Annotated in this window: 101 protein-coding genes and 1 pseudogene (1 of these 102 running past the window's edge); 24 read left to right on the top strand and 78 right to left on the bottom strand. The window is 37.0% G+C overall.

The genetic code is table 11. The features are described from left to right. The 4 genes from JKA74_RS13750 to JKA74_RS13735 form a co-directional block, all read right to left on the bottom strand. On the bottom strand, positions 1–308 hold the 5' portion of the coding sequence (locus JKA74_RS13750; RefSeq protein ID WP_201431783.1) for a hypothetical protein. It extends 28 nt beyond the left edge of the window; only the first 308 of its 336 coding nucleotides appear in the window; its start codon is at positions 306–308; its stop codon lies beyond the left edge, outside the window. 81 nt (positions 309–389) lie between these two features. Beyond that, the gene (locus JKA74_RS13745; protein ID WP_236587809.1) at positions 390–1547 is read right to left on the bottom strand and encodes an outer membrane protein assembly factor BamB family protein; all 1158 of its coding nucleotides are present in this window, start codon (positions 1545–1547) and stop codon (positions 390–392) included. 36 nt (positions 1548–1583) lie between these two features. Continuing rightward, on the bottom strand, positions 1584–2900 hold the full coding sequence (locus JKA74_RS13740; RefSeq protein WP_201431781.1) for a lipase family alpha/beta hydrolase: 1317 nt from the start codon (positions 2898–2900) through the stop codon (positions 1584–1586). A gap of 11 nt (positions 2901–2911) precedes the next feature. Further along, positions 2912–3808: a hypothetical protein gene (locus JKA74_RS13735; RefSeq protein WP_201431780.1), complete on the bottom strand. Its 897-nt coding sequence runs from the start codon at positions 3806–3808 to the stop codon at positions 2912–2914. Positions 3809–4105: 297 nt separating this feature from the next. Here JKA74_RS13735 and JKA74_RS20780 point away from each other — a divergent pair. Next, a pseudogene (locus tag JKA74_RS20780) lies at positions 4106–4213 on the top strand (pyrophosphatase); the annotation flags it as partial. A gap of 22 nt (positions 4214–4235) precedes the next feature. On the opposite strand, the gene JKA74_RS13730 reads toward JKA74_RS20780, so the two are convergent. The 12 genes from JKA74_RS13730 to JKA74_RS13680 all read right to left on the bottom strand — a co-directional run bounded on the left by JKA74_RS13730 (position 4236) and on the right by JKA74_RS13680 (position 18386). Next, positions 4236–5960, bottom strand: coding sequence for an amidohydrolase (locus JKA74_RS13730; RefSeq protein WP_201431779.1), 1725 nt, complete (start codon positions 5958–5960; stop codon positions 4236–4238). 622 nt (positions 5961–6582) lie between these two features. Then, positions 6583–7338, bottom strand: a complete 756-nt coding sequence (locus JKA74_RS13725; protein ID WP_201431778.1) for a LytR/AlgR family response regulator transcription factor — start codon at positions 7336–7338, stop codon at positions 6583–6585. A gap of 7 nt (positions 7339–7345) precedes the next feature. After that, entirely contained in the window at positions 7346–8374 is a 1029-nt protein-coding gene (locus tag JKA74_RS13720; protein ID WP_201431777.1) for a sensor histidine kinase, read from the bottom strand. Further along, positions 8371–8502: a hypothetical protein gene (locus tag JKA74_RS20890; RefSeq protein ID WP_262895939.1), complete on the bottom strand. Its 132-nt coding sequence runs from the start codon at positions 8500–8502 to the stop codon at positions 8371–8373. The genes JKA74_RS13720 and JKA74_RS20890 overlap by 4 nt, the downstream gene beginning before the upstream one ends. A 6-nt stretch (positions 8503–8508) precedes the next feature. Continuing rightward, complete coding sequence (locus JKA74_RS13715) at positions 8509–9186, bottom strand: ABC transporter ATP-binding protein (RefSeq protein WP_201431776.1); 678 nt, start codon at positions 9184–9186, stop codon at positions 8509–8511. 56 nt (positions 9187–9242) lie between these two features. Continuing rightward, positions 9243–10490 carry an ABC transporter permease gene (locus tag JKA74_RS13710; protein ID WP_201431775.1) on the bottom strand — a complete coding sequence of 416 codons (1248 nt, stop codon included), beginning with the start codon at positions 10488–10490 and terminating at the stop codon, positions 9243–9245. Next, entirely contained in the window at positions 10487–11611 is a 1125-nt protein-coding gene (locus tag JKA74_RS13705; protein WP_201431774.1) for an efflux RND transporter periplasmic adaptor subunit, read from the bottom strand. Before JKA74_RS13705 ends, JKA74_RS13710 begins: the two co-directional genes overlap by 4 nt. Before the next feature lie 11 nt (positions 11612–11622). Next, complete coding sequence (locus JKA74_RS13700) at positions 11623–12963, bottom strand: TolC family protein (RefSeq protein WP_201431773.1); 1341 nt, start codon at positions 12961–12963, stop codon at positions 11623–11625. Positions 12964–13516: 553 nt separating this feature from the next. After that, on the bottom strand, positions 13517–14854 hold the full coding sequence (locus JKA74_RS13695; protein ID WP_201431772.1) for a PorP/SprF family type IX secretion system membrane protein: 1338 nt from the start codon (positions 14852–14854) through the stop codon (positions 13517–13519). 224 nt (positions 14855–15078) lie between these two features. Next, entirely contained in the window at positions 15079–16830 is a 1752-nt protein-coding gene (locus JKA74_RS13690) for a T9SS type B sorting domain-containing protein (RefSeq protein WP_201431771.1), read from the bottom strand. A gap of 332 nt (positions 16831–17162) precedes the next feature. After that, positions 17163–17735, bottom strand: coding sequence for a hypothetical protein (locus JKA74_RS13685; protein ID WP_201431770.1), 573 nt, complete (start codon positions 17733–17735; stop codon positions 17163–17165). A gap of 87 nt (positions 17736–17822) precedes the next feature. Beyond that, positions 17823–18386, bottom strand: a complete 564-nt coding sequence (locus JKA74_RS13680; protein ID WP_201431769.1) for a Crp/Fnr family transcriptional regulator — start codon at positions 18384–18386, stop codon at positions 17823–17825. A 233-nt stretch (positions 18387–18619) separates the two neighbouring features. Between JKA74_RS13680 and JKA74_RS13675 the strand changes: the two genes are divergently transcribed. Then, entirely contained in the window at positions 18620–19429 is an 810-nt protein-coding gene (locus tag JKA74_RS13675) for a CPBP family intramembrane glutamic endopeptidase (RefSeq protein WP_201431768.1), read from the top strand. Between the two features lie 730 nt (positions 19430–20159). Here JKA74_RS13675 and JKA74_RS13670 read toward each other — a convergent pair. The 28 genes from JKA74_RS13670 to JKA74_RS13535 form a co-directional block, all read right to left on the bottom strand. After that, a complete protein-coding gene (locus tag JKA74_RS13670) occupies positions 20160–20759 on the bottom strand; it encodes a GNAT family N-acetyltransferase (RefSeq protein WP_201431767.1) in 600 nt (199 codons plus the stop codon). 11 nt (positions 20760–20770) lie between these two features. After that, the gene (locus JKA74_RS13665) at positions 20771–21325 is read right to left on the bottom strand and encodes a hypothetical protein (protein WP_201431766.1); all 555 of its coding nucleotides are present in this window, start codon (positions 21323–21325) and stop codon (positions 20771–20773) included. A 5-nt stretch (positions 21326–21330) separates the two neighbouring features. After that, a complete protein-coding gene (locus JKA74_RS13660; protein WP_201431765.1) occupies positions 21331–21852 on the bottom strand; it encodes a TetR/AcrR family transcriptional regulator in 522 nt (173 codons plus the stop codon). Between the two features lie 487 nt (positions 21853–22339). Further along, on the bottom strand, positions 22340–22729 hold the full coding sequence (locus tag JKA74_RS13655; RefSeq protein ID WP_201431764.1) for a hypothetical protein: 390 nt from the start codon (positions 22727–22729) through the stop codon (positions 22340–22342). A gap of 295 nt (positions 22730–23024) precedes the next feature. Beyond that, the gene (locus JKA74_RS13650; RefSeq protein ID WP_201431763.1) at positions 23025–23465 is read right to left on the bottom strand and encodes a hypothetical protein; all 441 of its coding nucleotides are present in this window, start codon (positions 23463–23465) and stop codon (positions 23025–23027) included. A 179-nt stretch (positions 23466–23644) separates the two neighbouring features. After that, positions 23645–24706, bottom strand: coding sequence for a DNA polymerase beta superfamily protein (locus JKA74_RS13645; RefSeq protein WP_201431762.1), 1062 nt, complete (start codon positions 24704–24706; stop codon positions 23645–23647). A 3-nt stretch (positions 24707–24709) separates the two neighbouring features. Then, positions 24710–25468, bottom strand: coding sequence for a nucleotidyltransferase domain-containing protein (locus JKA74_RS13640; protein ID WP_201431761.1), 759 nt, complete (start codon positions 25466–25468; stop codon positions 24710–24712). A gap of 115 nt (positions 25469–25583) precedes the next feature. Further along, positions 25584–26612, bottom strand: a complete 1029-nt coding sequence (locus JKA74_RS13635) for a hypothetical protein (RefSeq protein WP_201431760.1) — start codon at positions 26610–26612, stop codon at positions 25584–25586. 693 nt (positions 26613–27305) lie between these two features. Further along, positions 27306–27815 (bottom strand): hypothetical protein, encoded by a 510-nt coding sequence (locus tag JKA74_RS13630; RefSeq protein WP_201431759.1) that lies wholly within the window; start codon positions 27813–27815, stop codon positions 27306–27308. A 3-nt stretch (positions 27816–27818) separates the two neighbouring features. Then, entirely contained in the window at positions 27819–28205 is a 387-nt protein-coding gene (locus JKA74_RS13625; protein ID WP_236587807.1) for a hypothetical protein, read from the bottom strand. A gap of 56 nt (positions 28206–28261) precedes the next feature. Further along, on the bottom strand, positions 28262–28855 hold the full coding sequence (locus JKA74_RS13620; protein ID WP_201431757.1) for a Crp/Fnr family transcriptional regulator: 594 nt from the start codon (positions 28853–28855) through the stop codon (positions 28262–28264). Positions 28856–28966: 111 nt separating this feature from the next. Then, entirely contained in the window at positions 28967–29440 is a 474-nt protein-coding gene (locus JKA74_RS13615) for a DoxX family protein (RefSeq protein WP_201431756.1), read from the bottom strand. 123 nt (positions 29441–29563) lie between these two features. After that, positions 29564–30145 (bottom strand): Crp/Fnr family transcriptional regulator, encoded by a 582-nt coding sequence (locus JKA74_RS13610; protein WP_201431755.1) that lies wholly within the window; start codon positions 30143–30145, stop codon positions 29564–29566. Positions 30146–30156: 11 nt separating this feature from the next. Next, positions 30157–30606 (bottom strand): DinB family protein, encoded by a 450-nt coding sequence (locus JKA74_RS13605; RefSeq protein WP_236587805.1) that lies wholly within the window; start codon positions 30604–30606, stop codon positions 30157–30159. 326 nt (positions 30607–30932) lie between these two features. Continuing rightward, positions 30933–31388: a GNAT family N-acetyltransferase gene (locus JKA74_RS13600; RefSeq protein WP_201431754.1), complete on the bottom strand. Its 456-nt coding sequence runs from the start codon at positions 31386–31388 to the stop codon at positions 30933–30935. Then, positions 31388–31693: a hypothetical protein gene (locus JKA74_RS13595; protein WP_201431753.1), complete on the bottom strand. Its 306-nt coding sequence runs from the start codon at positions 31691–31693 to the stop codon at positions 31388–31390. Before JKA74_RS13595 ends, JKA74_RS13600 begins: the two co-directional genes overlap by 1 nt. Before the next feature lie 396 nt (positions 31694–32089). Then, positions 32090–33001, bottom strand: coding sequence for a hypothetical protein (locus JKA74_RS13590; protein WP_201431752.1), 912 nt, complete (start codon positions 32999–33001; stop codon positions 32090–32092). A 27-nt stretch (positions 33002–33028) separates the two neighbouring features. After that, positions 33029–33415, bottom strand: coding sequence for a hypothetical protein (locus JKA74_RS13585; RefSeq protein WP_201431751.1), 387 nt, complete (start codon positions 33413–33415; stop codon positions 33029–33031). Between the two features lie 461 nt (positions 33416–33876). Further along, on the bottom strand, positions 33877–34743 hold the full coding sequence (locus tag JKA74_RS13580; protein ID WP_201431750.1) for a shikimate dehydrogenase family protein: 867 nt from the start codon (positions 34741–34743) through the stop codon (positions 33877–33879). Between the two features lie 242 nt (positions 34744–34985). Then, on the bottom strand, positions 34986–36746 hold the full coding sequence (locus JKA74_RS13575) for a mechanosensitive ion channel domain-containing protein (protein WP_201431749.1): 1761 nt from the start codon (positions 36744–36746) through the stop codon (positions 34986–34988). 266 nt (positions 36747–37012) lie between these two features. After that, positions 37013–37186, bottom strand: coding sequence for a hypothetical protein (locus JKA74_RS13570; RefSeq protein ID WP_201431748.1), 174 nt, complete (start codon positions 37184–37186; stop codon positions 37013–37015). A gap of 116 nt (positions 37187–37302) precedes the next feature. Next, complete coding sequence (locus JKA74_RS13565; RefSeq protein ID WP_201431747.1) at positions 37303–37884, bottom strand: porin family protein; 582 nt, start codon at positions 37882–37884, stop codon at positions 37303–37305. A 203-nt stretch (positions 37885–38087) separates the two neighbouring features. Further along, positions 38088–38711 carry a hypothetical protein gene (locus tag JKA74_RS13560; protein ID WP_201431746.1) on the bottom strand — a complete coding sequence of 208 codons (624 nt, stop codon included), beginning with the start codon at positions 38709–38711 and terminating at the stop codon, positions 38088–38090. 412 nt (positions 38712–39123) lie between these two features. Then, the gene (locus tag JKA74_RS13555) at positions 39124–39690 is read right to left on the bottom strand and encodes a Crp/Fnr family transcriptional regulator (protein ID WP_201431745.1); all 567 of its coding nucleotides are present in this window, start codon (positions 39688–39690) and stop codon (positions 39124–39126) included. 169 nt (positions 39691–39859) lie between these two features. Next, the gene (locus JKA74_RS13550) at positions 39860–40303 is read right to left on the bottom strand and encodes a nuclear transport factor 2 family protein (RefSeq protein ID WP_201431744.1); all 444 of its coding nucleotides are present in this window, start codon (positions 40301–40303) and stop codon (positions 39860–39862) included. Positions 40304–40320: 17 nt separating this feature from the next. Further along, positions 40321–41073 (bottom strand): type 1 glutamine amidotransferase domain-containing protein, encoded by a 753-nt coding sequence (locus tag JKA74_RS13545; RefSeq protein WP_201431743.1) that lies wholly within the window; start codon positions 41071–41073, stop codon positions 40321–40323. A gap of 88 nt (positions 41074–41161) precedes the next feature. After that, on the bottom strand, positions 41162–42193 hold the full coding sequence (locus JKA74_RS20975; RefSeq protein ID WP_201431742.1) for a helix-turn-helix domain-containing protein: 1032 nt from the start codon (positions 42191–42193) through the stop codon (positions 41162–41164). 320 nt (positions 42194–42513) lie between these two features. Beyond that, a complete protein-coding gene (locus JKA74_RS13535) occupies positions 42514–43650 on the bottom strand; it encodes a two-component regulator propeller domain-containing protein (protein WP_236587802.1) in 1137 nt (378 codons plus the stop codon). 86 nt (positions 43651–43736) lie between these two features. Here JKA74_RS13535 and JKA74_RS13530 point away from each other — a divergent pair, with 86 nt between their 5' ends. From JKA74_RS13530 to JKA74_RS13520, 3 genes are all read left to right on the top strand, one after another. Further along, positions 43737–44609: a winged helix-turn-helix domain-containing protein gene (locus JKA74_RS13530; RefSeq protein ID WP_201431741.1), complete on the top strand. Its 873-nt coding sequence runs from the start codon at positions 43737–43739 to the stop codon at positions 44607–44609. A 179-nt stretch (positions 44610–44788) separates the two neighbouring features. Further along, positions 44789–46357 (top strand): PD40 domain-containing protein, encoded by a 1569-nt coding sequence (locus JKA74_RS13525; RefSeq protein ID WP_201431740.1) that lies wholly within the window; start codon positions 44789–44791, stop codon positions 46355–46357. A gap of 357 nt (positions 46358–46714) precedes the next feature. Next, the gene (locus tag JKA74_RS13520) at positions 46715–47734 is read left to right on the top strand and encodes an alpha/beta fold hydrolase (RefSeq protein ID WP_236587800.1); all 1020 of its coding nucleotides are present in this window, start codon (positions 46715–46717) and stop codon (positions 47732–47734) included. A gap of 228 nt (positions 47735–47962) precedes the next feature. Here JKA74_RS13520 and JKA74_RS13515 read toward each other — a convergent pair whose 3' ends face one another. From JKA74_RS13515 to JKA74_RS13495, 5 genes are all read right to left on the bottom strand, one after another. Then, positions 47963–48931: a hypothetical protein gene (locus JKA74_RS13515; RefSeq protein ID WP_201431738.1), complete on the bottom strand. Its 969-nt coding sequence runs from the start codon at positions 48929–48931 to the stop codon at positions 47963–47965. Between the two features lie 549 nt (positions 48932–49480). Continuing rightward, entirely contained in the window at positions 49481–49984 is a 504-nt protein-coding gene (locus JKA74_RS13510; RefSeq protein ID WP_201431737.1) for a hypothetical protein, read from the bottom strand. Between the two features lie 413 nt (positions 49985–50397). Then, a complete protein-coding gene (locus tag JKA74_RS13505; protein ID WP_236587798.1) occupies positions 50398–51129 on the bottom strand; it encodes a hypothetical protein in 732 nt (243 codons plus the stop codon). A gap of 311 nt (positions 51130–51440) precedes the next feature. Then, entirely contained in the window at positions 51441–52364 is a 924-nt protein-coding gene (locus tag JKA74_RS13500) for a helix-turn-helix domain-containing protein (protein WP_201431735.1), read from the bottom strand. Positions 52365–52378: 14 nt separating this feature from the next. Further along, a complete protein-coding gene (locus JKA74_RS13495; RefSeq protein ID WP_201431734.1) occupies positions 52379–53179 on the bottom strand; it encodes an SDR family NAD(P)-dependent oxidoreductase in 801 nt (266 codons plus the stop codon). Positions 53180–53632: 453 nt separating this feature from the next. On the opposite strand from JKA74_RS13495, the gene JKA74_RS13490 reads away from it, so the two are divergent. Further along, positions 53633–54007, top strand: a complete 375-nt coding sequence (locus JKA74_RS13490; protein ID WP_236587796.1) for a DUF4260 domain-containing protein — start codon at positions 53633–53635, stop codon at positions 54005–54007. 200 nt (positions 54008–54207) lie between these two features. Here JKA74_RS13490 and JKA74_RS21010 read toward each other — a convergent pair whose 3' ends face one another. After that, entirely contained in the window at positions 54208–54384 is a 177-nt protein-coding gene (locus JKA74_RS21010; RefSeq protein WP_201431733.1) for an SDR family oxidoreductase, read from the bottom strand. Between the two features lie 164 nt (positions 54385–54548). After that, complete coding sequence (dnaE, locus tag JKA74_RS13475; RefSeq protein ID WP_201431731.1) at positions 54549–58844, bottom strand: DNA polymerase III subunit alpha; 4296 nt, start codon at positions 58842–58844, stop codon at positions 54549–54551. Positions 58845–59257: 413 nt separating this feature from the next. Between dnaE and rluF the strand changes: the two genes are divergently transcribed. From rluF to JKA74_RS13450, 5 genes are all read left to right on the top strand, one after another. After that, entirely contained in the window at positions 59258–60010 is a 753-nt protein-coding gene (gene rluF / locus JKA74_RS13470; protein ID WP_201431730.1) for a 23S rRNA pseudouridine(2604) synthase RluF, read from the top strand. A gap of 163 nt (positions 60011–60173) precedes the next feature. Then, on the top strand, positions 60174–60659 hold the full coding sequence (locus JKA74_RS13465; protein WP_201431729.1) for a YehS family protein: 486 nt from the start codon (positions 60174–60176) through the stop codon (positions 60657–60659). Between the two features lie 153 nt (positions 60660–60812). After that, positions 60813–62018, top strand: coding sequence for a porin (locus tag JKA74_RS13460; protein ID WP_317193600.1), 1206 nt, complete (start codon positions 60813–60815; stop codon positions 62016–62018). A gap of 845 nt (positions 62019–62863) precedes the next feature. Continuing rightward, positions 62864–65239 (top strand): TonB-dependent receptor, encoded by a 2376-nt coding sequence (locus JKA74_RS13455; RefSeq protein ID WP_201431728.1) that lies wholly within the window; start codon positions 62864–62866, stop codon positions 65237–65239. Between the two features lie 223 nt (positions 65240–65462). Further along, entirely contained in the window at positions 65463–65990 is a 528-nt protein-coding gene (locus tag JKA74_RS13450) for a macro domain-containing protein (protein ID WP_201431727.1), read from the top strand. Positions 65991–66080: 90 nt separating this feature from the next. Here the strand turns inward: JKA74_RS13450 and JKA74_RS13445 are convergent, their stop codons facing one another. The 5 genes from JKA74_RS13445 to JKA74_RS13425 all read right to left on the bottom strand — a co-directional run bounded on the left by JKA74_RS13445 (position 66081) and on the right by JKA74_RS13425 (position 71004). After that, entirely contained in the window at positions 66081–66401 is a 321-nt protein-coding gene (locus JKA74_RS13445) for a hypothetical protein (RefSeq protein ID WP_201431726.1), read from the bottom strand. A gap of 110 nt (positions 66402–66511) precedes the next feature. Beyond that, positions 66512–66916, bottom strand: coding sequence for a hypothetical protein (locus JKA74_RS13440; protein WP_201431725.1), 405 nt, complete (start codon positions 66914–66916; stop codon positions 66512–66514). Positions 66917–66960: 44 nt separating this feature from the next. After that, positions 66961–68412 (bottom strand): TolC family protein, encoded by a 1452-nt coding sequence (locus JKA74_RS13435; protein ID WP_201431724.1) that lies wholly within the window; start codon positions 68410–68412, stop codon positions 66961–66963. Continuing rightward, positions 68405–69748: an ABC transporter permease gene (locus JKA74_RS13430; RefSeq protein WP_201431723.1), complete on the bottom strand. Its 1344-nt coding sequence runs from the start codon at positions 69746–69748 to the stop codon at positions 68405–68407. Before JKA74_RS13430 ends, JKA74_RS13435 begins: the two co-directional genes overlap by 8 nt. Beyond that, a complete protein-coding gene (locus JKA74_RS13425) occupies positions 69745–71004 on the bottom strand; it encodes an efflux RND transporter periplasmic adaptor subunit (protein ID WP_201431722.1) in 1260 nt (419 codons plus the stop codon). Before JKA74_RS13425 ends, JKA74_RS13430 begins: the two co-directional genes overlap by 4 nt. Positions 71005–71439: 435 nt before the next feature. On the opposite strand from JKA74_RS13425, the gene JKA74_RS13420 reads away from it, so the two are divergent. After that, positions 71440–72210, top strand: coding sequence for a class I SAM-dependent methyltransferase (locus JKA74_RS13420; RefSeq protein WP_201431721.1), 771 nt, complete (start codon positions 71440–71442; stop codon positions 72208–72210). 16 nt (positions 72211–72226) lie between these two features. On the opposite strand, the gene JKA74_RS13415 is transcribed toward JKA74_RS13420, so the two are convergent. Genes JKA74_RS13415 through JKA74_RS13395 form a run of 5 tightly spaced genes read right to left on the bottom strand, consistent with a single transcriptional unit; the run spans position 72227 to position 77946 of the window. Further along, entirely contained in the window at positions 72227–73207 is a 981-nt protein-coding gene (locus JKA74_RS13415) for a glycosyltransferase (protein WP_201431720.1), read from the bottom strand. Beyond that, positions 73207–74169 carry a glycosyltransferase family 2 protein gene (locus JKA74_RS13410; protein ID WP_201431719.1) on the bottom strand — a complete coding sequence of 321 codons (963 nt, stop codon included), beginning with the start codon at positions 74167–74169 and terminating at the stop codon, positions 73207–73209. Before JKA74_RS13410 ends, JKA74_RS13415 begins: the two co-directional genes overlap by 1 nt. 2 nt (positions 74170–74171) lie before the next feature. Then, complete coding sequence (locus JKA74_RS13405; RefSeq protein WP_201431718.1) at positions 74172–74705, bottom strand: DUF4199 domain-containing protein; 534 nt, start codon at positions 74703–74705, stop codon at positions 74172–74174. 3 nt (positions 74706–74708) lie between these two features. After that, entirely contained in the window at positions 74709–75992 is a 1284-nt protein-coding gene (locus JKA74_RS13400) for a dihydroorotase (protein WP_201431717.1), read from the bottom strand. Between the two features lies 1 nt (position 75993). Beyond that, positions 75994–77946: a BatA domain-containing protein gene (locus JKA74_RS13395; protein WP_201431716.1), complete on the bottom strand. Its 1953-nt coding sequence runs from the start codon at positions 77944–77946 to the stop codon at positions 75994–75996. Positions 77947–78639: 693 nt separating this feature from the next. On the opposite strand from JKA74_RS13395, the gene JKA74_RS13390 reads away from it, so the two are divergent. Then, positions 78640–81534 carry a TonB-dependent receptor gene (locus JKA74_RS13390; RefSeq protein WP_201431715.1) on the top strand — a complete coding sequence of 965 codons (2895 nt, stop codon included), beginning with the start codon at positions 78640–78642 and terminating at the stop codon, positions 81532–81534. Between the two features lie 90 nt (positions 81535–81624). Continuing rightward, positions 81625–82032, top strand: a complete 408-nt coding sequence (locus JKA74_RS13385; protein WP_201431714.1) for a hypothetical protein — start codon at positions 81625–81627, stop codon at positions 82030–82032. Between the two features lie 244 nt (positions 82033–82276). Here JKA74_RS13385 and JKA74_RS13380 read toward each other — a convergent pair whose 3' ends face one another. The 6 genes from JKA74_RS13380 to JKA74_RS13355 form a co-directional block, all read right to left on the bottom strand. Beyond that, positions 82277–83347 carry a fasciclin domain-containing protein gene (locus tag JKA74_RS13380; RefSeq protein WP_201431713.1) on the bottom strand — a complete coding sequence of 357 codons (1071 nt, stop codon included), beginning with the start codon at positions 83345–83347 and terminating at the stop codon, positions 82277–82279. A 602-nt stretch (positions 83348–83949) separates the two neighbouring features. Beyond that, positions 83950–89214: a PKD domain-containing protein gene (locus tag JKA74_RS13375; protein ID WP_201431712.1), complete on the bottom strand. Its 5265-nt coding sequence runs from the start codon at positions 89212–89214 to the stop codon at positions 83950–83952. 10 nt (positions 89215–89224) lie between these two features. Next, the gene (locus JKA74_RS13370) at positions 89225–89662 is read right to left on the bottom strand and encodes a T9SS type B sorting domain-containing protein (RefSeq protein WP_201431711.1); all 438 of its coding nucleotides are present in this window, start codon (positions 89660–89662) and stop codon (positions 89225–89227) included. A gap of 528 nt (positions 89663–90190) precedes the next feature. Continuing rightward, positions 90191–91480: an adenosylmethionine--8-amino-7-oxononanoate transaminase gene (gene bioA / locus JKA74_RS13365; RefSeq protein ID WP_201431710.1), complete on the bottom strand. Its 1290-nt coding sequence runs from the start codon at positions 91478–91480 to the stop codon at positions 90191–90193. Next, on the bottom strand, positions 91477–92085 hold the full coding sequence (gene bioD / locus JKA74_RS13360; protein ID WP_201431709.1) for a dethiobiotin synthase: 609 nt from the start codon (positions 92083–92085) through the stop codon (positions 91477–91479). Before bioD ends, bioA begins: the two co-directional genes overlap by 4 nt. A gap of 224 nt (positions 92086–92309) precedes the next feature. Further along, positions 92310–93440 (bottom strand): aminotransferase class I/II-fold pyridoxal phosphate-dependent enzyme, encoded by a 1131-nt coding sequence (locus tag JKA74_RS13355; RefSeq protein WP_201431708.1) that lies wholly within the window; start codon positions 93438–93440, stop codon positions 92310–92312. Positions 93441–93527: 87 nt separating this feature from the next. Here JKA74_RS13355 and JKA74_RS13350 point away from each other — a divergent pair, with 87 nt between their 5' ends. The 3 genes from JKA74_RS13350 (at position 93528) to JKA74_RS13340 (ending at position 96845) form a co-directional block, all read left to right on the top strand. Beyond that, on the top strand, positions 93528–94115 hold the full coding sequence (locus JKA74_RS13350) for a porin family protein (protein WP_201431707.1): 588 nt from the start codon (positions 93528–93530) through the stop codon (positions 94113–94115). 284 nt (positions 94116–94399) lie between these two features. Next, a complete protein-coding gene (locus JKA74_RS13345; RefSeq protein ID WP_201431706.1) occupies positions 94400–96058 on the top strand; it encodes a M1 family metallopeptidase in 1659 nt (552 codons plus the stop codon). Positions 96059–96152: 94 nt separating this feature from the next. Then, entirely contained in the window at positions 96153–96845 is a 693-nt protein-coding gene (locus tag JKA74_RS13340; RefSeq protein ID WP_201431705.1) for a hypothetical protein, read from the top strand. Between the two features lie 83 nt (positions 96846–96928). On the opposite strand, the gene ggt is transcribed toward JKA74_RS13340, so the two are convergent. Next, entirely contained in the window at positions 96929–98635 is a 1707-nt protein-coding gene (gene ggt / locus JKA74_RS13335) for a gamma-glutamyltransferase (protein WP_201431704.1), read from the bottom strand. Positions 98636–98783: 148 nt separating this feature from the next. On the opposite strand from ggt, the gene JKA74_RS13330 reads away from it, so the two are divergent. Both JKA74_RS13330 and JKA74_RS13325 read left to right on the top strand, forming a co-directional pair. Next, the gene (locus JKA74_RS13330; RefSeq protein ID WP_201431703.1) at positions 98784–99041 is read left to right on the top strand and encodes a DUF6364 family protein; all 258 of its coding nucleotides are present in this window, start codon (positions 98784–98786) and stop codon (positions 99039–99041) included. Continuing rightward, positions 99038–99454: a PIN domain-containing protein gene (locus JKA74_RS13325; protein WP_201431702.1), complete on the top strand. Its 417-nt coding sequence runs from the start codon at positions 99038–99040 to the stop codon at positions 99452–99454. Before JKA74_RS13330 ends, JKA74_RS13325 begins: the two co-directional genes overlap by 4 nt. A 14-nt stretch (positions 99455–99468) precedes the next feature. On the opposite strand, the gene JKA74_RS13320 is transcribed toward JKA74_RS13325, so the two are convergent. Continuing rightward, positions 99469–100803, bottom strand: a complete 1335-nt coding sequence (locus JKA74_RS13320; RefSeq protein WP_201431701.1) for an N-acetylmuramoyl-L-alanine amidase — start codon at positions 100801–100803, stop codon at positions 99469–99471. Positions 100804–100869: 66 nt separating this feature from the next. Here JKA74_RS13320 and JKA74_RS13315 point away from each other — a divergent pair, with 66 nt between their 5' ends. Beyond that, complete coding sequence (locus tag JKA74_RS13315; protein ID WP_201431700.1) at positions 100870–101238, top strand: carboxypeptidase regulatory-like domain-containing protein; 369 nt, start codon at positions 100870–100872, stop codon at positions 101236–101238. 76 nt (positions 101239–101314) lie between these two features. Here JKA74_RS13315 and JKA74_RS13310 read toward each other — a convergent pair whose 3' ends face one another. The 6 genes from JKA74_RS13310 to JKA74_RS13285 form a co-directional block, all read right to left on the bottom strand. After that, on the bottom strand, positions 101315–102127 hold the full coding sequence (locus JKA74_RS13310) for a hypothetical protein (RefSeq protein WP_201431699.1): 813 nt from the start codon (positions 102125–102127) through the stop codon (positions 101315–101317). Positions 102128–102131: 4 nt separating this feature from the next. Further along, on the bottom strand, positions 102132–103028 hold the full coding sequence (locus JKA74_RS13305) for an ABC transporter ATP-binding protein (protein ID WP_201431698.1): 897 nt from the start codon (positions 103026–103028) through the stop codon (positions 102132–102134). Positions 103029–103046: 18 nt separating this feature from the next. Then, a complete protein-coding gene (locus JKA74_RS13300; protein WP_236587794.1) occupies positions 103047–103574 on the bottom strand; it encodes a DUF4252 domain-containing protein in 528 nt (175 codons plus the stop codon). A gap of 188 nt (positions 103575–103762) precedes the next feature. Further along, positions 103763–104287, bottom strand: coding sequence for a DUF4252 domain-containing protein (locus JKA74_RS13295; protein WP_201431696.1), 525 nt, complete (start codon positions 104285–104287; stop codon positions 103763–103765). 11 nt (positions 104288–104298) lie between these two features. Continuing rightward, a complete protein-coding gene (locus JKA74_RS13290; protein WP_201431695.1) occupies positions 104299–104838 on the bottom strand; it encodes a hypothetical protein in 540 nt (179 codons plus the stop codon). Further along, positions 104807–105367 (bottom strand): RNA polymerase sigma factor, encoded by a 561-nt coding sequence (locus tag JKA74_RS13285; protein ID WP_201431694.1) that lies wholly within the window; start codon positions 105365–105367, stop codon positions 104807–104809. Before JKA74_RS13285 ends, JKA74_RS13290 begins: the two co-directional genes overlap by 32 nt. Before the next feature lie 304 nt (positions 105368–105671). Between JKA74_RS13285 and murI the strand changes: the two genes are divergently transcribed. Further along, a complete protein-coding gene (murI, locus tag JKA74_RS13280) occupies positions 105672–106484 on the top strand; it encodes a glutamate racemase (RefSeq protein ID WP_201431693.1) in 813 nt (270 codons plus the stop codon). Here the strand turns inward: murI and JKA74_RS20970 are convergent. Next, positions 106471–108459: a tetratricopeptide repeat-containing sensor histidine kinase gene (locus JKA74_RS20970; protein WP_201431692.1), complete on the bottom strand. Its 1989-nt coding sequence runs from the start codon at positions 108457–108459 to the stop codon at positions 106471–106473. The two genes, murI and JKA74_RS20970, sit on opposite strands and share 14 nt — an antisense overlap. A gap of 247 nt (positions 108460–108706) precedes the next feature. Here JKA74_RS20970 and JKA74_RS13270 point away from each other — a divergent pair, with 247 nt between their 5' ends. Next, on the top strand, positions 108707–110581 hold the full coding sequence (locus JKA74_RS13270) for an amidophosphoribosyltransferase (RefSeq protein ID WP_201431691.1): 1875 nt from the start codon (positions 108707–108709) through the stop codon (positions 110579–110581). A gap of 259 nt (positions 110582–110840) precedes the next feature. Here JKA74_RS13270 and JKA74_RS13265 read toward each other — a convergent pair whose 3' ends face one another. Together JKA74_RS13265 and JKA74_RS13260 are read right to left on the bottom strand one after the other, a co-directional pair. After that, positions 110841–112130: an RNA polymerase sigma factor gene (locus JKA74_RS13265; RefSeq protein ID WP_201431690.1), complete on the bottom strand. Its 1290-nt coding sequence runs from the start codon at positions 112128–112130 to the stop codon at positions 110841–110843. Beyond that, the gene (locus tag JKA74_RS13260; RefSeq protein WP_201431689.1) at positions 112114–112467 is read right to left on the bottom strand and encodes a YciI family protein; all 354 of its coding nucleotides are present in this window, start codon (positions 112465–112467) and stop codon (positions 112114–112116) included. Before JKA74_RS13260 ends, JKA74_RS13265 begins: the two co-directional genes overlap by 17 nt. A gap of 484 nt (positions 112468–112951) precedes the next feature. Between JKA74_RS13260 and JKA74_RS13255 the strand changes: the two genes are divergently transcribed. Then, positions 112952–114289: a sugar porter family MFS transporter gene (locus JKA74_RS13255; protein ID WP_201431688.1), complete on the top strand. Its 1338-nt coding sequence runs from the start codon at positions 112952–112954 to the stop codon at positions 114287–114289. 816 nt (positions 114290–115105) lie between these two features. Continuing rightward, on the top strand, positions 115106–115343 hold a 238-nt coding region (locus JKA74_RS13250), incomplete at its 3' end, for a hypothetical protein (protein ID WP_201431687.1).

The following is a 115343-nucleotide window of genomic DNA, read 5'->3' as shown; positions in this document are numbered from 1 at the left end:
TCATTTGTCCTACTAAAAACACTATTTAAAATTCTTGTCATCTCTCTATGATTCCCTACTTCCAAATGATTTACACCTTCAGCGGTATATACATCTCTATCAGCCATTCTATCCATCCTTTGGGTACTTAAGGGTACTAAACCATCGCTACCCTCATTGATCCTTCTGGTAGCGGTATAATATTCTGCCACCAACCTGCAGTCGTCAGATGGAGGCGGGCAGTCTATATCGTATACCGGATCACATCCCTCGCCAGGCAATGGCAATGGCTGGATAGCCATCGACCTGCCACCAGGTAGCGGATCCAACCCTCCGCCTCCACCACATTGGTAAACGTAGCGGTAGTCGGTATAGGTTTCTGTTCTTACAGCTCCAATAATGGTTTGTTATCATCTCAAAGTAGGGTAACAATACGCATGGGTATAACTGGCGGTATAAATCCTGTCATTTTCATGGTCGATTGTTATCACAGACTGAAAAAATGCACCATCATCTTCAGCTCTGGAAGGTGCTTCTATAGCCATTAAACTTTCACCAGTAATAGCATCTACAGCTCTAAGTGAAGTGCCTCCTGTATAATATATTACTCCTTTGTGGTATTGTAAACGACTTGCTGCCCTGGATTCCTTTTGCCAAAGAATATTACCATTTTCCGGATCTATAGAATATAAATAAAACTCTGTATTCACATAAAAGCCATCATCTTCCGTATATAAAATACCAGATCTACTACTATTTCCATTTAATTCCTTCTGCCAAATTAATTCTCCACTATTCTTATTAATACAGGCTACTAAACCACTCAATGATAAAAAAATTCTATCTCCGTATAATACTGGTGAGTAGTCAATTGAATGGCTACCGCTTTGAATTGAGATAGCAACATTCAATAGTTCACTTTTCTCTGTGAAGTTATAAATTAGTAAATGAGGTCTGCTTTCCCCCCCACTCCATCTTGAATATGGAAAGTAAACCTTCCCTGGAAAAGAATTATCAAATAAAGCATGCCGAACATAGTACATAGAAGAATCATTATTCTCAAACTCAAATAAAGTTTCCCAGCTAAAGGATTCCAAACTGGTGTATTTCATTATTTCTTTCTTCTCATCATAACTTAAAAAAGAAGAAAATATATAATTATCTCTCCCGCTAAAGCTTTGTCCGTTTAATTTAGGTTCTTCTATATGATGTACTGTCTGACCTCCATTTAAGTCAATAGCATAATCTATACCTGTTGAAATATATAAGATATGACCATTTAAATAACTATCTCTTAAATTATTAAATTGATCGTAAGAATCCTTTACTGTTTCATCCCATTTCCAAACCAGCTGACCATTACTCTTATCAAAGGCTTCAAGTGTGCTGTTTGCTGAAAAATCATTTTTCTTTTCCTCTAAAGCAGAAAAAATAACTTTATCGTTGTAAAGAACAGGATCAATGGAGGAAAAATAGCCTATATCAAAATTATATTCCCATAGTGGCTGATAAGAATCTTTATCCGAATCTTTATTCTCAAACAAATTGCATGAGCTTAATAAGCTCATGCAAAATATATAGGATATTACTATTAATCTCATATTTCAATTACTTCTCTCAGGTCTGTTAAATGGTGGACTGGTCTTATTAAAAATAGTATTTAATATTTCTGTCATTCTAGGATGATTTCCTACTTCCAAATGATTCACTCCCTCAGCAGTATATACATCTCTATCAGCCATTCTATCCATTCTTTGGGTACTTAAAGGCACCAATCCATCACTGCCCTCATTCACCCTTCTGGTGGCGGTATAATATTCTGCCACCACCCTGCAATCGTCAGATGGAGGCGGGCAGTCTATATCGTACACCGGATCGCATCCCTCGCCAGGCAATGGCAATGGCTGGATAGCCATCGATCTGCCACCAGGTAGCGGATCCAAATCCCCACCATCACATTTATAAACGTAGCGGTAGTCGGTATAGGTTTCCGTTCTTACAGCTCCTATGATGGTATTGAAGTCTGCTGCAAAATTAACCTTGAGGAAATTCTCCCCCCTGGCATATTTGTTTTTTAAGCCGGTATAGTAAGCAAATTGTATACCTCCTGTCCATCTTAATACATTATAGGTATCTTTAAAAGCTTTGTAATAACTGGCTGCCTGGTTTCTTCTGCCAACCAATTCACCATCATCAAAAGAATGTAAAGCCTCTTCCTCAGGGGGATTTAAAGCTGCTGCCCCAATCCTTAAACCCTGCTCATCATTCTCCTCGCAAATAATATTCAAGATAGGAATATTTGCATTACGATTGTTCAATGTATTTAAATAACTGCTATTGGGACTTAATTCGGTAGCTGTTTGCCTAGTGATATCCACAAACCGGTTATTGACCATATCGAGTAAAACTACGTAAACTTCATCCGTGAGTTGCCGAATAGTCCTGCCCGCAATAGTAACAGTAAGGGCATTAATAGTGATATCGGCAGATGGACCGGCCACCAAATCCTGAAAGCCGGCTTCTATTGCAGGTATTACCTGATTGCTTCTTATACTATTTAAGGCATGAACACCTTTATTGGGAGAAGCCACAGTCACAATTCCTCCCACAATTCCGGGAAATGACCTTTCCAGTTCGCGGGATACAATCCCTCCCATGCTATGGCCAATTATAACATTCTGTGTAGAATTTACAATTTGACCATCTACTGTATTGGCCGAACTCAATACCCCGTTGAGAAAATTATTTTCATAGGAAGGTGAGCTGGAAGTCAGCTGCCGGGAATTCTGAAAATTCTGTTCATACAATTGCCACCTACCGGGCACTCCTCCTCCAAAGCCATGTAACCAATATACTCTATCGTTTTGGGCATTTCCTAAAAAAGGTATTGCCAGCATACATATGATTAATAAATTTTTCATTTGGTTGAAATTTAAAGGTTAATAGTTATTGTAAAATCCTCATAATTGGATAATGTAACACTTTTGAAGAAATCGCCATTTTCATCTGTTTCATAGTGTTCTTCATGGGCATAATCCAGTTTTGGTATTCCATTTTCATCTTTATACTGGAAAATGGAACGGGCTACAACACTTAAATCAGCATCGTAAACAGATGCATACCTCAGGGTATTGGTACCTTTATGAATGATGAGCTCATTAGTTCTTTCTATACCGGTACCATCTGTAAATTTATTCCTTAGCACATTGTAATAAGGGCTATCGTCATAGTCGTTCTTAAGGGGATCCGCTATCCGACCTTGCGTATTTGCTGCGGGATCAAAGTCCTTCGGCATCATAAACATAACTCCCCCGGAAATGGTAGATTGTAAATAGGATTCATTGATCGCTCCATTCTGAACCTGAACAAATACTTCGTTAAACAATTGGTTGATTTCAGGCAACTCAAATTCATCAAGTAACTTTCTATTGGCATCATATAAATGCATCATACCATTTTTGTAATGTTGAAATTTTATTTCAGCATTTGTTGAGGGAAGGCTTTCGTTGATGTCACCCGTTTGGATCGATGGAATTAAACTTTCACTAAACATCTCTACCTCACCGGTATTCATTAATTTTATTTCAATCTTTTCTCTTTTAACAATGGGGGCTTCCCTGTTAGTAGAAGCAATTCCACCACCATTTAGATATTCATTAAACTCATGGGTTTCCAATTGATAGGAAATGTTCAATAATTCATTTCCGCCAGACATCCCAAAGAGATCATCCACAAACATGACATCTTTGTTACAAGACAGCAGAAAGAGAGGAAAAATAAGGGCACAGATTTTTACCCTTAAGAAAAGGGCATTGATGGGTTTTTTCATGACTTTTGATTTTGGTTTATGGGGGTAAATAAATATAAATAATTTTGTTTGACCAAATTATTCCATAATAATTATACAATAAGTAACATTAACAAAAACAAAATAATATAATTATTAGGCTTTGTTTTTCCTACACTTACGGTTAGGAAACGTATCAATATGTTTGTATTTTCGCTAACGGATGCTTGATATAAGCTTTATTTGGGGTATATAAAATAAAAAACTCCTTCATTTGAATTTCAATACTCTCCTCAAGGCCTACATCTTAAAATAAGATTAAATCAAGAATAGCTTTTTTTATTTAATCAAACCGGGGTGAACCTCACCGAAGCCCTGGAAAGGAATTTTGAAAAGAAAACATCAAGGGATAAGGACAGGCATAAAGGAAATGAGAAGCTGAAATAATCAGCTTCCCGTTTTTAAGCTCCTATTGTTCAAAAACCACTTTACCTCCAAAAATTGTCTTTAGCACCTTAGTTGTTAAAATTTTCTCTTCAGGAATAGTCATGATATCCTGATCAAACACAACAAAGTCGGCTAGCTTACCAACTTCAATGGAGCCTTTTATATTTTCCTCAAAAGCACCATAAGCCGCATCTAAAGTATAAGAACGCAAGGCTTGCTCTCTGGTCATTTTTTGAGCCGGTTCATAACCTCCTTCCGGTTTTCCTTCTAAGGTTTTACGTGTAACGCTGGCATAATAGCTGGCTAAAGGATTAATAGGCTCCACCGGCACATCCGTACCATTTACGATAGGAACACCCGATTGCAACAATGCCTGCCACATATATGCACCTTCTTCAATACGTTTTTGACCCAAACGGTCAATGGCCCATGGCCTGTCGGACGACATATGCACGGCCTGCATGGCAGGAATAACACCTAATTCTGCAAATCTTGGAATATCTTCAGGATGCAAATGTTGCGCATGTTCAATTCTGAAACGGTGGTCAGCTACTTTTTCTGTACTTTCATTCATAGCCAATTCATACCTGTCCAATATTTCCCTGTTGGCTCTATCTCCAATGGCATGTGCACAAACCTGAAACCCATGCTTCAAACCATTTAATGCGGTCTCTTTCACGAATTCCATCGGCAAAGTTTCATGTCCGAAATGTCCCGGCCTGTCCGTATATTCTTCCAACAACCAGGCTCCGCGTGAACCTAATGCACCATCACAATTTAATTTCACCGAGCGGATAGTGAGCAAATTAGCGGAATCGATTTCCGGCCCGTTGGTGTACCATTCTTCCAGTAATTCTTTATCCCAGCCGGTGAGCATAGCGTATATTCTCACGCCCAACTTGCCTTCTTTCTTCATTTGCTGGTACAAAGCAATATTTTCTCTTCCGATCCCCGCATCATGAAAACTGGTAATCCCATTTCTATAACAGGCTTTTACTGCCAGGTCAAAAGCTTTCCTGTCTTTTTCTTCTGTACTTTCAGGAATATGTTGAGTAATTAAAGACATCGCCCTTTCATTGAAAATCCCTGTTGGATTGCCATTTTCATCTCTGAAAATCTCCCCTCCTTCTACTTCCTGATTGTTCAGACTTTCTTTGGATAAAGGCATCACTCCGGCTATTTGCATGGCTTTGGCATTGGCAAAACCGGCATGACCACTGGCATGGCGTAGGTATACCGGATTATCAGGAGAAACTTCACTTAACAGTTCATGTGTTTGAAAACCGTTGACCATGTCGTCCGGCATTTCAGTCCATTTACTTTGGTGCCATCCACGACCGGTAATCCACTGACCGGGTTCAGCATTGGCCACTGCTATCTTTATTTTTTCAATAATTTCCTGATAGCTTTTGGTATCCAATAAGTCTACATTGAGTTCATTATAACCCAAACCCATGAAATGCCCGTGCCCTTCTATTAAACCCGGTGTCATGGTTGCTCCTTTCAAATCTATTAATTGTGTTTTCTCTGTTTGATAAGCCGCTAGATCTTTCTCGGCTCCGGCAAAAATAATTTTATCGTTTTTCACAGCCACTGCTTCAACAGTAGGTTGTTGATCATTTACTGTATAAATAGTTCCGCCTTTAATAATAAGATCGGCTTTGATTTGATCGGATTGAGAATTGCATGCGAGGATGGAAAATGCCATCACACAAAGCATGCTTAATCTTAGGGAAAGTTTTTTCATAGAATACTGACTTTAATAAATTATCGATTCCAATTTAGAGAATGGATTCTTCACAAACAATGAGAATTCTTTGAATGGTTATAACCTGAGTTTTTAAATTAGGGTATAACTCCATTAAGACTTTCTTGCTCATGAGAAAAACTATCCCTTCTTCATCGTGATTTCATTATTATTTGTATGAGAACTGTAGTTTTGATTCGTTTGGGAAGGATAAATTAGTATGCTTAAAACTGAATTATTGGTAATAGGTTTTCCTTGTGCCGGAAGGGCACTTACTTTTTGTCTACTATATAACTAGCTCTATTGGTTAGTTGCTAAGCCGTCTTTTATAACTCACCCCTGATTCGTCTTCGACAAATCTGTCCCCTCTCTCCCGAGGAAAGAGGGAAGAAATCTCGTATAAATCCACATTCTTTTTTTTTAAAAATCTCTATTGGCACTTCGATCAATAATTCAAAATGACTGCTCCTAATATTCCCTTCTCTTCGGGAAAAGAGAAGGGAATATTAGGAGCGGAAGCGGGATGAGTTACACAAAAAGTAAGCAAAAAGAAACAACCTTTTGTATGTTTTTTTAACATAGAAAACTCAGGTTATAACTTACAAGAATAAGAAAACAAAACTCAACCGGCTGTCAGCCAGTTTTTGAAGGTGGTTACTTTTTCCCTGCTCATATCAATAGAAATAGCATTGGGATGTTTTAGAAATACAGTAAGGCCTTTGTAGGTGTTTTTTATTTTATCTACAGATTGGAGATGAATAATGAACTGGCGATTGGCCCGGAAAAATTGAGCCGGATTAAGCAATTGCTCCAACTCGTCCATGGTGTGAAAATCCGTCAAAAACCTTTCTCCATTGGTTTTATAGACAAAAATCAGCTCCTCCTTACAAAAATAAGCGATCTCCCGGGCCATCACCAAAACGCTGGCATTTTTCAGATTGACCAGGAATCTCTCTTTATAATGTGGCTGTGAGGCATTCATCTTTCTTACCAAATCAGCTAATTCCTGATGCGGAAAAACAGTCATCCTTTGTTGAAACTTATCCAGGGCTTTCTCCAATTCAGGCTTTGCTATGGGCTTCAATAAATAATCGATACTATGTACCTCAAAAGCTTTTAGTGCATACTGATCGTAGGCTGTTGTGAATATAACAGGGCATTTAGGTGGGAACTCTTCAAATATTTCAAAACTGATGCCATCCGATAATTGAATGTCAGCAAATATCAGCTCAGGTGGTGGATTAGTGGCAAACCATTGCTTTGCTTTTTTCACGCTCATTAAAACAGGGTGAATAAAAGCCTCCGGCAGCAACTCATTCAAAAGCTTTACCAATGTTTTGGCATTCAAGGACTCGTCTTCTATGATTAGGATATTCATTGATATTCTAGGTTTTCAACAATGGAATTCTCACTATAAATAAACCATCTGTTGCTGAAATTTCCACTGCATCATTTGTTAATATACGATAAAACGATTTCAGATTCTCAAGCCCCTGATGGTTTGATCCTTCTACAGTTTTTTTTGGTTGCATGGTATTACTGATCACTAAATAATGACCAATGTTCCTGATTTCTATTTTCAATGGATGATCCAAATCTATGATATTATGTTTTACAGCATTTTCAAGAAGCACCTGCAATGTAACAGGCACAATTTCGTATTTCTTTACTTCCTCATCAACTTGAATCGTAATAGAAATGGCTTCCTGAAACCTAGTTTCTAATAAGAAGATAAAATGCTGAATAAACTCCAGTTCATAAGACAACAAAACAGAATTTTTAACCTTATGCTGTAAAACATACCTGTAGACTTTAGATAGATTTTGCAAAAAATGCGTTGCCAAATCCTGATTTTCATGAATCAGGCTATTTAATGAGCTTAAGGCATTAAAGAGAAAGTGTGGGTTCAGTTGGTTTTTCAGGTTATCAAACTGCACCTGCGCTTTTTCTTTCTCCAGGCGTTCAGATCGCACCAATCCTTCTTTCCACTTTTGTATGAAATAGGTGGTGAAAAAGATGAAATTGATAAAAAAGGAAAGAATAATATAGACAGCATAAGTCACTACATTAAACATTTTGTCCATCGGGTTGGAGAGAAACTGCGCTGCATATTGAAACACAAAGTGCCTCAAGATGAGAATGATTACCACTCCGATCAGAAGTTGGGTAAAAATCCTTATGGTGAGATTCTGCTCATAAGGCATTTTTTTGTTGAGCAGCTGATTTGTCGCTCTAAAAAGTTCCCAGGAAACCGCTATAAAAATGAATGAGACAAAGACAGTGATTGCATGCATCTCTCCTTTTAATTGTAAAAAATCCCACATCAGGTAGCGTACAAATCCACCTATTATAGAAATAGAGAATATTATGGTGTACTCCAGCCAGAAATATTTTCTATTAAAAAAAGTCCTCATTTTGCTTTTGGCTTATTCCTTTGTTTGTTCATCTCATCCAGAATTCGTACACTTTCCTCAAATTTAAAGATATATCTTTCTTTTTCACTTTTTGGGGATTGCTGATTTTTGTTTTTGCTGCTAATCATGAAGCATCAATTTATAATTTCACCATCACTCATTTCAATGATCCTGTCAGTATTGGAGGCGAATTCCTCATCGTGGGTCACTGCTATAATAGTTTGTCCAAAGTCCCGTGTGAGACTCTTGAAAATGCTAAAGACATTATCCGAATTCTGACTATCCAGGTTCCCTGTAGGCTCATCGCCCATAATCAGCACCGGATCATTGATCAAAGCCCTGGCTATGGCAACCCTTTGCTGCTGTCCACCTGAAAGTTTGGAAGAAAGTTTTCCAGCATGTTCTTTAATACCAAGCATATCCAGCTTTTCATAAGCTCTTTTCTCCACTTCCTTTTTAGAGTATTTACCCAGCTTAAGTGCCGGAAGCATTACATTCTGCAAAGCGGTAAACTCAGGAAGTAAAAAATGGAATTGAAATACAAAACCAATATGTTCATTTCTGAATTTTGCCAGGTAATTTTGTTTTTTACCAGCCAGCTGATCTCCATTAATTTCCAGTTGTCCCTGAAAATCCGTATCCATAGTAGACAACACATACATTAAGGTAGATTTTCCACAACCTGACTTCCCCACCAGGCTGAGGAATTCGCCCCTGTACACTTCCAAATCAATGGATTTTAATACATGAAATGGCTGCGGTTCATAGAAGTACTTATTAACTTGTTGTGTCTTTAAAATGATATCCTTCATTATTTCTATTATCAAATTTTATACTGAAGCAAAGAGTGAGAAATCTTCGCTTTGCATTAAATCCCTCTCAATATTTCAATAGGATCCACTTTTCCTGCCTTTCGGGAGGGCAAATATCCGGCAATACCCGTTGTGGCAATTCCGAAAACCAATCCTATTATATAAAATACAGGGCTAAAACTTACTGGCATGGTATCCATGGAGACAAAATCGCCCCCATCAAAAGGTGCCAGGGAAATCATGTAGGCCAAAACAAACCCCACAATTAAACCCAATAAGCTTCCCACTATTCCAATAACCAGGGATTGAGCAATGAAAATATCCCTCACATCTTTGGCCGCAAAGCCTGTGGCTTTTAAAATGGCAATGTCTTTCATTTTGCTAAAAATGGTCATATTCAGAATATTGTAAATGCCGAATCCTGCCACAATCAGCAAGGTGATGGCTACCGAATAAGTCATAATATTTCGAATGATAGCCCCTGTTAGAAAAGTGGAATTAGCGGTTTCCCAATCTTCCGCTTTATAGCCAAAAGTAGCTTCTATACTTTTAGCTTTCTCTTTTGCCTGATCAAGATCTATGAGTTTTATACTGATTTCAGTAACATAGGAAGGGTCTTTTTCCAGAATCTTTTGCACCGTCTGAATGGATGCATAACTTTTTATATTATCTATTTCCCCCAAGCCCATTTGAAAAATCCCCACCACATTTAAAGTTATGGTAAAACCACCCGGTGTAGTAACTACCACACGATCATTCAATTTGGCATTGAGTTTACGTGCCAGTCCGGAACCCATTATAAGTCCATTTGTGGAGACCATCAGGCTCTGCAGGTTTCCTTCTTTCATATGAGATTGGATGTCGAATAATTTGTCTTCCTCCAAAATATCTACTCCGGCAATCACACCATTGAGTTGAACCGGCCCATAATTGTAAAACACTCTGCTGGACAATTGAGGAGCTGCTCCCAGTACTTCAGGATCTGCTTTTAAAAGCTCCGCTATTTGAAAGGCATTTCTTATTTTCTGGCTTTCATTTTTTGGTTTCTGATGATGGACAAGGTTTATTCCATCCGGGTTAACCTCTTCCAAAATAGAAGGTCTTTCCTGGGTAATGTCCTTATAAATCCGGATATCCGGGGTAGAAGACATAGTCAGTTCTTCTGTAAAATCATTGAGGCCAGTCATGAGGCTAACCATGGTAATGAACATACCAATACCAAAAGTGACTCCCAGCATTGCCACAATGGTCTGTTTTGGCTTGGCCAATAAATGCGTTTTAGCTATTGAGAGACTTAAGTTCATGGTTTAATAATTTCAGTTTCTTCGCTAATTCCTGAAATAATTTCTATTTCATTAAGGGTTTCTATACCCTTCTCTATTTTCACTTTTTGCTTTCCTTCTTCCGTCATGATCTCCACACTATCACCAGCCAGGATTAAAGTTCTGGGCACCACCAATGCATTTTGCTTTTCAGAGATGACAATATTAGCCTCCAATGCCAGGCCGGTATAAGCAGCCGGCAAGCTATCTTCCAACAAGGCGTCTACCCTCAAGGACTGCTCCCGGGGATCTACTTTGGCATAAATTTTATGCAGGATGGCCTTAAAGTGCATGTCCGGATAAGCATCAATTTTTAGAATAACTTTTTGTCCTTTTTGAATGCGCATCACATCCTGTTCATCTACGCTCAAATTGGCAAAAAAAGTATTCCCTTTTCCTAACAAAGCGATAGGCTGCCCAGGCCTTACCAATTCACCAACTTCTTTGTAGGCCTGAAAAAATATACCATCTGCTTTACTTTTGATCTGGTAAAAGCCACTACTTTCCCGAGCAATTTTAAGGTTATTCAAGGCCTGTTCCTTTTCAAATTGCAATTGATCACGCAGTAGTTTTAAGGCATGCCTGCTTTTTTGAAATGCTTCTTTCGATTGCTCAAAACTTAGCCTTGCTGCATCATATGCCGCTTCCGATGTGGCCTGCTTTTCCCAAAGGTTCTGATATCGTCTGAAGTTGATGGAATCGGCAAGGTATTTATCCTCTGCCATTTTCATCGCACTTTGTACCTCCTGTAAGCGAGGACTGCTTTCCTTTGCATTGGCCTCTGCCAATCGATAGGCTCTCAAAGCATTGTCCAGTTGCGCCTGGGCTGAGTTGCTTTCAATGGTAAAAAGTGTTTGCCCGGCTTTCACTATTTCCCCCTCCTGCACCAATTGTTCTTTGAGTACTCCTTCCGATTGTGCTACCAGTTCATACTCTCCTTCTGCCTGAATATATCCTGAAGCATAAACTGCTTCCATCAAGGATTTCCTTTCCGCCTGTATAGTTTCCTCCGAATCACCACAGGCATTTAAGCCCATCAAAATGGCCAACAGCAGGCCTCCAAGTATCAGGAAATTTTGTCTTTTAAGATTTTTGGTCAACATTTTAAATTAATTTAATTAAGATTCGTCTCACTTTTAACAGATAATATTGCACTTGTAATAAAGTAATTGGCCAGGCCGGATAAATACTCCCTTTGTGCCTCCCACATTTCCTTTTGAATGGACAATAATTCATCTGTGGAAATAATACCTTCCTGATATTGATCCTGAGCCATTTGAAAATTTTCGTCAAACAATTGAGAGGTTCTCTTCAATGATTGAATCAAAGAAGAGGATAAATGGTATTCTCTCCATAATTCATCATGTTCCGCTTGCTTGTCCGAAATGAATTTCTTCTTTTCCCATTCAGCAATGGCCAGTGAATTCCTGGCCAATCCTCTGTCATTGTTTCTTTTATTCCCGGAGAAAAGAGTCCATTCCAGCCGCATTCCAATAACAGCGACCTCATACCAATCATAAGCTCCAAAATCCAGGTTATTGCTCCAGGCTTGCTGCGAATATCTTCCAAAGGCAGAAAGTTGTGGCAAAAAGGAAGTGTTTATTCCTTTCAATTCATTTTGAGCAATTTTAATCTTTTGTTCAGCAGCCAAAACACCGGGTTGTCTGAGGATAGCATAGTCCAAACTGCTTTCAGCGGTTAACTTTCTTTCTGTTGATGGCAATGATTCTTCCAAAAGCAAATCTTCTTCTAAAGGGATTCCACATAAATTCTTCAGGACATCCAGGTTATTCTGTTCAGATTTTTGATTAATCAACAATTGATTATTCGCCTTTTCATCATTTGCTTTCATTCTGTTGAGGGGCAATTTCTCCAACAAACCAGTGTCCCATTGAGATTGTGCTACATTCAAAATAGCTGTACTTGCCTTCCGGTTTTCAAGACTTAAACGAGATGCTTCCTTAGCCAACAATGAGAGGTAATAAGCGCGGGCAATCTTTTCGTAAAGTTGTTGTTTCACTTGTTCTTGCTGGTAATTTGAGGCTGCTGCTTCCAAGCCGGACGATTTTCTCTTGTTCCAGGCCATGGTGTTAATTAGAGGAATGGATGCTTCCAGACCTACATTCAATTGGTATTGCGTACCAAACTGTACCTCCGCAAATTCGCCCGGTTGTCCTCCAAATATTTCTGCCGGGATTAATTGAACAGGCAGGCTCACGTAATCATCAAAATTACCAAAAGCCTTCACTTGTGGCAAAAGCGAACTAAGGGTATTTTTTTGATTTAAAGTAGCTATCTCTTGTCTTGCATTTGCTATTTGCAGATCGGTCTGATGCAAATCCGCAAACTCAAAAGCGTCATCCAAAGATTGGAATACCACTTGTGCTGAAGACTTCCCGGCTACCAATCCTACTATAAAAATCGGTAGCAAGAATTTAAATGCGTTAATATTCATTTTACCATTTTTTTTATTCCTTGTACATTTTTCTTTATGACAGGATAAAAATGGCAGAAAGGCTCCGGCTTAAAAAAAATATTTAAGCGTAGTGTAGAAAATTAAAGGTGAAATGTAGAAAACCGGAAGTAAAATGAAAAACATAGAAAAAAGCCACTTTCCGGTTGAATGTGACTCAAGGATTATTGACAGACGTTACTATTATCAGCTGTTTTTTAGCAACCTTAATTAGGCTCCTCATGAAAAATAAATTTCAGCAATAAACTGGATATCCTTACTTTTATTAGTGTTTCTTTAAATTTAAACCTAAGTACAAAACCTCAATAAACAGTAATTTCATTTAATACTGAGGTTTAATCATAATTTTAAGTATTTTTAAACCAAATTTTATTCGCTAATCTTTTTGCTTGATCAAAAAGATACAAAAAATCAAGACAAAAAGATGCTTCCACGCTACAGTTCCACGCGCTCCCCGCCTTTTTGTCCACCCACGCGCTAACTCCGAGCAAATTTTATTTGGCTCTCGAACATTGAAGTATTTATCAAGAGCTCTCTAATTATCCTCTCTTATGTAAATCCAGGTTTCATCAAATCCATCCGTTTGACGCATGACCATTCTCATAGCCCTGGCTTCATCAACATCTTTGGTTTCCAGAATATACACATAATTAAGGCCGCTCTTCGGATTGTAAATCTGACTTACTTCCTTAAAACCTTCCTCCTGCATTTTAGTGATATATTCATTTGCATTTTCCAGACTATTAAATGCCCCTATGATCACAAAATAAGTTACCTCTTTTGGTTCGGGTTCTTGCGGTTGTGGTTTTACAGTTTTTTGCGGAACCGGATCCTTTTTAATAATAGGACGTGGTTTTTCAACTTTAACTGTATCCACCTGTGGTTTTACTTCTTCTTTAGGTTCTTCAACCACTTCTTTTTTGACTGGTTCTTTAACTACAGGCTCTTTTTTAACAGGCACTGGTTTTTCCTTCGGTTTTTTCACTGCAAAGGATTTTTTCTTTCCTATTTTCAAGCCTACTAAAAACTCGTGGCTTCCCTGACCAAACTGATCTACCTGCTCTCCTGCCAGTTCGTAGGAATATCCAAACCTTAAAGCCCCCAAATTAAACCCAAACAGAATTGAAGGGCCATATTCCGGTCTAAAAGATCCTCCTACATAGATGGATTCTGCAAAATTCAAAACTCCTGAGAATTCCATATAATCCTCTACACCTTTCTCCATTTTATAAATAGCAGAAGGTTCAAAAGCAATACCACCTGAAGGTGATCTAAGTTTATAGCCAATAGAAAAAATCATTTGTTCATAAAAAACCTCATATGGCTTTTCAGGAATTTCCGGATTAATAAGTGTATTGCCCAATAAACTGGGAAGGGCAACACCTACATGAAAGGCAGGACTATAGTAAGCTATCCCTAAACTGACAACAGGATTATAAGCAGCATTAAAATTGGCAATGGCGGGATCATCCGGATTGCTTGAATTATTGATATCATATTCTGTATTGAAAAAACCTCCTGACAACCCAAAGCTCAACCTTTGAGAGGGGCTGAAAGGAATGAGAAAGTTACCTGAAACCATTGCAGATGTAGTTTTGATCAATCCATTTTGGTCATAAAAAAGATTGCCACCGAGGTTAAATCTTCTTTTAACAGGGAACTGAATGGCTACATTGGATAAGCCCGGGGCATTTTCTATGCCCAACCACTGTTGCTTGTGCATTAATTGGATGTAGGTATAGCCTTCCAGGCCTGCATAAGCAGGATTAAAAGAATAAGGTGATACAAAATATTGATTGGGCACCTGAAAAACCTGTGCTTTTGTTATAAAAACAGTAACACAAAGTAAAAGTGTGAAAAATATCTTTTTCATTTCATTTCTCTTCATATCAGCTGCTCAATGCTATCCATCTATAGATTATACTTTTATTGGCAAACATCAAAACTCTTCAATTTCGCTGCAATATAAAAACATTTACCTACTTTCCTTTCTATAGTAAGTTCACAAGATCAGCCCTATTTTCTTCACTTTAAAGCAGGAAACTTTTCTTTATTCCATAATTCAGGAGTAATGTATGAGAAGCCAATTCTATATTTTCATTGTAACAAATTCACGCTACCTGACTTCACCGTATTACCGGCAGCATCACGTACCACGTAAAAATAGGTGGTAGGATTTAGTTGCTCTCCATTTTTATTGGTACCATCCCATTCATTTTTGTAGGGTTGTGCACTGTAAACCTCCCGTCCTGCTCTATCATATACTATCACTAAAAAATCAGGAACTTCTTCTATTTCCTCAATTTCCCAGAAATCATCAATTCCATCTCCATTGGGAGAAAACTGGTTTCTGGGCTTTATGTCCACTGGTATAAGTTCCACTAATAGGCTAATTGTTGCACTTTTCTCTTTTGAATCGGAACTTGCTACAAGCATAATCTCAATCTCACCAACAGGAGTATTTTCATCAGTAATGATACTTAGTTCGCTTTCACCGGCACCTTCTTCCAATATAGCAGGCTCAATAATTAATTGAACTTGCGGATTGGAGGAGGAAACTTCAAAAGCAACAGCTTCATCAAAACCATCGATAGCCTCTATTAATATATTGACTTGCGCTTCCTCTCCTTGCATTAAATTCAATTGATTCTTCCCAAGGGTGAGTTCAAAATCAGGAAATGAAACTCTAGTAACAGTCAGGTCAATTGTTGTATTGGCTTCCACCCCCCCAACACCAACTCCAGTAATAATAATAGATGAGCTACCTACGGTTGCATTATCGGCTATAGTAAAAGTTACTGTAGAGGTTCCGCTCGTATTAAGTGTTGGCGGAGAAAAAGCTGCCGTAACACCTGTGGGTAAGTCATTGGTACTCAATGTTACTTCTCCCGAATAGGTAACATTAGGTGTTAATGTTATTTGACTACCAATAGATTCTCCTTGAAAAACTGATAAAGAAGCAGGAGAAGAACTGATTGAGATAGAAGGTTCAGGTGCAGCATTTATGGTAATTACAATTTGTTTTGGAGTTCCCTCAACCCCCTCGTTCACCTGAATGGCTTCAAGTTCGTAAATGCCCGGCACGACTGTCCAACCACCATTATCATACAATGTATATGGCGCTGTACCATCAGTATAAGTGCGGATGGCATTTCCACTACCTTGTTCTTTAAAAATCCATTTTACTTCATTAGCTGCCCCACTTGTGTTGGCACGGAAATTTAAAACATCCGGCATATCCAATTCATCTACAGAAATATTTCCTCCTACTTCACTTAGATTTGATAGTGGAGTACTATTTTCTAAAAAAGAAAAGCTAGCCACTGTACCCGGTGGCTCAATATCTCTAATGGTTAAGGTAATGGCAACCGTTCTTAATTTTGTTGCGCCCTCATAGTTACCTGTTCCGGCTATCACTATGGAATAATCGCCACTTTCCGCACCTTCACCTACACTTAAAGTAAGTACCGAAGAAGTACTTTCACTCGCTACAGAAGATGGTGAAAAATTGGCAGAAACATTATCGGGTAAGCCGGGACTTGGAAAGATGGTAAGGTTAACCTGCCCGGTAAAAATAGATTCCCTGTTAATAGTTATGTTCACCACACCATAGGCCCCTTTTTCAATAGTAAGCGCTGTAGGATCTGCCACAACCTCAAAAATATCAACTGCTGAAGTGGATTTGACACCATAAAAAGGCAAATTGAGTACCTTGCCATCTTTCTTAGAAAGTAATTGAGCCTTGGTGGCATTGGTAGTGTCCGAAGCCATTACTTTTCCTGCTAAAAACAGCCCAATAAATAAAACTCCATATCTTAAAAACGACCCTAAAACCTGACCAACACTCATTCTTTCAAATTGTTAAAATCATAAACCCCTATTAATTAATGACTTACAAAAAATACATTAGTATTTTTTATCGATATAATGTTAACTCATTTTAAAGGATTTTACTAATTCATGTAATATATTTAATCATTCTATTTATAAACTACAGATATGAGGATGTTAAGTTTTTTCTGTTTTAATTTACAAACCTGGGTTCGACTATTAATGATATTGCCCCCGTCAACAGGGCAGGATATGCCGCAAAACTAAGACTTCTTTCTTCAAAAAGCCTTCATTTTGTAGTATCTTATAGTAGATACAATGAGATAGCGTATTATCCGCACCTCAAATTCTTAAAAATTAATTCCTAATAATAGTGAACTACTTAATCCATTTACTCTTGCCTCAGGAAAATGAATGCTGTCATAAATAACCCTTGCCTGTATATCAAACATTAGTTTAGAAGTGCGATAAAATTCAAATCCAACACTTGAAATAACCCCTACTCCCGTATAATATTTTAGCTCATCCGGGTTTTCCGGTTTAAGATCGAAAAATACAGGTGCGTCAGTTGCTAAACCTACACCACCTAAAATCCAAAACCTATCGGAAATCCAATATTGGGCAGAAGGAAAAATCCCTCCAAAATCTCTCTTTCTCGGTCTATCTGTTAAATCATACTCATAGATCGAAATAGCTCCATTTAACAATACAGCTAAATTAGTATTCAACATATAACCTACCTTCCAATTAATGCCAATGCCTGCAATACTTAATTCCTCAGTAGGAAAATTGATGAGAGTGTGTGAAACGCCTGAAGAAACTCCAAAGACAAAGCCCTTCTTATTCAATTCTTTTTCGACCTGCCCATTAACAGTCAAACCTGATAATATAAAGATAATAATAAATGTTACTTTCATTTTCATTGTTCCAAATTTCATGTTGTAATTCATCATGCAAATTTGAATACAATCAATGCCAAAAAAGTTACCATAGGTTAAAAAAGCAAAGGCTCATTTTTTTCTTATCCTGCTTAAGCTTTGTGTGGTAATACCTAAATAAGAAGCGATATGCTTTTGCGCAATACGCTGAATTAATTCAGGGTTCTTTTTAAAAAGCTCATTGTAGCGCTGCTCGGCAGTTTTCATTAACAAATCTATTTGTTGCTGTTGCTTTTCTACAAATGAACTTTCTGCTCCAATTAAAAACAAAACACTGCCGAAAGGGCTTTTTTTGAGTTTATCAATATTGGCTTTGCTAATTCGTAAAGCGGTAGTTTTTTCCAGGGCTATAGTTTCCAGTGAGGAGATTTTTGCTGTGATAAGCGACATATGATCAGCAAAAAAATTATTTTCCAATACAATATCCAGACATACATAATTATTCTCCTTCCATAAAAAGATTCCACAAGCACCTTCTAAAATAAAATATGCATTTTTTTCAGTTTCACCTGACTGCTTAATAATGTCATTCTTCTTAAAGCTAACTTGTTGGCATAGATCTGTAAATTTCTTCCAAACCTCAACTGGTGCTTCAAAATAAGGATCAAAAGCAGTTTTCAACTTCAACTCATTCATATAAAAATCAGTGTTAAAGATTGTGGATTTTAGTAGTATAATATTTTCCACTTCTTAATTTCATTCACTCCAAATTGGCTCTTAAATATAGTCATCATTAGTTCAACTTCTTTAATTTGCTTCCTCTAATACTTACTGATAACAAGATGGGCCAATGCAACCATTTTGAGAAAAGTAGAATCTAATCAGAAATAAAAATATTCCAATGTAAGAATCACTAAAACCGACTCGTTATGGACGCTAAATCATTAAGAGTATTATGGATCACCTTACTCTCCTTTGCCATTTACTTTGTACTTGATGACCTTTATTTTCATTCGCTCAGAAAATGGATCAATGAATACATCAACCAAATTGGTGTAAGTCATATCATTACTTATTCTGTTTTTGGAATTCCTCTTTTGTTGGGAAGTTTATTAATCCACCATTTCAGGAATCTCCTTAGTAGCTTGGGGCTCAATGGGAGTTTGGCAAAGGGATTTTTATTTCCTCTTCTGTGCACACTTCCCATGCTGATTGGCTATGCAATTGTTTTTGAATTTAACCCGGAAATCAATCTCAGTCTTATCTTAATTTCAGCTGTTTCCGCAGCATTTTTTGAAGAGCTATATTTCAGAGGCTTCCTTTTTGGGCAGTTGTATCGCTTTACTCAATTAGGATTTCTACCTTCCATTTTATTAGGTGCTATAGTGTTTGCTTTAATCCACTTATACCAAAGCCAGGATCCTTTAACTCTTCTGGGAATTTTTCTTACAACCTTTCTGGGAGCTATCCTGTTTGCCTGGCTTTATGCAGAATGGAACTTCAATATTTGGATTCCCATTTTCCTACATTTGTTTATGAATTTATTCTGGATGATGTTTTCTGCCGGAGAAAATGCTTTAGGAGGTGTTTATTCCAATGTATTCAGGATTCTGACCATTGTATTGGCAATAGTGCTGACCATTCTGTATAAAAGAAAAAAAGGAATGAAGCTCGAAGTAACAAAAAGTACGCTTTGGATGAAAAAGAGAGAAATACTTATTGAAAGAAGCGCTGGATAAAAAAGTAGATATTTGATCTAAACTCCCTATTTACCTGAGTTCGATTGCTATAGAATGCCGTCATGCCAGAAAATTAAGGCTTATCTTTTTCAAAAGTCTTAATTTATCCGGTATCTCATGCTAAATTTTAATGAGATCACGGATAATTTTCTTTTTTTTTTAAAATGTAATCCCGATTTATCGGGACCGAGATAGCCAGTCCCGCAACAGCGGGAACGTCCTAAGGTAGTTTTCCTTCAATTTTTAAAATCGAACTCAGGTTATTTTGATTTTGGAAAGCATTTGTGCAGGCAGTCAGGTATATTCACAACAGAATTAAAAATGGTAAATTTTGTAAGGACACAACCCTTGGCGACTATTTAGGCTCCTCATGAAAAATAAATTTTAACTAAACTGGATCTCAAATTTAAATCTAAATATAAAACCTCATAAAGCAGAAATTTCATTTAATATTGAGGTTTAACTTAAATTTCAAGCATTTTTAAACCAAATTTTATTCTTTATCTTTTTGTCCCGAGTACTCGGGAACAAAAAGATGCTTCCACGCTGCAATTCAACGCGCTCTCCGCCTTTTTGTCCACCCACGCGCATACTCCGAGCAAAACTTGTCCCGGTAACTCGGGGTTTTATTTGGTTCTCAAACATTGGAGCGTTCATCAAGAACAGCCTAACTGAGCTTCTATTTCTGTTAATGCCTGTGTTTTGCTATAAATTTATTTGCTAGCTCGTATCAATCAGCCTCCTCATTTACCATCATAAAATACTCAACATCAGTCTCCTTATTTACCTGAGTGAGATGAAAACCCGATTTTTCAAATATTTTCACATTTTTAGGTTTGGTGGTTTCCAACCAAATAATTTTGCTTTGCTCCACTGCGTATCTTTGTAATTTCTTCATCATAAGTTTTCCTATTCCTTTACCTCGATGTTCGGGATCCACAGCTATAAACTCTAAAATCGACAACTGCTTTTGCGGATAATGCTTTTGCCTTTCCTGATCGTGTGAGATTGTTTTAACAACTGTTCTCAGACCACAAGAAAAGCCAATTGAGAATAACCATTTCAGCATTGATAAGCCGGACATCTTCAATGATGTATCATTTATGCTTGCCAGACTTATTAATTTTTCATCTTCATAAGCAGCCCAAAGTAATTGCTTATTTCGGATTTCCATTTTTAATGTAGCCTTAAACCATGCATATAATTTTTGTTTATAGCGTGGATCATTCCGAGCAAACAATGCTTTCATTCCCTTATCATCCACAAAAGATTCAGATAAAAGTGAAGTAGCTTTTTCAATTTGGCTGATATTTATATTTTTTATTTCCATCAATGTATAATTTATGAATACCTTCTTATAGCAAAGGCCAAAAATAGTTTGGTCATATAAAGTGGAAAAAACCACAATAGAAATGGATTGGTCAGTTTAACTATTAAGAGGAAACCTATTCCCACTACCATTAAAAATGCCGCAACAACAGCTTGTTTTTCTTTATTGCCTATTGAATTAATCAAGAAAGTACCGCCAATTACAAATACTACCAAAAAGGCTGAAAACATTGAAAAACCATCTATGACAAAAAGAAAAACAGCCGGGTGAATGAAATGTGAGAGGATAAAGACCGTTCTGGATTTCCTTTTATGTGTTCCACTATAAAATTGATTAGTGCCTTTTGTGAAATTAGCCACTGCACCCGCGCCAATATCAGCACTAACAAGAGCCAATAGCAACAGTTTCCACCATTGCACATTTAAAGGTGATTGCACATAAATGATTAAAACGGAAGACAAGGCCACTATTGCCCCAGAATAAGTGAGTGTTAAGTCAAATATATTTGATTTTCTTCCGTGTATATCATGCAAAAAAGGCGGTATATTTATTTCTTTGGTTTTCATGCTACTTAGGTATATTTTTCTATTAAATATTTTTCAGTGGCTTTAAGGTTTTTACTATTTGGGTTCACCACATAATCCAGCGTGATACCATCAATAGTAGCAAGTAGGATAACAGCTTCCCGACTACTATCAGCTTTATATTTTGGCTCAAGCAATGAAGTAAGCAACTTTAAAAGTTCCTGTTTCTGTCCTTCTAACATCTGATTTACCAAATCGGGAGTTTCAGGGTGAATAACAAGAAGGAAGCAAAGCCGGATCACCTCTTTATTTTTCTTTAGGCTTTTGAATAAATTATCGAAAAGCGCCTGTAGGTTCATCTCTTCAATTTCCATCATTTCAGCTGTCATTTTTTGAATGGAATGCTCAATCACCACTCTTAACAGATCATCCTTGTTTTTAAAGTGGGCATAGGTAAGTCCTTTAGATACCTGAGCATGTTGAGCTATTTTATCCACAGATGTTTCTGAATAGCCATGTTGAGCAAAAAGCAACAAGGCTGATAGGATAATCTTTTCTTTTTTGTTCATAATAAAATATTTATGACTGACTAGTCAGTCATAAATATAAGAGGAAATTTCTATCCACCCAACTATTTGTACAATTATCCTATTTCCCCCTGACGTATGGTGCCACTGGCTAATTAATTTTCTGATTTTAAAGATAAAAGCTGATTTTCGGGAAAACTTGTGGGGACAGAAATGCTGGCGGTCAGTGTGCCAGGTATTGCGGGTAGAAAGTCCTTAAACAAATTTTGTTTACTAGAAATGTTGGGAACTCATAAATTTGAAGAGTGGTTCACAACAATTTTATCAAATGAGCTATTTGGATTTAACAGCCAGTTCACCTACCACGTCCGCCCTCGTTTTGTGTCCTACAAACGAGCAAGATGCAGTTGCTTACTTATCTCGATCAACAGTTTTTTTTGTAAAAGACAAGGTGAAAGGTTACGATAGCTCCTAAATGGAGTCGCAACTGTCAGTGTAAGCATTTTTACATAGTGTGGTGCACTGGAATTTATCCTATTGTACATTCTATTAGGTCACCATTAGAATTAGCTTTTTCAAGTAACTCTAAAAGCGATTTCATATTTTGAATTTCATCTTCCTCTGCTTTTGATTCTTTGAAAAGAAAAGGGTTCTCAATAATAACTTTAATTATTCTCAGAATTTTTTCAGGCTTAAAAAGAGCTATTATCAATCGATCATTTTCATATCTAAACGATTGGTCTCCAATTGAAACTACAAGAATATGGAACAAAAAATCCGATGTCAAGTATATTCCAAGATCGGATAACCATTCATAATTGTACAGATAGTCTAGCGAAACGGCACCTCCTCTAAAACTAATTGATTCATTTCTATACTTGGATAATTTCTCGTAATCAACTTCTACGATATCATACATTTTATATTCATTTAAAATGTATTCATCAGACTTGGTTATTCGGCTAAAGGTTGAATATACTCCCATGCTGTTATTTTTCTTTATTGATTTTCTCTTGTGCGCAACGCTTACTGTATAAAGAGTGGCTACTTTAAATATACAAAGTTTCAAGTTTCTACCTACACCATCTGTAGGGTTGCTTACTAATTTAATTCAATACAGTATTTCAATCTTGCGGATTGACGGGCTTTCTACAAAGCCCCACAGTTTCGTCTCCCATCTAACAGCCATGATTTCATGCAGAATGTTACCAGCTTTATTTATCGAGTCCTCTCATATTAGATGGGAGTTTATCAAGAAAACCGAAAGAAACATACCTGTATTCTCCGTAAAAATCTGCAAGTCCAATCATGACGTATTCAGTTTTCTCATCCCCTTTCAATTTACCAATCACAAGAGGTAAGTGTCCGACCTTGTCTGCAAAAAGTTGAGTATATTCAAATTTTCCAAAAGTATCCAAATGCTGGGATATGCGGTTCCCTAAGTCTTTTTTTTGTACACTTATTTCCTTCTCGGTAGGAGTTGAAAATTGTGTCGGCCCATATTCTGGCTTCGGTGCAAGAGAGACCAACGATTCTATGTCAGAGTCCGAAATAGCTGTTTTAATTTGATTGTAAATTTCAGTTTGTCCAAATGTCGAGATGGCAGTCCCAATGGTCAAAACTAGAGTTAATATTGATCTTTTAGTATAGTTCATTTTTTGGTTTATTCTTGATTGAGTGTTGTGCATAATTGCTGGTAACGTTAAGTGTATGGTGTCGTAAGGGATTGCGGGCTTTAAACCTGTCAAGTTACCACCCAAATTTGACGCGGGTGATGCCGCTCGAAAACCTCTGAAACCCTTATGCACTATACATAGTGTTGGCATTTCGTTATTTATTCTCTGTGGTTATAAAATTTATCTCTCAATCTATAAGTCAATTCATTTATTAGCTCCAAATCAGGATTATCAGGCAAGGATGAACTTTCAAATGCTGATTCCATCTCAGTTTGTTTCAAGCCTGCCATTTTTAATAGTTCCTCATATTCAAATTTTCCTGCTTTAATGTCAAGTAGAAAATCACGATTTGGTCTTTTTACATTGACTTTTTTCTCATTTCCGATTTCAATTGCCATTTCTAAAAGTCGAAATACATGCATCATGTTTTTTGAATCATAATTCTTTCCATGACTTTTAGTGTTTTCGTATCTGTCATCGTTTCTCTTATCCACCCAATCCCAATATTCTCGATATTCTTTGCAGTAAGTTGAATATCCATTTCTGTTAAAATACATAAGAGCTTCTTGTTTCGTGCCTTTTGGAATAGAACTTAAACAAATATCATTTGATTCTTTTCCCCGAAGTACCCCGCTAAATCCTAGTTGGGCTGAATAGTACAATCCATAAACATCTTTCATGTGTGGAATATTTACTAGTCCACAATGTTCTTGTTGCCAACCTTTAATTTCAAGGTATTTTAAAAGCGGAATCGCTCCTTGGTCATAGTTTACAAAGCAGAATGACAACACACTTTTTCTCTCTTTTGCAACAGGATTTACTATTTTCTTTTTTAATCCTTTTGCTTTTTTAATCTGAGATAAAGCAAACTTCCCAAATGTGTTGTTGCACAGCTTAGATAAAATCAGTTCAGAATTTATTTCGTTTAAAAATGGGTGTTTGTAAATTATCGCAGATTCGGGCGTATTAAGTAATTCAAGAATATTTGGATTGTTTAATGATAATAATTCCATAAACCGTCCAAACTCATAAAAAACAATATCGTTTGTTTCATTATTTACTTGAGGAGTATAGGTCAATCCGTAATACGCCTCTTTCGGTAAAATGAAAACACCTTTAATGTCTAAGTCAGAGCTAGGAGTATCCAATCCGTAAGCCTTACTGCCACTAATGCATTCCAATATTATTAGTCCTTTATCTCTTAAATCCTCAATTGTCATTGATTAATCTAATGTGTTACGGAAAAATTCATTTAATTCACTTATTTGTCCTTTTGAAGCGGGTAAACTTTTTGATTCGTTATTAGCTCTTTCCAGGCAACTTTCCATGAACTTAATTAAATCTTGTTCTCCATTGTGTAAGTACGTTTCGCTAATTGTTGACTTCAGTTCAATTAGTTCATTAATCCTATTTGTTAAATTATCGGATAAGTCTAATCCGTTTACCATTTTCCCAAATTCAATTGGTGGAATTTCTTCTTTTTCAAGAATCCATAAACAAGCTACCGATGCACGGAGAGCATAAAAGAACCTTTTAAGTTTATAGTCATTTGAGTTTACAACTTCGTCTAAAGCCTTTTTTGCCATGCTCAAATAATGATGAATCGTAGCAATTCTTGAATAGGTCTTTTGTACAATTGAATTAATTCCAGCTAGGAAGTCTTCGTCAGCATGATAAATAATCGGAGATTGAATTCTTTCGAGCAAAGGTGGATTTGATTTCCAAATCAATCGTAAACTTTTTCTTAAATCCCAGCCACTAATATCAATGTCGTTATTCTCATAAAAGCATTCAATTGTATCTTTTTCTTCTGTTAAACTTAAATACCAATCTTTATGGTGTTTGTAAATTATCCGCACATCAAAGTCACTATCAGGTGATGGAAATCCCCATGCTCTCGAACCAGTCTCACAGGCAAGTAAAATCTCTATACCATTTTCTTTCTCTAGATCAATTAAATATTTCTTAATCTTATCTTCCATCAATCATGTTTAATAATTTGCAGGATGTTTCTTACAATGAATGCCAACGCCAATGTAAGAATCGTAGCTTTGGCTTGTGCTTTGGCCTTGTGCGGCTATGATTTCTTACATAATGTTAGGGTGCGTACTTTTTTAGTACTTTATAGGTTGTGTCTCTTAAATCTTCTAAATTATATTTTCGTCCAAGCCTCTTTTCTTCAGATGTAAGCTCTGCAAATAATTCTTTTTTTATTTCCTCTGGCATAGAACTTCCAGTCCCACCGAGTGATCTGTGTAATTTATCCCAAAATAAGTTTAGCTTGTCAACACGAGTGTTTTTCATATGGTCAATTAATGCCTTATTAAATTCTAGCATTTTTTCTTTACTTATGGGATATATCATTTCAGTATTCTGAAGCTTATTTGTGGGAGCTTCTTCAACTTCCTTTTGTATTCCAAAAAAATCTTTGTTCATATAATCATTGTAATTATCCTTGAAAGCGAAAAAGAGAAGGTATTCGTCAATCACAAGGGAATAAGGATTCTTCAATTTTGGATGAATCACCATATGAGTTGCGTGTTTTGTCGAAAAATCCGGACACCTTAGCAATTTATATGATATTTTTTTAATGTCTTTTGCTTCTTTCATCCCTTCAATGTCAATTTCTGACAGCTCATTTTTCAGTACTCTATGTAAAATTCTTCTTAAAGTTTCATTCTGATTTTTTGTTAGCTCTACACCACTGCCTTTATTTATAGAGATTCGCCAAATAACACTAGCCCAAAACAAAAATCCTATTTCAGAACGTATTTCCGAAGAATACACTTCGTTTTCAAATTTATTAAGGGTTTTAGCATACTCACTTTCAATTTTTGAAAACCTAGTTTCACAAGATGTGCAAAAGAAGTTATCTACCACCATAGGGTGTTTATTTGCTTCAATTTCTTCATCTGATAATTCTCCAAAGACTTCATCCAGTTTGTCTACTGGAACTGATCTTCCGAAATGAGACGTTGTATCAAATTCTTGAATTACAAATCCCAGTTCATAATCTCTTCCAGATTTTCCTTCTACATTCTCAATGCGCTTTAACAAGAAGTGAGGAACAATGTGAGAACCTTTCTTGTCCGCTGGATTTTCTTTACAAAGTAGGCAGTTTTCCATGATCTTAATATGCACCCTAACATTGATATAATAACATAAAAGTTGTCATTATATCACTTTTGTTTTTCCTGTACCCGACTACAAACGTTTGTAAATGTTTACAAGCGTTTACAAATCATTCTTGGTATTAGGTTCATAAAAGCTCTCCAACATACCTCCATTCTCTATTAAATCCTAATTTTTCATCGAAAGCCACAGCAAAATACCTATAAGTAGGTAGTGATTCCGAAACGAGGTGCAGAATGGTTTTAGCGCAAGTTTATAATCCAACTGAGGTGAATAAATTTACACGCTCTGCAAACCCAGCCTGTTCGCCCTCGTTTTGTGTCTCGAAAACGAGCTTGATTCAGTTTGCTAATTATTGTCCATTTTCTAAAACTTCATTTAATATTGAGGTTTAACTTAAGTTTCATGGATTTTTTAAACCAAATTTTATTCCTAATCTTTTGTCTTGATACAAAAGATAGAAAAAATCAAGACAAAAAGATGCTTCCACGCTACAATTCAACGCGCTCCCCGCCTTTTTGTCGACCCGCCCGCTCTATATGAGCAAAACTTGTCCCGGTACATCGGGATTTTATTTGGTTTTCTAACATAGTAGTATTTTTCAAAAGTGCCCTAATGGAAATAGGCCAAAGTTGGTGAGATCACCAGCTTTGGCAGATGAATTAGCACCATGAGTAAATTGAGCTTCTACTTCTCAAGTTCCTTCTTAATAAGCCGGAGCATTTGAATCCTTATCAACCCACTAAATGGTCTAATAAAAAACCAGTAAATCGAAAAAAGAAGTTTTGTTTTCCTGTTCAAACAAAAAACTCTTGTTTCAGTGATGATTTCCGTTTTCCCATTACCTTTCTCAACAAAGTTAAAAGACCAACCAACTTTGGCATTGTAACAGGAGCTTCCTCTCATGAATTCCTCCTTATCCGTAATCCATTCTGGCTGGGATTTAAACCAAAAAGCATACAGAAATTCAGTATATTGGATTTCTTCCAATAGCGTGAACCTCATATCTTTTGTAAGTGCCGCTAAATGGGTATTGCTAAAAGGCAAGCCCCTCAACCGAAATAGAAAGGCGATAATGCCGGATTTCGACAAATCTAAATTCATACTTGCTTTATAGCAATCTTCAGTGCTTCCTTCCACTACTATTTTGTGCACCTCATTGAACTGATATTCCGGTAAATATTTCTCGAGCACCATAAATTATATTCCGAAATAAATTAAACCACTAATTAGCAACAACAAAATCCACTGGCCCAGCTTCAAATAGTTATTCGGAAATTTTCTGGAAATAGCAATGCTAATAATCCAAACCAGGGCATAACCTAAAAAGTAAACGGCCAGAATCTGCAATAACGTGGTTTCATTTTCAAAAAAATCAGTGAAATTGATGAGCCCAAGTCCTATAGTAGCAAAAAGTAAATCAAATGAAATCCAATGCCAACCACATCTGGCCATAGTCCAGGTTTCTTGTTTTTTCAGAGCCTGCCCAGAAGTATGTTGGGGCTCAATTAGCTTAAGTTCCTTGTCGCCCATAAAGGTGTGGACAATAAATGCCAGTAAAGTCAGAATGTTTGCTGTTAATATCATAAGTATCAATTTGATGGCAAGTTCTGCTTTTGTAAACTACCATCATTTGATGTATATCAAATTCTGCTTTTAATATTCCGGATCCGACTTAATGTTTCAAGGGTTATTCCCAGAAAGGAGGCAATGTGTGTAAGAGGAACTCTTGCCGTAATATCCGGCCGTTGGATTAAAAGGGATTCATATTTCTGAATAGCTGTCTCAAATTGTATGGAAACAATCCGTTGTTGAAGTTGAAGCATTACCTTTGTAACAGCAATCCTCAACAGTCTGTCAAAGTCGGGATATTTATCCAGAAGCGTTTCTACATCCTTCTTACAGAATTCGATTAGTTTAGTACTTTCCAGCGTCTCTATAAAATGGGGACTCGGCACTTCCAGAAAATAGCTGTTGATGGAATTTATAAATTCATTATCAAAAGCAAGCCAATCTGTAATGTCTTTACCTTCTTTCAGATAATATGCCCTCAGGCATCCTTTGACTATAAAGTAAGTTTTATTGGCAAACTGACCTTCTTTTACTAAAACTGTATTTTTTGGAATGGTCTGAATGCGTAACAGATTACACAAATCGCTTCTGCAATTATCAGTTAATGGTGAATATTGTTCACTAATTGATTCTATTGCATGCTGTATATTAGTATCCTCATTCATAGGCTGAAATCACCTCTATAAAAGCATTAGCGGCCAAAAGCACGATGCTTTCGAGCCGCTATAAAGTTATAAATTTCCATTCAACTTTCAATCAACTCATGAACTGCTGCTTTAAGCACTATAGCTTTTAGCCTTATTGGTCATTATAATTTCCTTATCAATAGAAAATTTACCGCCTCCTGAAATGAAAAGTGCTATTGCCATCCCTATCCAAAGTAAGAAATATTCATACCCCTCCCCTGCCTGGTTTCCAAACCAATTCATAAAGAACCCATGCTGGAAATGAGAGGAAAAAATAATTCCTGCTGCTAAAAACGCATAAGCTATCGCTATTAAACGTGTAGCTACTCCTGCCACAAGAGCAATTGCCCCAATGGATTCAAGTATGATGACAAAAAATCCTATGATCCATGGGAGGCCGACAGCATCGGTAAAGAAATCCATAGTTCCTGAAAACCCATATCCGCCAAACCATCCAAATAGCTTCTGAGCACCATGTGGAAAGACCACCAGCCCTAAGAAAATTCGTAAAACGAGTGGGGTCCAACTATTATCTGTTTGAAATATTTTCTGTTGTATTATCATAAACTTATATTTTTAATGTTCATGACAAAATTCCGGATTCAATTGCCCCAATACGACAAACTAGATTAAAAAAGAATGTTAAACCAGATTAATATTGGAGGGAAGTAAGGTCTCCATCACTAGCTATTTTGATATGATCTGGCTTCTGATTTTGCTCAGAAACTCTTTGGTGATACCCAGGTAAGAAGCAATCATATATTGTGGAACCCTCTGCTCAATATCCGGGTATTGTTCTCGAAATTCCAAATACCTTTCCCTGGCAGGCAGGCTGAAATTTCCGATAATTCTTTTTTCAGATGCCACATAAGCTTTCTGAATGATAATCCTGAAAAATCGCTCTAGTTTTGGTATAAGTAGGTAAAGTGCTTCAAGTTTCTCATAGGAGAATTGAACAACTTCTGTATTTTCCAGGCACTGCACATTATAGTCGGCCGGGCTTTGAGTGATGAAGCTTCCGAGATCAGCCGCCCACCAATTTTCTACTGCAAACATCACAATATGCTCCTGTCCCTCACTATCGATATAAAAAGTTTTGAGACAACCTTTTACTACAAAACTTTCATATTTGCAAACATCCCCTTGTTGCACTACAAACTGTCCCTTTAAATACTTTCTATAACTTACATGTTCTGATAGTATTTCCTTTTCATCAGTACTTAAGTGAATGTACTTGCTCAGGTATGCTATGAGAGGTTCAATATTCATGAAACAGGTTCTTATCTTTTGTAGAATATATAATCAGTTACAATCGGTTCAATTCCATTTTGACGCAGGTCTGAAATTATTTGTCCTCTGTGGTGAGAAAAATGATTAGCAATATGAAAAAGTATATGCTGCATACTTTTCTCAAACTTCTCCCCTTTTGAATTCTGATAGTTGATGTTCTTTTGCAGATCCTGTTCAGACAATATTTTCAAAGTCTCTTCAAAGTTAGCTTTATCCAATATTTTACATTTTTCAAGAGTATGTACCTGATGTACACCCAGAGGCTTAGAGTTAATAATTCTGGAATTCCATATTTGATGGGCATTTATGGAATGTGAGAAAAGCGGGATTGTTCTATCACTTAGCTGACTTACATTTTCAATTAATAAATCAGCTAGTTTTTGATTGAAATGATGATGGTATTCAAATATGTCTACAAAAAACTCTTTGATGGTGTTCATCGTCAATGCTACTTTAGTGTTTCCTTAAATTTAAAACTACGTACTATACCTCAAAAAAACAGTGCTCTCATTTAATAGAGAGGTTTAACCTTAACTTCAAGTATTTTTAAACCAAATTTTATTTCTTTATCTTTTTGTCCCGAGTACTCGGGAACAAAAAGATGTCAGCCAGGCTGACCAGCCTTTGGCTGGCTTCCACGCTACAGTCCCACGCGCTCCCCCGCCTTTTTGTCCACCCACGCGCATACTCCGAGCAAAACTTGTCCCGGTAAGTCGGGATTTTATTTGGTTCTCAAACATTGAAGCATTTATCAAGAACTCGCTAATTACTCCACAGTCAAAAAGAAACGCTCCTTAGGTTTTGAAACCGCTCCTATACGTTTGTAAAACTTAATTGCCCTGGTATTGAAATCAGGTGTTTGCCACTGGATTAAGTCGCAACCCAATTTTTTTGCTTCTTCCTTTATCTTGTCAACCAGTTTTTCTCCAAGGCCCATTCCTCTTGAAGTATCATTCATAAACAGGCAATCCATATAAATATAAAAGCTGGCATCCCAGGTGGAGAATTGTTTTATGTAGGTGGCATAGCCGATTAGCTGATGATCCTTTTCAACTACTAAACAATATAATGCAGGTGTGTCACCAAATAAATACTGCCCCAGTTTTTCGGCTTTACCGAATTTATCAAAACTCGCTTTTTCATATTCAGCATGAGCTTCGCATAGATCGATTAGTGGTATTAAATCTCCCTGTTTTACAAATCTGATTGTGAAATTATCCATTAAAATTCTCCATTAAAGTGCTCTGATAAATACAACTGGAAGTTAGGAGGATTATTTTTCAGAATGTTGTTTGTCCAGGAAATTCTTTCGAAGTTAATCAACTCTAATTCCCAAATACAGGGAGCAAGTCCATCTCCTGAGATTTTAGTAAATTCAGTTGGCCGATTGGGGCTTGTCATAAAAATATGGGTATTCAACATATTCTTTCCTACCCACCAATTAATTAAGGAGAATATTCCCTCAGTGCCTGAATGTAAAATCAGAAAAGCTATTCTGTCATTTTCCGCATCAAAAGAGTTTTTCATTTTAAGCCAGTGAGGAAGTTGCCGGAGGGCATATTTGTAAAAGTGAGCATTGTCAAATTCTCCAATTTTGGAAATAGTATATACTTTAACATTCCAATCCTCAACTTGTACAACTTCCTGAAATTTTATTTTCTTGTTTTATATTCTTGCATCTTGTTTAATTAACTTTCCATACTATGTTAAAATAAAGATGTTTGTGCTAATTCGTATTAATGCTTAGGAACCGCAGCCGCTACAGCCACTTAAGTTTTTAAAGATAATAAATTTCACCAAAGTAGTCTGTGCACTATCCGTAGTCTTGAGCGCAGCAATTAGAACATTCTCTCCCCCTTCAAAAAAAAACCGGCTTCCACCGGTTCTCTATTTCTTTAATTGACTACCATTCAATATTTATATTTACAATATTGTTACAAATCTACTGGTTCGTAAAGTACAGCATTGAGAATTAGTAAGATTGGAACCTGAGCGTCCAGGTGTAAACATTAAATTGTTATTATCATCATCTTCATGCAATAGATCACCTGCATGCCCCATTTCGTGGGCCAGCGTATCAAGGCGAGCATTAGCAGTCATTAATATATATGACTCAGGAAGCATATAACATCCTAAATGACCTGAGCTGAGGTTATCCACCCAGATTGCCTTTAACACATGGCGCGGCCATAATAGCCCGCTTGGAAAACGTAAACAAGTTCTGACCCTGGTAAACCCCTGACAACAGGAGAGATGTTCAAGCTCAATTCTATCTTCTCCAAAATACCCTCCGGCATCGCATCCTGGAGCATTTGCCAAATGTGGTCGATCAGTCACCACAGTAATGGGAGAGGCAATTACATTGATGTTACATTGGTTGTAAATCCTTACTGCTTCATTTATTTGATCCTGAATATCAGGTAAAGGAACAACTGGATTTCCTGCAGCATCTGCAATCACGATAGGACAAATCCTGAAATTTTTCCTTCCCGTATTCACTCCAATTTGACAAATCACCCATTCCGGAAAAGTGATAATCCTGTTCACTAACCATTCTATGATGCCAATTAGGTGGGTAATAATCCAATCGATAATAAAGATTGTTTCGCATACCACCCTGGTCACCCAACTAACTATAGTTATAATAACCCATATTGTATTACATACTACTTCTGTGATAACTCTGCTGACTAGGTTGCATAATTCGCTAAATGGCCAAGGCATCCAGCTACAAATGGTTTCAGTAATAGTTCTGGAAACATTACGACATTCTTCTCTCGCTTCTTCGCGTGTCTCTTCTATTCTTTCTTGAATTTCTCTACATACTCGTGCCATGATTTTAAAAGGTTTAAGGTTAAATATTTATTTTATTTGTAATTCATTCACCAATTTCAAGAGTGCCTTGCGGGCATTCCAGAGTCCATATATTTTCCCAATAAGCATGGTTACAATGGAACACGCGAAGTAAAGAAGTATGGTATTCAGCACACCTAGCTCATAAATAGAGATGATTCCTGTCAACACTAATAGGACATACCCCACTAGCGTAATGACACCTGAAATCCTTCCTTGCCCACATCCACAGGCGCTATAATGTTTAGTAACCTTAGCCTCCAGCTGACTATTCTCCTCTTCGGTTAAGTGAGGGATCCGGATAAGGATGTTTTTTCTTCGAGTAGTGAACAAACTAATTTCTTTGGCCACACCTTTAATTTCTGCTAAGTCCGTGATAATAATTTCCTGTTTCATCTCATACTGTTTTGGTTGCTATGATTTTTTAAGCGACCGGATTCTTTATACTTCATTCCGAGTCATCATCAATATACAAACGTATATAATATAATTAAATAAAAATAATTTTTATTTAATTATTTATATTAAAATATAAAATTATAAATATTTATGTATTCATTTTATTATACAAATATTCAAGCCGCTTAATTAGAAGCTCACAATACTTTATGGAGATAAATGATAGGGTTGATGTAATTGATGGTGGATTGGGCAATATTTGCGTCTTCAAAAATTCATACCTATCAATTTCAATAGCATATGAAACTAGTTGATGGTTATTACTTTTTTAGAAATCCAGTAGACTCTGAAATAAACAATACCCGCAGTCTTAAGCACTGTGACTACGGATTATCCATACAAGAGAGTTTGATTCATTGAAAAAGCTTAATTGCATCACAGGAAAAATAATACGGATTCTACTCTAAATTCCATGCTTCAGCAATATCCTTTTCCGTAATGGGTGATAATCCGTCAGCGTGTTGATACCCCTCAAAGTAAAGTTGAAATTGTTTGATCAGTTGTGCAGCATACATCCATTTGCCTGGAATAAACCGGATTGGCTTTTGATTACAATAAGCCTGAAGATGATTGGTTTTATTATCTTTCTCCGGCATATTATGGCAAAAAACCATTTTGCAACCTTCCAGTAAGTCCGCAAAACCCTTTGCCTCTAAAAAATCAGGATTGGAAGATATAGGTGTAGCATCCACTACCAAATCATAAGGCCCCTCAAAATGTTCAACACTTGCTATGCCCAATGCTTTTTTCTTCTCAAGCACCAGTTCCGGGTTTCTTCCTGTCATAGTGACCTTTATACCCAACTCCTGCAACACATGAAAAGCCACACCTGAAACTCCCCCATTCCCATAAATTACAGCGGATTTTATTTTCTGAGCTGATGCTTCAATACCTTTCACCAATGCTGTTTTCAAACCAAATGCATCGGTATTGTATCCGTACAATTTTCCAGAATTATTGACCACAGTATTTACAGCCAGAGTTTTTATGGCCAATGGTTCCACTTCATCAAGAAAAGGAATAATAGTGGATTTTAAACCACCTTTCCCGGTAACTGCACCTCCACGGGCAATAGGCGATTTCAATAAAGCCGTATAAGTTTCGGGGCTAACTTCATCAGGAAAGGTGAAATAGATTAAATTTAAACCTAATTTTTTAAGAGCTTCATTATGTTTTTCAATGGATGACTGGCTTCCTGAGGTGGAATAAAGAAATTTAGATTCAATATTTAAATTGACCTTATAACCGGAATTCTGAGTTGACATGCTGCACAAGTTTTAAATTCACCTTCATGTGTAACTACATAGAGTCAATGAGGCAATTGCACGAAAATAAGAGGTAATCTCCTGGTTTTCAACAATAAATTTAAAGTTTCCGTGAAATTTAATATTAAACTTTATCTAACTAAGCTGTCAACTTTCACCGCAATATATTTTATCATTCGTATAGTACCTGAGCAGGAATGAACTTTCACTTCTCTGATTTCCCTAAAGGAATAACAGCGACTTTAAATTACTTCATTTGAAGGAGAAAAACTATCCGGCTTTTTTTCTAAATCCCTATGGTAAACCGTCAACTGAGGATATGGTATTTCAATTCCCAACTCATCAAAACGGTTTTTTATCCTTCGTAGCAACTCACGTTTTACAATCCATTGCTTAAGAGGTCTTGTTTTCACCAGGAACTTTATCACGATAGCGGATTCTGCAAATTTATCAACACCAAGCATTTCCAGGTCACCTATGATAAATTGTCCATACTCTGAATCATCTTTCATTTGGGCACCCAGTTCCTGCAGTACCCCCATTACATTATCAACCTTTTCATTGTAGGATATCCCTATATCAAACACTACCCTTGACCAACCATGGGTCAAATTGCTAACTTCCAGAATCTGGCCATGAGGGATAAAATGGGTGACGCCTTCCAAATCTCTTAGGACAGATAATCTGAGACTCATGTTTTCCACCACACCAACTGTTTTATTGATTTTTACCACATTTCCCACTCTGTATTGATTTTCAAATAATATCATGAAGCCTGAAAAGTAGTCCTTCACGAGACTTTGAGCACCAAATGCAATTACAAGGGAAATTACCGCTGCACCTCCCAGTACTACAGTAAGATCTACGCCAACCTCAGATAACAACACCAGAAAACCTATAAAGACCGCAATAATAGTAATGATGCTACTGGACGCCAATTTCAATGTTTCTAATCGTTCAGTACGTTCTATACCAATCTTTCTTTTTATCATCCTGTTCAGGATAATCTTTACCACCCATCGACTCAGCATTGATAAGAGGAAAAATCCTACCAGAATGATGGCTATTTTTGGCAGATTGAACCTTATCCAGTAGGCTATTCTATGAGGAGCCATTGAACTCCTGAGAAACTCAAGGTGTGACCTGGCAGTTTCCACTTCCTCTTCGGCTTCGTTAACTACCTCAACTACCGGATCACGAAAACTTTCAAGGTTCTTTATTCTAACTTTTAGTGCAGAAATGAGTGCAGTATCCTGCGAAACCCTTCTGGTAATCTCTGACAGGCTACGCCTTTCCCCTTCAGCCTGTGACTGCAGTTTGTAGAGTTCCAACAAGCGTTGAGACACTTCTGTCATAGCTTCAGCCAAATCAAGGTCTTCTTTATTCCACCTGATTAGCTGATCTACTATAAGCAGATTACTCTTCGCATGCATCAATTCTGCGTTTAACCTATGAAGCTCTTCCTCGGCCTGCTGTTCTTTTCTATTTTGTGTTTCGGAAATGGCAAGAGACTGAACAGTTGTATCTCCAGCCGAAGGGAGCATTTGGACGGAGTCAATATTAATGCGTACCTGCCCGACAGTGATATAATTTACTACCCCCTTTTGTTTTTCAATTTTACCCTGAACAATAATTATCTGCTGCTCAATAGTCTGCCTACTCCGCAGGTGAAGATCCAATGAACTTAATACTTTCTCTCTTCTTTTTTCCAGAGCTTCATCACCGGATGCTGAACCAACAGCCTCATCTCGCTCCTGCTGAGCATCGAGTATGTTAAATTGCCTTGTAAGCACTTCTATCTCCTGCGCCAGTTGTCCACTGCGACTTTTCATCTGAATCAATCTTTGCTGATCACTGGCAATAAATTTTTGAAATTGTATGATAATCGCTGCTCCTGATATCTGTTCGGTATCCTGTGAGGCTCCGGAATCTTCCGGCATTTCCTGAGCACTGATTGATGTGAAGAGTAAAAAGGCTGCCAATACGCAGAAAATTCTTAACATATTATAATTGATTACTTCTCTTAAAGCGTGTTTATTGAATGCGACAGATTACTCTTCCTTGCAAAGAAGGTCTTTGAAATTAATGATGAAATATATCGGGGTGGAAAGTTAACTATAATTAGCCATTATATCTTACTACATCCAGAAGTGTAATTTATATACTTTTGACCTATGACAGAGAAAGCTTCGGGGAAAAGCTGTGAATCCACCAACAAAGGAATTTTCTTCCCAAGTCTTTTTTCCTTGGGAAGAAAATTGGGAGGAATCTATATTTCCCTAAATGTAGTGCCTACTGCAAGCACAATAAATCCTACTAGTAGTAGCACATAATTGTATTGACTTAGAATATCCACGTGTGCATAGTGACCAATTATTCCTAAAATACCTGCTGCGAGGCCAATAATCCATGTAATTTTTTTGGGTGCTGAAGGTGCTGCCATAATAAATATATTATTTTATAAGTGTTTCTTTAATTGATATGGATGTTGAAATGCAAGGAAAAAGAGGGGCAATCATATAAACCATTGTCCCTCTTTTCACTTAAAATGCTCCTCTATTATTTATGATTGAAAAGATAGAATACACCTATCTGATATCCTCGGTTGTAAGAATTTTCATTAGTACTTTCGTTAATATCGGTAAGGCCCATATTATACCTGGCATCAAATCCAAAATTTGAGCTTGGATTGATATAACCAACACCGAAACTAGCTCCTAAATCAATGCTGTTATAATCGTCTGTCAGGTCAACATTACTATCATTTACCTCACCTTTTGCACTCACTAAAACACCTACTTGCGGGCCCGCCTGCAATCTGAAACCATTGTTAAACATGTATTGTATTAATACAGGAACATTTACATAGTTCAGGTTTAATTTCATTTCTGTGTTATTGCTTGTGAAATCAGATCCTTGCGTAGAAAACACAACTTCCGGTTGGAGAGCAAACTGCTCATTTAAATGGAAATGGCCAATTAATCCAAGATGAAAGCCTGCTTTTAGATCTCCATCACTACTATTTTCATTAATAACGTTGTACAAATTCAGTCCACCTTTAATACCAATATTTGCATTTTGAGCCTGTACGGTAGTTGTAACCATAATAGCCGCGATAATAGCAATCAAATAAATTTTCATGTTTTCTTTTAGTTTAGAATACTCCCCTCCACTATTTTACAGAGTGAGAGTTTAACATGCCAAAGGTGGGGACATTACTGATCGATTTGTTATAGATGCCAAGGTATAAGTTATACATTTCACAGTTCCGGAAAAGTGATAAGATGTTGTGATTAACCTTAAAATGTTCACTACAAAAAAGCCAACTAAACTGACGAAAAAATTTAAAATTTGATTCCAAAATGAAGTCCCGGCTCAAGTAAGAAATAATTCGGCCACTTACTTTCCAATTCTGCAAATGATTGGGGCACATTGGTGTTTACAGGCCAGTGGGTGATGGCCAAAGATGGTTCTATAAACAGCCGATTTTTAAAAAGCTCAAAGTGATAACCCAAACGATAGGTCATAAACAACTGGTATCCATTTTGAATTTTTCTATTGTCTTCATCCACATACCTTTGTAAGGCATTCATTGCATGGATTGCCGTATAAGCGCCTTTCCATATAAAACGCTGATACACAAATGCAATACCAAACTCTCTAATGTATCCCGGGTATTTTTCTTCAGGAGCTTGATAGGAAACACCAAAGGGTATTCCCAAAGGCCAGGCATATTTCCATGTATTTGCTTCTACTGAAATTACATCTTCAGATGTTAAACGGTATCCAAAACTGAGTTGAGCAAAATCAGGTGCGTTGGGATCATCAGGAATAAAATTTCCTAATATGAAAAGTGTACTTCCCACGAAAAACTTTTTGTAAGTGGAATCTTGTGGTTGAGTTTGGCTGTTCGCCTTGGTAAAAGCGAAAGTAAAAACCAGAATTGATAAAATGAGTTTTAATTTCATAACAGTGCATTTTGTTGAATAGTCTTTCTATGATGCAAAGTTATGCGTGAGGTAGCTTTTAATTCATTCACTTAAGTTAAGAAAGAGAAGGCCTTGAATTCCTGTCGGCAGACAAAATTTATTTATGAAGAAAAATCAGCTCTTGTTCACAATAGAGTAATCTTTTTCCTACTAGCCTTTTTCAGAACTCACCCCTGATTCGTCTTCGACAAATCTGTCCCCTCTCTCCCGAGGAAAGAGGGGAGAAATCTCGTATAAATCAACTTTTTTTTGAAAAATCTTTATTGGCACTTCAATCACTAATTTAAAATGACTGCTCCTAATATTCCCTTCTCTTCAGAAAAAGCATGTGCCGACCCATCGGTAAGAAGGGTGGTTCCGCGGAGCGGAAGCGGGATGAGTTGAAATATCCTCATTTAATTCTTTTGCGTATGCGACTTAATGACTGTGGCTTCATTCCCAGGTAACTGGCAATCTGATACTGAGGGACTCTTTGTATTAAATCAGGTCTTGTGTTAAGTAAATTCAAGTAGCGCTGCTCAGGAGTAGAAGTCTTGAAATCGTCAAATGTAGCCTGGTTCTTCACTAATAGTTCTTCCGATACAAGACGGCATACTGTTTCAAAACGGGGGAATTTTTCGAACAAATCTGTTTCCTTTTCTGAATTACCCACCGATAAAATGGAATCTTCTACACAGGACACATAATACTCAGAGGGTTTTTTATTGACACTACACAGCGGAGTGCAAGATTCCGATTCGGTATAAAAGGCGGTGATTTTCTCTTCCCCATCAATTACATGATAGGTTCTTATGCATCCTTTGATGACAAAGTAACCATCATTAGAAAGATCCCCTTCTTTCAATAATACAGTCCCCTTTTTATAAGTCCGGAAGATGGCTAAGTCAGTTATCACTTTCCTTTCCTCTTCTGTAAGCTTAATATATTTTGAAATGAAATTAAAAAGTTCGTTTTCCATGGTAGTTTTATTAGTACTTAGGCTCATTCTTACATAAAAATCCTTGTGCCTGGCAATTGTATAAATCTCAATTGTATTTTATTTATTCAATAACCACAAATTAAAAGCCCAACACTTTTATTTTCAGCGAATTCAGTAGCCAAAAGCATTTTATTTAGTATGCTCCTATTTATTTATCACTTTTCGGATATTCTCTCCAAGTATAACTTTTATGGACAATTTTCCAGCTTCCTTCATATTTTAGTAGTAGAAAATAATCTGTGAAGATACGCCAATTCGGAATCACAATTTCTGCTTTTACAATTGCTGCATTGTTTTCAAAATCAATAGAAATTATTCTTCCGATGCGATTTACCTTTTCACCTTCTTTCACGTTTGAGATATATCTCTCCCCTGAACGAACTTGCAAACTATCTTCTGCTGTGACAAAATAAAGATTAAAATCCGGATGAAATGCTTTTTTCAACTTATCCGGTTCCCCATTTGCTGTGCCATCTATATAGAGCATGATGGTTTCAGAAATTTGTTGCATTTCAGAATGACTATTTTCTACCTGACAATACAAGGGTGTTAAAAATAATAGGCTAACTAGTGTAAGAATTAATTTTTTCATGTTATGTTTTTTATAATTTATTGTTGATTTTCTATAGCTTCGATAACTTTTTTTGCGACTGATGTTGTAGCTGATGGATCTTGTCCGGTAATGAAATTTCCGTCTATTACATAGAAATTATCCCTTTGCTTTTCAGAATGCATAAAATTACCATTGTTTTCTCTAATCTTCTCTTCAATTGAAAAAGGGAAGGTTCGATAGTATTCTGCTTCTTTGTTCTCAAATAAATCAGGATAACCGCTAATATTTCTATTTTGATAAAGCGAATTTCCTTGCTCATCTTTCAAGTTAATGATACCAGCAGTTCCGTGGCATACGGCAGAAACAATTCCGTTCTGCTTGTAAATACTTTCTGCTATACTTTTAATTTTTTTGTTTTCTGCTACTCCAAACATTGCTGCCCCTCCACCACTATAGTAAATGGCTTTATATTCAAAAGGATTGATGTTATTGGGGCTTTTCGTGTATTTTAGTTTATTCATCAATTCATTATTGTACAAATACTTTTTTTGAATAGAGTCAGATGTTGATATATAGCCTATGGGAATTGCCCCGCCCAAAGGGCTTATAAAGTCAACCGAATAGCCATTTTTTATAAAAACATCATAAGCCAATACTATTTCGGCAAAGTGATTGGAAGTACTAATCTGAGTATCTCCATAAGTGTGCTGATTTGAAGTTACTATTAATATCTTCTTTTCATTCGTATCTTTTTTTGAGCAAGAAGCCAAAAAGAATATCATTAAAAAATAGAAAGTTAATTTTTGCATGGTTTTATCATTTTTAACAAAGATGCTAAACACCTTTTAATGGTGGGTAGGAAATGATAAAACAGAAGTTCGGATTTATAGAGTCGTACTAAAAACCTCTATTTCTTCTATATTCGGCAGGTGTTTGCCCCACAATTTTTTTAAAAGTAGTAAAGAAAGTCGATTTTGAGTTAAAACCACTTTCATAACCTAAATCTTCTATCGGATAGTGATTTGGGGCTTGTAAAAATTCCTTTGCTTTTTCAATTCTGAATTCATTGATATAGGTTGAGAAAGATTTGCCCATTTTTTCATTTAAATACTGGGATAATACATGCTTTGGAATGCTAAATTCCTTTGCTGTTTCTGCAAGTGTTAGATTTGGATTGAGAAACATCTTTTTTTCAACTATTATGAACAGTTTTTGCTCAATTCGATCCAGCATTTCCTGCTCAATCCCTTTGTTTTTGTACTTCTCTTTCTCTTCAAAAAAAGTGGATTCTTTTTTGTTCTTGAAAATAAAAAGCAAAACAATTAAGTATAAGACAAATGAAAATGACAAAGCTCCAATAATATAAGAGGTATATGCTCCTATCATATATGAGGACCAAATAAACGTAATCCCTAAATAAATACTAATCAGCCACACATCTATATTTTTTAAATATACTTTCTCTTTGATCTTTCCAATAGCTGGTTGAACAAATTTGAAAGACATAATAATATATATGAGCCATTGAAGATAGATACCTTTTACAATCCATCTACTCCAAATGATTCTATTTTCCACATATGGATAAAGGATACCTAAAATGGTTATTCCTACTAAATAGGGAATGATGTGAATTGCCCATTTTGATTTTCCATTGTGGGTATATGACTTTAAATATAAAAACAGAAATGGACCAATTAGAATGCAGGCGGAAAGACCAATCTGAATAAAAATATTTGACAGTTGAGAATTAAAATAGAAAAAAACTGATTTAATGATTCGGATGCTTAAGGTTAAAAGTAGTAAGGCTAAAAAGTAATTAGAAAATTTTTTCTTCTTTGCGGTCAAGGCAAAATAAAATGTAAGTAAAACACCGTTAAATGCTCCTAACGCACTAAAAAAGAAGATAATTTGACTTTCAAAATTCACTTATCAGAAGTTTTGTTAATTGTTAGTTTTTGGGTCATGCTTCAGAATTTCAGATAACTGGTGAAAGTCTTCTCTTTTGCATGGCTGAAAATCCCTATAATGATTCATTAGGGAGTTAAAATAAGCAATTTGTAATTATTAATTTCCTTAATTGTAAAAATAATGACATAAGAACAAATATGGCTTCCCAAAGCTATATCAATAAATTAAGTTCTGGTATTTGTGTGAATAAAAAGCCTGGAGGATGGCTGCTGTTCCCACTGGTAATTTTTAATCTTCCCCATTCTATTATGAAAGCGATTCCCTCAAATTTCGAATGATTATTCTTCAATCTCTTTATCTCTAAAGTGATTAACCGTCTTTCCATCATAACTTAATATACCATCTACTGTTCCAATCCAAATAACACCTTCTTTATCCTCCGAAATCCCAAAAAGCATACCCTCACTGATAAGGATTGGATTGGCTGTCGGGTCAATGAGCAGGGAATCTTCTTTATATCGCGATAGTCCCCACTTATTAGATTTATTAATGGTATGACTTAACCAAATGCTTCCTTTTGAATCTTCATTGATATAACCAACAAACTGCTGTGTGAAATTAGTAAATGTACTTCCATCATACTTCCACAAACCATCACTGCCACCAAGCCAAATATTGCCTTTCCTATCTTCTATTATGGAACGAACATTCACAAAGGATTTACTGTCATAGCGCCACAATTGCTCACTGCCATTAAGCAATGGTATGCCTTCCTTATTTGTAAAATTGACAAAATTTTCTCCATCATAAATACTGACACCTCCCCTTGTTCCAAACCATAATTTTCCTGTTTTGTCTTCAATGATAGTACTCACATCATTATGGGGCAATCCTTCTTTGGTTGTAAAATTTTGGAAAGATTTCCCATCATAACGGCTTGCTCCCCCTTCAGTGCCGAACCAAATATTACCGGCTTTATCCTCATGAATATCCATTGTTCTATTGTGAGCAAGTCCATCATCTGTTGTTAGGTGTAAGAAGTTTTTACCATCATAGCGAAAAACACCATAATGGGTGCTTGCAATCCAGATATTGCCTTTGGAATCTTCCAAAGCATCAAAAGCGTCAAAGCTTTCAATGCCTTCCGATTTTGGAAGCTTTGAAAATGATATCCCATCATACAACATAACATCAGTAAATGAAGCCATTAATAGATTACCTTCTTTATCTTTCCTGATCTTACGAGTGATTCTGTCAGGAGCATTGGGATTGATTAATGTATCAAACTCTGTAATAGTAGGGATACTATTAAGCGACCTACTTTTAGACTGTTGTTGGTCATCTTTTGGCTGGTCTTTTTGATCTTGTTTTTTGCAGGAAAAGCACAAAATAAACAGTAATAACAAAGTATATGGCTGTAGGTGCTTCATCATTTTTTCTGTTTTGTTTATCCCCTTTAATTTTAAATCCATCATTTTTTATTTATTTTTCGTTATACTATGCATAAATGTACACCTGCTGCATAGGGTGATTCGATAAAAAATTGTAAAAAGAGATTAAAATGAATGTAAAAACTTCAAAAGCTTATCGTATCCTATTAAAAACCAGATATTTAATTTTATTTGGGGCTTGTATACTTTTACTTGTAGCTTTCAACCTATCGGTGCCAAAAGAAAAGGATTTGGCAGAAAAGCAGACCAGGATAGCATTAAGATCTATCGGGGATGATCTCTTAACCTATAATAATGACTTTCAATCTACATTACCACCGATTGAAAAGATACAGGATCAGAAATATCTTATAAAATTCAATCAGCCAATAGCCATTCACCCGGATAATTTGGCTGCTAGTTCGGTAGCACACTTAAGCCCGGAGATCTCTGATAAATTCATTGTCAATGTAATTGATGCAGACTTAAAAAATATTGTTTATGAGTTTGAAATCAACCATAGCAATGAAAAAAGCATACCCTGCAAAGGAAGGAATTTAAAAAAGGCTATGTACGAGATAGAAGTAGACCTTTATCATCAAAACGGCTCTAAGCTGGCACTTTCTTCAGTAAGTTTTACCGGTATATCCATTGTGCTGTTTATTTTCTTTGGGTTTTTAGCCGTTGACAGAAACGTTATAAAGTTAAGGTCCAAACCAAGACAATTGGCGTTGAGTTTAGACCGAATAAATAATCTTATTTCTTTCGATGACAAAGAAGTAAAGCTTACTGACAAAGAGATGGAGATCATGATCATTTTGACTAAAGATGAAGGTAAGCTTGTGGCAAGAGATTATATCATTGAGGAGGTTTGGTCAAAGCAAGGGGTAGTCACAGGAAGAAGCCTTGATATGTACATTTCCAGGCTTAGAAAAAAATTGGGAGAAATTTCCAAAGCTCAAATTATAAATGAGCATGCTAAGGGTTACAGGTTGATTAGTTAGCACCTTTTCATTTATATCTATCCCCTCTTTCTTGAATAAATTCACCTGTGTTTAAATCTAGTTTCGAGGTTATTCGGTGGTAATTTGCTGATGCGTTCAACATTTTGGACTAAGACATAAAGCCTCCGCATCTCCTATTAACTATAATTTCTTTATATTAACCCTAAAATTGAGAAGTTATGCAAAAGGTACTTATCGGATTGCTTTTGCTGGGCTGCAGCACACTAGCCATGGCGCAAAAGCGGAAGCTTCCTCCCAATGTTTCCAGCTTCAGCGATAATGAATATGCCCCCAAACTAGCAGCTGATGGTCGCACCATCATCTATTTGTCCGATAATACGATGTCCGGAAACCCTGAACTCTTTATCAGCTACTCAGTTGGTGGCAACAACTGGAAGCCGGGGAAGTCGATTGATATCCGCAATCAGGATATGATTCCCTTCGGTGCCTATAACCTTTCATATGATGGTCAGCAATTGATCTATGCCACTAAAAAGGGGCCAAAAATTGGCGGCTATGATATTCAATTTCAGCAAAAGGAGGGTAGCACATGGGGAGCTCTTATTAATCCGGGTAAACCGCTCAATTCTGCCTTGAATGAGATGGATCCCACTCTTTCAGCCGATGGCAAAACTTTATACTTTAGCCGTTGTGAAACGCTGGATCCCAATACTGGCAACTGCAAACTCTTTACCGCCAAGTACCTTGGCAATAATTACTGGAAAGAGCCACAGGAGGTTCAGCTAGACCTGGCCTCAACATCTTTCGTTAACCCGGTAATTTTGCCCGATAATAAAACCCTTTATTTTGCTGCTCTTAACAGCAGCGGTAATTACGATTTTTACATGAGCCGTCTGGAGGACGATAGCTGGAGCAAACCTGACCCTATGGACTTTTTGAACACGGATGCACACGATCGCTACCTTGGCGTAACCGCTTTGGGTGATGTGGTGTACATTCATGAACAAGATGAACGCAGTTATGATTTGTACATGGTCAAAGTGCCGGAGGAGTTTCAGCCTGCTAAGGTGTATTATTTGGAAGGAACGGTCACTAATCTGCCGGCTAAGGCATTGGTTAGGGCTACGGATGTTGTGACGGGCGTGGAGCTGGCCCGTTTAATCCTCGATCCGGAGGAAAAGACTTTTGGTATCTATTTACCCGAAGGCCATCAGGTTGATTTTTCTATCCAAACCAATGAGCCAGGCTTCGGCTATTACAATGAATTTTTTGATCTGGAAGCGATGGGTTCGTCTAAAAAAGTAGTGAAAGATTTCACACTTCCTACCTTAAAGGCTGATGAGCAATATCCGGTTTCCATTGCATTCAAAGAGCAATCTGTAGATTTTACAGCTGGTGCGGAGGAGGAGTTCGCCCGATTGATCGCACTAATGAAACAAAACCGTTCCTTCCTCTTTAATTTGGAGGTGTATCAGCAAAGCATCACCGAGTCAGAATTGTATACTGATAGTCTACCTGAAATTCGCTACGATACCCTTGCAACAGAAGCTGCAGTTACTTCTGAGGAGGATGGCACAGTTGCAGAGCAAGTATCTGAGGAAGAAATAGTGACTATTTACCACAATGACTTAACTCAAAAAAGGGCCAATGCCATCAAAGCTTATTTGTTGGGGAAAGGTGTACCAGAAAGCATGTTCAGCACAAGTGGTTTGGGTGAAAACTTTGAGCTGGATTATTTGGAGTCGGGTAAAGCTGTCGACCATAAAGTGATTGTCCGTTTGGAATAACGGTGTTTTGCTGCCCGCTTACAAATAGGTTTATAGATTCTTAAAATAGGTAGTTTAGCAAGAATGCTCTATCTATTTCAGTTCTCTAATTGGTACTGGTACTTTCTAATACTCTTTCTTTTCTTTTTGCTTGAACAAAAAGATACTATAATTCAAGGCTGTATTCATTTCTTAACGGCATTTTGTATTTCTAATTGGGAAACAAAAAAACTCCCTTCGGTCAAACATTTTGCTTCTTATCCAATTAGAAATACAAAATCCCTAAAATGAATAAGGCCGATCCCTTAATAAAAAGACAGAATTACCATTAAATTAAAAGTAGTACCTGAAAAAGAGCAGGTATTCACTGTATACTTGTTGCCTGTACTATATAGTTATGGTAATGATGGTAAAAGAGTGAGTTATGTAATTCTTATTCCGAAATATGTAAAGCTTATCGTTACATCAAGAGGTATGTTTGTATGTGCTACAGAAATTGAGAGCCGCAAAAGAAATATTTTAAAACAGAATGCTATGGAAACTGAAATAAAAGGTTACGATTTAACTATACCCGTAAATAATTTTCATTTGTCTTACGATGATGTCGGAGAAGGAGCCGTTCCGGTTATATTCTTGCACGGTTATCCTTTTGATAAAACAATGTGGCAGATTCAGCTTGATTTTTTAAATTCTTCCCATCGTTTAATTGCCTGTGATATCAGGGGATTTGGAAAATCAACAGATGAGGAATCACCATTAAGTATTGATTTGTTTGCTGATGATTTAATACAATTCATGGACAAATTGAGCATTGATAAAGCAATTCTATGTGGATTATCAATGGGAGGCTTTATAGCTCTGAATGCAATGAAAAGATTTCCTGCTCGCTTTGAGGCATTGATTTTATGTGATACACAGTGCGTTGCTGACACTATTGAAGTAAAAGAAAAACGCTATAAAACTATTGATGAAATAGCAGTTGATGGAGAAGAAAAGTTTAATGAAGGGTTTATTAAAAAGGTTTTCCATAAAGATTCAATCACAAACAAAAAGAAATTGGTTGAGCAATTGAGACGTGTTGTGTTTGCTAATTCGAAACATATTATCGTTCAGGGATTGGTAGCGCTTGCCGAACGTTCAGAAACCTGCTCCACTTTAAATGAAATAACCATTCCAACATTGATTATTTGCGGCAGAGAAGATGAAGTAACGCCACTTGCTCAGTCTGAATTTATGAATAAAAATATTAAAGGGTCGATACTTAAGGTTATTGATAAAGCGGGCCATGTATCCAATCTTGAACAACCCGATGAATTCAACCAACACCTTCTCGATTTCTTAACTACTTTAGTGGAAGGCGATTTTAATAAAATGAATGGGAGTGAAAGGATGACGTAATGATTATCAGCCTAAAAGTTTGGCTTGGAGAGATTATCGTAGTTATTGTTTATAACGTTTATGTATGTGACGTTGCTGGTCTTTGAAAGACAAACTGTCCCACGTAATAAAACGTTATTGAAAACTAAACTACAAACTTAAACCGAGCCCAGCAATGGCACATACATTTTGTTACCGCCAGTACGCGTTCATCGATATTTAATTTGTACGTAAGCCTGTGATAGTTTTTTATTGGTGGGACAAGATTTCTTTGAAGAAATCAACTCCGTACGACTGAAGTTTTTTGCGATCATGCCCAATGCCATCAACAAGAATAAATTTCGCGTTGACACCAGCTTGTTTGTATAGCCCTTCAGCATGAGGCCAACGTGATAGCGGGTCACTTCCGAAAAGAGAATCAACCTGAGTTGCCGCATCTTTATCCCAGCCATCGGTGAAATCGAGGGAGTCGTTGTCGTCATCGCCTCCCATGATTATAATTTGCGGTACAGCAGCAAAGGCTGCAAGGTCAAAGGGCTTGCCTGTTAATATTTCAATGTCCGCAATACCGGCTGGATAAGACAGCAATCTATTTTTAAAAGTTGAGACTGGAGCAACTGGCCAGCCACCAGGCGATCCGACAGCCACGGCCAGCACGTGTTCAGGATGCAACAACGTAAACCGGTTGGCAAACATGCCGCTAGCGGAAAATCCCTGCAATAGAACTTTTTGGTTGGATTGTATCCCTTTTGCTTTTAGTGAACTGCGTGCTTCTTCAATCATGGCGATTAACTGAAGGTCTATTCTGGCAAGATCTTCACGCTGGGTAGTAAGCGCATCGCGGTCTAACGCGTGGGTATAAATTTCCCAATCAATTGCGGGCCTGACGAAGGCGGGCACCAAGAGCACAACATTCAGTTCTTCTGCAATCTTGTGGCGTTCAAACCCCATCATCCACGCGTCTTTCTGGTGGACGCTGGCATCATCGGAATTAGTGCCTGAATTGTTCGGTTGCACAAGCAGAGTAGCAGCACCACCGCTTTCTGCTATATTTTGAGCTCCTGATGAAACATATAGGTAAAAATCCGCATAGTAGCCGTTGGAAGCGTTGGCTTTAAAATGCTGAGCCTTGAAATAGTAAGGACCAAAAAACCAGGCCGCTGTTAGTGCAGACACTAGAATCAATCCAAGAATGCTGATTAATATTTTTTTTAGCATAAAGTTTTAAATGAAACGTGGCATGAAGTATGAATTCCAAATAGTATGCCATTCGGTGAAAGCATTCTAATTGCGTTAAAAAAAGACTTTTAATAAAACTGGGTGTTCAGTTTTTTGAAGAGGGAGATCATAATCGAACACTTTCTAATGTTAAGTAATGTACTTTAGACGATTATTGTGGTCGCGAGCTATTGTGCGTGTCCTTGCGAAACGAATTTATTTAGAATTCAACGTCAAGTGAAACGAAGCCTTAAACTTTCCCGCGTCTTCATGTATACGGAATTTATTCAAAATCCGCCAAACACCAATGTAATTGCTCGGTATTAAAGAGTCGGAAACGTTATTTGATCGTTGTCAGCGAACGATTTTTTTCGTCCACGCGTATGTTTGTAAAGGCACTTAGTTTACAAAGTTAAAGTATTGGGTACACTAAACTTCCAACTGCTCATAGCTACAAATATTTAAATTTACAATTCGTGGCGGACTTTCCAACCACTATCGAAGTACCCTGACAGATAAAACCCCATTCTGGTGATGTTAGGCAATGTTTCATCTAAATGATTCTGATAATAATTTTGATTTATTGACATCATAAACACCCTGTTCCATCTCAAAAGCATCATATGAAATTCCCCAAAATGTAACATATTGCTCTAGTTCAAAATCTTCACCATCTCCATAATCTACAAATTTACTTTGCTCATTATCATAGGTTATGGGAACAAATATTGTGTGGGGATATTGAGAATCTCTTAATAGCTTTTGATAATGTTTAGCAATGGTAGGCATAACTACTCCAAGTCGACTAGTAAAGAGTTTTTCAAGTCCATAGACTCTAATATCGGTATCTTGGAATTTAAGAGTTAATCCTAAGTAATCGAATCCAGCATTTTTGCTTTCGAATTCCTTGAAGGTTTCAATTAATGGTCGTAGAAAGAATTTTCTAGTTCCGCTCTTGACTAAGTCCCATGATGCTCCCCCTAATACTATAAGAACATAATCTTTCAATTCAAGATTTATTACTATCTCGACAAAAGAGTCCCATATACCCATTGCAGCAGTTCCTGGGCGAGACTTAATGTTGACGATGCACTCTTTCTCAAGGTCTTTTTGAAGATCCTGAAAAATATCCCCCCCTGTATCTTATATGATAATGCTACCGATATTTCGTTCATATTTAATTCTGATTAACATTTTATAAAATGTTGAAAATCAATATTTTGTATTTTATTGATTTTCATTAATTCTTTCAATTTCTCTGCTCTCTCGTTAGCTTGCGGAGTCAATGACTTGGCTATAGTGGGAATTGCTGCCAACGCCACTGTATAAATTCGTGGCTGATTAAAAGTATAAAAATTTCAGTTAACTACCGAGTCAATCCTGCGGATTGACGGGCTTTCTACAAAGAGAGAAAGAATCAATGACCTGCTTACAGCCATGATTTATACAGAATGTTAGGCAATTTTTTATATTTTAAGTAGAGACAAATCCTTAAAATTATATGTGAAACAATATGTTTTGTTCAATTTATCCCAATCTATTATATCTTTCAAGAGAACAGAAATTCTTTCTTCAAATAATGGTAATTCTTTACAGTAGCCATTTATAATCTTAATTAAGTTGAAATTTTCTATTGTAGATGCCTCTACTGTTATGCCGTGCGTATCATATGGAGTACCGATGTACTTTTTATCTATTTTTGGTGTTCTTAAAAGTGAAACCTGACGTTTAGTTAAATGCAAAGTAACCAAGCGCTGTCTATTTGAACCAGTGGTTTGAAAAGTATCCACATCAAAACCTTTATGAACTAGCATATTTCTCACTCGATTCAATTCAATAAACCAATCTGTTTGTTTCAAATCCTTGAAAGTTTGCTTGAGGCCCTCATTTTTTAATTGAGTTTTATTTATATCTGGGTAATAATCAGAGAACTTTTTATCTACAATAGCCTTCGTGAGACAAACTAAGAGGTCTATGCTACTTCTAGCCTGTACTAAAAATGCTCTCATACAACTTACTATATCCTCAGTTCGTGGTTTATTTGTCCGTCCTTCTATCTGTTCTTGTAAGCATAAATAAGCTTTATTGTAGGATTTTAAAGATATGTTTTTAGAATTCAAATAAGAAGTTGCGGATTCTATTAAAATTTCATTTTTATGCTCAGAGGGTGGCTCATTAATTTTTATTTTAATTGCCATATTACAAACTTCACAACTCAAATTTATATCGTTTGTACAGTAGATGTCATGAAGGTTTTCCATACTTTGCATTATATCAATTTTGCCTAACATCCGAATAAAATAACCATAGTGTGTTTTATCCGCAATGTATTTTTGCTAACCGACAACAAACCACTGTAAACACTTACAAACATTTACAAATGACTTTCTGTCGGTTACTGTATTCAAAGTTTTGAACATAGCTTCTTACTGCATCAAATCCTAATATTCATCGAAAAGCAATGAATGATAGCTGGAAGAAGGTGGTAGGTTGGTCAAATTAATAAACCTCAGTTAAACGATTGTCTAAATTGCAAAGGGGAAAGATTGGTTTTTGCCCTGAACAGCTTGCTGAATGATTGAGGGTACTCAAAACCTAATTGATATGCTATTTCACTTACTGAAAGCTCTGTTGTTGATAGTACGTCTTTCGCATGTTCTATTAGCTTGTCGTGAATAAGTTGCTGTGCTGTTTGTCCAGTGAATTGTTTCAGACAATCGCTCAAATACTTGGGAGATAAATTGAGTTGCAAAGCCATATAATTTACGGTAGGAAAGCCATTTTCTTCCTTCGAGAAATAGTCATTCAATACACGTTCAAAGTTATTTAAAAGATCGTTGGTTTTGGGTTTACGGATAATGAATTGCCTGTTGTAATACCGATTGCAATGGGTTAAAAGCAAATCAATATTTGAAATGATTACATCCTGACTAAAATTGTCTATCGGTAAGTTTGATTCCTTTTGAATTTGGTCAAAAGTAGTCTCTATTGATTTTTGTTCTTCTTCCGAAAGGATCAATGCTTCATTAATGGCATAATTAAAAAAACCATAGCTTTTTATTTTCTGGCTTAAAGCATGACTTCTCAAAAAATCCGGATGAATAAGCAAAAGCCAACCCGATGAGGCAAAAGAAAAGTCCTTGTCAATAATACTCACCTGTTTGGGGGCAAAACAGGAAATGACCCCTTCGTCAAAATCGAAGGGTGTTTGTCCATATTGCATTTTGCACGGGCATTCTTTCTTTAATGTAATCTGATAAAAGTCCAGGATCAATTTTAGACGCTGGTTGTTTTCAACTTTCGGTAAATCTTCAAAGCGTAAAATACTGAATAATGGATGTTTTGGTTTTAAAACACCTACAGTCTTATGAAACTCAGAAATGGAGTTGAAATGAAGGGTCAATGTATCAGAATTCAATTTTCTGTTTTTCATTATCAAATTTACAACTATTTACCCAATCTTTTTCTGTACGATTTACCAAAGCTCCTGGCTAAGAAAGCATTAGGCAATAGGGCTGATAGCTTGGCCGCCATTCGGTTCATTCTTCCCGATACAATGTAGTGTTTTCTTTTATCCAACGCTTTCAGCATTTCGTCTGCCACTTGTTCGGGCGTTTGGGTAGAACTGTTATATTCCGTATTCAGTCCTTTACCTATTTCATTTTCTATTCCGGCAGCATTGTTAAAATTGGTTTTGGTCAATCCGGGGCAAAGTAACATGATGTGTACATTGTAAGGTTTACACTCCTCGGTTAAGGCTTGGGTAAAATGACGGACAAAAACTTTGCTGGCAGCATAAGTTGTCATATATGGTATGGGTATAAAGGAAGCCATGGAAGCAACGTTTATAATGGTGCCATTTCCACGTGCTTTCATTGGTTGCAGGAATAAATGAGTGAGTGCCACTAAAGAGGAAATGTTAAGTTGCAACATATCTAATTCTGATTGCAAAGGGAGTGCTGCAAATTCGCCCCCGGAACCGATTCCGGCATTATTGATGAGCATTTCGATTTCCAACTGGCGTTTTTGGGTTTCTTCAAAAATATCCTGAACGGTATTTGCTTTAGATAGATCTGCGGAAATATATTCCACCGAAATTTGATGTTGCCTGATTAGCTGTTCAGCCAATACTTTTAGCTTCGATTCGTTTCTTGCCACCAAAAGGAGATTGTGCTTTCTTTCTGCTAAACGGTTTGCAATGGCTTCTCCAATTCCACCCGAAGCTCCTGTTATTAAAACTACTTTCATTTCTTATTATTGAATGTTTAATGCAAAGTTCTGAAAGTATCCCATCTTAAAAGTGTCCAAAAGTCGGTTGCTTGTGTTCAAAATAGAGAAAGCTGGGTTGCGTTAGTCGTGGTGCTTGGCAAAGGCAGTCGCAACCTCGTCAGATCCTAACAATAAACCATAATGCAATGAAAACATTCAGATGGTGATTGATTACCCCCTGGCAATGGATGGTCAGCTTTGACAATACAAAAAAAAATACACCATATTGAAGAACAAGTGCTTATTAGAAGCAATAAACATAATATAAAATTAGAGAAGGGTAGTCTATGGGTTTGAAGCAATAAATTGAGCTTCGTGAAATCAAACCTTTAGCAGAATAAGAAAACGCCAAAGGTGAAATTATTGACTTTTATCAAGAGTTCCTGAATCAAAGTTTCAGACCTTCGCTTCTCAATATTAAATTCAGCAACAATGACAAAAGCAATGGGTACCCTGTTAAAACTTGAAGAAGTAGGCATGTTCTTTCTCTCCATCATTTTATTTAATCAACTAGACTATACCTGGTGGATTTTTCCTGCCTGCCTTCTGCTACCTGATATTTCTATGATTGGTTATTTGATGAATCCAAGAACAGGTACCTGGATCTATAATTTTTTCCACCATAAACTGGTGGCCATCATCACATTTTTTATTGGGTTGTGGTTGAACGAACCCGTAGTCACATTAGCAGGGGTTATTTTATTTGGCCATTCTGCAATGGACAGAATGTTTGGTATAGGTCTAAAGTACAAGGAAAGTTTTACACATACGCATTTAAGCCGTATTGATACCAAATTGCAGCATTAGGATAGGAATACAAACCTAAGTTGATTCCAGGAAAAGAATTGAGTATAGCTGATTCCGTCTGGTTTATGTGAGGGTTTTAGCAAATCCAGAGGTGGAATTTGACGATAGGATTAGGTTCGTTTACCCCCTATATGTAATTGTAGAGTAATCAAATAAAGCATAAGAAGCCGTCTCCAAGTCAAATATGGGGCGACTTCTTTTTAGAAAAAATTCTTATTATAAGCATAATTGGTCAGACCACCATCTACATGAAGTTCTGTACCGATGACAAAGCTTGCATCATCTGAAACTAGGGATAATATGATTTTCGCCATTTCCCCTGGTTGACCTAACCTTTGCAGTGCTGTAGATGATTCAAAATAGTCCAGGGTTTCCAAGACACCTGCAAAACGAAGGTGCCGTGGGCATGTGCTTAAACTAAATAAAAATTGGACATAGCAGGATCAACATGTTGGTGATGGCTCTCCCAATCCTACCATTTCCGTCATCGAAAGGACAAATTAACCGTATAATAATCATCAAATTCTACGGCTACAATTAGTTAAGTCAAAATCTTATAGCTCAATTCCGGCAGCCTTCTTAAGCCGGCTATCAGTTCGTTGGTTGGGCTTACTTTGTATTTGCGCGACATGGCATCCACCAAAAAGCCCTGGTTTTTATCTGTAATCTGAATCTGCACACTGCACTCGCCTTTAAAAGTCTGGCATAGGTTGTCCAACTCGCTGATCATTGCTTCATTAATGTCCTGCAAATCCACAGTAATCTGAAGGCCTTTGCTACGCTTATTTCTCAATTCCGACAACAACTCAAAATTGCTGATCTTGAATTCCAGTGCGCCATCGCCCCATTTTTTGCGGGCTACCCTGCCGGAGACATACACAAACCAGCCGGTTTCCATGAAATTCTTATAGGCCAGGTAATCATCTCCAAAAAGGAAAAAATTGAAAGAACCAGCGTAATCTTCAATGGTAATGGTACCGAAAGGCTTGCCTGTTTTGGTAGTTCTATGAGCTACGGAAGTGACAATTCCACCCAGCTTCACTTCATTTTTACTGGCTAAACTTTCCAGGTCATTGAGCTCACTCAAGGCCGTATTGCAAAAGCTGTCCATTTCAAAGCGGTATTCATCCAGTGGATGGCCGGAAATAAATAGCCCTACCACTTCTTTCTCAATGTTCAATTTATGCAGCTCCGAAAAAGGCTCCATCGCCTCCACCCGTGGCGGTGGAATGGCCACTCCGGTATCTCCGCCAAAAAGGGAGGTCTGCGAACTGTTTTTTTCCTGCTGAATTTTCTGGGCGTACTTGATGATCTTCTCAATCAAATTGGAGTCATCACCATTTCCCTCCAGAAATTGTCTTCTATGATATTCAGTAAAGCAATCAAAACCACCGGCCATGGCCAATGCTTCAAAAGTCTTTTTGTTGACACTTTTGAGAGGGATCCGCTCTGCAAAATCGAAAATATCTTTGTAGGTTCCATTTTCTTTCCGTTCTGTAATAATACTTTCAACGGCTGCACTTCCCGCCCCTTTTATGGCTGCCAACCCAAAACGTACCTGCCCGGCATCATTTACTGTAAATCCGGCATTCGATTCGTTTACATCCGGCCCCAATACCGCCAACTCCATCCGCTTACATTCTTCCATAAAGAAGGTAACATCCGTGATGTTGTTCATATTATTGCTCAACACCGAAGCCATGTATTCAGCCGGATAATGTGCTTTCAAATAGGCAGTTTGGTAGGCAATCCAGGCGTAGCAAGTAGAGTGGGATTTGTTAAAGGCGTAGGCAGCAAAAGCTTCCCAATCTTTCCATATCTTCTCCAGCTTGTCCTTCGGATGACCTCTTTCCGCTCCCTGATTAACGAATTTTGGTTTTAATTCTTCCAGAAGGGAAAATATCTTCTTACCCATTGCCTTACGCAAAACATCGGCCTCACCTTTGGTAAAACCAGCCAGCTTTTGCGAGAGCAACATCACCTGCTCCTGGTAAACGGTAATTCCGTAGGTTTCTTTCAGCAATTCCTCCATCTCAGGCAAATCGTAGGAAATTTCCTCCAGTCCGTTTTTCCTTTTTACGAAATTAGGAATGTACTCAATCGGGCCCGGTCTGTAAAGGGCATTCATGGCAATCAAATCAGAGAACTCTGTGGGCTTTAAATCCCTCATGTATTTTTGCATACCTGGAGATTCGTACTGGAAAATCCCAACGGTTTCACCCTTTTGGAAAAGCTCATAGGTCTTTTCATCATCCAGCGGAAATTCCTCCGGATCGAGCGTGATTCCATGCCTTTCCTCCACAATGCGCACCGCATCTTTAATAAGCGTCAGGGTTTTTAAGCCCAGGAAGTCCATTTTCAACAAGCCGGCATTTTCCACCACGGCATTGTCAAACTGGGTGCAATACATGTCTGAATCCTTGGCCAGTGCCACGGGAACAAATTTGGTAATATCATCCGGTGTGATAATAATACCACAAGCGTGAATACCGGTATTTCGTACCGAACCTTCCAAAATACGGGCCTGCTTAATCACTTTTCCGGCCGGGTCATCTATTTTGGCCAGTGACAATAATTGCTCAGCCATGGCGATGGATTCCCCATTGTTCTTGAGTTTGGCAGATAATTTTTTTCTATCCCCTTCCAAATCAAATAAAGCCTTCAACTTAATGTCAGGAATTAGTTTGGCAATTTTATCTGCCTCAAAAAGTGGCAATTCCATTACCCTGGCCGTATCACGAATGGCAGATTTGGCCGCCATGGTACCGTAGGTAATGATCTGGGCTACCTGGTTAGCACCATATTTTTTAATCACATAATCGATAACCTTCTGTCTCCCATGGTCATCAAAATCAATATCAATATCGGGCAATGACACACGATCCGGATTTAGAAAACGCTCAAAAAGGAGATCATACTTAATAGGATCCATATTGGTAATTCCAATACAATATGCTACGGCAGAGCCCGCTGCGGAACCCCTTCCCGGCCCCACTGCCACATCCATTTCACGTGCGGCAGTAGTGAAATCCTGTACAATCAGGAAGTAACCCGGATAACCCGTTTTTTCAATAGTAGCCAGTTCAAAATCCAGTCGTTCCTTTATTTCGGGCGTAATTTCTTTATATCTCTTTTCTGCCCCTACATAGGTAATATGTTTCAGGTAGGCATTTTCTCCTCTCTTACCACCATCCACCTCATCTTGGGGATCTACAAATTCCTGAGGAATTCCGTATTTCGGCAAAAGCACATCTCTTGCCAGTTCGTAACCTTCAATTTGTTCAGCAATTTCAGCAGTACAGGCTATCGCTTCCGGATATTCTGCAAAAAGCTTTTTCATCTCCTCGGGAGATTTGATGTAAAATTCATCATTGGGCAATCCGTAGCGGAATTCACGTCCTCGTTTGCCAATGTATTTTTTAGGCTTGCTCACAAAATCTCCATCTTTCACACAGATGAGGATATCATGTGCCTCCGCATCATTTTTATTGGTATAGTAAGTATTATTGGCAGCGAAGTATTTAACCTCATACTTCTTAGCAAATTTCAACAACACTTCATTTACTTTCTGCTCTTCAGGAATTCCATGCTGGTTCAACTCCACATAGAAATTCTCTCCGAAATTTTCTTTCCACCAGATAAAAGCATCTTCTGCTTGTTGCTCCCCAGCATTTAAGATGAGGAAAGGAATTTCACCCCACACACCACCTGTAGTAGCAATTAAATCTTCTTTATATTGAATGAGCACTTCCCTGTCAATTCTGGGGACATAATAGAAGCCTTCTACAAATGCGGTAGAAGATAATTTGGCGAGATTATGGTAGCCATTTTTATTTTTGGCCAACAAAACAGTTTGATAGCCATCATCTTTGTTCTTTTTATTATTTCTATCCTGACAGAGGTAAAATTCACAGCCTACAATAGGTTTAATTCCTGCCTTATGTGCCTCTTTTACAAAGTTATATGCGCCCATCATATTTCCATGATCAGTCATGGCAATGGCGGGCATATCCAATTCCTTGGCTTTGGCCATCATGGCCGGAATTTCAGTGGTGGCCTGCAATACGGAAAATTGTGTATGGCAATGCAAATGAACAAATGGAGTATCATCCAGTCCCGAAATATCTGCTTTCTTGGCCTTTTTCAGTGCATCTTCAGCTGCTTTTTCATCGCTTTTACTACTTCCCTGGTCAAAATTGGCCTTTGCCAATACCGGTGGTTCATAATGAATAGCCTCTACGAGTGTGTCACCCAATGGCTTTATCACTTTTGCAGTAATCAGCCCGAAGAAACATTTGGCCGTAGCATCCACATCGTAAGCTGCATCATGGGCATCACCAAAACCTTTGCCAAATAGTTTAGTATGGAGCTCAGTCAGTGTCGGCCATTTAAATTTACCTCCTCTCCCACCGGGAATGGCACAGAATTCTGTGGATTCATCTTTGGTATCAATGATCCGTTTGCCGGTGAGCACCTTTTCAGATAAAGCCTTCCGAAGCATTTCTGCTCCCATAATGGAAATATCAAAGCTGATATTATGGCCAACAACGACCTCTGTTTTTTCAAGCACTTCCTGAAATGCCTGTAAAACCTCAATCAGGGGTTTTCCCTCTTTCTGTGCTTTTTCTGTGGAAATACCGTGAACCTTTTCAGCATTATAAGGAATGTCATATCCTTCTGGTTGCACAATATGATTTTGCGCATCCAGCAGCTTACCCTTTGCATCATGGAGTTGCCAGGCAATTTGTACACAACGTGGCCAATTGTCGGAGTCCGTCAAAGGAGCGTTATAATTTTGGGGCAATCCGGTGGTCTCGGTATCGTAAATTAAATACATAGAAAGCTGCTGAGAAGATTTTTGAATTTCAGATGTTGAAATTAATTAAAGTCGGGGGATTAAGGAAGATAAAAAATGAATTGTTGCTAAAAAATGTGAAAATAAAAGTCAAATGACGAGTGTTTTGTAGGTCCCAAAACTCGTATAGGCGTCAGACGGTTGTGTGAGAAGGCAAAAAACCGTCAGACGCCTGGTAGGCTCAGAGATTGTTTAGTAAGTTCTATGAGCCACAGAACTTGGAGAAAAGTTTTCTGTGAGTCGCAAAACACGGAAGGTAATTAAAGATTAATTAAATTGATTGTGCAGCTGATTCAGGTTAATCGTCTGGAATTCCGTAATTTTGTCTTAATAAAAATGAATGAATACAATTATTAAGAATATTCGTGAGATAGCTTCTACCAATATTACAATCAATGAGCGAAGAGCAACTAACCAGAATCAATAAATATTTAAGTGAAGCAGGCTACTGTTCACGCAGGGCTGCCGATAAACTAATAGATGCCGGGCGAGTAACTATTAATGGTGTAGTTCCTGAAATGGGTACCAAGATTGGCCCAAGTGATGAAGTGCGTGTAGATGGCAAATTAATCAGTGAACCCACTGAAAAGCCGGTTTACATCGCTTTTAATAAACCTATCGGAATTGTTTGCACCACTGATACCCGAGTGGAAAAAGACAATATTATTGATTACATTAACTATCCTTCCCGCATCTTTCCAATCGGAAGGCTTGACAAACCTAGTGAGGGACTTATTTTCCTGACCAATGATGGTGATATCGTGAATAAAATTTTACGAGCCAGAAATCATCATGAAAAGGAGTATATAGTGACTGTCAACAAACTCATCACAGCTGATTTTTTGGAAATGATGAGAAATGGCGTGCCGATTTTAGATACCATCACCCGTAAATGTGAAGTAGAGCAAATCAGTAAATTTAAGTTTAAAATTATATTGACCCAGGGCTTGAACAGGCAAATTCGCAGGATGTGCGAACACCTGGATTATCATGTAATCAGCTTAAGGCGGGTCCGCATCATGAATATTTCTCTTGATGTGCCATTAGGCCAGTGGCGCTATTTAACAGATAAGGAAGTGGCCGAGATTAATGAAATGGTGGCAGACTCTACCAAAACCCATGAAGAAGAAAATAAGCGTCAGGCTTAATTATTCAAGCTATTCATTAAAATAAATTACCTTTACAACAATGCTCTCAATGTCGTTAAGTTAAGACGATTTCCTTCTCAGATTGGAGAAGGAAGCAATCAAATGCTTAACTAATCGACATTTCTAAAGCACTATACGTTAACCCACTTTGAAGATACTTACTATGACTAATAATGAAATCATCAAACGCCTCCGTTATATTCTAGACTATAGCGATGAACAAATGATTGCTGTGTTCGAACAGGCTGATCAGAGAATAACACGTTCATTACTCTCTGACTGGTTAAAAAAAGAGGATGATCCCGAATATAAAGAGCTTTCCGATATGCAGCTGGCTATCTTCCTCAACGGTTTGATCAATGAGAAAAGAGGCAAAAGAGAAGGTGATCAGCCAAAGCCTGAGCGACATTTAGATAACAATATGATTTTAAAGAAGCTTAAAATTGCATTCGACCTAAAGTCTGAGGATATGCAGCATATTTTTAAGTTGAGCAACAAAAGTGTAAGTACGCAGGAATTAGGAGGTTTTCTCCGCAATCCTAAACAAAGTCAGTACCGTCCATGTCTTGATCAGTATTTAAGAAATTTCATGATGGGCTTACAGATAAAATACAGGGGCAGCGGAACAGATACTACATTAAGCAATTAATTTTTTACCAGGAATAGTATATTAACCCTATATTTTTTCAGGTAACATTCAGGAAATGTTAACATAGAGTTAACATTTAACATTAAGATAACACTCATTATTCGTTTATTTTTGCAAAGTTTTAAACGAATTGTTCTCTTAAGAAGAAGCCTGGTGAAAAGAATCTTACTCTCAATTGCAGTTTTATTAATAGCAAACACAGTTTACAGCCAAAATCAAAAAACCGACACACTACCTTACCCGGCTTCTCATACCAAATGGTACGATAACATTTCCATAGGCGGATATGTACAAGCCCGCTATAACAGGCTTTTAGAAACAAATCCTGATCTTGAATGCAGGCAATGTGATTCCAGTTGGGGAGAAGGCGGGGGAATCTCCCTGAGGCGGGTTCGTTTGAAATTCTCAGGTAACCTGGGAGATTATGTTTACTTCTACATTCAGCCAGACTTTGCCAGCGGTGGTATGGGTCAACATTTCGGTCAAATAAGAGATGCTTATTTTGAGGTAGGGCTTACTAAAAAGAAAGAATTCCGATTCCGTATAGGTCAAAGTAAAGTCCCTTTTGGTTTTGAAAACATGCAATCCAGCCAGAACCGGCTTCCTCTGGATAGAAATGATGGAATAAACAGTTCCATTAAAAACGAGCGTGAACTAAGTGTATTTTTCTATTACACTCCTGAAAGAATTCAGGAACTCTACAAAACAGTGGTAAGAGAGGGTTTAAAAGGTTCCGGAGATTATGGTATTTTCGGCTTTGGAGTTTTTAATGGCCAGACAGGAAATGCGCCTGAATTAAATAATGAATTACATGTGGTGGCACGTGCCAGCTATCCCTTTCAAGTTGGTAATCAAATTATTGAACCGGGGATACAAGCGTATACAGGAAAATACCAAATGCCTTTAGGTAATTTGAGTCCAGGTGTTTCCGTAAGAGATGATTTGAATTACCTGGATCAACGGATTGCTGCTACCTTCGTTTTGTATCCTCAGCCTTTCGGTATTCAGGCAGAATATAATATAGGCAGAGGACCTGAATTCAATAAAGAAACCGGGGCTATTGAAGAAACCCCACTACATGGCGGATATGCTACTTTAAGCTATAGAATGGTTTTAGGCTCTCAGCTTCTTTATCCATTTTTAAGATATCATACTTATGATGGAGGTAAAAAATTCGAGCGGGATGCCAGAAGTTATGAAGTAAACGAATTAGAGATAGGTTTTGAGTGGAGACCGGTAAAAGCTTTCGAACTGGTAGCGCACTACACCCTTTCTTCTAGGAGATTTGAAGATTTCCAGCGACCTGATAATTTGCAGGAGGGCGGGCTTTTAAGGCTGCAGGCGCAGGTGAATTTTTAAAACTTCACTCTAATTATTTAATACTGTTATCCGACTAAAATTAATTATTAGAAATTAAAGCTGTTAATCGCTGTTAAACCTGTTTTTCTATAAAAGTGTAAAAACAGGCCTCCAGATCATACTTTTGCACTTTTACAATATTGTTGGGTTGCTAATTTTCTCTTTTAATCTTTTGTCTTGATACAAAAGATAGAAAAAATCAAGACAAAAAGATGCTTCCACGCTACAATTCCGCGCACACCCCGCCTTTTTGTCGGCCTCCCCGCTTTCGTCCGCCTTGGGCAGACGAGTTGTTACACAGTGTGCCAGAAATTTAAATATTACTTTTAAATTTCCTTTTAACTCTTTTCTATTCTTCTCGGATGACATTAATTATTTAATCAATCAATGTCTATTTTTTGTATACCAAGAGGAAGAATACCCTCCTGGTATACAATTTAAATTTTATTGACATCTTTTTTTCACTAAACAACTCATTATCAACTGTTTATCGCTTTACCATTCTACTTCATTTGAATCCATCTCTGTTATTAGCCGCAGGAAGAGCATGTCGGAAGCTTAAAATTGAACCAGATTCTATCTGTTTGCTTTAAGCAAACATTTTCCATTTCTATTCACATTTTCATAAGTATCAATTCATAATAAATATTGAAAAAATAGTCGGTCTATTAGCCATTTAGCATCTCCACCAATAGCACAACCTATTGAGCTACCAGCTCATCTTCAGCAAATTAATAAAGCCTTCAAAAACACTTTGTTAAATTTATTAAGATTAATTCCAAATAATATTGTTTGGAATTAATCTTAATAGTAGTTTTGCTTCATCAATTTAAAAAACGAAAACAATGAAAGGAAGACATACTTTTTTTACTGCTCTATTTATCCTGGTTTCATGGGGAGCACTAGCACAGACTGGCACTATCAAAGGCACAGTAAAAACATCTGATGGATTATCTACCGAGTTCGTAAACGTAGCACTAAAAGGAACGCTTAAGGGAGATATTACAGACAAGGATGGTAATTATGAAATAACAAATATACCTGAAGGGAAATATGTACTCACTTGCTCTTACATAGGATTGACTACTAAAGAAAGAAACATTTCTATTAATGCTAATGAAACGCTGGTAGTAGATTTTCAATTAAGTAAGAGTGCTATTCAATTATCAGAAGTAACGGTAAGAGATAAAAGAAAAAATAAATTTTATGAGGACAGCTCATTTACTATTTCCAAACTTCCTTTAAAGGATCTTGAAAATCCGCAGGTATACAATTCAGTTACAAGAGAGGTATTAAATGAACAGGTGGTCACCAATTTTAATGATGCCCTGAAAAATGCCACAGGTATCACACGTTTGTGGGAGTCTACCGGAAGGGGTGGTGATGGTGCAGAGTTTTTCTCCATGCGGGGCTTTTCAGTACAACCTACCATGGTAAACGGAATGCCCAGTGTTAACAATGGGGGACTTGATCCGGCTAATGTAGAATCAATAGACGTTATTAAAGGCCCGTCAGGCACTTTGTTTGGCAGCCCAATGATTTCTTACGGTGGTTTAATTAACGTCACTACCAAGAAACCATATGAAGCTTTTGGAGGGTCAGTAAATTTCATTAATGGAAGTAATGGGCTCAATAGATTAACTGCTGATGTGAATGTTCCACTTTCTGAAACGACATTTACGAGAGTAAACGCAGCTTACCATTCTCAAAATTCATTTCAGGATGCCGGATTTAGCAAGTCATTTTTCGTTGCTCCTTCTTTTAAGATTAAATCAAGTGAAAGATTGACTTTCCACATTAATACTGAATTGCGCTCCAGCGAATCAGCTAATGCCCCAATGATTTTCTTAAATCGAAATGCTCCTTTATCATTCAACAGTATTGATATTTTTGAAAAAAACTACACAAATTCATTTACCTCTAATGAACTAAGTATTCAAAATCCCTCCTTCGGATTGCAGGCACAGGCATTTTACAAATTAAATGAGAAGTGGACATCTCAAACTGTTTTATCAAGAAGCAATACCAAAACCAATGGTTACTATCATTACCTATGGGATGCCACTGACGGGGATAATTTTACCCGATTCATTTCTAAAAGAAATGGAGAAACCAATACTACTGACATTCAACAAAATTTTATAGGTGATTTCCGCATTGGTGGATTCAGGAACAGGATGATCATTGGTTTAGATTATTTTAAATCCAATATCTTAAATGGCAGCACAGGATGGATAGGAAATGGCACAGTTTCCTTATCAACCGGAGAGGACACGGGCTTATTGACCCGTGCAGGTGTAAACAGTTTATTGGCAGATTCATTCGAAGGCAATTCAAGTGGAGAAAACGAAGTAATGAGTGCGTATGTATCAGATGTTATCAATTTCACTCCTTCTCTTTCGGCCATGGCTAGTGTGCGAGTAGATCGTTTTTCATCTAAAAGCTCAGGTGATGATGTAATAAGTGGTCAAACCGCTGTTTCTCCAAAATTCGGGCTTGTCTATCAACCTATAAAAGAGAAAGTTTCCATTTTCGCCAATTACATGAATGGATTTGTTAACATAGCGCCTACTGAAGTATCTGATGTAGACGGTTCCAATCCCAGGTTAAAAACCTTTGATCCGGAAAATGCCAATCAATATGAAGCGGGGGTAAAAACCAATATCTTCAACAACAGAATCTCAGCCACAGCCAGCTATTACTATATTACTGTAAAAGACAGGGTAATGACCGACCCGAACAACATAAACAACTCCATACAGGGTGGTGAAGTGGAAAGTAAAGGAATTGAATTAAGCCTGATAGCCAACCCTGTAAATGGCTTAAATTTAATTGCTGGTTATAGCAACAACCAAAGCGAAGTGACAAAGGACAATCCTGAGGGAGGTTATTTGGGGTTACGCCCTGAGGAAGCCGGACCAGAAAGCTTGATCAACTTTTGGGCCAACTATACCATCCAGAGTGGCGTATTGCAAGGCCTTGGCTTTGGGTTTGGGGGAAATAGTGCCAGTGAACATAAAACATTAAACCGAGCAACTACCGGTACATTTACTTTACCAGCTTATGATATATTCAATGCTGCTTTATCTTATAAAGCAAATCAATACAGTATTATTCTGAAAGCAAACAATTTAACTAATCAGAAATATTATACTGGTTGGTCAACAGTAACTCCTCAAAATCTGAGAAATATTTCAGTAAGCTTAAATTATAAATTCTAATCTTAACTGATTAAAAAAAATCAGAAACATACACCTTTGGCTCGGATTAATTTCCGGGCTATTGGTGTTTATTATAGCCATTGCAGCTTGCATGTACACTTTCCACCTGAAATTTAAAATGTTATCTACCCCTACCTTAAAGAAAAATCACTTCCACTTATTGCAACTAATTATTGTTAGTACCGATAGTATGAGTATAAGCTAACCATTTATAGATACCGCTATGAAACTGGGAAACATTAAAATAGAAGCTGTTCAAGGTGATATTGCCAGGCAAGAAAGTATAACCGCCATTGTAAATGCTGCCAATGCCCAATTGCAAATTGGCAGTGGTGTTGCAGGAGCCATCCATAATGCTGCTGGTCGTGGCTTGAGTGAAGAATGTACCCCTTTAGCTCCTATCAAACCTGGTGAAGCGGTTATTACAGGAGGACATAACTTACCCAATGAATATGTTATTCATGTACTTGGACCAGTTTATGGAACGGATAAACCTGAAGACAGAATATTGTCTGATTGCTACCGAAATGCTTTAGAACTAGCAGAAGAACGGGAAATCGAATCCATAGCTTTTCCTGCAATTTCAACAGGTGCTTTTGGCTATCCCTTTGGTGATGCAACAGATGTAGCGCTTGGAACCATTAAAGCAGTTGCCCCCACTTTAAATCACATCAAACTTATCCGCTTTGTTTTGTTCAGTGATAGTGATTTAACAGTTTACAAGAATAAAATGAAAATTTTATCTTCATAAAGTAATTCACCATTCGGCCTTCCAATAACAATTGAATCCCATCTTTCACAAAAATGGAGTTAAAGGAAAAATGAGTTAAAATTATAAATGCTAATGATGTTTAAATTGTGTAGAGTGAATTTTATGCACCGAACTCCTTAAATAGTTATTGATATCTAAAATAGCATCAATAATATTGTCAGCCATTTTTTGTCTATAGCCTGAAATGTTGATTTTTAATAAGCCACCCGTATCTCCATTAAATGCTAATTTGCCAATAGTCCTGTTATTCTTAATTTCATAAATAAGGATTTCATAAATTGAAATATCTCGCCCATTATGATATCCTGCACCCATTTTCCAACTTATATCTCTATTATCTGTGATTAAATGGTTTAATAAATCTACTACGATATTCTTGCTTAGCGACATACTTAAATAACGAGAATAATTAGCTTATATATAAATAATTTCAAAGAAATTTCTCATACTATGCTCAAAATACCAATCTCGTAACCTCAATGCATTTTTTTTAAAATTTGCTAGCCTGCATAGTCCCCTGTCTTCTGCCTACATTCCTTCGACTCTTTTTTAGCAATAATCCCCCACAAAGGGTTTCTGAAGAAAAGCACAGTTTTAACTCCAAGATTATGAAAAAACTTTTGAAAACCCGAAGAAAAGCCAGGTGCGTTTTTTGGCATCACTACGTATTCAAACCCAAATCGCTGCGTAACAGCATCCATACAAGGGTTTCCGTATAATATTTTTTTGGTGTCCTTGGTGTAAATACTGAGCAAACGCTTCGTCTCATTATCATTCTCCGGCAATAACTCAGGCCTTTTCTTCACTTTCCCAGTGGATTTTTTTGAATAATCTACCTGTGCCCAGGTATTTGACATGGAAAAAATGAAAATGAACAACAATATGACCCCTTTTATATTCATCATACAAACATGGGGAAAAATTGTAAATGTTATCGGTAAAATTCCATTTATTCAATTAAACGTTTGTTCTCTTTGAAATCGTACAAGGTGAGTTGTCTTAAATTATAGTAGGCTTGCCAGAAGTTACCCAATGAATTGATATAGTCCCTTTTAGCCTGATCTTTCTCTGTTAACGCAATAGAAAGGTCTGTAATGCTAATCTTTCCTATTAAATACCTGTTTTTGGAAATATTGTACCTACGTTGGGAGATATCATCTGCCTTTTGGGTGATTTTCACCTGTTCCCTCAACATTTCAAGCCTTTTTACCTGGGTATACACTTCTTGTTGAAAATCTACTTTCTCTTGTTCTATAGTATATTGCACTAACTGATGGTTAGCTTCAGCAGTCCTTACTCTGGATTTTTGCCTTCCCCAATCAACAATTGGGATACTGAATCCTAATCGTATCCTTTGTTGGTCCTGTGGGTTTTGATAGATAGAAGGTAACTGGTTGGCATTATTCGTCAATCCAAAACTACCAAACAAATCCATATTAAGCCCGGTTTCTCCACGAGCCCTGTCCACATCACGATTGGCTTCCAACATTCTTCTTTTGAAAGCGATGGCATCCTGTCTGTTTCTTAAGGCTTCTTCCAAAGCCAAATCCGGATCAATCAGGAAATTGGGAACTTCCCTGGGAACTTCCAGGGAAAGTTCATCTGTATTTTTTAATCCCAGATAAGATTTCAAATACAATTGATTTGTTTCCATATCCAAATATGATTGCGCCACTGCTTGGCGGGAATTCATGAGGCTCAATTCCAACTGTAGTAATTCATTTTCCGGAATCTTACCTAATTGGTATCTTCCCTGGGCAATTTTATAAATAGTATCATTATTTCCCAGGTTCTTTTCAGCAATCTCCAGACCTACCTGGGCACTAAGTAAATTGAAATACAGAGTGGAAACATCTTTAGAAATTTGTTCAAACTCCTCCACAAATTCACGCTTGGATTCCTCATATCTTAGCGGCTCAATTTGCCGGTCCCATTTTAGGGGGTTGAAACTAAATATAGGTTGCCTGAAACCCACTGAAAGCGGATCTCCCCCATAATTAACAAAATCCTGATTGAAGTCATCAAACCTGCTAACAGAAGAACTAACAAAGACAGTTCCACCTGTAAGCCCCACCTGCTGCTCTAAATTCAATGATACATTTGAATTATTAATAAATACTGATCTAAATTCTGTAGATCCATCCTCTTGAGTTACCGGAGTAACTGAACGATTAAAATCGGGTAAAACACCGCTCAAACTCAATTGGGGCACAAAATTAGATTTATACACCCTGTATTGCCAATAGCGGTTCTCTTTTCTGGTTTCAGCTTGTTTGAAAGCAGGGGAATTCTCCTTGGCTATTCTAATCACTTCTTCTAAAGTGTAAGTGCTTTGCCCCATCGATAAATTAGGAACTTGCAAAAAAGCAATAGTCAATAATGTAAAGTAAAATTTATTCATGACGTAAAGAAGTTATTGGGTCTTGGTTTGCTGCCTTTCTGGCCGGAGCAATACCGAATATCAGTCCTACTGAAGCAGCCACTCCAAATGAAATTATAATGGAAATGCCGCTTACAATAGTGGGTATTTCTGCAAATGACGATACCAGGTAGGCAAATATAATTCCTAAGATTACACCTATCACTCCTCCACTGATACTTATCATCACTGCTTCGAACAGGAACTGTAACACAACATCCGATTTCTTGGCCCCTAATGAAAGTCGCAGGCCTATCTCCTTTATCCGTTCCATCACAGAGGCTAACATGATATTCATAATACCAATACCTCCCACAAGCAATGAGATTCCTGCAATGGCCCCTAAAACTACATTGAAGATGTTTTTGGTTTTTTGTTGTTGCTTTAGTAGTAATTCCGGAACAGTTACTTCAAAATCCACTACATCATAATGACGCCTTTTAAGCATCCGGGATATAATTTCAGCGGCAGAAGTCAATTGTTCTGAGTTTTCTACTTGCACTGTCAACTTATCCAATTGATGATAATTCACACTCGCTTTTGGCTGAGTATCACTATCCCCATTCCCGTTATTCGTATTGGCTTTTTTCAGTTGAGCCTGGGTAAGTGCTGCTCTATTCTTATAATTGACAAGTACTGTTTGCACAGGAGTGTATATATCCATGTTGAAATCACGCAATCCCAGGTTTTCCAGACTCTGCTCTGTATAAAGCCGCTCTTTTAAAACGCCAATAACCTTAAGCCAATGTGGCCCTACTTTGATCATTTTGCCTACAGGGTTGGCATCAGGGAAAAATTTAGCACTTACAGATTTGCCGATCACACATACTCTGGTACCCTTAATGATTTGATCTTCATTAAAAATTTTCCCTTCATTAAGTTCAAAAGCCGACAAACTAAAATAGGATGGATCAACTCCCACCAATTTAGCCGACCTTCGAATACCATTTCTGATCACGTAGGTCTCCAGTACTATCTCGGGACTTACTCTCTCAATTCCCGGAATGATGGCAGCAATACTTCTTGCATCAGCTAAAGTCAATCCCGGGCTATATTTCTTTTTTTCTTTTTTGAGATTACTTTGGGAGGCTAGTTCTTCTTCTGTTTGTTCTACTATTGGTTCAATCACAATATTATTCACACCAACCAGTTTTATCTGGTTTAGAATTTCCTGTTGGGCACCACTACCTATTGCCAACATTGAAATCACAGCTGCTACACCAAATATTATTCCCAGGGCAGTGAGAAAGGAGCGCATTCCATTATTGATAACCGCCTCAAAAGCGACATTTAAATTTGCTAGGATTCTTTCTTTCATTTGTCGGCTTTTCCGAGTAATTCCAATTCTTTATCCTCTAATCCTTGTGGGGCTATTAAATAAATTTTCTCCCCTGAATCGACACCTGATTGTATGATTACTTCATTAGCATTGGCCTTGCCCAAAATCACCTCTTGTTTTATGGTTTCCAATCCTGATTTTTTATAGACAAATGATACAGAGTCCCCTTGATTATAAACTGCTTCCAATGGAACAAATACACCATTAGGCACTACATCAGTAATGATTTCATTGGCAGTGGTCATGGCTGGTCTTAGTGTAGAATCAGTCTCTATAATTTCTACTTTCACTTCAAATACTTTGGCATCCGAGTTAGGCCTTTGTTCCCCTACATTCGCTACGGAAAGCACAGTACCTGTGAGTTTTTTATCTGGAAAAGCATCCAAACCAATTTTCACATGTTGTCCTTTATTAATTTTTCTGATATCCACTTCATTCACGTAGGTAATGGAAATCATTTTAGATAAATCAGGTAAAGTAGCTACAGTAGGATCCCAGGCACCAATGTTAGAACCCTCTCCTTTTTTAGTTCCATCATATTCTCTTACGTAAATAACCATTCCTTCTTCAGGGGCTTCAATTACAAATTTGTCACGTAATTGAAGTAAGAAGTCCCTCTCATCCCTGTCTTCTGCCAATTCCGCATCGGCTTCTTGCATTTGAGCCACAGCTTTCTGTTTCTTAAGCTGATAATTTTCCTTGGCTTGTTGAAAAGCTCTTTTACCTTTTTCCAAATCAATTTCAGCTTGTTTTATAGTGGCAGGTGGCTCAAATTGGGATTGTTCTAAAATAAGTTCTTTTTCCTCTACTGCAAATTCCAGGTTGATCAGTTCATCCCTGGATTGTCTCAAAGTAAGTGCAGTATCCAGTTTGGTTTGTGTATATTTTGACAAACTTTGTTGATATTCATTTTCAGTAGCCCGGATTCTATCAGAGAGCTCGGAAGCATCCAAAGAGGCTACAAAATCGCCTTTTTTAACAATGGTCCCTTCATCTACCATTTTCTCAACCTTCACATTCCAGATTCGGGCAGCTCTGAGCCCCGAGGGGCCTGTAATTTTAATGGAATTTTTGGCTTCCAGTTCACCGGTAGTGGTAATGGAAATGACGAATTCCCCAAATTTCGCTTCGGTCATTATTTCTACTGCATCATTGGTACCACTACCTCTAAATGTGTAAAAAGAAATAATCAAGACCAATACTACTGCTATACTTATTAGGAGTTTTTTCTTCATGTATGTTAATTGTTATGCGGGAATTCTATTATTATCAAGAGCTAAACGAATAATATGTAAAATTATTCATAATCTTTTGAATATTACCACCACCTATCAAATTTTCAAACCTACTAAATAAATAGTTGGAGTTTTGTTTTAAAATTTAATCCATGACAAAACTTCTCTTTTTGTACACGGACAGCCTGCGCTTGTATCATTTGGGAACGCTTTGAATACTGACTGCCAACCGCCTGCGCTTGTGTCTCCACAAGCGCTTACTGGAATTGGCTTTTTACACAAAAAAAAGACAAGTAGCATAAGTAGAGAATTAACTGAATCAGGCTCGTTTGTGGGGACACTAAACGAGGGGATAGTGAGCGCAAGCCATCTATTGCTCTTCCGGCAGTAAAGATTTATTTAACTTTATTACCTTTGCCAGTCAAATAGCAAATCATGAAGCAAATCATCAGTTTTGTATTAAGAAATATACCCAGGAAATATATTCAAAGAGTCAGCGGGATAAGCTTGAAAATTATCGGACTGTTTTACCGGGGAGACAACGTCTACTGCCCAATCAATGAAAAAGGCTATCGTAAATTTTTACCTTACGGACGGGTGAACCCACGTCCAAATGCTTTATGCCCTGATACACTCTCACTAGAAAGACATAGACTAATTTGGCTTTACCTCAAGAATAAAACCAATTTTTTTACTGAAAACTTAAAAGTATTGCACGTGGCCCCGGAGCAATGCTTCATGAAATACTTCGAAGCTATTCACAAAGAAAACTATATCACTGCAGATTTGGAATCTCCATTGGCCAAGGTAAAAATGGATGTACATGACATTCCATTTGATGACAACACTTTTGATGTCACCTTTTGTAATCATGTGATGGAGCATGTGGATAATGATATCAAGGCTATGTCCGAACTACACAGAATATTAAAGCCAGGTGGATGGGGCATTATTCAGGTTCCTTTTTTCCCTCCTATACCAGATGAAACTTTCGAGGATGATACCATTACAAATCCTAAAGAAAGGGAAAAAGTATTTGGACAGGATGATCATGTGAGGCTCTATGGCAAAGATTACCCTGACAGGTTGCGTAAAGCAGGCTTTGTTGTGAAAGAAGAAGACTACATCAATGAAATTCCGGCCGAATGGATTGAGAAATATGCCTTGCCAAAAGATGAAATTATCTACTTAGTGCAAAAAGCATAACTCAGGGATACCAAGTTTATGAATTACCTGAATTTGATCGAAGGATATAATTAGTCGATTCTTTCATGAAGCCCATTCCGTATGCAAATAATTGTGTAAAAGACGTAGCTATGCTTAAAATTGCCACTTTTATTTCTTTGGTTTTAATGAGGGAATCAATAAAAATCAATGTAAAGTAAAGCCCAAACACTATTGCTCCTATCTTAAAAAGTAGAGGCAAAATCAAAATAGAGAGTATCCAAAAAATAAACGCAAGACTAAATAAAGCAGGAAACAGATGGAGAGGCTTTAATTCATTTTTATAAAAGCGAAATAAATTGATGCGACCTCGTCCGAAGAAAAATAGTTGTTTATAAAACTGCTTTAAGCTGGTTCTTCTTTTATGATAAACTTTCGCATCCGGGATGAGTCCCATTTTAAATCCTGCTTGTTCAATTCGAATGCTGAATTCCAAATCCTCCGCCATACGAGTAATGATGTATCCCTTTGTGTTTTCAAAAACAGCCTTTGAAATACCCATATTAAAGCTTCTGGGCCTGAACTTACCTACTTGAAGTTTCCCTCCTCTTATGCCTCCGGTAGTAAAAAAGGAAGTCATGGAATAGCTGATCGCTTTTTGGATAGTAGTAAAACTATCTAATGCGGCATCAGGTCCTCCAAATGCATCTAAAGGAGTGTGTAAAAGAAATGTATCAACAATTTGAAAATAATTAGGAGGAATAATACAATCAGAGTCAAATACAATGAAATAATCTCCCTTTGCTCTTTCAAATCCATAATTGCGACTGAAACCTTGCCCGGTATTTTCTTTATAGAAATACTGAATATTCAGTTGATCATTGAAGGAAAGACAAATTTCCTCACATTTTCTTTCAGAACCGTCTTCAATTACCAACACTTCAAAATGCTTGTACGTCTGTTCAGTCAGACTTACCAAGAGCTCCTTTATTTCCTCAGGACGATTAAAAACAGGAATAATAACAGAGTAAAACTTCATTAAAATCCTTTTTCTTCTTCTATAATATATTCTGTCTTTCGTGGGGAATTCATGGTAATCATTTCACCAATAAAGCCGGCCAGAAATAATTGCACACCAACAATCAATGCCACTAAAGCGAGAAAAAACAAGGGCTGATCGGTAATCTCACGGGCAATCATATTATTACTGATTTCATAGAATTTTTTTCCGATAATATAGATCGTCACGAAAAACCCAAAAATAAAGGACAAAGTACCCAAAGTACCGAAGAAATGCATAGGGCTTTTCTTAAATTTAGATACAAAAGTAATGGAGAGGAGATCTAAAAAACCATACAGGAAGCGTTCCAAACCATATTTTGTTTCCCCATATTTCCTTGCACGGTGCACTACCTCTTTTTCACCAATTTTCCTAAAACCACTCCATTTTGCTATTACAGGAATGTATCGGTGCATTTCTCCATACACCTCTATATTTTTAACTACTTTCTTCCTGTAAGCTTTCAGTCCGCAATTGAAATCATGCAGCTTTATACCTGATATTTTTCGCGTAACAAGATTAAAGAATTTGGAAGGGATAGTTTTGCTGACAGGATCATGGCGTTTCTTTTTCCAACCGGAAACTATATCATAATTTTCATTGATGACTTTATCATATAATGCAGGTATTTCATCCGGACTATCCTGCATATCTGCATCCATGGTAATAACTACATCCCCTTGTGCTACATTAAATCCCGTATGTAAAGCAGCAGATTTACCATAGTTTCTGGAAAATTTAATTCCTTTAACTGCCCTATGTTGTGATGCCAATTCAGAAATCACTTCCCAGGATTCATCCGTACTACCATCATCTATCATGATAACTTCGTATGTTAATGACGGATGTTCCTTCATCACACGCTGAATCCAGTCATGCAATTCCCTCAAAGATTCGTCTTCATTAAAAACCGGTATAACAACGCTAATGGAGTATGACATACTTAAACAGATTTTGGCTTTTGAGGTTCACTGGTTCTCATAAAAAGAGAAATAAGTGGAGTAACTAATATACCTATCAGTATATTATTAAAAGCCAGGCTTCCTATAATTCTACCATTGGAAGACTCTCCTGATTTCAGATATTCCTGATAACCCTCTTCTCCCATTTGGTCTATCAACATATCTTTCCCCGCCTTGATTTTCTCAAGGATCATAGTTCTATATTCATCAAAGTATACCTGATCGAAAGCACTTGCATAAATCCAAAGTAGAAGAGCAAAAACTATTGAAAAAATCAAAGTATAAATCAATCCGATAGAAAATCCTTGCCAGAAACGTAAGCCTTCTGGATTTATATCACGAAATGCTTTAACACTTAAAAATAAAAAGGCAGCCAGCATAGGCCCCATAAAAATGATATTGCTGGTATAAATCACAGGGTTTTTCCCCAGTAGAATAATCAAAAAGAACATCAACACCACAAAAAATATGGCTATCAAACTGAATTTTAAAGGTAATTTAACTATTAAGTTCATAACTTATGCCGAATAAATGTTAGGGTCTAAATATGCCTGACCCTGATTAAACACCGCCAAGGCTTTTGCTTTAAAGGCAGTGTTAAGAAAAGGACTATTATCACTCCGTGATTGATTACTTGTAGCATCAAATAGCCAGTCATCCTCCATAGTAAATAAAGTAAGATCAACCGTAGTACCCACTTCCCATGTTGGGGGTACTATTTTCAGAATCTTTCGTGGATTTGAAGCTATACAATTGATAAATGTATTTAACTGGATTTTATCTTTTAAGAATTTCTGGTATAAAGGAAATAAAATCTGGCTTCCCATAATGCCAAAAGCTGCATAATCAAATTCCAGTTTTTTGTGATCCTGATCATAAGGCTGGTGAGCCGATACAATCACATCTATGGTACCGTCATTCACTCCACTAATTAATGCTTCTATATCTTTTTTGGTTCTGAGTGGTGGTGATACTTTATAATTAGCATCAAAAGTTTCCAGATGGCTATCGTCCAAAATTAAATGGTGAATACCTACATCACAAGTAACATTAAGCCCCTCATTTTTTGCTTGCCTGATTAACTCTACACTTTTGGCACTACTTAGGCATGAGAAATGGATTTTTCCCCCGGCATATTTCAGGAGCTCCAGATCCCTTTGGATCATCAGCTCTTCAGCCAAATGCGGAATACCTTTTAAGCCTAAACCTGTACTAACTACTCCTTCACTCATTTGACCAAACATGGCAAGATTTTTATCCTGAGGGAAGTTCATCAGCAGTCCATCAAATTTTTGCAGATACTGTAAAGATTTAACCAGGATATCACTGTTCCACAATGGTTGCAATCCATCGGTAAATGCAGGAACCCCGGTAAAATGGGCATCCAGCATTTCATTTAGGTTTTCTCCATCACAATTGATGGTGACAGCTGATGCCGGGTATATTTTTACAGCTTTACCCATATTTTTTGCAAAAACTGAAGAGAAATCACTCCTGTTCTGCAATACAGGCTGTGTATTAGGCATCAATAATGCCCCCCCAAAACCACCGGCAAGCAATACATTGGACAAGCTTTCCAAATCTTCCCTGAATTCTTCCCCGGGCTCTCCACTGAAAACACGCATATCAAACCAGGAGGCAGAAGCCATTAAACCGGATTTTTCAATTCGAACATCAACTTCTCCCGGATCTTTAGGGTTAATTTCGGAAATCCTGCCATTCTCAATCAGCATACTTACCGTTTTCTGGTGTAATGATGTGCCGGAAGCGATGATTTTTACATCCTTTATGTAGGTGCGCATATTATTTAATCAAGCGAATAATTAAAACTTCAGCCAATAAACTCAACAAAGCTAATATTAAGAAGTATTTCCACAAAGGAAAACCGTTTTTGCTTTCCAAAAGAAAGTTTTCCAGGGTTGAAACGTCATATTCCTCCAACACCTTTACATTCTTTGATCCTGAAAACAATTCCTCCAGATCTGATGCGGTATAAAAGCTGTTTTCGCTTTCTGCTTTAGGGTAGTTAAAAGCCAAATAGGTGTACATTGTATCAGTTTTTGCATCTTTTAATGCATAAAATCCTGCCATTATCTCTTGCTCTGGTAATATTAAACTGATTTTACCTCCTTGCAATCTTTGATCGGGTATCAGCTGCTGATTGTCTTTCTCAAGTTTTAAAACAGTAGCCGCAGGAATATCATTATTGGTAAAACTAATTATTTCCTCGTTCAGGAAATGGTAGGTAACTGTGTTTTCTGATTTCCCTGAAAAAGCTATTTTATAAAATACTGGCAAAAACAATCCATGGCGTGCAAAATTAGAGTTTTCCAAGCCAATTGAAGCAGAGAAAGTATATATGTTTTGAGCCTTTCCTGTTCTGCTGAGAAAAGGATATCCGTTTATGAAAGAAAGCAGGCTCTGTCCGGACTGCCAATTCATTACAGCTTGCGCCTCGGGCATGTCCATATTTCTTTCTGTTTTTTTGAAAATATTTCTAAAAAATGGATTCTGAATGTCTGGGTTTTGCAGTTTAACTTTAGCATTTTGTTGAAGTTTTCTGACATTATTCAACCCAAACCTTGCAAGAAGTTCCGTAGCATTGAAATCGCTTTCAGGAATAAGCACCAGGGTTTTCCCCATACCAGCATAAGCCTGCAAGGCATCTGCTTTAAATGAGTTGAAATTTTCACCCATTTTAACAATAGCTACGTCAAAATCATCAAGCCTTTGAAATGAATAGTTGTTAATGTTTTCATTCTCAAAATCAAAAACATCATTATCCTCAAATAAAGATCGAATATTCTGATCCTTCTGTGTTTCTTCAAGTAGCAGAACTTTTATCTTTCCGGTATTTTCTTTCTTAAAATAAAAAGTATTATCAAAAGTAACGATGGCATCATCCGAAGTAAAAGTAAGTTGTTCTTCTCTTTGGTTAATGTTGGAGTTTAGCCAAAAACCTATCGTATCACTGCTGTTTTCAGTATCATTAATTTGCCTGTTGCCAATCAAAGTATTATTCTCCTGAAGGGAAATATTGACCTGTCCCGGATTCCCTTTAGTATTTAGTTGTAATATCAGTGATTCATCAAGTGTGGTATTGAGTTCATTGCCAGATATCCATACAGAATCCCATATTATATTGCCCGGGCTTTCTTTGTAGGGTGGCATAATCACAAACTGGCGAGTAGTATCAGAAAACACCTCCTTATTTCTATCAATAACTTGTTTCTGGAAATCACTTAAAATGAGAACCCTTCCTGTATTCCCATGTTTTTCAAGTAAGCGATCAAGAACCATTTCTGAGCTGCGCGCATTGATTTCAATATTATCATAAGCTTGAAGCGCATTTCCCGATTCATCAATTATTTGCAGGTTTTCAGGAAATTGATCTTGTAGTCTGTTGATGAGGTTCATATTTTCCTCCAATACAGAATTAGCTTTGCCTTCTGCTAAAGATAAATTGGAGGCTGACTTATCTAAAATTATTAAATTCACTTCGGCTGTTGAGGCATCAGACGGCCAGAAAGGTTTGGCAATACACATTACAAAAAAGAAAATAAACAACAACCTGCTGAACAGGATCAATAAATGTTTGAGTTTTCTTGTGTTTTTCTGCTCCTGGTTGATGGCTTTCAAAAAAGCCACATTACTGAATTTTAATTTTTTATATCTCCTAAACTGAAATAGATGAATCAGAATAGGGATTATCAGTAAAAAAAGGAGCCAAAAGGCATTTGGATTGGTAATATTCATACAAAGTGCAAATTAGCCGAAAGCAAAGAAGGAATCAATAGAATAACGGATTTAATTATAAAGTAATGTTTGATTTTTTAATGAATTGGTCTTGGTTAAGATATTCGGAAACTGTTCACCTTTTTATAGCCCACAGATTCCTTCACCTCACTCTCGGATGAACCGAGAGTAAAGGTTCGGAATAACCAGTGAAAGAGAGTGAGTAGGAATAAACCACTAATTAGAATAAAAGCAGCATCTCAATCATTTATGGTTATTGCGAGCTTGCTTTATAATGGCTTCAATTTTATGAGAAGTTAAAGACCTTGATACAATTTGCTATAAATACATAGTGCAGAGCAAACGAAGCAATCTTTTGATTAGAATTAAAAGTATGAAGTCATCCGTATATTACCCTTGTCCAACGAATTCCTTCTCCCAACCCTTAACAGGTTAAGAGTTTAGAGGCTTGAAATAACCAACTAATTTTAAGAGAGTGATTTAAGTCAATTGTATGTAAAACAATCTCCAATCTTAAAAAAAGTCTGTTTTCAATCACAATTGAAAGCTTTTTAACCAAAAAAAATATTTTATAAAAGATTATTCTTACGAATTAGGAAATTATGCATTAAATTATCTAAAATTGTTATTGATACAATTAATTAAACTACGATCTTTAATAAAAAGCATACTTCATTTTAAAACCATTCAAATATGAAAATTAATTTACTAAGAAAATCATGTCTGCTAATTTGTCTTTTTGCAGGGCTGAGTATTCATCTGCAGGCACAAAGCACACAGATAAAAGGAACTGTAGTGGATGCGGAAAATGGCTCTACACTAATAGGTGTCAATGTTTTGGTGAAAGGAAAAGTATTAGGAACTACTACTGATTTTAATGGTAATTTTGATTTGAAGTTGAATATGCAACTCCCAATCACTTTGCAATTTAGTATGATTGGTTATAAAACAGAAGAAGTTGAGGTAACCAATACTCAACCCATACAAGTAGAATTAAGTGAAGAGATTTTACTTGGGCAGGAAGTGGTAGTATCTGCCTCAAGAGTGGAAGAAAGTATATTACAATCGTCTGCCACTATTGAGAAAATGGATTTGTTATCCATTCAGCAAACTCCTGCAGACAACTACTACAAGAGTATGCAGTATTTAAAAGGAGTAGATGTTACTCAAAGTAGTATCAACTTTCAGATTGTAAACGCCAGAGGTTTTAACTCTACTGGAAACACAAGATTTGTACAACTAACTGACGGAATGGATACGCAGGCTCCGGCTTTGAATTTCCCTATTGGAAATTTAAATGGGCCTTCTGAGTTGGATGTTGAAAGTGTGGAATTTATCCCTGGAGCACAATCAGCATTATATGGACCAAATGCTTTTAATGGTATTATGCGAGTGACGAGTAAATCAGCATTTGACTATGAAGGAATAAGCGCTTTTGCAAAAGTAGGAATGAATCACTTTGGTGCGGATACAGAAGCTGGTGCGCCAGGTAGTCCGCAGCCGATGTATGAAGCATCAGTACGATATGCCGAATCATTTAATGATCGTTTTGCTTTTAAAATAAATGCCAGCTATATGCGGGCTGAAGATTGGTATGCTACCAACTACGACTCTGATAGAAATGCAGGTTTACAACCTGAAGGATTCGATTTTAATCCTGGTAAAGATGCCCCCAATTTAATGGGAGATGAAGCTGCCATTAATTTAGCGATTTTTAGGTTTAGTAATGACTGGAGAAGCCTAACTACTTTACTGAATAATACAAGACCAAGTGATGAAAGAATACCGGCCGGACAATATGCAGATAACTTTTTTTTACCTAACCATGTAGTTTCAGTGAGCCCTTACAGAGAACATGAATTGATAGATTATGGAGCAGAAAACATTAAAGGAAATGTTGGTTTGTATTATCGTCCTACTGATAATGTAGAGCTAAGTTATTTATACAACGGTGGTTATGGAACCAGTATTTATACTGGAGCACAAAGATACTCATTGAAAAATTTTAGTATCCATCAACACAGGTTGCAAGCCGAAGGAGATAACTGGTTTGTTAGGGCATATGCCACCCTGGAAAATTCAGGTGATTCATATATTACCGAATTTTATGCTAAAAGAGTAAATGATCTGAGAAGTAGTTTACTAGGTTCTGATGGGGTTTCTGTTTGGTTAGGAACATATGGCTATAACTATTTAAGCTATTTACATAATGAATTAGGCTACAGCCCAAGTGATGATCCTAACTCAATTTCTGTTGCACAACAAATTGATGCTCACCGGTATGCTGAAACGGAAACGGAAAGATTATATGGAGCAGAACCTGGTTCTGAAGAATTTAACGCTTTACTAGGTCCTGCAGCTGAAGGTACAGTGCCTAATGGCCCAAAATTTAATGACCGTTCTAAATTATATCATGCAGAAGCACAATACGACTTTAGTAAAAAGATAGGCTTCTTTGATCTATTAGTTGGAGGTAGCTTCAGAATGTACGATCTACAATCTAATGGTACTATTTTCCCTGACAGTCCGGAAAACCCAATTACGATCAGAGAAATGGGTGCTTTTGCCCAAGCTTCAAAAAAAGTCCTTAATGATAAGCTTAAATTAATTGGCTCAATCAGAATGGATAAAAATGAAAATTTTAATGCAGTTGTGAGTCCTCGACTTGCAGGTGTGTTAACTTTTAATAAGACGAATAATATAAGAGCTTCCTTTCAAACAGGATTCCGAAATCCTACTACTCAAGGACAATACATTAACCTTGATATTATCTCAAGTAGATTGTTGGGTGGGTTACCTGAAAACTTAGAGACTTATGGCATCGGAACAAATCCAAACTTATACACAATAGAATCAGTAAATGAGTTTACAGGTAACATTTTCGCTACAGGAGATATCAACCCGAATTTATTGGAAACTGTAGAGAACTTTAAACCTGTAGCCCCTGAGCAAGTTCAATCTTTTGAAGTAGGATATAAAAGTGTAATAAATAATAAATTTCTTATTGACCTTGTTGGGTACTACAATATCTACAACGATTTTATTGTTCAGCAAAGGATGAGGCAAGCAGCTCTTAATCCCGATGGGACACCTAATTATTTAACCTTATTAAACGGAACAAGTGATAATACTTTTCAGGTATATACCAATGCCGACAAACAAATAAGTGCTTATGGTTTCGCAGGTGAAGTAAGTTATGCATTACCAAAAAATTATAATATAGGGTTTAATTATAATTACAATAAATTGAACACTCAAGATGCCAGTGACGGCTTTGTGTTTGGGTTTAATACACCTGAACATAAATACAATTTGAAATTTGGTAATAGAAAACTGACTGAAAAAATTGGTTTTAATGTAGTGTACAGATGGCAATCAGAATTCTATTGGGAATCTTCCTTTGGTGATGGCACCATCCCGGCTTTTGGCACAGCTGATGCACAAGTGTCCTACAAATTGCCAAGTAAAATGATGTTGAAAGTAGGTGGTTCAAATCTATTGAATAACTATTATATACAAAGCTTTGGTGCTCCCAGAATTGGAGCCATTTATTATGTTTCTATTACCTTTGATCAGTTAATGAATTAATAGATGAAAGGCTTCTTTTTGTAAAGCTTTTTTATCTAATTAAATTTAAATATACTATATTACCGTATGTTTAAATTTAATTAGATAAAAATGAAAAAGTCAATCAAAACACTTATGATTATTGCTCTGATACTCGCTAGTAATTCACTTTACTCTCAGATTAATTCAACTTGTAATTCGCAGAGTGGAGATTTTACAGCACAATTGTATACCCTAAGTGGAACCAAAATTTCAACAAGTCAAGTTCAACCTAATACTGAATACGATATTAGAATAAACTATACGGGAAGTTGGACATATCCAACAAATGCTGCGTATTGTGTAGTTGTTAATGTAGGTTTTGCAAGAAAGTGTATCGATGCAGGAAATGGGAATGCAACAATCAGAATCAAAACTGATCCTTCTTTATCATATGGATTTCACGGAGCCATAGGCCCAACCAACCCAGATGGTAACTCAGCCTCAAGTTGTTTAAGTGCCTGGAACCCTATTGAATAAAAATATATTAATTTGGTATTAAGCCGTACAGAAATTGAACCACATACAATCTCAGTTCTTAATTCTATTTAGCTGAGTTGTGAGGATTCCTCAAGAATTATCATCAGCAGGAAATAATTTCTTACTGGTAACTTAAATTAATGTTAAAAATGATTCTCAATGTTTGTTACTAGCAACGCAAAAAAATAGATAAAAAAAAGGTCGCTAAAAAGCGACCTTTTTTTTTAAATAGAACAATAATTATTTACTCAGTCGGTGGTGTTAAAACGCCTGCAAAAGCATGAACTACACCATTTATCTGGCTATCATATGCATTTTCCAAAGCAATTTGTCCGTTAGGTGCACTATCACCATTAGAATCTAAAACCACACCTGAAGTAATTCCTGCGTCCGCATCAATTGGAGCTTCTGTAGTCAATACTGTTATGGTTTTCTGCGCTTTAGTTGTATAAGAAGCACCAGCAACAAAATCAGCACCTTTAACTTCTACAGATAATATATGATTGGCAATTAAACCATACCATTCCTGACCACTATAAGCATCTAAAGTAATTCCTGCACTAACGAAAACTGCATTTACTGGTGCAAAAACTGTTAAAGTTTCGGATTCGCTCGATAAGATATCAGATAATAAAGGCTGACTTGCTGAAGCAGCAAATTCATCTGCTTTTTGAATTGCAGCCGCTAAAGTACTGAAATCTGCACCTAATAATACGGCTTGAGATACTTTACCTAAATGCACAGCAATCATACTAAATACTTGTACTGGCGGAACTAAAATCGTTTCTACTACATGAACTACACCATTGGTAGCTAATATTTCCTCTCCTACAAATTCCACATCTGTATCCGATCCACCTGTAGCAATATTTCCATTTGCATTAAAAGTAATATTTTCTCCCTGTGCAGTAGTTAATGAAGTCGATTGCTCCATCTCAGTTCTTCTTACTTCAGCAGCTGCATGGATGTGAAATGCTAATACCGCTTTTATAATGTCAGGATTAACAGTTTCCAAAGATTCAACACCTAGTATAGTTTGTAATTTAGCAAAAGCTGCATCATTAGGAGCAAACAAAGTTATTGGTCCATCACCTTCAAGTACTGAAATTAAATCAGGATATTCCTCCAAAAAGAATTCCAATTGAGTATGTGTTTCACTTTCAGCTACAATCTCTAATACTGAATTCTCTGGTTCCGGATCCGGATCTGTTCCCTCATCATCACCGCATGATGTAAGAACCATTGACGACATAGCCAAAAATACTACCGCCATTAGAGTAGAGCTTAGCTTTAAAAATAAATTTTTCTTTTTCATAATAGTTTAATTATTGTTTAGATTAAATGTGAAAATAAGAAATTAAACCGCTTTGTTAAAACATTGTGCCATAATTTATTATGCATAACGAGTAATTTTGCCAATTTAATTCCATTCTACAACACTAAAGACACTACATTGTTGCGCTAGGTTGTAACAAAAAAAATAATACTCCATTAATAAATCTCTATATTATTTTAACTGGCATGGCAAGCTGAATATCAACCTCTTATGCGATTATCCAATAACAGAAAATAAAAAGAAAATTTATAGTGAGCCTTCAACCCATAAAAATCGCATCAGAACACATTACATGTTGGACTACATTTTTCATCCTCATTAATATAGGGCAGGATGAAAAAAACCATCATATTGATAATCCTATTTGTACTAAAATTTGTGAAGGAAAAGTGCATGCTTGTTAAGCTTACTAGTGTTAATTCCTTGGCTTGAATATCATTAATTATATGGCCACAGGTCTAATTAATGTTTATTAAACAATCCCAATTTTCAAAAATTGAAAAGAATATAGGTTTAGTGTTGGTTAAAAACAGAGACTAAGAATGAATAATGAGGCGAGAGCTTTTGTTTCTCTCTCCTCACTATTCTTCCTGCTTTTCGATGATCGTTTTATTTTGGCTTCCTTCTACTTCCATCACATCTTCCCACTCACCATTTTCATTTTGTCGCTGAATAATATACTTCAACACCCCATCCTTCCAGCCAGTATAAGGATTCCAATTCAATTCATATTTCCTGAATTGGTTCTGCTTTTTCAATAGTACACTATTGGATTGCCCACTTGCCGGGGCATCAATTGAGCATTCATTCACTACTTTTACCTGATAGCTATATTCATTATTTTTGCTATCCACATTTTCATCTATATAAAATTGATCTTGCGGACTTACCTCCGAATAAAATTCAAATGGTCCTTGATTGACAGATCGAAACACTTCGTATTGTATAATTTTATTCTTCCCTTCTTCTGGCACTGTCCATTCTGTAAATATTTCACCTGTATCCAATACAGTGGTGGTTTTTATAACTGCGGTTTGGTTTTTAAACACCTCATCACTCACTTCAAATAACACAGGATTACTAGTCGATAATAACTTGTTCTCAAAAAATGAAGCCACACGATACTGATAATTGCCCGGACATAAATAAGTACTGTCATGATAGTCCAACATATTCATATCTGAGATAGCAATTTCATCCCAATCACTGGCTGTAATATTTTTTCTAAACACCCTGTAATTATTAGCAGGCATTCCTTTATGGGTATTCCATTCAATTGTCCGCCTCCTTGATTCCTCTTTTTTGGTGAGGTGTAAAGTGTTATAATGCCTGATTTGATCCAAACTAAGCGTATCTTCACAATAGGAAACTGCCTGAAAAACATACTCATGGGTCATGTTCTGTGGCTGACAGGTTTTATCTTCGTAAAAAGTTACTTCTTCCGGTGATATTTGATCCAACAGTATAAAACCACTCATTGTTTTTCGCATTACATTATAATGTGATATATTATTGTAGGCATAGGGTTCCAATTCAAAACGTGCCAAATTATCTTCTACCCAAACATTTTGAACCTGCGCCTCTTTATGGCTCACAGTATCACGAACGAGAATAGTCATATCGCTAATCATGGTAACAGGACATCCTCCGTCATTTTTCACTGATAGACTTACCTGGTATGTACCTGGTTTTTCATAAATATAGGTTGGTGCCGGCTCATTACTTTTCACACCATTTCCAAAATCCCAAACATAAGTAGGGTTTTGAAGATTGGAACTATTGTTGGTAACATCAATTTCCACAGGATAACATTCTCCCGAAACGACAAGGTCAAATGCCGGTTGTGGAGTAGGCAATACCTTAATATTTCCAATACTATAACTTTGCTGACAACCGTCTACATTTTTTGCCACTAATGTCACTTTATACACACCTGCATTGGTGTAACTGTGGTTTGGATTGGGCTCATTTGAGGTAGTACCATCACCAAAGAACCATTGCCATTCAACCGCATTGGAAGACAGGTCAGTAAACTGAGCACTATCAGGCATACATATTGTTTTTTTAGCTATAGAAAATTTTGTTTCCGGGCCTTTCGTGATCACCAATTCCGACCTATGCAAGGTATCTGTGCACCCTAAATCATTGGTTACTATTAGCTTTACATCAAATTCTCCCACACTGGTATAAACATGTAATGGATTTGGCACCGTAGAGGTTTTCCCATCACCAAAGTCCCAGAAATAAGCACTTGCCCCAACTGCTTCATTTTGGAAGGAAACTTCCACCGGAACACAAGCAGAAGCAACGGGTTCTTTAATGGAAAATCCTGCCTGAAGGTCAAGTACTTCAATATAATTTTCAATACGCACTGTATCTTCACATCCGCTTTCATTAGAAGCGATCAATTGAACTGAATAAATCCCTGGTTGGTCATAAATGTGCAACGGACTTGCTTCTGTGCTTGTATTTCCATCACCAAACTGCCATTCCCAACTTACTGACTGTTCACTAAAGGCGCTAAACTGAATGGATGCCGGACCACAGGCTTTGGTTTGATCTGCCTCAAACCTGGCGTTGAAAATACCTTCCATTTCTTGTTCTTTAACTACTGAACAGCCAGAAGCATTAGTGACAGTTAATTTGATAGGATGTTCCGGAATAGTAGTGTAAATATGTACCGGATGCTGTTGAACAGATGAATCACCATCACCAAATTCCCAAAGCCATGAAACAGCATTAATACTTTCATCAGTGAAACTTACTTCCACAGGTAAACAATCCTGGTTTTGCTGATAACTAAATTCACTTGTTAATTCATCAACCTGAATGTAATCTTCCAATACTAAGGAATTGCTACATCCGCCAAATGAAGCTGTTAATGTGATGCTATAGATACCAGGTTCAAAAGTTATTTTTGGATTTTTGACCGTGCTTGTTTGCCCATTGCCAAAATCCCATAACCATGATTCCGCATTTTCAGACGCATTTACAAAATTTACGGTATGAGTTCCACACCCAGTTGTTTTATTACTTGCCTTAAATGAAGCTATTGGATTTTGTACTCTTACTTTGTTAGGCAACACAAAAGTGTGCTCACAGTTTTGGTAATCAGTCGCGAATAACTTTACCTGATATTCTCCGGACAATTTATAGGTATATTCAAGTTGTGAATTTGTAATAGTATCGCCATTGCCCAAATCCCAGCTAAACGATTGAAAGCCTTGTAGATCATGATTCACAGTAAAAGGTTCACCTATACATAGTTCGGTTGGGAATTGAAAAGTTTGTTCCTGATTTCCAATAAAAATGTTTTTAATGCTTGTAGCTTCACATGTATTCTGCCCTGAAGCTGAAAGACTCACCTGGTACAATCCCGGCTCAGGAAAAAGATATTTATCCCCATCCAACGTAACCTGTCTATTGTTTATTTTCCAGTTATAATACTGAAAATCCGGATTAGTAGGTGTAAAAGACACTTCAAAGGAATCACAAACCACCTTTACGTCATAAGTAAAATCCACCAGTGGATCTTCTATAGTGATAGTCATATAATCTTTCACCAGGAATGAGCTATCCGGTGAGAAATAAGCATAAAAATCCACTGTGTACGTGCCCGGTTGATCATATTTTACAGTGAAATGACTATCTGTCCTTTTAGACTCATCAGAGAATGTCCATTCTATTGACTCAGCCCCTGGCGTTGGGTTCATAAAATCTACCCAAAAAGGTGTAGTACAACTTTTGAATTCATGTTTGGTCAATCCGCTACTTTCATCCTCCTCATCATCATCTTCCAACTCAGGATTTTCGCAATCTTGCCATGGGTTTTTAATAACAATGGCTTTGGATTTGGAACATTCCCCAGACCCAGTAACCCTTAATGTAATATTGATGTCTTCAAGTGTGGCAAACGTCAAGCTTAAATTGTCAACTGTGCTCACTATTGCTTCATTGTAAAACCAAAAAGCTGTTTCTCCTTCTGCCAGTTCAGTATTCAACTCCACCCTAAACAAGCCACATGTTTCTTCCGGAAATACTTCATAGATAGCATTAGGATTAATATCCGGGATTTCAATGATATTATAATTTTCTATTGTGGTACGACAGCCATTTTTATTGTTGGTAGTTAATGATATAACATATCTGCCCGCATTGGCATAACTATGGACTGGATTTCGATCTGTTGAAATACTGCCATCTCCAAAATCCCACTCCCAAAAATCATGTCCCATACTACCGTTAAAATCCACTTCGGTGTAAGTACATGATTCAATCACTTCGGGATCATTCAAATATATCACGGAGTCGAAAACAGTGATTGGTTTTTCAAATTGATATTCAATAGTACACCCTTTACCATTTACATAAGTTACGGTAGGCTGGTAAACACCTGGTTCAGAATACTCAAAGGCAACCGATTTTCCTTCGGCAGTAGTTCCATCTCCTGATTCCCATTTAATACTAGTTGCTTCACTATTTTGAAGCACAAAACTAGTTTGTAAAGGTACACATCCTTCATTTTTTGAAACTTCTATAGGAGTTTCCACTTCAAATACCTGAACTTCCTCTTCCAGAATAGTTTCAATTACACATCCATTTGAATAATGTGTTATGGCTTTCACCTGATAATTTCCTGCTTCAGAAAATGTGTAGTTTATAGTGTTACCTGAAAAGGTTTCATTATTTATTTTCCACTCGTAAGCCGAAGCTCCTGAGGTAGTGTTGGAAATTTCAAAATCAAAAGGCATGCAACCTGAGGCTGCGGAATAACTGAATGTAGGTGCGCTAACAGATTGTACCGTCACGGAAGAAGGTGCTTCTATGGTAAGCTGACACCCATTTTCATTGGTAAAATTTAGTTCTGCATTATAAGTACCTGATTGATCGAAAGCTATTTCCACAGTTTTTCCCTGGAACTTACGACCATCGCTTAAAGTCCACTCGAAATCGCTTTCGCTTCCAGTGTCTACCAATGCCTCCAAAGTAATTTGCTGGCCTGTGCAGATAGCATTATCAGACATCTGTATTTCCGGCAGATCAGTAGCAACAACTTGAATGGAATCTTGTAACACAAGCGTTTGGAAACAATCATTCCCGTCTTTTACAGTTACAGAAACCGCATAATTACCCACCGTGGAAAATTGATGGGCTGCCTGTAAATCTGTACTGGTATAGCCATCACCAAAATCCCAAACTGCACTAACTGCATTTTCAGACAATTGAAATTGAATAGCATCTCCATCCATACATTGGACAGTATTATTAGCAGAGACCTGTATAGTTTCAGGGGTTAAAACTTCTATTATATCTTCTTTAACCATTACGTCAGGACATCCGCCTTTGCCTATAGCTCTTAAAGTGACAGTAAATTTTCCACTACTGTTATAAGTATATATAGGGTTGGTTTCATTAGACTGGTTTCCATCACCAAAGCTCCATAGATAACTTTCTGCTCCAGAGGAATTGTTTTGAAATTGAAGTGGAGCATCTTTACAAACAATAGTTTGATCCACACTAAAGGAAGCTTGAGGATTGCCAAATACTTCTATTAAATCACTTTCGGTATAAGTTTGCTGTTGATCGTTGTTGAAAGTAACTATCAGTTCTACATCATAAGTACCCGCATCTTCAAAAAGGATAGAAGGGTTGGCTACAGTAGCACTTTGACCATTGCCAAAATTCCATTGATAGTTTTTTACATTTTCAAGAGAAGATGAGAAGTTAATCTGCAATGGCACACAACCCTCCTCTGTAGAAGTATTGATTTGTGCAAAATTTTTGTTTTGCAAGACCAACAGAAATGCCAATGTAAAAAGAAAAGAAATTTTTAGTTTATAGAACATTTCTTGAGATTTAGATAATAACCACTACTTTTCCTGATTTATGAAGATCTTCCCCTTCGTGGCTTTTAGCGATCACCTCATACATATAACCACCTGTAGAAACCTGTTTGCCATTATATGTTCCATCCCACTTGTGATCCAAAGAATTGGTATTGAATACAACTTCGCCATATCTGTTGTAAATTACTAATTTATACTCTTTAACACCTTTTGCTACAGCTCCAAATTTATCATTTAATCCATCATTATTTGGAGTGAATGCAGTTGGCACCTCTATAGAAAAAGAATTAAAAAGTTCCACATCATTGGAGACACTTACTGTGCGATCACCGGTATGGCTTACTGCCACTACTCTATACTTTACACCCTCAGCACTAGCTTGTCCCCATAAATGCAAAGGACTTAAGCCAAATATTAAGATTGAGAATGTGAGTAAAAACTTTTTCATGACGATATTCATCTATTTATAATTCAAAGTTGCGACAATTCGCTCTTCCATATATGAGATGAATTCGTATTTTGAAATTTAGGTGATTGACTGATTGGGCTAAGGGAAACACTTAGGTAAGCAGCACTACTGTAAACAAAGTCCTAAAAGGATTGCATAGGAAACAACCTTAGAAACAGAAGCAAAGGTCATAATTCAGCAATAGAAAAGCTGTTCCTTACTAAGGAAACATCAAAACGGTTTCAAAAAGAAAAACAGTTCAACATAAAACACACATATATGTGTGAGTTAGAAAATGCCAGAAACTACCTATTCTATAGACAAAAGCAGGAAGCTATAACAACAGTTGGTCGCCATTCTATCATTTCACTTTGATGGAATCCATTACATAATTAAAGCTCTGTCATAAAATAGTCAGTTGGTGGTATTCCAAAGTTTGGAATAATGGAGCTCTTATGTATGCGCTAAATGCTTATTTTAACATTTAGGCAAATAACTGAATTGCCTGAGGGAAATACTTAGTTTTACTTAGTGCCTGCCTATATTAAGCTGTATCAACATTTCTTCAACCGCCTGGTATATTCGTTCTATTTCTTCTTTTTTGATAATATAAGGTGGCAAAATATAGATTACATTACCCAATGGTCGCAACAGAATATCTCTCTCTAAAAAGAATGGATAAAGTTGATGGCGTACTTCATTCACATAGGAAGTATCCTCATCGGTTTTCAATTCCAAGGCAAAAATCGTTCCCATCACGCGACTATTAAGCACTTTAGGATGATTATTAATTCTCTCCTGAAATGCTTTTTGCCAGTCTGAAATATTCCGGATCTGCATTTGTGTTTCCTCCTTCATCAATAAATCAAAACTGGCTATTGAGGCCGCGCAAGCAATGGGATTGGCAGTAAAGCTATGCCCATGAAAAAATGTTTTCATGATATCAGTACTTTTATAGGCTTCCATAATTCTGGCTGTACAAGAAGTAACCCCCAGAGCCATAGTTCCGCCTGTGAGGCCTTTTGATAAGCAGAAAATATCCGGTTGAGTGGTTAAATAATCAGAAGCGAAATTTTTTCCTGTTCGTCCAAAACCTGTAAAGACTTCATCTGCAATACAAATTACTTCATTCTCTTTGGCCAATTGCAGTAGCTTGTCCAGCAGTTCCGGAGCATACATTTTCATACCGGCAGAGCCCAGCACCAAAGGTTCAAATATAAAAGCTGCTACCTCTTTGTCTTTAATCAATTGTTCAAACTGTATAATTAACTCAGCTTCATTTTCCTGTGTGGGGGTTGGCAGGAATTCAACATCAAACAAAAAAGGAGAAAAAGGAGCAGAAAACGGCCCTCTATCCCCTACCGACATAGCTCCAAAAGTATCTCCATGGTAAGCACCTTCAAAGGCAATTACTTTGGTACGGGATTTTTCTCCTTTATTATACCAAAACTGGAAAGCCATTTTTAAAGCCACTTCGTTGGCAGTACTTCCATTATCGGAATAAAAAATCTTTGATTGGTTTTCAGGCAATATACTCAATAGCTTTTCAGCTAATATGATGGCCGGCTCATGCGTAAATCCGGCAAATATCACATGTTCCAGCTTACTAGCCTGCTGAAATACAGCTTCTGCAATTTTTGGGTGGCTATGACCATGTAAATTAACCCACCAACTGGAAATGGCATCCATAATTTTTCTCCCTTCAGGAGTATAAAGATAGAGCCCTTCTGCCTTTTCAATCATGATATGATCAAATCCATTGACTAACTGTGTAAATGGATGCCAAATACTTTCTTTATCGCGATCAATCCAATTCATAAATTCTTAAGTAATTCCTCTGCGTATTTCCTGATTATTTCTTGATTGATTTCTTTTTCCTGATCTATTTTTAGTAAACACGGCACATCTGCGTGTTTTAAAATAATTTCCTCACTTGAAGGTTGAGAACTTCCATTAAATACAATTCCTAATAATTGAACACCCCTTCTTTTTAGCTCATTTAAGGTAAGTAAAGTGTGGTTAATACTTCCCAAATACAAATTTGCTACTAAAATTACTGGTATTTGCCACTTTTGAGGTAAATCAATCACAAATTCCTCATTGTTTATGGGTACTAAAGCCCCTCCTGCCCCTTCAATTACCAAATGCTTATTTTCCGTCCTGGGAAGAACAAAATCATTCAACTTAAGTTTAATCCCATCTATTTCCGCTGCCCAATGAGGTGACGCAGGCGTATTTAAAACATAAGCTTCCGGGAGAAAATTGGAAATTTTATTACTAATCAATTGTTTAACATACTCCGTATCTCTCGGGAAACCGGCCTGGATAGGTTTCCAATAATCCGCTTTTAATGCTTCTGTAATGATTGCACTAAAGAATGATTTGCCGCTATCTGTACCTATGGCCGTAATAAAAATTTTCATGTGTATATGTTTATTGTCAATGGTCACCCCGATTTAGTCGGGGCAGGCTATGAAATTCAATAAATTTTATTCATCCTTGGTTGCCCCGATAGCTATCGGGGAAGGATTCTAAAATTTATGCTCATTTCATGTGTATATGTTCGTTTTAAGTTGCCACATGGAATTCGCGATAAATATTCATCTGGCGGTTGGTATAAATTCGCCCTCGAATATTTATGCTCATTTCATGAATAATAAATGTTTATTGCATCACATAACTTTTTAATTTCCTCTGTGCTATTAAATGAATGTAGACAAATCCTGATTCTTTCCTCATTAACAGGAACTGTAGGGGACACAATAGGCCTCATATCAAAACCCAATTCATTTAAATGATTAGCCAGTTTAATGGCGGCTTCGTTTCCTTGTACCATAATTCCCTGAATGGGATGAAAACTTTCCAGTTTATTAATTCCGGGATTGATTGATTGTCTAAATAATAGAATGTTCTTTGTTAATTGTTCAACTACTTCAGGATGCTTCTTTCTGTATTGAATAGCATTTTCAATGATTTTAACAGAGTGGAAATTCATAGCAGTTGTATAAATAAACTGACGGCTATAGTTAACCAGGTAATCTTTTAATATCTGACTACCTGCTACTACAGCACCATGACAGCCCACTGCCTTTCCAAAAGTGTAAATTCTGGCAAAAACCTTATCCTGAATTTCTAAATCGCAACACAAACCAAAACCTGATTCACCGTACAGGCCAGTGCTGTGGGCTTCATCCACTATCAAATTTGCATTGTATTTTTCACATAGCGGGATCAACTCTTTCAGTGGAGCATGATCCCCATCCATGGAATATACTGATTCAACCACCACGAATATATTTCCAGTGGCATTCTTCATTTTACTTTCTAAATTCGAAAGATTATTATGTTTGAAATTATAATAATTAGCCCTGCTTAACCTAACACCTTCTTTAATGCACATATGTGATAGTTCATCAAAGTAAATAGTATCTCCCTTTTGAGGCACACAGGAAAGCACCCCTAAATTTGCAGTATATCCGGAATTAAAAAGTAAAGCAGCCTCAGAGTGAAAATATTCCGCTAAAAAAGATTCAAGTTGCTCATGATATGCTTTATTTCCACTTAATAACCTGGAACCACCGGCACCATTCTCTTCATATTCCACAATATTTTCAGAAATGGACCTGACTTTTGCCAACCCTAAATAATCATTGGAGATAAAATCGATCATTCCCTCTTTTGGAGTCCTTAAAAAACGAAATGCACCGTTTTTCTTTCTTTCATTTAAGATTACTTCAAGGGTATCATTCAGTTTCAACCCCGGTTTTACAAATTTCATAGATAAAAATCATATATTGGTAGCCGAAATTATAACTTTTAACCTGAAAATCGTTAAGTAAAATTAAATCATTTATAAAAAGAAATCATGAAGCAAAAATTATTGACAACTATCGTATTTATTTTCCTGTTTGGCTCTATAGCAGAAGCCCAGGTATTTACAATTGGCCCAAAGGTAGGGATTAGTAGTACACAAGTAAGCTTGAAAGATCATGCCGACCGATTTGAAGAAGGTGATGCTAATTACAGTTATCAAGTAGGGGCTTTTGCCAGAATAAACATTCTAGGTTTTTTTGTTCAACCGGAAGCCTATTTTAATTCTGTACAAGGCGAGTATGTTTCTCGCAATAATTTAGGAAATAAAGAAACAGTTACGCTCAATCAGAATAAAATTGATGTGCCAATATTGTTCGGATACAAGCTTGGTCCATTGAGGTTGAATATTGGCCCTGTAGCTAGTTTTAATATGGATTCTGAAGTTGATAAAGACGATGCTGTCAATGAATACAAAAATGCAGTATTCGCTTATCAAGCTGGTATAGGAGTAGATATTTCCAAACTAACACTTGATCTTCGTTATGAAGGTAACTTTAGTGATCAGGCCACTTTAGGAGATGATGAAGGTAAAGTAAGAATCAACCAGGTAATGTTAAGCTTAGGACTTAAGCTATTGTAAAAATTTAATTGACTAATAAAAGAAGTAGCATATTCATGGCAGAGTGCCTGGTTATGCTACTTTTTTTTTGAATTGTTTTTTGCTATCTCTTACTTAAATCAAACTGAGGTTCATAGATTTATTTCAAATGAATTGATTAATTTGCATTTAATAACTAAGCGACTACAGTCATAAAGTGAAACAATAATTGACTTTAAATAGATTGGTAGTATGGTAAAATGGAAGATATATACCTCCATTATAGATTCAGTTTTTTTTTAATTTGCGCTCTTCAATATCTTAATATGAAAAACCTTTTCCGAAAGACATTATTCCCGGTATTAAGTTTCATCATTCTTTCTGGTACAATTTCTTTAAAAGCCCAAGACAAAGAGAGCTTCACTCGAGCAGACAGTTTGAAAGGAGGGTTGACTGCTGAGAGAACCTGGTGGGATTTGACCTACTACCATTTAGAAGTAGCTGTTGATATTGATAACAAATCGTTATCTGGCAAGAATGAGATTCATTACACTGTACTGGACAAAAACAATATAATGCAGCTTGACTTACAGCAACCAATGAAAATTGACAAAGTAATTCAAGGGGGAAAAGAGCTAAAATTTGAATCAGAAGGGGCAGCACACTTTATAAAGTTGAATGAGCAACAGTCTATAAATGAAAATAACAAACTAACCATTTACTTTTCGGGCACTCCTATAGAGGCTAAAAACCCACCATGGGATGGGGGTATTACATGGAAAGAAGACAAAAACGGAAAGCCATTTGTAGCCAGTAGTAATCAAGGAATTGGTGCCAGCGTATGGTGGCCTTGCAAGGAGCATCCTTATGATGAACCTGACAGCATGCTGATTAGCGTGAATGTCCCAAAACCACTCATCAATGTTTCAAATGGCCGATTGAGGAATGTGGAAGAATATGAAACCACTCATACTTACCATTGGTTTGTCAGTAACCCTATCAATAACTATGGTGTAAACATCAATATCGGGGATTATGTAAATTTTAAAGAAGTTTATGATGGGGAGAAAGGTCCATTGGATTGTAGTTATTGGGTATTGAGTTATAATCTGGAGAAAGCTAAAAAGCAATTTAAGGATGTACCCAAAATGTTAAAGGCTTTTGAATATTGGTTTGGCCCCTATCCTTTTTATGAGGATGGTTATAAGTTAGTGGAAGCACCCTATCTGGGTATGGAACATCAGAGTTCGGTTACTTATGGTAATGGCTACCAAAATGGCTATAAAGGAAGAGATTTGAGCCAAACAGGCTGGGGGATGAAGTTTGACTTTATCATCATTCATGAATCAGGACATGAGTGGTTTGCCAATAATATCACTTATAATGATGTGGCAGATATGTGGATTCATGAATCATTTACACATTATTCCGAAACCTTATTTCTTGACTATCATTACGGCACAGAGGCAGGCAATGCCTACATTCAGGGGGTGAGATCATCTATTCAGAATGACAGACCCATTATTGGTAAATATGGAGTAAGTTATGAAGGCTCGGGAGATATGTATTATAAAGGAGGGAATATGCTTCACACTTTACGCCAGCTATTTGACGATGATGAGAAATGGAGAACTCTTTTACGAGATTTAAACGAAGAATTTTATCATCAAACAGTGAGCAGTGAACAGGTTGAAGATTTTATTGAAAAGTCATACGGCCAATCACTTCAAGGTTTTTTTGACCAATACCTTAGGGATACACGAATTCCAACGCTCACATATAGAATCTTAAATAACAACTTACTTTTCAAATGGGAAAACACCAATGACCTCTTCAATATACCTATCAAAATTTATATAAATGGCGAGCCTGAATGGATTCAACCATCACCTACTCAATATAAGTCGTTAGAGAATTTACCTGAAAATGTAGAAATATCCGTTGATCCTAATTTTTATGTAGCGAAGTTTAATTTGACGGAATAATAAAAGGGATAGCTAAAAAGTGCAAAAACCTAAACCCTGCACTTTTATTAAGGTTAAAAAACTAAGACACTTTTTAACCTAAAACTATTCGATTATGAAATCCTTATCTACTATTTCTATTTTTTTGGGCATCTTGTTAATATCATGTGAGAATGATGATGAGCCTGTTGTAAATAATTTCAGCTATGATTTTGAGGAAAGCGCTGAAGGCTGGACAGCCGGGTTTTCCGATTTTAATGCTGAATGGGACAGAAGTCGATTTAATTTCATGTTTCAGCACACAGCCCTTCCTGAATCTGTAAATGAAGAGAAGCAATCATTATTAATTTCAGGTCAAAATATTAGTGACGATCTCTTTATGTTTATTAAAAAAAGAATTACAGGTCTGGAACCCAACCACTTCTATTCAGCTACCTTCGAAATTGAATTAGCCTCACAATACCCTGAAGAATCTGTAGGGATTGGTGGTAGCCCGGGAGCCAGTGTATATCTGAAAGCTGGAGGAACTACAAACGAACCTGATACCATTACCATAGATGGCTATATCAATATGAATATTGACAAGGGTGGCGGATCGCAAGGCGGAGAAGATATGGTTGTGGTTGGAAATGTGGGTATTCCCGGAGAAGAATTTGAATACCAGCTTATTCAAAGAGATAACTTTGACAATCCTATAGAAATACAATCAGATGCCACTGGAAATCTGTGGGTAATTGTTGGAACTGATTCCGGTTTTGAAGGTACCTCAACTCTATACTACAATAGAATTGAATTAAGACTGGAATAAAAAACCAATAAGCAGGTACTTATATTTTATCTTGGACTCGGAATCAAACTAATTTTCTCGTGTAATTGCCTAATACACAATATTTAGTAAGCAGAAACCCCGCCATCCGGACTTGCAGAATCTACTGCTCCTGAAATGATACCTGAAGGTTCATCATATGTGATGCCCATCAAGCGGCCGAGGTTGGATACCTCCATGAGCGTATGTCCCATAGCTTCCAAAGCCTGTCGGGTGGCAGGATCCATTAAGTATCGCTCATATAGAATTCTGTCTGGCAGCCATTGATGGTGGATTTTAGAAGACTCAATGGCTTTATTAATAGGCATATCGTAGGCTAGAACTCCTAAAATTGTCTGAAATACTGTGTTAATAATGGTTCTACCTCCGGGACTGCCAATAACCATAAATGGCTGGCCATCTTTAGTCACAATGTAGGGACTCATGCTGGAAAGCATCCTTTTGCCTGGCACTATTTGATTAGCAGCCGTTCCTATTTGCCCTTGAGAAGTGGTAACACCAGGTACTGCATTAAAATCTCCCATCTCATTATTAAACAAGAATCCGAGTTCAGGTGCATGCATTTTTACTCCATAACCATGCTCCAGCGTATAAGTCATAGAAACAGCCATTCCCTTGTTATCAAGGATTGAAAAATGAGTAGTCTCGGAGCCCTCATTAAAATGGCCTTGATAGATGCTATCAATAGGGGTAGCTTTATGAGGCTCAATAGTTGAAAATAATTGTGCAGCATACTCATCAGTAAGTAAACTATCTATAACGGAATAGGTAAGAAAATCCGGATCCCCTAAATAAATGGCGCGGTCGGCAAATGCTCTGCGCATAATTTCAGCCAAATAATGGTAATATTGTACAGAAGCAAATTCGGGCGTTTCTTCCAATTGGGCAAACATATTAAACATTTGGCTTATGGCTACTCCTCCTGAACTCGGCAGAGGCATTCCGTATAAATCGTACCCACGAAATGTAGTATGAACAGGGGCCCTTTCCACCGCTTCATACTGTTTTAAATCTTCTTTGCTAATAATTCCTCCCATCTTCCGAATATACGCTACCATTTTCTCTGCTACATAGCCCTCATAAAAGCCTTTGTGACCTTTGCTTTGGATTTCTTTTAGTGTGTTAGCCAACTGTGGCTGCTGCCATAATTCACCAAACTGTACCACCTCTCCTTTTTTATTTCTTATGTAGGATTGCATCTCCGGGTACTTCTCCGGTTCACTGGCAAAACCTTCGAAATCCCTGGCAATGCTATAAGTAAGAGGGAAACCATTTTGCGCTAAATCAATGGCAGGCTGAAGCAATTCTTTCCAGGGCAACTTACCGTAAAGCTGATGAGCCTTATATAATCCTGCCACAGTACCGGGCACGCCAATAGCCAGCGCTGTATGGTGATTGACCCCACTTTTCAAATTGCCCTCCCCATCCAGAAACATTGTAGGAGTTGAGGCCAATGGCGCTTTTTCCCTGGCATCAATAGTAGTTACTGTACCATCTTCCAATCGAATGACCATAAATCCACCTCCTCCAATATTGCCCGCCCAGGGCCAGGTAACTGCTAAAGAAAATGCGGTTGATATGGCCGCATCCACTGCATTGCCTCCCGATTTTAATACTTGAGCGCCATTTTCAGAAGCCAGCTCAGAGGCACTTACCACCATGCCATTTTTAGCAAATGTTTGCGCTTCCAGCTGCACTGTAAATAATAAGCAGGAAATTAAACTATATAAAAGATAGGCCTTGAAATTTCGGTTTTTAAATAAGTTTATCATTATTCGATTAGTCAGAATCTGTTCTACAAGTTATCAATTATGATTTAGTTTGACGGTAAATCGTTTGAAAATTTAAAAGTATGTAAAACAAAATTCTTATTATACGTATACTTTTTATAATTTAGTAGTATAATAAAATTTTAAAGCTATGGATGCCAAAGTAACCTTATCATTTAATCAGGAAGTCATAGAAAAGGCCAAATTATTTGCTGAGCAAAACAACATTAGCTTGTCACGGCTTACCGAGTTTTTGTTAAGGCAAATTACTACAGGTGATTATAAAAGCCTGAACGAGCTGCCAATAGCTGATTGGGTCCATGCAGTTGCAGAAGGAAAAGCTGAGTACCATACAAAGCCCAGAAGTCGCAAAGATTTAAAATCTGATTTTATGTCTTCCAAAAAATGAAAGTATTCCTTGATGCCAATATTTTGATTTCGGTTTTAAATAAAGAGTTTCCACTATTCAATCATAGTGCCCGTATTTTAAGTTTGGCAGGGAATTCCCATTTCGAGTTTTATACCTCTCCCGTTTGCCTTGCTATTGCTTTTTATTTTGCGGAGAAAAAATCAGGGGCCAAACAAGCCAAAAAGAAAATCAAATTAATGGTAGCCCATATTAAAATTGCCGATTCCGACCAGGCATCAGTTCAAAAAGCCCTTGACAATAAACAGGTTTTGGATTTTGAAGATGGGTTGGAATACTATGCCGCTGAAAGAGCAGGTTGTAAAATTATCATCACTGAAAACAAAGCCGATTTTTATTTTGCAGAGATAGAAGTTTTAAATTCCAGTGAATTTATCAATCTGAAAACCGCATAATCACCATTTTTAGACTAAGGTATTACAAATTTTCTATGAAAAGCCACCTCACCTTTTACCACATACAGAAAATACATTCCGGCTTTCAGTGACTTGGGAAGTGTAATTGTGATCTGGTTGGATTGATAATTCAGACCCTCCCACTTTATCTTTTTACCAATAGCGTCATAAATAACGAGGTTTTTCAATGACTCCCTGTCCTCCTCATCCATCACTAAATTCAGTTCAAAATTGGTCTTTACAGGATTGGGATAAACAGTTAAATAAACGAGATCCTTTGGCTCAACAGGAAGTTCCACTACAGGTTCTTCGGGCTCTTCGGGCTCCTCTCCTTCACATTCGTTCACCATGGCTGCTACCTCCACCCGTAACTGTGGTAGATTATTGTAAACGTACTGGCCCGGACAAGCAGTATTGCAACCATCCCTATGTCCTGCGATTACACCCAAATTACTGTTCAGCGGATGAGGATTTTGAGCAGTTGGGTTTAGCTCATCCTTAAAGGCTTTCCAGGCAAACAGTTGTTCAAGCGTTTGGTAAGCAGCCTGTGTAGCATCCTGTTCTTCAAAATTGCCTAACAAACACACACCCATTACATTTCCATTGGACCCGCAAAAATGTGCTCCCATCACTTCGTCTTGTTCTCCATCTCCGGGATCTCTGCCGGCATAAAGCATTCCGTCTGGCGCCACAAGATAATTGTAACCGATGTCTGACCAGCCATTTTCCTGAGTATGTAAAATGTATATATCTCGTACGGCCTGTCTGTAATTTGTAATGGAATTCGGGTAGGCTGAATGATGAACAATCATATTTTGAGTAGTGGTAAAACTTCTCTGATAATTGGGATCATCAAGTCCGCTTCTCCATTCTGATTGCTGAACTATATTCGGTAATTCACAATTATTTTGAGCTTCATATTTTGGCTTATCTTCCTTTTCATCGGCATCGTTATCAGTACTGTTTATCAATACTAAATAAACACCTTCTACTCCTTTGGGATAGATTAAAGTCAGAACTTCCTGCGGTTGGTCAAAATGAATTAAAGTTGAATAATTAAATTCCGATCCCTCCGGAGCGTGTCCTTCGTTATAAAAAGGAATAGTATCCTCCTCAACTAGTATGGCAAACTCTGAAAAGTCCAGAGATTCTGTACTCTTTAATGCAATAGCTGTGTATGCAAAAGGAATTTCCGCACTAATCCTTTGCTGTGCGGTAGTCAACGTGAGATATGCATTCGCATGCCTGCCGTTATCATCTACCCTTAAAGCCGAAATTGAGCTTTGGGAAAAGGAATTATGTGCACTTAAAATTAAAAAAACGGATATAAAAATGTATCTTATCATCATAATCAAATAGAGTAACGAACAAAAGTCAAAAGCTTACGTTTTTTACAAAAAATAAATTCAATAATTATGAACAAAATTAAGCTGAGTTTTTTAGTATTATCATTAACAGCCTTTGCTTTTTTCCAATTCACCCCAAAAAATGACCAGGTTTTTAAAACCAATTTGAGGATAACGATTCAGGACGATTTGGGTAACATACAGGAAGGAGCTGTTGTTACACTCTATGATAACAACGAGGATTACAGAAGTGGTGAAAATGCAGTAGCCGGCCCATCCGAAACAGACAGCAAAGGTCGTGTGACTTTTAAAGGTCTGGAAGCCAAATCCTATTTTGTGGACGCCACAAAAGGAAAAATGAACAATAATATGTTAGGCGTACAAACAGATACTTTGGTAGAAGGGAAATTAAACAAAGCTGCTATTGTGATTCAATAAGCAGTTAAAACTTATAATAAAAAGCGCAATATCAAACTAATGATACTGCGCTTTTTGTTTTACCCAAACCCTATGCTTAAGCTATATCCCGTTTTGCAATGAGTAAATAGTTAAAAAACAAGCTAAGGAAATACCAGCCTAAAGCAATGAGGAAACTTCCTAAAGCTACATAATTCTGAATTTCCATAAACACATACCGCTGAAATGGAATCTCAATCAAATTATTAACTGCATGAATGGGGAAAAGTGAAATTAACCAATGATCGTCAAACTTATAATTTAAGAATCCAACCAAAGCAGGCTCCAAGATTAAACCATAAAAACATAATGCAATGATGGCAAAACCGGATTTTTTCAACAATAAAGAAAGTAACATACACAGATTCAGAAAAGTAATCAACTCTAAAAAGTGCGCCAGTAGAAAATCCATTCCGGTAAAAAACAGATGCGGTTCAAAACTGGGGGAATGAAGTAATCCCATTAAAGTACCAGACAGGAAGAGCACCACCACATTTACCAAACTAAAAGTAAAAATCATGAATTGCTTAGACCACAGAAATGATTGTGGTGACATGCCATCAATAATATTCTGCCGAATGGTTCTGAAAGAGTACTCATTGGTAACAGAAATAATCACTATAAAACCTAAAAAGAATTTCAGGTATGATGCCAGATAAGTAAGGTTTTGCCATACATCAGGAAAATCATAAAAAGGGATGATCGAGGGGCTTATACCCTGAAACTCCACACCTGAGCTTTGCATCCAGGAAAGTAAAAGTTTTACGCTACTTAAGATTAACAAAAGCAATATAAAATAAACAATAGCCAACCTATTGAAGGTTTTGTAATTTTTGAGCTTTAACCACTCTATTTGTAAAAGTTTCCACATAATATTAGGCTGATAAAAGTTCTAAGAATTGTTTCTCCAATGATTTATTGATATAGGCCAGATGATTAAGCACAATGCCATTTTCTATAAGGTATTCATGGAAATTAATAATATCCACATGATTCTCAAATTGTACTTCCAATCTGCTTAAATTATTCTTTCTAATTTGTTTTACACCGGAAAAATCTTGCGCAAGCTGCTCTAACCGAGCCAAATCACCAGAAGAGATTTCAACTCCATCATTACCGGACAGGCTCTCGGCTACACTGCCACTAAATATTTTCTTGCCATTTTTGAGCACAGCAAAATGCGAGCACACTTTCTGTACCTCATCCAACAAGTGGCTGGCCAGAATGATCGTTTTACCACTATCCGCAATTGTCAGAATTAACTCTCTTATTTCTGCAATTCCCTGCGGATCTAATCCATTGGTGGGTTCATCCAGTATTAACACTTCCGGATCTGAGAGTAAGGCCGAAGCTATGGCCAGTCGCTGCTTCATTCCCAGAGAATAGGTTTTAAAAGGTGAATTCCCCCTTTCAAACAAACCTACTTGCTTTAGCACTTCTTCAATTCGTGAATCGTGAACATCTTTAATTTTACAAACCACCCGTAAGTTTTGTATACCCGATAGGTAAGGGTAAAATGTTGGGCTTTCTAATATGGCTCCAATCTTTTTTCTCTGGGAGGCTTCAGGTTTTTGTGAGAACCACTCATATTCACCGGAATCTTTTTGTGTTACTCCCAATAAAATTCCCAGAGTGGTACTCTTTCCACTTCCATTGGGTCCTAATAGACCAAATACACTTCCTTTATGTACTTCAAGATCCAACTGATTTATAGCGGTAATTCTGCCATAATGCTTTGTAAGGCCTGTTATTTTTAAAATGATTTCATTCATAAATCGGACTTTTCAATTTTACTTATTGGGTTGATCAATCTCAAGCGAGTCTACTTCAGGCATAGCTTCTCCTTCGTTCATTTGCTTTCTCAGCGCTTTCATTTTCTCTCTTTGTTCTTCGGTTTCCTTTTTATCAGTTAGAAAATCCGTTACCGGACCTAAATCAATGCCGGTTTGCATTAACTGAGTAGCCTTAGCTAAATCCACCTTTCCTTCCAACCACACTAAGCTCACCACATCATTCGATTCAATAGAAGCAAAGAAATAGTCTTCTTCTCCTTGTGGGGTATAAATATTAACTAAAGAGCCATTCATTCTGGCTGAAAGCATCTCCTCCCAATCAGAAAAACTCTGCTCATTTTTCCATGCTTCATAAGCTGAAGTTTTTTCTTCACTGTCCAGGTTAATCTGTAAGTAATGAGCCTTTTTTACATTCTTAGTAACTTCATGAAAATTGGGGTCATTGGCAATATTCACCATACGAATGGTACTGGGATATAAGTGCAAGGAAAGGGAATGAATCTTCTCCTCCTCTATCTTTTCCATGGGGTTTTCAACTTTGCTTTGACATCCAATCAAAGAAAAAAGAAGTATAATAATGCTAACTGGTAATCGTAGACTCATGGCAATTGATTGTTTATCTATAAATATAAAATAAAGACTAAGCTAAAATACAGCTTAGTCTTTTAAAAATTCCAACTTCAATTTAATTACTTAGTGACTTCAGGGGAATTTTAATTATCATCCACATTTTCCAATTGCTCCAGATTTTCCATTCCTGAAATATTTAAGCCTTTGGCCATTTTGGACATTTGTTTTAAATCGATATTTCCAAATAGGCTGGCTGCTACAAAGCTGCTATCACTTCCTACCAGCATGACCAATTCATTGATAATTCCATCTTTTTCTTTGATCATAAACCGCATATCCGAATCTCCGTCTCTTACAGTCATCAATTCATCATAATCTTTATTGAAGGATGTTTGTGCTTCCAGAAAAAGCTTCTTTCCCTGAGTAGTTTTCTGATTAGCAATCAGTTTAATCCCTTTTAACTTTGAAACTGCTTCCATTACTGCCTTCTCTTCCTCACCCTCCATTTCAAAATTGGAAAATAAGGCTATCATTCTTTCATTCACCGATACAATAGTGAATTCCGGATTTGATGAGTATTTATTATAAAATTTAATAAACTCTGCATTTTGTGCCCATGCAATACTTCCTGTAAGGAATAGCGCTAATATTAATGTTATCTTTTTCATCTTTTCTTTATTTAAATGCTTTTTTCTGAATTGTCTTTTTTTGATTCCTCTTTTTTCAAGGAGTTTTGTACTTTTTCCTGTGCTACCTGAAACAACTGAAGTGAATTCAAATGATCTTTACCTGAATTCATCATATTAGCCATCAGTAGTAGCGTAGCTTTGGTTTCCTCAAAAGCTTTTTCAGGATTTTCCTGTGTATTGTTTATTTCAGTCAGTGTGGACTGGTCTTGTTGTTGAGGCATTAGCCAGGCCAAATATCCCAGGCTAATGATGATCAATACAGAAGCCGCCACTTTCCACCAACTCCACTGGTTTGTCAGAAATTTAGATCCATGAATTTTACTTGTGATTTCTGCGTCAAAATCATCGTCAAGGCTGAGCTCTTGTTTAACGTTCTCAGTTGTTTCGAACCACTCTGCAATAGACTTGAGTTCCCCACTGAGCGAATCTTTGTTGACTTTTAGTTCACTTCTGAACTGCATTTCTTCCACATGGCTTAATTCACCTTGCCAGTATTTTTCAAGCCATTGTTCGAGTTGTTCCGATGCCATGATTGTTTATTTTTAACATTGTCTCTTTCAAATACTTGCGCGACCGAAATAAATCCGACTTTACCTGCGCCTCCGATATTTCCAGCGATTCGGCTATCTCCTGATAACTGTTGCCTTCAATCTCTCTTAAAATGAATACAGCTTTTTGTTTGTCACTAAGCTGATTCAATACCTGTTGCAATAATTTCCATTGATCTTGCCATATCGATATTGTACCCGGGTTTTGATCAGTAGACTGAGCGAAGTTCAGATTTGCCTGATGCTTTTGAACTGTCTTGGTTTTCCTCAACCTGTCCAAACAATTGTTTTTTATAATTTGCATGCTCCAGGCATCTGGATTTTCTACTTTATGCCATTCCTCTCTCTTGTCCCATATTTTTATCAGGGTCTCCTGAGTGGCATCTTTAGCCTCATCCGTTTCTTTTAAGAAAAAGAATGCAAAGCGGTAAAGCTTATTCTTTTGGCTTAAAAATGTGTTCTTAAAGTAGATTTCCTCGCTCATTACAATAGGATGATGTGTAACTGGCACAAAAGTTACAACAATTTGAAAATAAATTGATGGACTCAGCTAGAAATAGATATAAAACATTATTAATCAATAGATTATATCTAAAATAAAATTATAAAAGGAAATGTTATATTCAGGAACCTGCTTTTTCTATACTCACCGGAAAGAGGCGTTAATGTTCACCATTCATTATCATCTCGTCAATTGATTACTTCTGCCGATGGATGAAGTTCTGTGGAAAGGATTGGATTGCTTATATCAATTGAATATTAAAAAATCTTCTTCCCATCACTATAAAATCTAATCATCTTTTCATATTTGCAGTATGGATCAAAACAGTTCAGCGCCTATAGGGATTTTTGACTCCGGAATCGGGGGACTTACAGTAGCACACAAAGTAAGAGAACTTATGCCTACGGAAAGTATGGTATACTTTGGGGATATTGCTCATTTACCTTATGGGGATAAATCGGCCGCAGCCATTCAGGCATATTCCATTAAAGTAACCGATGTATTGTTACAACAGGGCTGCAAACTTATATTAATTGCTTGCAATTCTGCCTCTTCTGCAGCCTTTGATCTGGTAAAAGAGTATGTGGGTTCAAAAGCCAAGGTATTTAATGTAATTGATCCGGTGGTGAATTTTGTAGCGGAAAACTATAGTAATAAAAAAATTGGTCTTATTGGCACCAAACAAACTGTAGGCTCCAAAATGTATGAAACTAAATTAAAAAATATCAACAGCAGCATTGAGTTGAAAAGTCTGGCCACTCCACTGCTGGTTCCTATGATTGAAGAAGGGTACTTCGAAAATAAAATCAGTCATGAAATTATTGAGAATTATCTCATGGATGATCATTTAATGGGAATTGAAGCTTTAATCCTGGGCTGCACACACTATCCTTTAATCAAAAATGAAATTTCAACTTTTTATAACCACCAGGTGGATATTCTTGATTCTGCCTCTATAGTTGCCAAAAGATTGAAAATTTACCTGGAAGAAAACAATTTGAATTCCACAAGCAATCTACAAAAAGATCGATTCCTGGTGTCTGACAAGACTGCTTCCTTTGAAGCATCGGCCAAAATGTTTTTCCATGACGAGGTACGACTGGAGAAATACCTTATTTGGGACTAACCGGAAGTTTGATAGTGAAATGAGAACCTTTGTTTATGACAGATTGAATGGTAATATCACCCCCCAGATAGGATACTGCCCTATAAGCCAGGAATAAGCCTAAACCGGAACCCTGCGTTTTATTACTGATCTTAAAATAGGAACTGAACACTTTTTTGAAGTATTCCTCCGGAATCCCATATCCGTTATCCTTTACATGTATATAGAAATAATACTTACCCATATCAGTACTAATTTCTATTTCAGGATTTCCATGATTCTGATATAGGAGTGAATTCTCAATAATATTATCCAAAATCATCAATATCAGGTGCTCATTTGCCTGCACATATAATGCATGATTTGGAATATCAATTTTAAAGTTGGCGTTGTGTGCTTCAATTTCAAGTGCCATATCTTTCAAGCACTTCTGTACAAGATTTTCCAAATTAACCTCTTCAATGGGATGGTCATTGTTCAGTTCATAGGCCATTTGTAATTTAAACAGCATTTTATCCATGTTCAATGCTGTAAAATGCACTTGTTCAAACAGTTCTTCCAAAGCTTCTTTATCATTGGTCAGTTTGGCTACGTTATTTAGTCCCAGAAGTGTACGAATTGGCCTACGGATATCGTGTGATGCTCTGTAAAGGTAAGTATCCAATTCTTTATTGATCTCCATTAACCTATTGGTTCGTTCTGAAACCTTCGCTTCTAAAAGTTCATTCAGTCTATCTATTTTTTTATTCTTCTGCTTAAGCACAAATACATACCATAAAACAATTATCAGCGCCAATGCAATAATAATCAATATAGCTGTTCTCAATTTCAAATGAGAGGCCTGTAAAACATTAGTCTTTTGTAATAACTCCAGTTTGGCTATCTCTTTTTCAAGCAAATATTTTTCCTGTAACTGAGCTACATCATTCACCTTATTAATAGAATCTCTTATTTGATCTACTTCCATGAATTTCATGAGGTAATAATTAGCTTTTGACACATCATTATTTGCTTGTGCCAGCTCAGCCCCTATTTTAAAATATTCAGCTTTAGAGGTTTCATTTGTTATTTCATGTTCCTCATAAAGAGTCGTTATTTCTTCAAAAGTTTTTCTTAACGCTTGTTGGTTCCCCAAGGCTGCATGCACTTTGCATAAATAAATCCCCGCATTGAAAGCACTGAAATAAATCTTAGCCTCATTACTTGTTTTATAATCCTGCTCCAAAAGTGGTAAGGCCGATTCCATATCTCCCATTTCGTAATAAATAACCGCTTTATTTCCATTAGAAATGGCTACAATTACTGAATCATTCATTTCTTTGGAAATCCTGATGGATTCATCTGTACTTATGATTGCCTTTTCATAATCCCCCAATCTCCTCTCCAAAACCCCCTTAACACCATACAAACCTCTTAAGATATCAGAATCGGCTCTACTGGTGAGTTTTACTAACTTCATATAATCCAGGGCCTGCTCTGCATAGGTTAAACCTATCTTATCATTATTTCCCCTTAAATTAATCATTGAAATGTACAGGTATGATCTGGCTAGCGGCTGGATAAGATTTTGTTTTTCATACAATAAAGCTGCTTTTATAAATTGCTCAACTGCATCAATGGATTTTCGCTCGTTAAAATAATAATCCCCTATTTTGGAATGAAGATATGCAAGATATACCGGTTTTTCCTGCACCCATGGAATTACACTTTTCAAAAGATGAGTGGCCTCTTTATATTTATTCAACTTTTCACCTTTTGCCGCGAGAATGAGCACGTCAAGCATTTCCGCATCAGAAATGGTATTATCTTTAAAGATATCTTCCAGGAACCTTGATGTCATCATAGAAAAGTCCATAGTGGAATCCAGGCTGTCAGAACTAAGAGTTAATTGATGCATGTAAACCGACTGAAGGGAATCATGCGAAATTTCTGCAATTAATTGAGCAGGAAAATAAATGATAAAATAAAAAATGGCACCAAAAAGAACCTTATGCACGATGTTAGTAATTTATGACTCTCAAAAATTAAGATAATTATACTGATTTACAATTAATCCATTTATATATCTTCAAAAGTACCATTAAAATCAGATGTATTAACAATGATTCAAGAATTTTAATCCTACAAAAAGTGTATATCCATCGAATATATTACCTGGACTTTTTGAAGTTTTCGCATGTTGGCAAGAAAAAAATTGAACTACAACTTTAATAAACTTAACTTTGTATTTTAATGATAAAACTATGAGTGACAGCATTAAGCACGAATGCGGAATTGCCCTAATTAGACTGAGAAAACCCCTTCAATATTACATCGATAAATATGGCCCTTTATATGGCATGAGCAAACTTTATTTGTTGATGGAAAAACAACATAACAGGGGTCAGGATGGCGCAGGCGTAGGAAATATCAAACTGGATGTAGAACCTGGAAGAAGATACATCAGCAGGTACCGTTCAATAGATTCCCAGCCCATTACTCATATTTTTAAGAAAATCTCCAAAAAATACAAAAAGGCAAAAAAAGAAGGAGGCAAATGGTTTAATCAAGCCAAGTGGCTGAAAGAAAATTGTGCATTCACAGGAGAACTTTGGCTGGGGCACTTGCGCTATGGAACACATGGCCAAAATGCCGTAGAAAACTGTCATCCAATGCTTCGCCAAAACAACTGGAAAAACAGAAGTTTAATGGTTGCCGGCAATTTTAACATGACTAATGTTGAGGAACTTTTTGATATTTTGACAGATTTGGGCCAACATCCGAAGGAAAAAGTGGATACTGTTACCGTCATGGAAAAAATCGGCCATTTCCTTGATGAAGAAAACCAAAGAATTTTTGACCTCCACAAAGACACACACAATAATGCGGAGATTACACAAATTGTGGAAGACCAACTGGACATGCTAAAAGTGCTGAGACGGGCATGTCGGGATTTTGATGGTGGCTATGCAATGGCAGGAATTACCGGTGCTGGCCATGCTTTTGTAGCACGCGATCCTTCAGGCATAAGGCCAGCACACTATTATGTTGATGATGAAATAGTAGTAGTAGCTTCTGAAAAAACAGCTATTAAAACGGCCTTTAACGTAGAGTATGATGAAATTAAGGAAGTAGCTCCCGGCAATGCATTGATTGTGAACAAAGATGGCAGCTATTTCATGAAAGAGTTCATAAAGCCATTGGAAAGAAAGTCATGCAGCTTTGAAAGGATTTATTTCTCCAGGGGATCGGATCCTAAAATCTATAACGAAAGAAAGATGCTGGGCAAACTGCTTGTTCCCCAAATTTTAGAAACGATAGATTACGATTTACAAAACACTGTTTTTTCTTACATTCCTAACACTGCGGAAACTTCATTTTTGGGAATGATGGAAGGCATGGAAGAACACCTGGCAAAAAGACAACTTAAAGAATTACGTGCCGAGAGAGAGGATGATAAAGCTTTGGAAAAACTACTTTCTTTCCGTCCAAGGGTAGAAAAACTGGTGATTAAAGATGCAAAGCTCAGAACTTTCATCACTGATGATGAGCATAGGGATGAATTAGTGGCACATGTATATGATACCACTTATGAAGTGATCAAAAAAAATGTTGATACTGTTGTAGTCATTGATGATTCTATTGTACGAGGGACTACTCTTGAGAAAAGCATTCTGAGAATGTTGGATAGACTTAGTCCTAAGAAAATCATTATAGTCTCCTCTGCCCCTCAAATCAGATTCCCGGATTGCTATGGCATTGACATGTCTAAAATGAAAGAATTTATTGCCTTTAGAGCTGTACTAGCTTTGCTAAAAGAGACTAAACAAGAAAATATTCTTGAAGATGTTTATCAGAAGTGTATAAAGGGAGATAATTCTGAAAATTATGTGAAAGAAGTTTTTGCTCCATTCAGCTACAAGCAAATTTCATCAAAAATTGCAGAATTGGTAAAAGCGGATTTTATTAAAGCTGAAGTGGAAGTAATTTACCAAACAGTGGATGATTTACATAAAGCTTGTCCCGAACATTTAGGGGATTGGTATTTTACCGGTAACTTCCCAACTCTTGGTGGAAACAAAGTGGTTAATCGTGCCTTTGTTAACTTTATGGAAGGAAAAGAGGTAAGAGCATATTAACCTGAGTTTCTATTAATGATAGCGTCATGCCGCAAAATTAAGACTTACTTTTTCAAAAAGTCTTAATTTATGCGGTATCTCATACTAAACACAATGAGGTTACGGATACCGCTGTGGCGGCACAAGCTAATTTTCTTTTTTATGAAAAATGTGATCCCGATTGATCGGGACCGAAATAGCCAGTCCCGCCCTAGCGGGAACGACTTACAGCAACTCTTACTCATATTTAAAATCGAACTCAGGTTATTAGGTTTTGAATTTAGGTGTGAGATTTAAGATTACACTGTAAAATTTTCTTTTCAACTAATTGCCTGTCCATAGCTGACAATGGTGAATCCAAAGCTTTTTTATAAAAATGAATGGCTTTCTCCATTTCACTATTTCTTCTATAGATATCTCCTTTTGTAAGGGGGATGGCAAAATAATCTGTTAGATTATACCTGTTTTCAAGTGCTTCAACATCTTGTACATGAGATGGAGAATGGCATACATAACTTTCTGCTATGATTCTGTTCAACTGAATAAAAGGTGAGTCAGGCTTTAAAACGGTAAGTTTTTCATATAAATAAGCAATTGCCTTCCAATCAGTTTCCTTAAAGCTTGAGGCCGAGCAATGCAAAGAAGAGATGATAGCCTCCAAATGAAAATGACTTAACTCATCAGCTTTTGTAGCACAGTTGAGATAATAAAAGCCCTCTTCAATAAATGTCTTGTTCCACAATTTTCTATCTTGTTCTTCCATCGTTAGCCATTCTTCTTTTTCATTAAGGCGAGCCGGAAATCTGGATAGGTTAAAAAACATCAATGCCAGCAATGCTTGTGTTCTGTAGCTGTCTACCGGGTACCGGTCAAGTAAAAGCCTGGCCAGCCTAATCGCTTCAAAGCATAAGTCATTATTGATACCGCTTTTGCTGTTTGTGGTTTTATATCCCTCGTTGAACATGAGGTAGATAATCGTTTGTACAGTATTCAAGCGTTCATCAGGCGGTGAAAAACTCTTTATTTTTAAAATATCATCTGCTTTTCTTAAAGCTTGTTTACATCTAAGCAAAGCTTTCTTCACAGCATCATTTTGCATTATCAAAGCATTTGAAATTTCACGCACTCCAAATCCACACAAAATATTAAGAGTGACTATTACTTGATTTTTTGGGGAAAATTCAGGATTACAACACATAAACATTAACCTTAACTGACTATCTTCTATTTCCTCTGTGGAAAGGATAAATTGAGATTCATCCTGGCTATTCAAAAGCTCCTGATAATCAGAAGAAGAAAATTCCTGTGTTTTATTTTCTCTTTTAAGTGCATTGATCGCTTTATTTTTTGCCACTTTCATTAACCATCCTTGCGGATTGGCGGGCACACCTTTATATCTCCAGCTGGATAGGGCCACTTCAAATGTATCTTGCACAACATCCATTAATGTGTCAATATTGTTGAGGCCAAACAAGCTCGTTAATGCAGCAACCATCTTTCCAGAGGATTCCCTGAAAAGATGTGCTGTCAATTGCTGAACCGAAGTTTGATGATCAGCTGGCTTCTTCATCCATCATTATAATTTCCCTTACTTCCACAGATGCTCCAATTGCCAATGCCGGACACCCTTTAGCCAGTTGAGTGGCTTCTTCCAGTGAATTGGCCAATAAAAAGTAGTAACCACTTACACATTCTTTACTCTCTGCATAAGGTCCATCAGTCACTATTTTATCGCTTCCACTAATACAGCTTCCTTTTGCTTCCAAAGGATTTCCATCCTTAAAATTACCACTACTTACAAGTTTCTCTACCCACTGAATGTGTTTTTGAATATCTTCTTGCATTTCCTGAGCAGTCATTTCACCATAGACTACATTTTCCCTGATAAGCATTAAAAATTCTTTCATTGTTTTCTTTTTTTAAATTTACTGATTTCTTGTGTATATGTTTGTTTTTTAATTACCACCCCGATTAGCCGGGGCAGGCTATGCCCCAATGGAATCCCTTGAATGCTATTAAGTTAAGCTTTAATTTAAACCTCAACCTTGCATCCTTCTCCAAAGAGAGAAGGAAAGTTGTCTTAACTTAATAGCATTGGGGATCCCTTCGGGAGAATGCGCTACAAATTTTATTCATCTTCGGTTGGTATATTAAGATGTCTAAAATTTATGCTCATTTCATCCTAATGACAAATGAACTTCAGGTTCGGGGACAATTTCAGTGAAATAAAATCAATAACTTTTACATCCTAAATTCAATCTTTACACAGTTCTTATTCCATCTACTAATAGTATTAACATAGCTTCTTCAATACCTGGTATTTAATATAAATTTCCTATTTTTGAAATAGGGCTATTCAGAAAAACCCGATGAACATAACCAATTTATCTCATGAAGAAGAATTCTTATGTATTCTTTCTGGCTTTAGTGGCTGCCCTGGGCGGTTTTCTTTTCGGTTTTGATACTGCTGTAATTTCAGGAGCAGAACGCCAGATACAATCAATTTGGTCATTGAGCGACCTCCAACACGGTTTGGCAATTGCCATTGCCCTTTACGGCACCGTACTGGGAGCTATCATTGTTGGTTATCCGGCCAATAAATATGGCAGAAAGCCTCTACTCATTGTCATCGGAATACTTTATACTGTTTCTGCATTAGGCTCAGCATTAGCTCCGGAAATTAATTCATTTATGTTTTTCAGGTTTTTAGGTGGCATCGGAGTGGGAGCTTCTTCAGTAATTGCACCTATGTATATCAGTGAGATTGCTCCTGCTAAAAATCGTGGAATGTTGGTGGCTCTCTTCCAATTTAATCTGGTTTTCGGTATTCTTATCGCTTATGTTTCCAATTATTTTATAGGAATAGCCGATATGGAAAATAGCTGGAGATGGATGTTAGGTGTGGAAATTTTACCTGCTGTGATTTACACTTTGCTCAGTTTAAAAGTTCCTGAAAGTCCAAGATGGTTAATTAATGCACGAAATGATTACGACAAAGCAAGGCTTATTCTTACTAAAACAGATCCTGAGGGTGTTGACAAAGCCATAGATATGGCTATTTCAGAAGCCAAAAAAGAGCGGGTCAAGAGTCAATTCATTGATTTATTTAAGAAAAAATACATCCGTATTACTTTTATGGCCATTTTGATTGCCTTCTTCAATCAGCTATCGGGAATTAATGCCATTATTTATTTTGCTCCACGAATATTTGAGATGGCTAATATCAGTACCGAAAACAGCCTACTTTCTACTATGGGAGTTGGCATAATCAATTTGATCTTTACTATGGTTGGTCTTTCACTCATTGATAAATTTGGTAGGAAAAAACTATTGTACATCGGATGTGTGGGTTACCTCATTTCCCTATCCCTGATGTCAGTTTCCTTTTTGGGTGATTCCATCCCCTCTTCCATTTTACCATTCTTTGTGTTCCTGTTTATAGCTTCACATGCTATTGGTTCAGGCTCAATCATCTGGGCATTTATTGCAGAGATTTTCCCGAATAACATCCGCTCCTATGGCCAGTCGGTAGGCAGCCTTACCCATTGGGTGTTTGCTGCTATTATTGCCAATGTATTTCCTTTTTTCGCTAATACATTTGGAGCCTCCAGTATATTTTTATTCTTCTGTGGCATGATGGTAGTGCAATTAATATGGGCTATATTTATTATGCCTGAAACAAAAGGAAAGGTATTGGAAGAGATTGACCAGGAGATCTCAAAAGTTTAACATGATTTTTGCTTTAAACCTGGGCCGACTATTATTTTAACCCTTAAACTTTCCAAGTTGATGTTTGCCTATTTAAAATGCAACAACCTCACATTCCAATAGCCTAACCTCTTGAAATTTGGGAAGTTCTGCCCCATCTCTGTAGAAAAGAGTGTTTTGCTTTTTATTGGGTTGGCCCAATAATCGAACCCAGGCAAACAGGCCCTATTTAATTATCGATAATAGTGCGGGAGGCCAGGTAGCCCGAATAGAAATTGCTAATTAATTGATTATTTTCTAGAAACATAGGATTCTATTAATAAAATTAGGCTTTGCACAACTGTAAGATGTCCTTGCACGCCCAATGTCGTTAAGTTAAGCTTTAAACTAAAACCTCAACCTTCTATCCTTCTCCAAAGGGAGAAGGAAAGTTTGTCTTAACTTAACAACATTGCTTGCACTACTGTAAGATGTCCTTGCACGACTGTAAGAAGGCTTTGCATGAATGTAAGATGCCTTTGCATGACTGCGAGATGTTCTTGCATGAATGTAAGAAGGCATTGTTTGACTGTAAGAGGAGCTTGTTTGAGTGTAAGATGTTCTTGCACGAATGTAGAATACATTGTTTGGCTGTGAGGGGAAATTGCTTGTTTTGACACTTCCCTCATTTTAGTGCAAGAAGTAGTACCTACATCTAGGTATTTTACCATGCTTTTCGATGAATATTTAGGGTTTAATGCAGGAATCACTTATGTTCAACACTTTGAATACAGTGCGGATAAAACACACTATGGTTATTTTATTCGGATGTTGGCAACAATATAAGCCAAACCAGATATGAAACACTTAATGATTGTGATTTTTCTATCCCTTCTATTTAGTTCTTGTGTATTTGACCATACAGCGGTAACAGAAGACCTTGGTAACGGATATTATTATTTAGGAGATGGACATGAATCTCAAATCCTTTATGACCCTAATCAAAACGATGAAAAAAAAGGCGGATTAATTGTGACAGGCTCAGAGGTTGTGGAATATAATTCTAATTCAAGGTATATAATTGCAAAATCTATTG

The organism is Marivirga aurantiaca, assembly GCF_016679925.1.
GTDB lineage: Bacteria > Bacteroidota > Bacteroidia > Cytophagales > Cyclobacteriaceae > Marivirga > Marivirga aurantiaca.
The sequence above is the reverse complement of the archived record's forward strand: the minus strand, read 5'-3'. Positions and strand labels throughout refer to the sequence as shown.

Coding starts and splice junctions, on each gene's coding strand:
- JKA74_RS13530 (WP_201431741.1), top strand. CDS start 43,737: ATGAATGTAAAAACTTCAAAAGCTTATCGTATCCTATTAAAAACCAGA.
- JKA74_RS13355 (WP_201431708.1), bottom strand. CDS start 93,440: ATGAAATTTGTAAAACCGGGGTTGAAACTGAATGATACCCTTGAAGTA.
- JKA74_RS13260 (WP_201431689.1), bottom strand. CDS start 112,467: ATGAAAGAATTTTTAATGCTTATCAGGGAAAATGTAGTCTATGGTGAA.
- JKA74_RS13555 (WP_201431745.1), bottom strand. CDS start 39,690: ATGGAAAACGAACTTTTTAATTTCATTTCAAAATATATTAAGCTTACA.
- JKA74_RS13305 (WP_201431698.1), bottom strand. CDS start 103,028: ATGAATGAAATCATTTTAAAAATAACAGGCCTTACAAAGCATTATGGC.
- JKA74_RS13665 (WP_201431766.1), bottom strand. CDS start 21,325: ATGAAAACCAAAGAAATAAATATACCGCCTTTTTTGCATGATATACAC.
- murI (WP_201431693.1), top strand. CDS start 105,672: ATGGATCAAAACAGTTCAGCGCCTATAGGGATTTTTGACTCCGGAATC.
- JKA74_RS13700 (WP_201431773.1), bottom strand. CDS start 12,963: ATGAATATTAACGCATTTAAATTCTTGCTACCGATTTTTATAGTAGGA.
- bioA (WP_201431710.1), bottom strand. CDS start 91,480: ATGAATTGGATTGATCGCGATAAAGAAAGTATTTGGCATCCATTTACA.
- JKA74_RS13310 (WP_201431699.1), bottom strand. CDS start 102,127: ATGTGGAAACTTTTACAAATAGAGTGGTTAAAGCTCAAAAATTACAAA.
- JKA74_RS13295 (WP_201431696.1), bottom strand. CDS start 104,287: ATGAAAAAGATAACATTAATATTAGCGCTATTCCTTACAGGAAGTATT.
- dnaE (WP_201431731.1), bottom strand. CDS start 58,844: ATGTATTTAATTTACGATACCGAGACCACCGGATTGCCCCAAAATTAT.
- JKA74_RS13685 (WP_201431770.1), bottom strand. CDS start 17,735: ATGAAAATGAAAGTAACATTTATTATTATCTTTATATTATCAGGTTTG.
- rluF (WP_201431730.1), top strand. CDS start 59,258: ATGAGCGAAGAGCAACTAACCAGAATCAATAAATATTTAAGTGAAGCA.
- JKA74_RS13390 (WP_201431715.1), top strand. CDS start 78,640: ATGAAAATTAATTTACTAAGAAAATCATGTCTGCTAATTTGTCTTTTT.
- JKA74_RS13670 (WP_201431767.1), bottom strand. CDS start 20,759: ATGGAAATAAAAAATATAAATATCAGCCAAATTGAAAAAGCTACTTCA.
- JKA74_RS13465 (WP_201431729.1), top strand. CDS start 60,174: ATGACTAATAATGAAATCATCAAACGCCTCCGTTATATTCTAGACTAT.
- JKA74_RS13315 (WP_201431700.1), top strand. CDS start 100,870: ATGAACAAAATTAAGCTGAGTTTTTTAGTATTATCATTAACAGCCTTT.
- JKA74_RS13450 (WP_201431727.1), top strand. CDS start 65,463: ATGAAACTGGGAAACATTAAAATAGAAGCTGTTCAAGGTGATATTGCC.
- JKA74_RS13705 (WP_201431774.1), bottom strand. CDS start 11,611: ATGTTGACCAAAAATCTTAAAAGACAAAATTTCCTGATACTTGGAGGC.
- JKA74_RS13425 (WP_201431722.1), bottom strand. CDS start 71,004: ATGAAGAAAAAACTCCTAATAAGTATAGCAGTAGTATTGGTCTTGATT.
- JKA74_RS13435 (WP_201431724.1), bottom strand. CDS start 68,412: ATGAATAAATTTTACTTTACATTATTGACTATTGCTTTTTTGCAAGTT.
- JKA74_RS13730 (WP_201431779.1), bottom strand. CDS start 5,960: ATGAAAAAACTTTCCCTAAGATTAAGCATGCTTTGTGTGATGGCATTT.
- bioD (WP_201431709.1), bottom strand. CDS start 92,085: ATGAAAATTTTTATTACGGCCATAGGTACAGATAGCGGCAAATCATTC.
- JKA74_RS13440 (WP_201431725.1), bottom strand. CDS start 66,916: ATGATGAATATAAAAGGGGTCATATTGTTGTTCATTTTCATTTTTTCC.
- JKA74_RS13265 (WP_201431690.1), bottom strand. CDS start 112,130: ATGAAGAAGCCAGCTGATCATCAAACTTCGGTTCAGCAATTGACAGCA.
- JKA74_RS13650 (WP_201431763.1), bottom strand. CDS start 23,465: ATGAACTATACTAAAAGATCAATATTAACTCTAGTTTTGACCATTGGG.
- JKA74_RS13715 (WP_201431776.1), bottom strand. CDS start 9,186: ATGAAGGATATCATTTTAAAGACACAACAAGTTAATAAGTACTTCTAT.
- JKA74_RS13385 (WP_201431714.1), top strand. CDS start 81,625: ATGAAAAAGTCAATCAAAACACTTATGATTATTGCTCTGATACTCGCT.
- JKA74_RS13300 (WP_236587794.1), bottom strand. CDS start 103,574: ATGGAAAAGATAGAGGAGGAGAAGATTCATTCCCTTTCCTTGCACTTA.
- JKA74_RS13635 (WP_201431760.1), bottom strand. CDS start 26,612: ATGGAAAACTGCCTACTTTGTAAAGAAAATCCAGCGGACAAGAAAGGT.
- JKA74_RS13605 (WP_236587805.1), bottom strand. CDS start 30,606: ATGAACACCATCAAAGAGTTTTTTGTAGACATATTTGAATACCATCAT.
- JKA74_RS13675 (WP_201431768.1), top strand. CDS start 18,620: ATGGACGCTAAATCATTAAGAGTATTATGGATCACCTTACTCTCCTTT.
- JKA74_RS13500 (WP_201431735.1), bottom strand. CDS start 52,364: ATGAAAAACAGAAAATTGAATTCTGATACATTGACCCTTCATTTCAAC.
- JKA74_RS13660 (WP_201431765.1), bottom strand. CDS start 21,852: ATGAACAAAAAAGAAAAGATTATCCTATCAGCCTTGTTGCTTTTTGCT.
- JKA74_RS13630 (WP_201431759.1), bottom strand. CDS start 27,815: ATGGTGCTCGAGAAATATTTACCGGAATATCAGTTCAATGAGGTGCAC.
- JKA74_RS13405 (WP_201431718.1), bottom strand. CDS start 74,705: ATGAACTTAATAGTTAAATTACCTTTAAAATTCAGTTTGATAGCCATA.
- JKA74_RS13710 (WP_201431775.1), bottom strand. CDS start 10,490: ATGAACTTAAGTCTCTCAATAGCTAAAACGCATTTATTGGCCAAGCCA.
- JKA74_RS13570 (WP_201431748.1), bottom strand. CDS start 37,186: ATGGCAGCACCTTCAGCACCCAAAAAAATTACATGGATTATTGGCCTC.
- JKA74_RS13505 (WP_236587798.1), bottom strand. CDS start 51,129: ATGGCAATTAAAATAAAAATTAATGAGCCACCCTCTGAGCATAAAAAT.
- JKA74_RS13495 (WP_201431734.1), bottom strand. CDS start 53,179: ATGAAAGTAGTTTTAATAACAGGAGCTTCGGGTGGAATTGGAGAAGCC.
- JKA74_RS13445 (WP_201431726.1), bottom strand. CDS start 66,401: ATGTCGCTAAGCAAGAATATCGTAGTAGATTTATTAAACCATTTAATC.
- JKA74_RS13430 (WP_201431723.1), bottom strand. CDS start 69,748: ATGAAAGAAAGAATCCTAGCAAATTTAAATGTCGCTTTTGAGGCGGTT.
- JKA74_RS13690 (WP_201431771.1), bottom strand. CDS start 16,830: ATGAGTGTTGGTCAGGTTTTAGGGTCGTTTTTAAGATATGGAGTTTTA.
- JKA74_RS13525 (WP_201431740.1), top strand. CDS start 44,789: ATGCAAAAGGTACTTATCGGATTGCTTTTGCTGGGCTGCAGCACACTA.
- JKA74_RS13395 (WP_201431716.1), bottom strand. CDS start 77,946: ATGAATATTACCAATCCAAATGCCTTTTGGCTCCTTTTTTTACTGATA.
- JKA74_RS13620 (WP_201431757.1), bottom strand. CDS start 28,855: ATGAATGAGGATACTAATATACAGCATGCAATAGAATCAATTAGTGAA.
- JKA74_RS13375 (WP_201431712.1), bottom strand. CDS start 89,214: ATGTTCTATAAACTAAAAATTTCTTTTCTTTTTACATTGGCATTTCTG.
- JKA74_RS13720 (WP_201431777.1), bottom strand. CDS start 8,374: ATGAGGACTTTTTTTAATAGAAAATATTTCTGGCTGGAGTACACCATA.
- JKA74_RS13735 (WP_201431780.1), bottom strand. CDS start 3,808: ATGAAAAAACCCATCAATGCCCTTTTCTTAAGGGTAAAAATCTGTGCC.
- JKA74_RS13320 (WP_201431701.1), bottom strand. CDS start 100,803: ATGATGATAAGATACATTTTTATATCCGTTTTTTTAATTTTAAGTGCA.
- JKA74_RS13510 (WP_201431737.1), bottom strand. CDS start 49,984: ATGGGTATATGGGACTCTTTTGTCGAGATAGTAATAAATCTTGAATTG.
- JKA74_RS13515 (WP_201431738.1), bottom strand. CDS start 48,931: ATGCTAAAAAAAATATTAATCAGCATTCTTGGATTGATTCTAGTGTCT.
- JKA74_RS13655 (WP_201431764.1), bottom strand. CDS start 22,729: ATGTATGATATCGTAGAAGTTGATTACGAGAAATTATCCAAGTATAGA.
- JKA74_RS13600 (WP_201431754.1), bottom strand. CDS start 31,388: ATGGATAATTTCACAATCAGATTTGTAAAACAGGGAGATTTAATACCA.
- JKA74_RS13645 (WP_201431762.1), bottom strand. CDS start 24,706: ATGACAATTGAGGATTTAAGAGATAAAGGACTAATAATATTGGAATGC.
- JKA74_RS13745 (WP_236587809.1), bottom strand. CDS start 1,547: ATGAGCTTATTAAGCTCATGCAATTTGTTTGAGAATAAAGATTCGGAT.
- JKA74_RS13640 (WP_201431761.1), bottom strand. CDS start 25,468: ATGGAAGATAAGATTAAGAAATATTTAATTGATCTAGAGAAAGAAAAT.
- JKA74_RS13420 (WP_201431721.1), top strand. CDS start 71,440: ATGAAGCAAATCATCAGTTTTGTATTAAGAAATATACCCAGGAAATAT.
- JKA74_RS13565 (WP_201431747.1), bottom strand. CDS start 37,884: ATGAAAATTTATTTGATTGCTATTATCGCGGCTATTATGGTTACAACT.
- JKA74_RS13575 (WP_201431749.1), bottom strand. CDS start 36,746: ATGTTAAGAATTTTCTGCGTATTGGCAGCCTTTTTACTCTTCACATCA.
- JKA74_RS13410 (WP_201431719.1), bottom strand. CDS start 74,169: ATGTCATACTCCATTAGCGTTGTTATACCGGTTTTTAATGAAGACGAA.
- JKA74_RS13370 (WP_201431711.1), bottom strand. CDS start 89,662: ATGAAAAAGTTTTTACTCACATTCTCAATCTTAATATTTGGCTTAAGT.
- JKA74_RS13455 (WP_201431728.1), top strand. CDS start 62,864: ATGAAAGGAAGACATACTTTTTTTACTGCTCTATTTATCCTGGTTTCA.
- JKA74_RS13345 (WP_201431706.1), top strand. CDS start 94,400: ATGAAAAACCTTTTCCGAAAGACATTATTCCCGGTATTAAGTTTCATC.
- JKA74_RS13725 (WP_201431778.1), bottom strand. CDS start 7,338: ATGAATATCCTAATCATAGAAGACGAGTCCTTGAATGCCAAAACATTG.
- JKA74_RS13695 (WP_201431772.1), bottom strand. CDS start 14,854: ATGAAAAAGATATTTTTCACACTTTTACTTTGTGTTACTGTTTTTATA.
- JKA74_RS13415 (WP_201431720.1), bottom strand. CDS start 73,207: ATGAAGTTTTACTCTGTTATTATTCCTGTTTTTAATCGTCCTGAGGAA.
- JKA74_RS13340 (WP_201431705.1), top strand. CDS start 96,153: ATGAAATCCTTATCTACTATTTCTATTTTTTTGGGCATCTTGTTAATA.
- JKA74_RS13740 (WP_201431781.1), bottom strand. CDS start 2,900: ATGAAAAATTTATTAATCATATGTATGCTGGCAATACCTTTTTTAGGA.
- JKA74_RS13595 (WP_201431753.1), bottom strand. CDS start 31,693: ATGAAAAACTCTTTTGATGCGGAAAATGACAGAATAGCTTTTCTGATT.
- JKA74_RS13550 (WP_201431744.1), bottom strand. CDS start 40,303: ATGAAAAAATTAATTCTTACACTAGTTAGCCTATTATTTTTAACACCC.
- JKA74_RS13325 (WP_201431702.1), top strand. CDS start 99,038: ATGAAAGTATTCCTTGATGCCAATATTTTGATTTCGGTTTTAAATAAA.
- JKA74_RS13680 (WP_201431769.1), bottom strand. CDS start 18,386: ATGAATGAGTTGAAGTTGAAAACTGCTTTTGATCCTTATTTTGAAGCA.
- JKA74_RS13610 (WP_201431755.1), bottom strand. CDS start 30,145: ATGAATATTGAACCTCTCATAGCATACCTGAGCAAGTACATTCACTTA.
- JKA74_RS13400 (WP_201431717.1), bottom strand. CDS start 75,992: ATGCGCACCTACATAAAGGATGTAAAAATCATCGCTTCCGGCACATCA.
- JKA74_RS13615 (WP_201431756.1), bottom strand. CDS start 29,440: ATGATAATACAACAGAAAATATTTCAAACAGATAATAGTTGGACCCCA.
- JKA74_RS13490 (WP_236587796.1), top strand. CDS start 53,633: ATGACAAAAGCAATGGGTACCCTGTTAAAACTTGAAGAAGTAGGCATG.
- JKA74_RS13590 (WP_201431752.1), bottom strand. CDS start 33,001: ATGGCACGAGTATGTAGAGAAATTCAAGAAAGAATAGAAGAGACACGC.
- ggt (WP_201431704.1), bottom strand. CDS start 98,635: ATGATAAACTTATTTAAAAACCGAAATTTCAAGGCCTATCTTTTATAT.
- JKA74_RS13535 (WP_236587802.1), bottom strand. CDS start 43,650: ATGATGGATTTAAAATTAAAGGGGATAAACAAAACAGAAAAAATGATG.
- JKA74_RS13625 (WP_236587807.1), bottom strand. CDS start 28,205: ATGATATTAACAGCAAACATTCTGACTTTACTGGCATTTATTGTCCAC.
- JKA74_RS13585 (WP_201431751.1), bottom strand. CDS start 33,415: ATGAAACAGGAAATTATTATCACGGACTTAGCAGAAATTAAAGGTGTG.
- JKA74_RS13560 (WP_201431746.1), bottom strand. CDS start 38,711: ATGAAATTAAAACTCATTTTATCAATTCTGGTTTTTACTTTCGCTTTT.
- JKA74_RS13290 (WP_201431695.1), bottom strand. CDS start 104,838: ATGGCATCGGAACAACTCGAACAATGGCTTGAAAAATACTGGCAAGGT.
- JKA74_RS13255 (WP_201431688.1), top strand. CDS start 112,952: ATGAAGAAGAATTCTTATGTATTCTTTCTGGCTTTAGTGGCTGCCCTG.
- JKA74_RS13270 (WP_201431691.1), top strand. CDS start 108,707: ATGAGTGACAGCATTAAGCACGAATGCGGAATTGCCCTAATTAGACTG.
- JKA74_RS13580 (WP_201431750.1), bottom strand. CDS start 34,743: ATGTCAACTCAGAATTCCGGTTATAAGGTCAATTTAAATATTGAATCT.
- JKA74_RS20890 (WP_262895939.1), bottom strand. CDS start 8,502: ATGATTAGCAGCAAAAACAAAAATCAGCAATCCCCAAAAAGTGAAAAA.
- JKA74_RS13350 (WP_201431707.1), top strand. CDS start 93,528: ATGAAGCAAAAATTATTGACAACTATCGTATTTATTTTCCTGTTTGGC.
- JKA74_RS13330 (WP_201431703.1), top strand. CDS start 98,784: ATGGATGCCAAAGTAACCTTATCATTTAATCAGGAAGTCATAGAAAAG.
- JKA74_RS13380 (WP_201431713.1), bottom strand. CDS start 83,347: ATGAAAAAGAAAAATTTATTTTTAAAGCTAAGCTCTACTCTAATGGCG.
- JKA74_RS13545 (WP_201431743.1), bottom strand. CDS start 41,073: ATGCAAAAATTAACTTTCTATTTTTTAATGATATTCTTTTTGGCTTCT.